Genomic DNA, 115,343 nt, shown 5'->3' with positions numbered 1-115,343 from the left:
CGGTGCTGACTTTCTTCGGCTTGCCCGGTTATACGACGGGGCGTCTCGGCACCGGACTGTCGCATCATTTTTCCCTCGAGGTGGAGAATGAGGCGGCGCTGGCCCACGAGCACGGACGCCTGAAACGTGCTGGGCTCGATATCTCCAACATCCAGGACGCGATCTACAACAAGCTGTTCTACTTCCGGGACCCCGACGGCCACATCTGCGCGATCTCGACGCCGACGCTGCTCGCCGTCGACGAGCCGGAAGACGCGCTCGGCCGCAAGCTTTGCCTGCCGCCGAAGGTGGAGGAGCAACGCATCGAGATCGAACGCAACATTGCGTTGCGTCCGGCCCCGACGCCAGTTCCACCGGCTTGAGGCGTTGGTATCGTGTCGAAGGAGCTGTCCGTGATTGGCTGAAACCAGCGAGCCAAACAGGTCGGGCAGCTCATCCGACCGCTAAGGGCGAAGCTCTCAACGCTATCCGTCGTCGAACAGATCGGAAAAGATGCCTGCTGCGGGGTATCTTATCCGCTATCATGCGTCGGGCCTGATGAATCCGGACGAGTCTCGGCTTTTCGAGGGCCGGTTCCCGGTGATATCAAAGTTTTCGACTTAGGAACGACGAAGGCGAAACTCGACGATGTTGTCTCTCCCCAAAACCAAGATCCGCGTCCTGCTGCTGGAGGGCGTCAACGACTCGGCGGCACGCATGTTCGAAGGCAATGGTTACACCGAGCTGCTGCGGCTTCCGAAGGCGCTGGGTGCCGGCGAGCTCAAGCAGGCGCTTTCCGGCGTCCACATGCTGGGGATCCGCTCGCGGACACAGTTGACCGCGGAGATCCTGGAGGCGGCCGACCGGCTGATGGTGGTCGGCTGCTTTTCGGTCGGCACCAACCAGGTCGATCTTGATGCCGCGCGACGGCTGGGGATTCCGGTGTTCAACGCGCCGTATTCCAACACCCGCAGCGTCGCCGAGCTGACCATCGCCGAGATCGTGATGCTGTTTCGCCGGATCTTTCCCCGGTCGATCTCCGCGCATGCCGGCGGCTGGGACAAGTCCGCCGAGGGCAGCCGCGAGGTGCGCGGCAAGACGCTGGGCATCGTCGGCTACGGCAACATCGGCTCGCAGCTATCGAATCTCGCGGAAGCCATGGGCATGCGCGTGATCTATTTCGATCACACCGACAGATTGCGACACGGCAATACCGAGCCGGTCGAGACGCTGGACGATCTGCTCGCGGCCAGCGACGTCGTTTCGCTGCATGTGCCGGAGACGCCGGCCACCGCCAACATGATTGGCGCGGCCCAGCTCCGGCAGATGAAGCCGGAAGCCTATCTGATCAACAATTCGCGCGGCACCGTAGTCGATCTCGATGCGCTGGCAAGCGCCCTGCGCGAGGGCAGGCTGGCGGGCGCTGCGGTCGACGTGTTTCCGGTCGAGCCGGCGTCGAACAAGGACCGCTTCGCCTCGCCGCTGCAAGGCCTGTCCAACGTGATCCTCACGCCGCATGTCGGCGGTTCGACGGAGGAAGCGCAGGATCGTATTGGCGGGGAGGTTGCGCGCAAGCTGATCGATTACTCCGATGTCGGCTCGACCTTCGGCGCGGTCAATTTTCCGCAGGTACAGTTGCCGGCGCGGCCGTCCGGCACGCGCATCATCCACGTGCACCGGAACGTTCCGGGCGTGATGCGTCAAGTCAACGACGCAGTCTCCCGGCACGGGATCAACATCCTGGCGCAATACCTGCAGACCGATCCGGAAATCGGCTACGTTGTGCTCGAAACCGACGTTGTCGGCGGCGAAGGCGAAGAGCTGCTCACGGAGCTCAAGGCCATCCAGGGCACGATCCGCGTGCGGGTGCTGTACGAGCAGAACCGGACGCAGGGGTGATCGCGGTGCGTGGCGGAATGTTGCCTTAGCCGATCGGCAGGCAAGCGGGACGGCGCCTCTCCAACGGAATTGCCTGCCCCGACTTGACTTGCAAACTCAATGGGCCGGGTGCCGACCCCGTCATTGGGCGGGCGTCAGCGCTGGAGCAGGGTGCAAGCGCCGCACGGCGGGCCGGGCAAACAGCAGGTAGAGCAGCAGGGCAAGCAGTGATGCCGCGGCCATGACGGCGGTCATCGAAAGCGCCGAGTGCCCGTCGAACAGCGTCGCGACGAGGCCGCTCGCGATCGCGCCGGATGTCATCTGAATGCTTCCGGCGGCAGCGCCAACCGCGCCGGCGATATCGGGCAGCGGCTGCATCGTCGCATTCATGATATTCGGCATGCTCAGCCCAAAGGCGAGCGCCACCGCCATCAGTAGCGCCGCAAGCAGCGCGGGCGGCGTCCAGTGCGCGAGCGTCATCGCGAGCAGCGCGCTGGCGACGGTGAACAGCAGCACGAGCCCGATCGTCAGGACGGTGGTGGGCGCTATTCCGCGCCGGCCGAGCCGGCTGTCGAGGAATGCGCCGCACATCACGGCTGCCGAGCACGCGCTGAAGATCAGGCCATACTGGTCCGGCCGCAGCCCGACCACACCGATGAAGAACAGCGACGACCCCGTGACATAGGCGAACACGGTGGCGCCGCCGGCGGCGCCGACCAGGATGAAGGCCAACGCAGCTGGATTGGTCAGCACACGACGATAATCCGCGATCACGGCCGAAGGCCGCAGCCGGCCGGCGGCGCCGATCTTCGCCGTTTCGGCAAAGCCAAGCAGCACGGCCAGCAGCAGCACGCTACCAGCCGCGGCCTGAGTGAGATAGATCAGCCGCCAGCTGCCGACCGCGAGCAGCGCGGCGCCCGCGCTGGGCGCAACCACCGTGACCACATTGACGGCAATCACGACGCTGGCGATCTTTGCGCGCGCAATGGTTTCGCCGAACAGGTCGCGGATGATCGCAAAGGTCATCGTCGTGCTGGCGGCGCCGACCCCCTGGACGAAGCGGCAGATCAGCAGCATCCAGAGCGAGTCCGCCGCCGCGCAGGCGAGGCTCGCGATCGCGAACAAGGCCACTCCGGCCATAACCACCGGCTTGCGGCCGATCCGGTCCGAGATTGGCCCGTAGAGGAGCGGCGCCACCGCAAGGCTGAGCATGAAGGCGCTCATGGTGAGGCCGACATCGGACGGGCTCGCACCGAGCGTGGCGCCGGTCGCCGCCAGCGCCGGCAGGTTGATGTCGATGCCTGAATAGGGCACGGCGGCAAGAAAGCCGAGCAGCAGCGTGAAGGCGAGGGAGGTCGGCTGAATTTGCATGGCGTGATGGTTTCTTTGCTTTCATTTGCGACGCGCGAAGGAGGCGCGACGTCCTCCTTCGCATCGGGCCGCTCTGGTCAGATCAGTGCTGGCGCGCGGCGCGTCGCGTCTTGCCCGCCGCCATCGGCGCAGATCGCAACGATGTGCTCTGATCCGCGACCAGCTGGCCGACGATCCGCAGGATCTCGGACGGGGTGTCGATCGCGGCGTACTCGTCCTTCATTTGCGCGGCGCGCTGGCGGTAGTTCGGCTGATCGAGCACGGTGCGAACGGCGTTGCGCAGCGCCTGCTTGGTCGGCGCGTTGTCCGCGAGATTGATGCCGACGCCGGACCATGCGATCCGCGCATTGACGTCGGCCTTGTCTTCGGTGAGCCCCGCGCCGACCAGCGGAATGCCGAAGCTCATGGCCTGGTTGACGCTGCCATAGCCGCCGTTGGTGACGAGCACGTCGACCTTCGGCAGCAGCCATTCAAACGGCAGATAGCTGGAGAGGCGCGCGTTGGCGGGAACGGGGCCGGAGATGTCGTCGGTCGGACGGCCTCCCGTCGTCGCGACCACCAGCACGTCGCGTTCGTTGGCGAGCGCGGCCAGGGTCGGCGTGATCAGCAGGTCGAGATTGTGGTTGGCCACTGTGCCTTGCGTCACCAGCACGACCTTGCGCGACCCGTCGAGTTCATGCGCCCAGGGCGGCAAGTCGACCTGGCCGGGAATGATCGGGGGCGTGCCGACGAAATGCACTGACGGCGGGATCTCGCGCGGAAACTCGAAGCCCGGCACCGACAATTGCATGTAGGCATCGGCAAGTCCGACGCTGGAATCGAACAGCGGCATCGCAAGCGGCCCGACGCCGAGCGCCTTCAGCGCCTTGTTCAGGTGGCGTCCCGCGGGCCGGTCGACCGCCTCGTCGTAATCCCGGGCAAGCGCCAGATATTCGTCGCGCACCTCGATGGTCGTCGCCGGCGGCAGGCCGAGGAAGTTCGGCGCGCCGTCTTCGCGCGGCCAGTGCAGCAGCGACGTGCCGCAGAGTGCGATCGGCGGCCGCTTCAGCCGCGGGCCGAGCAGCATCGGCAGCAGGCCGAAAAACATGTCGTCGCCGAGGATGACGTCGGCCGGAAATTTCTTTAGCGCGTCCTGCACGCCGTGGTGTTGCGCGGCGATGTTGTCGATGAAGAAGCGCTCCAGGGCGATGCGCAACCATTTGAACCCGGGCGGCACGGTCTTGAGTTCCGGCGCGCGTTCGAACGGATTGCCGGGGTCGAAGTCGGCGTCGGCCGGCAGCGGCAAGAACCTGGCGCCGCTCGCGGCCACACGCGCCTCAAAGCTGGCGCCGGTGTGGAACGCGACCTCGTGGCCGTCGGCTTTCAAGATGCGGGTGATCGCCAGCATCGGATTGACGTGACCCGGTGCAGGCACTGAAGCGACGAGTATTTTCATGTGATCGGTCCTCTGATGGTCGTTTTGCGGGCATGGCCACCGCGTCTGGCGGCCGCTCGACTAATCAGGGACATCTGCCGGCATTCGCATTACGCGAAGGCTTCTGCGCGGCAGGGAAATGGTTACGGCGGCAACAATGGATGACGTTGCCGTGACGCGAAGCGCTTCCGGCCGTCACGCGTGTTACAGCCGTAACGCATCGTTTCTGTGCTGAAACAACCCGGTAATGCCGCACCCTTAGCCATGCTGTTCGCCAATCGGCACGCCCCGCAAATTTTCCGCGGCGCTCGTCTCTCGTGCGCCGGCCCGCTTCCCACAATCCACTGAGACATGACATGCAGAGTGTTGTCGGCCTGATTGCCACGCTCGTCGTTGCCGTGCTGCTGGCCTTGTCGGGCCTTGCTGCCTTGCGGCTCACGTCGCGCATCCCGAGATGGGGCGGAGCAGGGCTTGCGTTCGCGCTGACGATCGCGGTATCGGCGGTCGGCGCGCTCACCGCCACCGGCCTGGTCAGGCAGCATACGCGTTCCGCCCCGCTGCCGGATCTCAAGGTTGCATCGACGGCGGAGCGCGTTGCGCGCGGCAAGGCGGTGGCGGACAGCTTTTGCAGCGGATGTCACACCACGACGGGTCCGCTGACCGGCGGGGGCGACCTCGCGAAGGATATTCCCATCGACATCGGCTCGTTCGTCGCGGCCAATCTGACCCCTGCCGGGGCATTGCAGCGCTGGTCCGACGCCGAGATTTTTCGCGCCATTCGCAACGGCGTCGATGCCGACGGACGCTGGCTCGTGATCATGTCCTTCACCAACGCCGGCCGGTTGAGTGACGAGGACACCTTCGCCGTGATTGCCTATCTCCGCAGCCTCGCGGCCGCAGGCGCGCCGACGCCGGGGCCACTCGACCGCTTCAACTGGCTCGGCACCACGATGCTCGGCGCGGGATTGCTGCCGGACGCCAAGCCGGTGACGACCGCCGAAATCGTTGCCCCACCGAGGGGTCCGACCGCGCAATACGGCGAGTACCTTCTGTCCTATCAGGATTGCCGCGAATGCCACGGCCAGAATCTGGCCGGTGGCGTGCCCGGCCAGCTCCCGCCGCTCGGACCCGATCTCGCTGTGGTCAAGGATTGGTCGCTGGCGCAGTTCATCGCAACCATGCGCACCGGCATCGATCCGAACGGGCATCAACTCGGCGCGCAAATGCCGTGGCGTCCGATCGGGCGAATGGGCGATGACGAACTGGCCGCGATGTACCTGTACCTGACCCAGCTGCCGCCATCCTGATGCGCGGCTGTCCAACTGCCTGACGGCGTGCACCGCTGCGCTGTTCGATCGCGCGCGGACTTTGCAGGTCCAATTGCCCGAATCGTCTCAATGCTCAGGAAGGGCGATGCCCACATGCGTGCGGGACGAAGCAACTGTTCCGAGAAACCTGCGCGCAAAAATTGAGCGGGCGGTCATTGCCTGGATCACAACTCATCACGTATAGGAGAGTCTGTCGAATACGACTGAACAATGACTTAGTTGAGAGCGACAACTCCACAGTGCTTCGCACCGCGATCCAGTAAAGATCAACGTGCAGTTCGGGCATGTGAATTCTACTGGGAATAGCCGGCAACTGACGGGCCGTTTTGGTCCCAGACCGGAAGAGTCAAAGGCTTACGGATTCGAGCCCCAGGTAGTCACGTCCGAACTTCAAGAGATCAGTTATGTTGGCAGATGTCGGTCAGATCATTGTCGTCGATGACGATCCCACGTTACGGCAGATGGTGATCAGATATCTGGAAGAGCACAGCGTGCCGACCAGGGCCGCGTCCAATCGGGCGGAGCTGCATCGTCATCTCGAGGGAACCCAGCCCAGCCTGATCATTCTCGATCTTCGTCTCGGTCAGGACGACGGACTCGATCTGCTGCGGGAAATCCGCGCGCAGTCCGACGTTCCGGTCATCATCACCACCGGGCATCGGCCCGACGAAATCGATCGCATCGTCGGCCTCGAGCTCGGTGCCGACGATTACATCATCAAGCCGTTCAGCCTCCGAGAGCTGCTGGCGCGGGTGCGGGCGGTGCTGCGGCGCCAGGAAATGGGACGGGCTGCGCGCGCCCGTGATCCCGAACGCGGCGGCTATCGTTTCAACGGCTGGAAGCTCGAACGCCGCGGCCGCAGGCTGATCGATGCCAACGATATGCAGGTTGCGCTGAGCAAGGGCGAATACGCCTTGCTGCTGGCGTTTCTCGAAGCGCCGCAGCGTCCGCTGACTCGCGAACATCTGCTGCAGGCAACCCGCATTCACGAAGACATCTTTGATCGCAGCATCGATGTCCAGGTGTTGCGGCTGCGCCGCAAGCTGGAGACAGATCCGAGCGCGCCCCGCGTCATCCGGACCGAGCGGGGGATCGGCTACGTCTTCGCCGTCCCGGTAGAACCGTTCTAACCTCAGCCGCGTCGACCTGATTGTTGCTTTGCTCCGCATTGGTACGCGGCGGTCGTGCGGCCGCGCGCGATTCCCGTTCGGGGTGTGAGCGTTTCTGTGACGCCGCACTGCAACCGTAACCGTTTTGTGCGTGGTGGTGACGCCGGCGTAACAGCGCGACCCCAGACTGCTCCTGCAAACATCGTGCAGGAACAATTCCATGTCGAAGCAGAACTCTCTTCCGAATGTCGATCATGTCGCGCGGTTACCGCAGGCCGGTGGAATCATCCGCGCCATCCGTTCCGTTGATCGCGCTCCCGGCCGTCCGCCGCCGCACGGCGCGCATAGCACGCATGCGGTGGCACCGGTCGAGCAACCGGATCGCTCGGCCGTCGGCTGGTGGTTGGCGGCGCTGGCGTTTTTCATCGAGGGATGCGCGATGTATGGCGCCTCCATCTATCCGGGCGCGGAATTTCCCGTCCCGCCGGCGCCTGCGTCCGCACCGCCGCGATCGGTTCGTGTTCAGCAGCAACCAGCCATTGAGCAAGCCTGCGCTCAGCCCCTGGAAAGCAGCGTCACCTCCGGATTGGAGTGGGCCGTGTCGGCCGACGCACGTCCGCAGCGTCGCTGGAGCTGGTTGAGTTCCATTGGCGGGACGGTCGCGGCGATCTGGCGGTATTGGCGCCGCGAGTGGGCGGTCCAGACCGCGGTGGCGGCGCTCGCCGAGTACGATGATCGGACCTTGCGGGATATGGGCATCTGCGGCCAATCGGACATCGAGCGTGTGGTGAGGCAGTCCGGTGATTGTTGACGCTTTGTATTTCCTGGTCGCGGGACCAGGCTTCTATCACGCGGTGACCGGGTCCATTGCGCGCAGGTTCAGGGCGAGCCTGGTCGGGCTGACCCTGCACGCCTGGATCGGGTGCGTTGGCCACCTCGGCGGGACGGCGATCTTCATGGATCAAGAATTCTTGAAAGAGGGGAACAATGCGCCCCGTGATTGCACATTGCGGAATTGTCACCTGGCGTCTATTTCGGGGACTTGTCGCTCTCCCTGAACAGAATTCTTCGTGAATTGATGCGCCGGCGCCGCGTGCTCGCAGTGTGCGCGCTGACCTTGGGATGTCTGCTGACTTCTCCGGCGCCGTCCCAGATGCCCGCGCCGGCGCCGGTCTCGAACGGCGCGCAGGAGCCGATCACGCCGATCCCCGCTCCTCCCGCCATCGACCCGCTCAAGGTCAAGCTCGGTGAGCGCCTGTTCAACGATGCCCGGTTGTCGCATGACAATTCCCAGAGCTGCTCGTCGTGCCACGACCTCGGCGCGAACGGGGCGAGCGCAGCGCGGTTCGACTATGGCGTCGATGGCGGGCAGCAGCGGTTCAACACGCTCACCGTGTTCAATTCGACGCTGAACTTTCGCTTCGGTTGGGAGGGCAAGGTTCGCACCATTGAGGACGACATCAAGGCGCTGCTGGAAAGCCCGCGGATCATGGGCAGCAGTCTCGCCGAGGTCACGATGAAACTCGATAGCGATTCTGAGATGCGCGCCAGCTTCGCCGCGGCCTATGGCCGTCGCCCCGATGCCGCCAGCATCGTCGATGCCATGGCGAGCTTTTCGCGGACGCTGGTCACGCCCGGCAGCAAGTTCGACCGGTGGCTCACCGGAGATGCCGCCGCGCTGTCGGACGATGAATTGGACGGTTACCGTCTGTTCAAGTCGCTCGGTTGCGTCTCCTGCCATCAAGGGGTCAATGTCGGCGGCAATCTGTATCAGCGCCACGGCATTTTTCATCCGCTGGCTTCGCCGGAGCCGGCCATCCTGCGCGTGCCCAGCCTGCGCAACGTCGCAACAACGCCGCCCTACTTCCACGACGGCAGCGCGCCGACGCTCGACGATGCTGTTCGCAAGATGGCGCTCGCGCAACTGAACGCCAGGCTGACCGATGCGCAGGTGAAGGCGCTGGTCGCCTACCTGCAGAGCCTGACCGGGGAATATCGCGGCGTACCGGTTGGAGCCGCGCCATGAAAGTCGCGCCCGCGGCGGTCGGCGTATCGTTCCTGCTTGTGCTGCTGACCTGGCTTCTGCTGAGCGGACTCAACATGAATTCGGTCCGCTATGACCGCCAGTCGCAGGCGCTCGCGGAGTTCGGCCGGTCCGAACGCGGCATCACCCGCGAAGTGCTGACATCGCGCGCCGGTCTGTCGCGGAACTATGACGGCCTGGTGCGGATGGTCGATGCCTATGACAGCGCGCTGACACGATTGCGCGAGGCGGCCGGCTCGGATCGGGAGGAGGCCGCGGCGATCGATGTGCTGGCCGTCCGCGCACAGCGGCAGGAAGTGCTGGTCGAGCAGTTCAAGAGCAAGAACGCGCTGCTGCAGAATTCCCTTGCCTATTTCAGTCTGTTCGGCGAGCGCCTTGCGGCGTCGGAAGACAAGTCGCTGGTGGCGGGTACCTCCGCGCTCGCGGCCGCCATGCTGCATCTGACGCTCAACACGTCCGATGCCACCGCGCAGGACGTCAAGGCGCGGCTCCAGGATCTCGCGCGGTTGCAGACCCCGACCGGGGAAATCGATTCGATCCGCGCCATCATTGCGCACGGTCAGCTGCTGTACAGACTGCTTCCCGAGGTCGACGCCATGCTGCGAACGCTGGTCGAGGATTCCAGCGTCCGCGAGCAGGACAATCTGCATGCGCTGATCACCAAACGTCAGCTTGCTGCGCGATCCGCGGCTCGACAGAACCGCCTGTTGCAGTACGCCACGTCGCTGTTGCTGCTCGGTGGCCTGGTGTATTTCGGAATGTTGTTGCGCGCGCGGGCGATCGCGCTGCGCCGTCGCGCGGCGTTCGAGCACATCATCGCCGACATCTCGATGCGCTTCATCGACTCGCGCCATGACGAGATCGCCGGCGATGTCGAGCGGGCGCTCGAGCAGCTTGCCGGCTACATCGGCGCCGACCGGGCCTATTTTGCCAGCCGCGCCGGCGCTGCCGCCAGCACGTATCGATGGTCGCGCGAAGGCGTCGGGTTCGCGGAAGGGTGGCCGGAGCGCGTGTTCGACCTGGTGCCGCGGATCGATCGCGACGGCGCCGACATCATTTACATCCCGAAGGTCAAGCCGTCGCATCCGTACGACACCGCGAATCTGCTCGCGGCGGCCGGCGTTCGCGGCTGGCTGTGCATCACGGCGCCGGCGGGACAGCCGCGTGCGGCGGTGCTCGGCTTCGACGCGGTGCGCGCCGACGGGCTCACCCAATGGGCCGAGTTCGCGCTGTTCCGCATGGCGTTCGACGCCATCCGCAACGCGGTCGACCGGGTGCGGCTCGAGCAGGAAAAAGAGCGGCTTCAGGCGACCCTGCAACAAGCCCGGCGGATGGAGACGATCGGGACGTTCGCGAGCGGCATCGCGCACAACTTCAACAATATTGTCGGTGCCATCCTCGGCTATGCCGAGATGGCCGACGCCGACGTCAAGGCGGGCAGCCGCTCCGCGGCGAACCTTGCGGAAATCCGCCGCGCCGGCGAAAGGGCACGCGAGCTCATTGGGCAGATCCTGACCTTCGGCCGCCGCGGCAAGGTCAGGCGAGAGCGCATCTCGATCGAGGCGCTGGCCGCGGAAACCACGGCGCTGCTCGGCGCATCGTTGCCGTCGCATGTCAAGTTCGTGATCACCGAGATCGAGGAAACGGCGACGGTGTGGGGTGAACCGGCGCAATTGCAGCAGGTGATCCTCAATCTCTGCAACAACGCCGCGCAGGCAATGCAGGAGCCGGGCTTGATCGAGCTCAGCATCGGCACGCGCGAAATCCTGCAGCCGTTGCGGATCCGGCGGACCGAACTGGCGCCCGGCCGCTTCGCCGTCATTTCGGTGTCCGATCCCGGACCCGGCATGGATGCGGCGACGCTCGAGCGGATCTTCGAACCGTTCTTCACGAGCCGCGCCGACGGTCATGGTCTTGGGCTGGCGACCGTCCGCGAGATCGTCGAGCAGCACGGCGGCGCGATCGGCGTCGACAGCGCGCCCGGCGCCGGTGCGCGCTTCGAAGTCTGGCTGCCGGCGGGCGGACCGGCCGAGCCGATATCGGCGCCGCGCGCGCCGGATCTCGCGCTGCGCGGCTCCGGCGAAACCGTCCTGGTGCTGCAGCCCGATCGCAAGCGCCTGATGCGTTACGAGGAAGTTCTGGCCGCACTCGGCTACGAGCCGGTCGGCTTCACCGGCCTCACTGAGGCCGAGGAGGCCTGCCGCACCGAGCGGGGTCGTTTCGACCTGGCGTTGGTGTGCCACGTGCCGGGCGGATCTTCGCTGCTTCTCGCGGCGTCGCTGCACGCGGCCGCGCCCGATCTTCCGATCATTCTCACCAGCCCTTCGACGCACGACCTCGCTGCGCCGCTGCTGGCGGCCTCGGGAGTGACGGAGCTGGTTCATCAACCGCTGCTGTCGGCCGAGCTTGCCGCGGCATTGGCGCGATGTCTCGCGGCACCGCCGGCCGGCGAAAGAATCCCGCGGATCGCATCGGCGCGATAGCGCCCGGACCATCGCATCGTTGCACCCGTAGCGCGATTTGCTGCGTCCGAAGTCATCGCGTAGCGCGCGCCTCCTATCCCGTCGCTCCTGGTCGTTCCACCCGAGAACGATCTCGACACGATCGCGATAGGAGAATGATGATGTCCAAACGACTTGGTCTCGGCGTTGTCGCCGTCTCGTTTCTGTTCAGCTCGATGCCCGGTGTCGCCGCTGGCCGGAGTCCGACGAGCGTCCGTCATGACGCCCCGGAGCAATACGCCAGCCTGTTGCGCCAGGCTCCGGTCGGCCACCGGCAGCCGCGGCGAGCGGACATTCCGGAAGGCAGTCAATTGTCACCGATCGAATTGGAGCTGCGGCGGCTGGACGAGGAGGTCGACCGCAAGCTGATCATCTGCCGCGGCTGTTGACCGCAAGGTCTGCGAGGCTCTGTGACACCAGGCGGTCGAACGCGCCAGCGTCCGCATCTTTCCCGCCTCAACGGTGACCGAGGCCTGAGCTCGCCGGGCTCGACATCTCCGCCTCGGTCAATCGCGCGGGCCTTGTGCCGACATTCGGTTGCAGCCCGCCGCAGTAACCACATTACGGATGTAGCGCGATATCCGATCCGCGAAGTTCTCCCGTAACAGATCGCGCTCATCCTGCCTGCTTCGCGCAGCAACTCGCGCAGCTCCCCAACGCTGTGCTGCTGCTCACAGTTGCTCCGCAGAGCCGCGGCTTCAAGCAGCTGGCTCGGACGGCCCGGATCACAAAGGGAGAGCGTGATGAACCTACACACCAGTTCGGACTCAGCCGCGGCGCGCGGACTGCGTGCCTTGATGCAGGGACGGGTCGTGTCACGCGGTGACGATGATTATTCCCGCACCCGCAAGATATGGAACGGCGCGGTTGAGCACGAGCCGGCGTTGTTTGCGATGTGCGAGTCGGCGGTGGACGTGCAGGCCGCGGTGCGGATTGCCCGTCAACACGGGCTGGCGTTGTCGGTGCGCGGCGGCGGACATGACTGGGCGGGGCGCGCGTTGCAGCGTGGCGGGCTCGTCATTGACCTGAGCCGGATGAGGCAAGTCGTCGTCGATCCGCAAGCACGGGTCGCAACCGTCGCCGGCGGGGCAATGGCCAATGAGCTGGCCGCCGCGGCTGGTGCGCATGGTCTGGTTGCGGCGCTGGGCAATTGTGGCACGGTCGGCGTGGCCGGCCTGACCCTGGGCGGCGGCTACGGTCCCCTCAGCGGCAGCTGCGGCCTCGCGGCGGACAACCTGCTCGGCGCCGAGATCGTGCTGGCGGACGGACGGCGCGTGACAGCCGGTCCCGACGCGGAGCCCGACCTGTTCTGGGCGCTGCGCGGCGGCGGCGGCAATTTCGGCGTCGTCACCTCGCTGCGGATTCGCCTCCATCCCGCACCCGACATGCTTGCGGGATCGCTGATCTACGACTGGAACGAGGCGGGCAAGGTGCTGCGCCGCTACGCCGCATTCGCTCCCGCGACGCCGGACGAACTCGGCGTGTCGGTCGGCATGATGTCCGGCCCGGACGGCGAACCCGTCCTCATCGTCGTGCCGCTGTGGAACGGCGAGCGGCGCCAGGGCGAGCGTGTGATGGAAGGCCTGCGGGCCCTCGGCTCGCCGCTGTCGGTCCAGGTCGGACCGGCGACCTACTCCGACATGCTCGCCCAGTTCGACGCGTGGGTGGAAGCCATGGACGGCCACCATTGGGAGCTCCGGACACGCTGGCTGCCTGCGCTGACGGCGGAGGCCGCCGACGTCATCATCGCGGCAAGAGCGCGCGCGCCGTCGCCGGATTGCTCGGTGTTCTGGCATCACTTCCACGGCGCCGCGACGCGGTTCGTGCCGGCCGCCACCGCATTCGGCATGCGCAACGAGCACCTCATGATCGAGATCCTCGCAGGCTGGAAGCCCGACGGAGACGGCGCGGCGCACCGGCGCTGGGCGCAGGATCTATGGCAGAGCCTCGCTCCGTTCGCCCTGCCGGGCGGCTACGCCAACCTGCTCGGACCGAATGATCGCGAACAGGCGGCGGGGGCTTTTGGCGGCAACGCCGCCCGGCTCCGCATGCTCAAGCGCCGCTTCGATCCCGATGGCGTCTTCGCGTCCGCCCTCTTGCTGCCGGCAGAGTGAGCTTGGCCGGCGGCGTCGAAACGCATTTCGATGAACTGCAACCGTTCCGGCAGGTGTTGCGGAACGACACTCAGGAGATCAGCATGACGACCAATGTTCAGCTTGCACATCGAGGCGCAGATGCGCCCGTCGAACGCCAGCCGATCGGGCGTGACGCCGCGCGGCTGCGCGCCGCCATCGCGGATCTGGCGCCGGAGCTTGCTGCCCGCGCCGGCGAGATCGAGAGCGCCCGGCGCGTTCCTGCCGACATCACCGACCGGCTGGGAGCCCTCGGCCTCTTCCGGACCCTGGTGCCGCGCAGCCATGGCGGGCTCGAGTTGAGCGTGCCCGAGGTGCTGCCCTTGATCGAGGCGCTATCCGCGGCCGACAGTTCGGTCGGCTGGGTGGCCATGATCGGCACCGGGGCGCAACTGTTCCGCACGCGGGTGTCGCGGGCGCTATTCGACCAGATCGTCATGGACGGGCCTGATGCGCTCACCGTCGGCGTCGGCACGCCGGCGGGGCGCGGCGAGGCCATCGATGGCGGCTATCGGGTCTCGGGACGCTGGCCGTTCGCGAGCGGTTGCCAGAACGCGCGGTGGATCGCCGGTCATTTCGTCATCCACAAGGACGGTGCGCCGGTGATGTCGGACGGACGCCCGCTGACGCGTTTTGTCGTGCTTTCCGCCGAGCACTGGCGCGTCGAGGAGACATGGCAGGCCTCAGGACTGACCGGCAGCGGCAGCCACCATGTGGTCCTCGACAATGTGGCTGTCCGCGATGCCGAGACCTTTGATCTGTTTCACGGGCCGTCATGTCTGCCGGGGCCGTTCGCGAGCGCCGTGACGCCATTCATCGGAAGCTTGCATGCTGCGGTTGCCACGGGCATCGCGACCGCGGCGATGGCTGATCTCGCCGCCATGGCCGGCCGACGCCAGCTGTTCGCCGCCGCCGATCTTAGGGACACGCCTGTCTTTCAGCACGAGTTTGGCCGGCTCGATGCGGCGCTGCGCGCGGCGCGGGCGCTGCTGCAGGTTCAGGCCGACAGCTACTGGCGCCTGGCGCTTGCCGGCGAGCTCGACGGCAAGGCGGATTTTGCAGAGAGCCTGCAGGGCTCAGCCTGGATCAATGCGACCTGCAGCGATATCGTCAGCGGCTGCTATACGCTGGGCGGATCCAGCGTGGTGTTCAACGCATCGCCGCTGCAGCGCCGCTTGCGTGACATTCACGTCGCGCGGCAGCATGCCTTCGCCCAGGAACGGTTCTACGCCCGCGCCGGCGCCAATGCGCTCGGCTTTCCCCCGGTCGATCCGATTTCGGGGCAATGAGGCCTGATGGACCCGGCGAGACACGCCTGCGCCATGCGCCGGGGAGCGCAATGACGTCAGGCGTGCTTGTCGAGGCGGCGTTTCAGCAGCGTCAGATGTTGCAGCAGGTCGGATTGCGCGACGTGCGACAGCTCGCCGATCAGCGCGATCACCCACTCCTCGTGGCGGCGCGCCATCCGGCCGAATTCCTTGGCGCCGTCCTGCGACAGTCGCAGGCGGAAGGTGCGGCGATCCTCGGCATCGACCTCGCGATGGATCATGCCGTCGGCTTCCAGCTTCTGCACCAGCGCGGTGATGGCGCCGTTCGAGACCATCAGCAGGTCGGAAACTTCCGACATGCTGGCGCCCTCCGGCCTGCGCGCAAGCTGCGCCAAGAGGTCGAAGCGGGCCAGCGTGGTATTGAACTCCTTGCGCAGCCGCGCGTTCAGCGCCTTCTCGATCCGGGTCGCGCAGGCCAGCAGCCGCAGCCAGATCCGCAGCTCGAGATGGGCGCCGTCGGACTCCGGCGCGGGCTCGACCGGCCGCGGCGGCGCCGGGCGTGGGCTTTTCGCAGATCGGGCCTTGCGTTTGACCGTGGCATCCATGGTGCGCGTTCTCACCGCAGCTAAATCGAAATCGAGCCGATGCTGGCTCCGCCGCAGACATAGAGCGTCTGCCCGGTGATGAAGTCGGCATCCGGCGAACTGAAGAAACTGACCGCGCGCGCAACGTCGCTGGACTTGCCGAGCCGGCCGAGTGGGATCGACTGCGCCAGCTTGCGCGCCCGTTCCGATTCCGGCGACATCACGCTCTCGAACATCTCGGTATCGGCGATCGGACCCGGCGCCACCACATTGACGGTGATCCCGAACGGCGCGAGCTCCAGCGCCCAGGTCCGCGCCATGCCGATGATGCCGGCCTTGGTCGCCGAATAGACCGTGCGGGTGACGGCGCCGAGCGCGGCGCGCGACGACAGCAGCACGATGCGGCCGAACCGCGCCTGCTTCATACTTGGCAGCGCCGCCTGCGCCAGCGCGATGGCGGCGCCGAAATGCAGCTGCGCCAGCGCGCCGACGTCCTCGTCCTTGACTTCTTCCAGCAGGTTGGCGCGGATCGCGCCGGCATTGTGCACGACATGGGTGATCGCGGCCTTGGCTGCGATCTCCGCGGCCGCCTGGCGCGTCGCCGCCGCATCGAGCAGGTCGACCTCGCGCGAGGACAGCTTTGGATGGCTCCAGTCCGGCTTGCGCCGCGACAGCGAGATCACCTCATAACCCTCGGCGAGCAGGCCGCGCGCGATCGCCGCCCCGATGCCGGTGTTGCCGCCGCTGACGATTGCCGTGTAGTTGGCCACGCGTGGTCCTCACATGAAGAGCTGGATGTTGCCGAACGCCGCATCGCAGTTGATCAGGTCGACGCGCTTGAGCTTGATCTTCAGCCGGCCACCCTCGACGGCCAGATGATGCGTGGCCCAGGCCGCATAGAGCGTCTGCTCGTCCTGACGGGTCTCGATGTAATGCATCGGCGTCCAGGTGACGTAGCTGTTGGCGGCGGCATCGCGTGAATCCACTTGCGGCGTCTGCAGCACGTGATGGCAGCGGCTCTTCGGCTTCTGGCTGAAGGTGCGCGCGCCCTTGAGCCGTTCGACGCGGATCGACAGCAAGAGCTTGTCCTCATACATCAGCGAGCAGGTCAGCCGCGGATCGGTCTGGTTCCATTCCAGCGGCATCCAGTAGAAGGCGTCGTCGGCGTACAGATCGAGCCATTCGTCGAACCGCTGCTGGTCGATCAGCCGCGCCTCGCGCACGACGAAGTCGATCAGCTCCTGATCGGTGGGAACGGCATTCTTCAGCGGGGCATCGGCGACGACAGTCATCTCACATCCCCATCGTCATGAACTTTGTCCAGGCCCGGAACTGGTGGCGCATCGGCCACTCGCTGGTGCCGTTGATAGCGACATTGGTCTGGCCGGCCTCGTCGGGGCTGTAGAGCCGCTGCAGGTTGACCCACTCGTTGCCGTTCGAATGCAGGCCCTCCTGCGCGCGCTCGTACATTTCGAGATCGTCATGGCCGACGATCGACGTCGGCGCATTGATCAGGCGGTTGTACATCAGGGTGCGCTCGAGCAGCATGTCGGGCGCGTCGACCAACTGGAACGTCCAGGATTCCACCAGCGTCTTGTTGGCCGCGATCGGCTTGAACAGCCGCAAGAGCTGGATCGGCCCCTTGATCATGATGTTGGGGAAATACACCGTGTTGTGCCTGGCTTCGCCGAGGATCGCCTTGGCCCGCTCCTCGCCATAGGCCGCGGCCATCTTCTCGAAATAGCCGGGCACCGCCGAATAGTCGGAGTGGATCGAGTGGTGCACGCCGGTGTGGCCGTGGCCGTTGTCCCAGATCCTGATGCCCATGTTCTCGAAGAACTCGTACGGGCTCATGAAGGGCGCGATAATCTCGACCGCCATCGGCTTTTTGGTGCCGGGCGGAGCCTTCTTCCAGACCTCGACCACGGTGCCGGCCGAGGATTCGTGCGCCACCATCGGGTGGCAGGTGTCGGTCTGGTTCTCGACCAGCATCTTCCAATTGCAATTGTGCATGTAGCGCAGCACGCCGCCTGCGACCTTGAGCTGCCCGACGGGCGAGCGGTCGATCATGTTGTCGAAGCTCGACAGGCTGTCGCCAAAAAATTCCTCGAAGCCGAGGCCGCCGTCATTGATCTTGGCGAACACGAAGCCGCGGTAGTTGTGGACGTGGCGCACTGGCGTCATGCCGCGCGCCGCCTCGCTCTGCTCGAATCCGGTGTTCTCATAGCCCTTCTTCAAGGGGATCGCGAGCAGTGAGCCGTCGGTCTTGAAGCTCCAGGCATGATAGGGGCAGCGGAAGAATTTTCCGGTGTTGCCGCAGGTCTCCGAGGTGATGCGGGTGCCCTTGTGCGGACAGCGGTTGAACAGCACCCGCACCGTGCCGTCGGTGTGGCGGACCAAGAGCACCGGCTGGGTGCCGATCGTGGTGCCGAAATAGTCGCCGGCATTGGGCACCTGGCTGTCGTGGCCGACATAGACCCAGCTGTTCGGAAACAAGTGCTCCATCTCGAGCTGGAACACTTCCTCGCTGACATAGACGTCGCGGTGGACTTCCTGGTCGCGGACCAAAGCGCGGATCGCCGCCGAATTGCCGGCATATCGGGACATGCGTTCCTCCTTCACAGGTCGAGCACGAGTTTTGCGGTCTTCGCGCGCGAAACACAGATCTGCATCACCTTGTTCGACGCCTTCTCGCTGTCGCTCAGGATGTAATCGCGATGATCCGGGATGCCCTCAAGCACGGCGGTCTGGCAGATGCCACAATCGCCGCGCTTGCAGTCATGCATCGGGTCCTCGCCGGCCTCGATCAGCACGTCGAGAATGGTCTTGCCCGGGGGAATTGCGTAGATGCGGCCGGTGCTCTTGAGCTCGACCTCGAAGCTGCTGTCGCCGGATTTCTCCTCGGGCGCGCTGAAGATTTCGAAATGCAGCCGGCCCGGCGGCCAGTCCAGCCGCTTCGCCAGCGCGATCGCGGCCTCGATCATCGGCGGCGGTCCGCAGAGATAAAGCGGCACGTTCGCCGCAAGCCGCGTCATCAGGCCTTCGAGATCGAAGAAGCGTCCCGCCTCGTCGTCGGCGTGGATCGCCGCCCTGCCGCCGGTGAGCCGCTCGACCTCACTGAGGAAGGCCAGCTCAGTGCGGCTGCGGCCGGCGTAGTGGAACGCGAACGGCCGCTCTGCGGCGCCGAGCTCGCAGGCCATGGTGAGCAGCGGCGTGATGCCGATGCCGCCCGCGACCAGCACGATCTCGCCGGCGCCGGCATGCAGCGGAAAATTGTTCGCCGGCGGCGAGATGGTCAGGCGATCGCCGGCCTTGAGGCCGTGCATGTAGGTCGAGCCGCCCTGGCTCTTGCTTTCCTGCAGCACGGCGATGCGGTAGGAGGTCGGATGCTCGGTGGCGCGCGGCGAGGCCGTCTCGATCAGCGAATAGGAGCGGCGGCCGACATCGGGCAGATGAACGTCGATATGGGCGCCGGCGCTCCAGCCCGGCATCGGCGCAGCATTGGCGCGCGCCAGCACGAATTCGCTGATCCGCGGCGTCAGCGCCTCGACCTTCGACACCACGACTTCGAATTGATCCATCGTCAGGCGTCCTCGAACAGCGTTTCGACGGTGCGCAGCGCGCCGTCGAGCTCGGCGCCATCGGCGTCCTTCAGCGCGACCTTGGTCAGGCGCTGCACCCATTCGGCGGCGTCCTGCCGGCCGGCCAGGCGATCGGCCGCGCGCATCACCTTGTCGAACTTGGTTTCGCCGCGCGAATGCGTATCCGAATAGCCGCCGACCAGGCGGCGCGCCTCGCACACCGCAGTCGCCAGCGCGACATCCTGCGCCGCGAATTTGCGCACGCGCTGCGCCCAATCGTCGAGGTGGCGCATCTCGCGGGCGTGCCGCAGCGTGCCGCGACGGAAGCGGCGCAGCCCCGCGACGCAGTAGAGCAGCAGGAACGACGCCGGCGAAGTGGTGCGCAGCTTCCGGCCGCGGTCGATCAGCTTGGCAAGCCGTTCGCTGCGTTCGAGCTTTTCGCCGAGCCGCGGCGGCAGCAACCCCGCCATCTCCTCGATCCGCGGATGGAAGAATTCGGTGATGGCGAGCACCTGGTCGTCCGCAGCCCGCACCTCGCGGCGCACGCGGCCAAACCGTCCGGCGCGGGTCTTGAGATCGGCGACGCGGATCACATCGTCATAGGCCATCGCGACCGCGAGATATTTTGCGAAGGCTTGCAGCAGGCCAGTCGCATCGCGCGGCACGGCTTCCAGCCGGTCGAGATACTCGCGGCCATAGGCGACGTCCTGGAAATCGACCACGCGCTGCAGGCCGGCCGCGACGATGCCGTGCAGTTCGGCCGGCAGCTGCAGCGCCCGCCCAACCAGCGCGTCGTAGTCTGGATTGCCGATCGGCGCGAGTTTTGGATAACGCTTGCCGAGCGGCGGCTTTGGCGCGGGCTTGACCTTGGGATCCCGCTTCAGCTCGGCGACTGCGCGCTCGCGGCCCGCGGTGAAGGCGCGCAGGCTGGCATCGACGCCGACGCCGGCGGCGCGGATCGTGGCCTCGAAATCCTCGGTCGTGAAGGGCAGGGCGGCGGCGCCGGCCAGTGCACCGAACAGCACCGCGGAGACCGCGCTGCCGGTCGCGTCCGCGATCTCGGCCATGTCGAACGCGATGAAGCGGTTGGCGGCGACATTGGCGGCGTCATAGACCTGCGAGGCGTCGGCGGTGCCGTCGCCGGGCGCGGTCTTCTCGACCACCGCGAGCGAGCGGTGCGAGGAGCCGATCAACAGCGTGCGGTCGGGCGACACCAGCCCGCGCAGCATGGCGCGGCCGGCTTCCATCAGTTCGGCGCCGATCACGATGTCGACCTTGCCGGGCGCCGGCATCAGCGACAGCACGGGATGACGGTCCGGCCTGCTCGCGTCCGGCGCGATCATCTCGATGTAGTAGATCGTGGCCCCGGTGCGCTGGGCGACGCCGGGCACCGAGGTCGATTGCGCGTACCAGCCGCGCCGCTCGGCGAGCGCGACGATCCAATCGACCAGCACGCCGCCGCCCTGGCCGCCCATCGCGAGCACCGCGACGCTGATCGGACGGGCCTGGCTGAGGCCAGTGGAGATGGGCGCGACCGAGACGTTCATGCCGCCTCCTGCTCGAACATCACCCGCCGCCCGGCGCGCCAGCGCTGCAGCGCGCCGATCAACCGCCGCCACAGCCGGTCGAACCGGACTTCGAACGCGCTCGGGTTGGAGACGATGTCGGCGCGATAGAACGAGGGGCACAGCACGGCGGCATCCGCCACCTCGCCGCAATGGCCGCAGCCGACGCAGCTATTGTCGACGGCGGCGACCGGATTGTCCTTCAAGGGATCGCTGGTCGGCTTCACCGACAGCGACGGGCAGCCGGACAGGCGGATGCAGGCATGGTCGCCGGAACAGACGTCTTCGTCGACGCCAAAACGCTCGCGCACGATGCGCTCGCCGCGCTTGGCGGCGGCCGCCGCCAGCGGTTTTACGCGGCGCTGCTTGTTCAGCATACATTCGGAAGAGGCGACGATGATCTTCGGCCCCCTCTCCTCCGTGGTCAGCGCCTCGCGCAAGGTGTCGCGCATCCGCGTCACGTCGTAGGTGCGGTCGATCTGGCGCACCCATTTGGCGCCGACGCCCTTCACCGCCTCGACGATCGGATGCTTGGTCGAGCGCGAGCGGTTGTCGGCGCGCGAGGACGGGATGTCCTGGCCGCCGGTCGCCGCCGAATAGTAATTGTCGACCACGACGATGACGCCGTCGTGCTGGTTGAACACCGCGTTGCCGACGCCGCTGGTCAGCCCGTTGTGCCAGAAACCGCCGTCGCCCATCATCGCGATCGGGCGTTTGCCCGCCGGCACGTTGAAGGCCGAGGCGGACGCCGGGCCGAGCCCGTAGCCCATCGTGGTGGCGCCGATGTTGAACGGCGGCAGGATCGAGAACAAATGGCAGCCGATGTCGGCGGCAACATGGTGCGGGCCGAGCTCCTTTTCCACCAGCTTCATCGCGGAAAAGATCGGCCGCTCCGGACAGCCGGTGCAAAAGCCCGGCGGCCGCGGCGGCACCACGTCGGCGAGCGCGCGGATCTTGTCGTCGACCTCGACCCGGTCGATGTTCGGCGCGCGCGCGGCGTCCGGCAGCGCATCGGGACGCCAGCGGCGAATGAAGGCGCCGATCGCCTGGCCCATCACCTGCGCGGTGTATTCGCCGGCCATCGGAAACAGGTCCTTGCCGTGCAGCTTGGCCGGAATGTCGGCGTTGCGCAGGATCTTGTGCAGCGCCTGCTCGATGAATTCGGGCTGGCCCTCCTCGACCATCAGCACCGCCTTCTTGCCGCGGCAGAACTCGATCACCTCGGCATCGACGATCGGGTAGGTCACGTTCATCACGTAGAGCGGAATCCGCGTCTCGCCCCAGACGTCGGCAAGCCCAGCCTCGCGCAGCGCGGTGATGACGCCGTTATACATGCCGCCCTGCATGATGATGCCGATATCGTCGATGTCGCCGCTGAACGTCTCGTTCATGCCGCGGGCGCGGATGAACTCGACCGCCGCGGGCCAGCGCTTCTCGATCTTCTCCTTCTCGTGCAGGTACGAAGCCGGCGGCAGCACGATCCGGTTGGTGTCGCGCGACGGCTGCTCCAGCGCACGGGACAGCGGAAACGACGGACGGACATTGTCACGGGTGGCGAAGCGGCCGTGGACATGGCAGGCGCGAATCCGCACCTCCAGCATCACGGGCGTATTCGAGGCCTCCGACAGGTCGAAGGAATCCCGCACCGCCTTGACGATCGAGGCGACGTCCGGCCGCGGATCGACCAGCCAGAGCTGCGACTTCATCGCAAAGGCGTGCGAACGCTCCTGCATGATGGAGGAGCCTTCGCCGTAATCCTCGCCGATGATGATCAGCGCGCCGCCGGTGACGCCGCCCGAGGTGAGGTTGGCGAGCGCGTCGGAGGCGACATTGATGCCGACCGGGGCCTTGAAGGTCACCGCGCCGCGCACCGGATACATCACGGAAGCGGCGAGCGTCGCCGCCGCGGTCGCCTCGCTGGCGCTGGTCTCGAAATGCACGCCGAGGTCGGACAGGATATCCTGCGCGTCCGACAGCACGTCCATCAGATGCGAGATCGGCGCGCCCTGGTAGCCGGCGACATAGCTGACGCCGCATTCGAGCAGCGCTTTTGTGATAGCGAGGATGCCTTCGCCGCGAAATTCCTGGCCGGCGCCGAGCTTGAGGTCTTCCACCTCGCGCGCGAAAGAGCGTTCTGCCATGCTCGTCTCCCTCGGGCCTTCCAAGGTGTTCCGCACGGTGATCCGCGCGACCGGATTTAATTTTAGACATCAAACAAAAATGATGTCAATCGGAGTCGCTGCTTTCGCCGCGGGAAGCCGCGACGCATCGTTTTGTGTGCATCTTCGAGCCTGTTTCATAGGCTTTGTGCAGGGCGCTGCGGCTTTGCCGTTCGCCCGGATCGCTTGACAAGATATTTTAACAGTGAAACATTATTGGCGCGCGGTCCGCTTGGCGGCGTGCGGCCTTTGCGGGAGATACACATGACCCCGGTTTCGCACTTACGCGGGCCGTCGCGCGAGCATCTCGCGTGGCCCTTCTTCGAGTCCCGCCACAGCGATTATGCCGCCGCGCTCGACGCGTTTGCCGCCGATCTCGGCGATACCCATGGCCACGATGTCGACGGAACCTGCCGCGCGCTGGTGCGCCAGCTTGGCGCCGCGGGGCTGCTCGAGGCCTCGGTCGCCGGCGACCGCATGGACGCGGTGATCGATTCCCGCCTGATCTGCATCGCCCGCGAGACGCTGGCCTGGCACAGCGGGCTTGCCGATTTCGCCTTCGCGATGCAAGGACTTGGCACCGGCGCGGTGGCGATCGCGGGCTCGCCCGAGCTGCGCGCGCTGGTGCTGCCGAAGGCGCGGCGCGGCGAATGGGTCGCCGCCTTCGCGCTGTCGGAGAAGGAAGCCGGTTCCGACGTCGCCGCGATGACCTGCAGCGCCAGGCGCGAGGGCGACCACTACATCCTCGACGGCGAGAAGACCTGGATCTCCAACGGCGGCATCGCCGATGTCTACACGCTGTTCGCGCGCACCGGCGAGGCGCCGGGCGCACGCGGCATTTCCGCCTTCGTGGTGCTGCCGGACGATCCCGGCTTTTCGATCGCCGAGCGCATCGATGTGATGGCGCCGCACCCGTTGGCGACGCTGCGTTTCGAGAACTGCCGGATTCCGGCGGCGCGGCTGCTCGGTTCGCCCGGCGAAGGTTTCAAGATCGCGATGCGCACGCTCGATATCTTCCGCGCCTCGGTCGCGGCCGCAGCACTTGGGTTTGCCCGCCGCGCGCTCGACGAGGCGACCGCGCATGCCGGGAGCCGGCGGATGTTCGGCGGCGTGCTCGGCGATCAGCAATTGACCCAGGCCGCGCTCGGCGAGATGGCCGCCGGCGTCGATGCCAGCGCGCTCTTGACCTATCGCGCGGCATGGCGGCGCGACGTGCAGAAGGCGTCGACGACGCGCGAGGCGGCGATGGCCAAGATGGTCGCGACCGAGACCGCGCAGTCGGTGATCGACCGCGCGGTGCAGATGTTCGGCGGCCGCGGCGTGCGCTCGGGCGAGATCGTCGAGCAGCTCTATCGCGAGATCCGCGCCCTGCGCATCTATGAAGGCGCGACCGAGGTCCAGAAGCTGATCATCGGGCGCGATGTCCTGAAAGGCACCTGATCGAACAGCGACCAACGACGGGGGCGCCAGGCAAGGCGCCAGGATGGGAGGGCGAGATGGCAACAAGGCGTGAGAACCATCGCGAAGACGTCGCCGGCCGGGCCAATGTCGAGGATACGCCCGAGCTGCTCGCCTATTACGACGAGCTGGAGCGGCTGGAAACCGGCGCGCTCTGGACGGTCGCCAACAAGATCGAGCCGTGGCAGCCGAAATCGTCGTCGGTCCCGGTGGTGTGGCGTTACGAGGATCTGCGCGCGCATGTGCTGCGCTCGGTCGAACTGGTGTCGCCCGAGAAGGCCGGCCGCCGCGTCATCTATCTGAACAATCCCGGCCGCCGCGAACACGCCGCCGCGGTCGGCTGGCTGTATTCCGGATTACAGGTGATGCACCCCGGCGAGGTCGCCTCCGCCCACGCCCATTCGGCGTCCGCGCTGCGCTTCATCATGGAGGGCGAGGGCGCCTACACCATCGTCGACGGCCACAAGATGACGCTCGGCGCCAACGATTTCGTGCTGACCCCGAACGGCACCTGGCACGAGCACGGCGTCGCCGGCGACGGCACGCCCTGCATCTGGCAGGACGGCCTCGACATTCCCCTGGTCAACGCGCTCGAAGCCAATTTCTACGTGGTGCATCCCGAGCTGCAGCAGCGCGTCGGCTATCCCGTCGACGACATGACGCAGACCTGGGGCAATCCCGGCCTGCGCCCGGCGGGGAGCGAATGGTCCAAGGGATACTCGCCGCTCTTGAAATACGAGTGGGGGCCGACCTACGAGGCCTTGCTGCGCTATGCCAAGGCCACCGACGGCTCGCCCTATGACGGCGTGCTGATGAACTACGTCAACCCGGTGACCGGCGGCCCGGTGATGCAGACCATCGGCGCCTCGATGCAGATGCTGCGGGCGGGCGAGAGCACCCGCGCGCATCGCCACACCGGCAGCTTCATCTACCAGGTCGCGAAGGGCCGCGGCCACTCGATCATCGACGGCAAGCGCTTCGACTGGAAGGAGCGCGACATCTTTTGCGTGCCGTCCTGGGCCTGGCACGAGCACGTCAATGCTTCCGCCAGCGAGGATGCCTGCCTGTTCACCTTCAACGACCTGCCGGTGATGCACGCGCTCGGGCTCTATCGCGAAGAAGCTTTTGGCGACAACGGCGGTCGTCAGCCGCTCGTGTCGTAGCAACGCGATGACCGTACTTCGAATCGAGCGGCATACTCTGCTTCACCTCGCCCCGCTTGCGGGGAGAGGTCGGAATGCATCGCGAGATGCATTCCGGGTGAGGGGGAGCCTCCGCGAATCCCGCTGTCACCGTCTATGCGGAAGCAGCCCCTCACCCCGACCCTCTCCCCGTAAGAACGGGGAGAGGGAGCATAGCGCCGTCGCCATTCGATCCAACCTCATCCCGCTCTAGGAGAGCCCCGTGCGTCTTGTCACCTATCGCAGCACGGTCGAGGCTGCAGCCCGTCTTGGCGCCGTCGTCGACGATCTCGTGGTCGACGTCGAGAAGGCCGGCCAGCATGCCGGGGTTTTGCTCCCGTCATCGATGCAGGAGTTCATCGATCTCGGCCCGCAGGCACCGGCGGCGCTGAAGGCGATCCTGAACGAGGGCCGGGAGCGCTGGCCGGTCGGCGCCGCGCTGCCGCTTGCCAACGTCCGCCTGCTCGCGCCGATCCCGCGTCCGCGCAAGAACATTTTTGGTATCGGCCTGAACTATGTCGAGCACGTCGCGGAATCCTCGCGCGCGCTCGACACCGCCCGCGACCTGCCGAAGCAACCTGTGATCTTCTCAAAGCCGCCGACCAGCGTGATCGGACCGGATGAAGCGATCCATCACGACCGCAAGATCACCCAGCAGCTCGATTGGGAGGTCGAGCTTGCCGTCGTGATCGGGCGGACCGCGCGACGGATCGCGGAGGCCGACGCGCTTGCGTACGTGTTCGGCTACAGCGTCATGATCGACGTCAGCGCCCGCGACAATCGCCGCGCCGGCCAGTGGATCTACTCCAAGGGCCAGGACACCTACGCGCCGTTCGGGCCGTGCATTGTCACCGCGGACGAGATCGGCGATCCGCACGCGCTCGATCTCTGGCTGACGGTGAACGGCGTCGAGAAGCAGCGCTCCAACACCCGCCACATGCTGTTCAAGGTGCCGCATCTGATTGCCGACATTTCGGCCGCGATCACCCTCGAGCCGGGCGACATCATCGCGACCGGCACGCCCGAAGGCGTCGGCGCCGGCCGCAATCCGCAGGAATGGCTGTGGCCGGGCGACGTGGTGGAGGCGGAAGTCGCCGGCATCGGCCGGATCCGTCACCCGGTGGTCGCGATCTGAGCATGATCCGGAAAAGTGTGATGCGGTTTTCCGAAAAGATCATGCTCAAACAAGGAGCTAAAGCGCGATGAAGATGCACTCATCGCGCTTTAGGCGCGCGCCATGATCTTCGACATGGAGACGCTGGAGGCGCAGAACCGCTACAAGATCCTCACCGCGACGGTGACGCCGCGGCCGATCGCCTGGATCACCACGCTGTCCGCGACCGGCGTAATCAACGCGGCGCCGTTCAGCTTCTTCAACGTGATGGGGCATGAGCCGCCGACGGTCGCGATCGGCCTGTTGGCGGGCACCGGGCGCTTCAAGGACACCGCCGCCAACATCCTCGACACCGGGGAATTCGTCGTCAACCTCGTCGCCGAGCGCAACGCCGAGGCGATGAACATCACCTGCATCGACGCGCCGCCCGAAATCGACGAGCTCGAGCTCGCCGGTCTCACGCCCGCACCCTCGCAGGCGGTGCGCCCGCCGCGCATCGCGGAATCGCCGGTGTCGTTCGAATGCCGGGTGCTCTCCTCGCTGGTGACGGGGCCGCGGCAGACCGCGGTGATCGGCCGCGTGGTCCGCGCCCACGTCGATGATGCGATCATCCTCGACAGGGAGCGCTGCCACATCGACACCGAGGCGTTGCATCTGATCGCGCGTATGCACGGCAGCGGCTGGTATGCGCGCTCCCGCGATCTGTTCCAGATCGATCGGCCGACCTGGGCGGCCTGGCAGGACACCAACGGCAAGACGAAGCCGGCATAATCGTTGAAGCGGAGGACATCTTGAAGATCGCAGTGTTGGGTGGAGGCAATGGTTCGTTCGCGGCAGCTGGCGACCTCACGTTGGCCGGCCACGAGGTCAGGCTGTGGCGGCGCAATCCGGCTGATGTCGAGGCGCATCGGGCCGCGGGCGGCACCATCACCGTCATCGACCGCGCCGGCCGCCGCGAGGCAAGGCTCGCGGCCATCACGTCGTCGATTGCGGACGCGCTCGACGCCGCCGACCTGATCCTGTGTCCGGCGCCGGCCTTCGCGCAGCCGGCCATTGCCGAACTGGCCGCGCCGCATCTGCGCGACGGCCAGGTCGTGTTCCTGCCGCCGGGCACGTTCGGCTCCTACATCTTCGCCCGCGCCGCGCGCGATGCCGGCAATCGCGCGGAGATCGCGACCGCCGAGACTGGGACCTTGCCGTGGCTGGCGCGCAAGCAGGGGCCTTACGCGGTTCGCATCTCGGGCCGCGGCGCGCGGCTGCCGACCGGCGTGTTTCCGTCGCGGCGCGCCCGCCATGCGCTCGGCGTGATCGCAAACGCGTTTCCCAACGCCATCGAGCCGTGCGGCGATGCGCTGTCGGGGGCGCTGATGAATGCCGGGCCGATCATCCATCCGCCGCTGATCACGATGAACGCCGGCCCGATCGAGCACTTTGCCAAATGGGACATCCACAAGGAGGGCACGCAGCCGGCGATCCGCCGCGTCACCGACGCGCTTGATGCCGAGCGCATCGCGATCCGCGAGGCGCTCGGCTACCGCGGTCCGCATTTCCCGCTGGCCGACCATTATTCGCGCGACGGCGAGCCGTGGATGTATGCGCGCGACGCGCGCGAGCAGCTCACGGATTCCGGCGACTGGTCGGAGCGCCTGGTCCTGGTCGAGCACCGCTACATGCTGGAGGATCTGCGCCTCGGCCTGTCGTTCCTGGCATCGGTCGGCGATCTCGCCGGCGTGCAAACGCCGCTGGTCAAGGCGTTCCTCGCGATCGGCGCCGCGATCACGGCTGAGGATTTCGCGGTGACGGGGCGCAGCCTGTCCACGCTCGGCCTCGGCGATCTCGACCGGGCCGGCCTGCAACACCTGCTGGCCGAGGGCTTTTGATGCGGCCGGTCATTGGATGTCTCGGCGCCGGCCGCATGGGGCGCGGCATTGCGGTCGTGTTCGCGTTCGCCGGCCACCAGGTGGTCGTGATCGACTTCAAGGAGCGTGAGGCCGCGGCGTTCGAGGCGCTGGCCGCCGAGGCGAGGGCGGAAATCCGCTCCACGCTGGAAATCCTCTCGCGCATCGATCTGCTGGCGCCGGAGCTCGTCGCCACCATTGCCGAGAGGATCGCGATCGTGCCGCGGCAGCAGGCGGCCGCGGCGCTGCCGCGCTGCGACGTCATCTTCGAAGGCATGCCCGAAATCCTCGGCCTGAAGCAGACGGCGCTGGCCGAGGCCTCGCGGCTCGCCGGCGAGCGGCCGATCATCGCCTCGACCACCTCGACGATCCTGGTCGACGATCTCGCCGGCGCGATCGAACATCCCGGCCGCTTCCTCAACGCGCACTGGCTCAATCCGGCCTATCTGGTGCCGCTGATCGAGCTATCGCCCGGCAAGCTCACCGTTTCAGAGACCACGGCGCGGATGAAGGCGCTGCTCGAAGGCATCGGCAAGGTGCCGGTGGTCTGCGCGCCGCGGCCCGGCTTCATCGTGCCGCGCATCCAGTCGCTGGCGATGAACGAGGCCGCCCGCCTGGTCGAGGAGGGCGTGGCGTCGGCTGAAGATATCGACAAGGCTGTGATCTACGGCTTCGGCTTCCGCTTTGCGGTGCTCGGCCTGCTCGAATTCATCGATTGGGGCGGCGGCGACATCCTGCACCACGCCAGCCGCTACCTGGTCGACGCGCTCGGCGACAGCCGCTACGCCGCGCCGGAGATCATCGAAGCGAACATGCGCGAAGGCCGCATCGGCATGAAGACCGGGCAGGGTTTTATGAACTATGACGGCGTCGACCAGGCCGCCTACCGCGAAAAACGCCTCGCCGCCTTTGCCGCGGCGTTGCGGGCGATGGGGCTTGCGCGCGACCCCGTCGCGTAACGTGCGGCTGGTTCGCATCACCGGGCTCACTTCGCCTCTCCCGCTTGCGGGGGAGGCCGACGCGCATCGTGAGATGCGTGGCGGGTGGGGGTGTGTCCACGGTGGGATTCGCAATGCGGAGACACCCCCACCCCGCCCTCCCCCGCAAGCGGGAGAGGGAGCCCACCGCCAATGCCTGCATCACTCCAATCCCGCATATGCGATTGCACTGGGTCAGGCCCGGGCCAGTATCCCACTGCATTATCAAGAGAGTTCAAGCGCGCTATCATCATCTGGCCATTCTTTGGACAAGACTGACGGGAGTGCTGGGGGCTGATCGACCCGAATGGATAGCCGGCTTGGCACTCTTGGGTGACATTGGACGGAAAGGGAAACGCCAGTGAACTCCACACCCACTCCGAACCCCGTTGAATCGAACGACAGCCTGACCGCGCGCGCCGACGAAAGACTGGCGGAAGCCCACAAGCAGATCACGCGCGCCGATCAAGAGCTCACCCGTTTGAGTGAACAGCTGGCCAGAATGGAGCGCGAAGCCGCGTCCCCGCCTTCGGCGCCACCTGGTCCGCCTGCGATCGGGCCTGACCCTGCTTCTTCCGGGCCGAGCCCCGCCTCTTCCGGAACCGGTTCGCAATCACCTCCCGGAAGGCCGGTGCTCCGAGCCCTCGTCGGCTTGTCGCTGGCAGCGTGTATCGTTGTCGCTGCCCTGGCTTACCAGTCGTCTTATGGTGAGGGAGCCAAGCTGGTTGCGGCACGTTGGGTGCCGCAACTCGTCTCAACTCCGTCATTGCCGCCTGCTGATCCGCCGCCTGCGGCGCAGCCCGCTCCAGCCGCCGTTCAGGTCGCCGCGGCGGACGCCGCTCCGCCCCAGGCGACGCCCGCGCCTCAGACCGCACCGCCTCAGACTGCACCACCTCAGGCCGCACCGCCGCGGGACGCCGCGCCGGCAGCTAACGCAGCCGGTCCCGATCAGGCGCAACTGCTGCAAACGATCGCGCGCGACCTCGCAAATGTGCAGCGGAATATCGAACAGCTCAAGGCGGACCAGCAACAACTGGCCCGCGAGAGCGCCAAAGCCATCGAGGAGCTCAAGGCGAGCCAGGAAGAAACGAAACGGGCGCTCGCGAAGGTCTCCGAGCCGAAGGCGTTAGCGCCTCCGCCGCGCCCGACTCCCACCGTCCGCAAGCCCGAGCGGACGTCTCCGCCGCCCTACGCAAGACTGCCGCCTCGAATCCCGAGGGAGTGGCTCTACGACGATTGGTGACCATCGACGCAGTGAGTAGCCCGCATGAGCGAAGCGATTGCGGGAGTTCGTGACCCCGCATATCGCTTCGCTCAAGCGGGCTACGCTTGCTTCAACGCGGCAAATCAAGTTCGAATATTCGACCGTAGTTGATAACCGATGCTCGCGTACCGGAATGGCGCAGCGCACTCCAAAACGAGACCTGGTTCGCGGTCAAAACCGGTCGGTTGAGATTATCCTCCAGCGCTTTGATGACTCCAATGGCCCGAAAACCGTTGCCCCCGACGAAAATGGCGTCGGCACTGTCGGGCACGTGGGAACTGACCCAGTCGTAGAGCTGTTCTGGCTGAATAGCCTGTTGATCTGATGGCAGCCCTGCCGGTCCACTGGACACGACTTCAAACCCGCTGTCCTGAAAATACTTGACGCCCTGCCGATCCATTCCATCCGAGAACCATGGTGGGCTTATGAGCGCAATCCGCTTCGCGTTGAGCGCAGTCAACGCGACAGCAGCCGCCGCACAGGGGACGACCACCGGGATGCCCCGCGTGCGGCCCTCCAGACGAGATTTTAGCGCCGCGTCATCGGCCGCGCCGCGAACAAAACTGCTGCTCGTGAAGCCAAAGACAATCGCGTGCAATGGGGCCATCGCCAGCATTTCGGCGGCTTCATCTACCGAAGGTGGATCGACAATGGCGCGCACGGGATCGCTGGCAATTGTCGGGTCCATCACGCCGCCGGGCTTGTAGCCACCAAACGGGATGCGCGCGGCATGAATTGAAACTCCTTCAGGAGCCAGCGCGCTGAATTCGATTTCCGGAACTATGTCGGCATGCGGAGTAAGAATGCCGATCCTCGTCCGACTCCACCCGTCAGGTTGCCACATGGCTGTTTCACCCGGTTGCCCGCTGAAAATAGCTGAGTTTGGCACATTCGTCGATCCGCCATGGCCGCTACGGGTTCAATAGCCGCCCTTGGTGGCTGAATCGAACAGCCAGCAGCCCGCATGAGGGAAGCGATATGCGGGAGTTCGTGACCCCGCATATCGCTCCGCTCATGCGGGCTACGCTTGCTGTTGCGAGATCGGCAACGGGCCGCTTTTCTGCGCAGACACCGCGACACCATTGGGCGTATGCGTGTGCATCACGCACAGCGCATCCTCGCGCGCAGGCCGCCAACTGTGGCGGCCCTCGCGACGACAGGTGAATGGGTCGGTGCCGAGCGGTGCCGACCACTCTGCAACGTCGAACATTGGCGACCTTACATGCGACCTCTACAAGTCTCGCGATACCTACGGCAATTTCCTTCGCCTCGTTCGCCCAACTCGTTCTTGTAGAGGCAGGCTTGTCTCAGTTCGCCGCACACATCCCTCCGAACTGGTCTTTGGCAAGTCTCCCGGTATCTGCGGCAATTTCCTTCGCCCCGCTCCCCTAACATGTCCTTGTTTTCGCAGGCACGCCGCAATTCCTCGCATTGCCCACCCCCTCGACCGTCGTACACTCGGACGCCTCCCGGTCCAAACTCAATGGATTGGGAAAAGGCGGAGATCGGAATTACGAAAAGAGCAGTTGCTGCTGCGGCGCCGAACGCATACTTGCGCATAGCCGAAATAAGAAACTTCCTCATAGCGTCTCCTCCATTGTGCGTAGATTACGGAGCGGCGTGGTGTCGGATCCCGACTCGGAACTACGTTTATGTGTTCACTAACTTTCGGTTCCTGGACGGAGACCTTAAAAGGTTGATGTGAACCCCAGCCGAACGGGCAATTCAGAGACTGTTTATTTCGAGCTTACTTCAGGTTCGGGTCACGAGCCGACCACGGCGACCAGTTGACCATGGCCGGCGTCCCTCCTGAAAGCGGAAATCGCAACCTTCTCAGAAAAAGGTCGGGTACGGGCCACAAGCGGAAGTCAGGGCGACACGTCCGGCGCAGCTTTCAGGTGCGGCCGTCGGATAGCCAACTTTCGGTCGTGTGGACGATCAGAACGTGGGTATGAAGACCAAGCAGGGAAAGGCAGCGCATCGTTGCATATTACTTCGTCACACCGCCTTCTCCTTGTTCAAACAGCGAACTGCTTTGATGATACTTTGAGCTTTCTCTACATTGCCTTCGCGAGCAGCGCACTTAACATGGTCCTTGTTGCATCACACCTCTGGAGATTTCATGAAATACATAGCCATTATCGCAGCCGGAGCAGCGCTCGCAGTAGTCGTCACGACACCGGCACTTGCAGGAAGAGCGACGGAGAACCCCGAGTGGCTAAAGAGACAGAAGGCTTGCAAGAAGGAAGCTTCCGCGCAGGGCCTTCACCTCTCGAAGAAGCGCGCGTATGTCAAAGAGTGCATGGCTAAAGGCTAGAGCGTTTTCGAGCGAAGTGGATACCGGTTCGCGTGAAGAAAACGCGTCAAAACAAGAATCTAGAGCTCCGTTCCGATTCCATCGGAACGGAAACAGCTCTAGTACTTGCCAGCTAGATTGCATCAAGACCCCGCTTCGGCGGGGTTTTTCTCGTTTGGTCACGTGCCAGTTCGTTGACCAGCTTCGGGACATAAGCCGCCGATGACGGCGAACTGGGCGACTTCCGCTTTATGAATGGAAGCCGCCGTTTATGAGCAAACGCCCCAGCAGCCAGTAGCCCGCATGAGCAAAGCGATATGCGTGAGTTGGTGACCCCGCATATCGCTTCGCTCATGCGGGCTACGCTTGCTATGGGACTTCCGGTTCATCTTGAAGAGCCGACGTTCCCGATGGTCATGCGGAACGTCCGCTATGGGCCAACAGCGGAAGTCGTCCTTCGACAACCGAGCGTGCACGGAGAGACGGCCTACCGAAGTTCGATCGACGCCCAGATTGCCCCTGTGAAAATGGCTCCGCAGATCAGAAAAATCGCGATGGGTCTTCCTCGCCACGCATTGAAACGTGCTCGGTGATTTAAGGTCCAAATGCTGTAGCCCGACGCTCGCAGTCGTTTAAAAAACAGAACATAGCCATACACTGCGCCGCACCAAGCGAGAACTGAGACGATGCCCAAACCGGTCTTCATGGGTTATGCCGATCCATCGCGAAGGTGCGCTCGGTTGAATAAGGCAAACACATCTACTTTAAGTGCCGCCAAACGCTCAACCTTGAATTAAAGAAGCGGCGCGAGGTCGGCTTTGGGTCAAAAGCCGACCTCGGCGGGCCTGCTGGATCTTGTCCGCCACCTGTCTCGTTTCACAACGGAGCACCAAAGCCTATCTTACGGCAAGCCATCCACAAGCGATGCAGATCGTCGTCTGATGGGGAATCCGAATGGTCCATGCCGGTTTCGATGCACTCGTTCTTCAGTGCTCTGTATTGCGGCGATCCGTAGAAATAGAGACCTACAAGTATGGCGAGGGCTAAGCCTACACCCATTATGGCGCGCCGCATTAGATTTCGCTGTCAATCATGAGGCTCCTCGTCATAGTTTCGCGGAGAGCCATCAGCAAAGACCGCTTCCAAATGGGAGGCAAAAAACGTGGCGGATTTTTTGGTGCGATCCTCAACCCATATGCAATCACACGGATAGTCGCTGCGGTTGGGAAGCCATAAACGTTCGGGCCACACGCGCTCGATCATCATGATCGGGCCGCCGGTCTTGTGGACTACGAGGTTTCCGGGTCTGAGGCGCACGAAGAGGAACCTACTCGATTTGCATCAACGTGATCTTCCTCGGTGAGCCAGCAACTGCCGCGTTCGCTTAGGACATTGGCAACCATGTGACGTCCGCTATGAGTCAATGGCCGCCCTTGATGGTTGAACCGAACCGCGTCCGCTCTTTCTCATTAAGCCGACGTTACGATGGCCAAGGGGACCGTCGGCTGTGGGTCATTTTCGACGGTTTCAGCCAGCCAGTAGCCGCATGAGCGCAGCGATATGCGGGAGTTCGTGACCCCGCATATCGCTTCGCTCATGCGGCTACTTTGGGTCAGAAGCGGGCATCAGCCTCCGTAGGCATCCCATCCAATCTGTCGTACAATCACATCTAGCTTTGGGTCGCAGGCCATGGTGCAGGAAAGGCCAGTCCGGGTGAAGCGCAGGTTGTTGGCCATATTGGCGGCCGACGTCGCTGGCTATTCGCGGCTCATGCATAGCGACGAAGAGGCCACACACGCTAGGCTAACTACGCTCCTCGTGGAAGCTGTCCACCCGGCTATCGCCGAGCATGGCGGCCGCATAGTGAAGAACACCGGAGACGGGTTCTTGGCGGAGTTTCCGAGCGCGGTCGAAGCGGTTCGAGCTGCCTTGCAGTTCCAAACCCGCGTCAGCGACCTTACACTTGGCGAGGCGGAAGACAGGCGCATTGCTTTTCGTGTGGGCATTAATATCGGCGACGTGATTGTAGAGCCACACGACATCTTTGGAGACGGCGTGAACATTGCGGCGCGGCTTGAGAGCATCGCAACTGCCGGCAGCATATGCATCTCGTCTTCTGCCCACGAGTATGTCCGAGGCAAGGTCGACGTTGAGTTCACCGATATGGGCGAGCAGACGTTGAAGAATATCGCCCGCCCGGTCCGCGCCTATGCCGTGGTCCGAGAAGAGCACAGCCCGGCTACGCACGCTGAGCGCGCCGGGCCGGGCGCGCACTCAGCGCCTCGTCTTTCCATCGTTGTGTTGCCTTTCGTCAACCTCAGCGGCGATCCCCAACAGGACTACTTTGTCGATGGTGTGACCGAGAGCCTGACCACAGATTTGTCACGCATTAGCGGCTCATTCGTTATCGGCCGACATACCGCATTTGCCTACAAGGGCAAGGCGCTGGACCTAAAAAAGATAGGGCGCGAGTTAAACGTCCGCTATGTGCTCGAAGGCTCGGTGCAACGAAGTGGCAACCGCCTTCGGGTCAATGTGCAATTGATCGACGCAGAGACCGGCGCCCACCTGTGGGCCGACCGTTTTGACAAGGCTGTCGCCGACTTGTTCGAGATGCAAGACGAAATCGTGGCGCGGCTCGCTAACGCGCTCGATGCCGAACTTGTCGCTGCCGAGGCTCGCCGAGCGGAGCGTTCATTGCATCCCGATGCACGGGACCTGGTTTTTCAAGGCCTTGCGTTCTTATACAAGGGGTGGACGCCCAAGAATTTGACCCAAGCGCGCGACTTTTTTGAACGAGCGATAGCCCTCGATCGCGAGAGCATTTCTGCAATGCTCGGCATTGCGAGTACCCACGTCGCGATGTCAGCAATTTTCGTGGACGATGACCGCGATATGCAACTCGCGGCAGCCGAAGTGTTGTCTGACAGGGCGCTGTCCCTTGCGCCGAACCACGCCTTGGCCCACCTGACATTGGGTGCTGTGTACATACTGACGAACCGCGCAGCACAAGGTATTTCTGAATGCGAGCATGCGTTAGCAATTGATCGCAACTTGGCTTTCGCCCACAGCGGAATTGGTTTGGGAAAACTCTATTTGGGACGCGCTGCTGAGACGGAACGACACGAACTCAGGGCCCTCCGTCTCTCCCCTCGCGATCTTAGCGCGTATCAATGGATGTTTTTTGTAGGTCTAGCCAAGGTACATCTCGGTTCTGATGCTGAGGCCGTCGATTGGCTGCGAAGGAGCGTAGAGGCCAACCGCGGTTTTCCACCTAGCCATCTCATCCTCGCCGCAGTCTTGGCCTTACTCGGCGTACTGGACGAAGCGCGAACTTCTGCGAAGACTGGACTTGCACTCAATCCAAGTTTCACTCTCCGTCGGTTCCGTCTCGAAGCACCTAGCGACAATCCGATTTTCCTTGCTGCGCGCAAGCGTATCCACGAGGGCCTGCGCTTGGCTGGGATACCGGAGGGTTGATGTCGCCCAAGGGTCAGAAGCGGATATCAGTCATTGGGCCCGCACTTTAAGGCGATGGCGTTCGCGCCAAGTGCAACGCGGCCGCAACGCCTCCATCCAGGATCTGTTGCGCTTCGGCAGTGGAAGGCACTGCCCGCGCAAGCTGCAGGGTCCCCACCATGAGGCCGAAGATGACCCTCGCGCGCCGGCTGTTATCGGCAGAATCTCCGCCGGGAAGTAACGCGGCCAAAGTCGCAACGTAGCTTCGCAGCGCCTGCTCGTAATCCTGCCTGGTGGACAGCGGCTGGCGGGCGATTTCCGGAAGCAGCGCCGCGGAGGGACACCCGTCGGCGGGGGCTTCGAGGTGGGCGCGGTTCAGGTATCGGCGGACCGCGCCTTCGAGGTCGAGGCCCCTGAGCTGATCTTCCTCGAGGCAATGCTGCTGGTCGCCCAGCGCTTTCGCCAGCGCCTCGCGAACCAGCACGTCCTTGGACTCGAAGTGCGGGGAGAACGCCCCTTTGGTCAGGCCGGCCGCGCCCATGATCCCCGCAATCCCCGTCGCGGAGATGCCGTCCCGGCGCACACACTTCGATGCCACATCGACGATGTGCCGTCGTGTCGACAGCTTGTGACCTTTCTCGAAACGCATCTTCTGCCAACTCCTCGAATGTCCCGCTACCGAGTCACGGTGCTAGATTGCGGTCGGCCTGGGACCCAAAACGCCTTCGATCTTGCGGGCAAGCACCAAAAGCGTCCGGTCGCTACCGGGCGAAGCGTCAAGCTCAAGGCCAATCGGCAGTCCGGTACGAGACACACCGACAGGGAGACTGATTCCCGGCAGCCCCACGCTGCTCGCCGAGACGGTGTGGTTCGCCAGCGCGAGGTAGCTGACATCCTGCCCCGCGATCCGGACCGTCGCCTGCTCCTCGATCGAGGGCGCGGTGCATGGCGTCGTCGGTTGCAGCATGGCCTGCGCCCCATGAGCGACGAACGCCCTGTCGAAACGGCGCTGGATTTCAGGCCGGCTCACCTTGAGCGCCGTCTGATAGGCCTCTGCCGAGATAGCACCTGCACCGCCCGGCAGCACGATGTGTCCCCACGCCTGCCGAAGCTGGGGTTTGAGCCCCTCGTAGATCGCCTCGAACGTGGTCGGGACGTCGTGGCGGCGAAGGAATTTTGAAATTGCGCCCATCGTCTCATGCGCGAAGATGCTCCATGTCGCGGTTTGGATGAGGGCGTTGAAATCGTCACCAAGGTCGACCTCGACGATTTCGGCGCCGGCATCCTGCAGCCGCCTAAGCACGTCGCGGAAGCGTGTCTCGACTTCCGAATCCACAAGATCGAGGAACTGTCGCGGCGCGAAGGCCAGCCGGGCTCCCTTGAGATCGTAACCACCGTCGAAGGACTCGGCCGCCTGTTCACCGGTCACGACCCGATCCAGCAAAATGCAGTCCTCGACGCTTCGGGCAAATGCGCCCGTGGTGTCGAGCGTATGGGAGATCGGAGCAACGCCGTTGCGCGGCCAGCGTCCGGTGGTTGGTTTGAATCCCACGACGCCACAGAACGATGCCGGCACCCTGATCGATCCGACGGTATCGCCTCCGAGGGATGCGGGCACGATGTTGGCGGCGACGGAGGCAGCGGAGCCGCTCGAGGAGCCGCCCGACACGTGATCTCGTTCGTGCGGATTCTTCACCTGGCCGTAACGCGCGTTATGGCCGGTCAGGCCGTAGGACATCTCGACGAGGTTGTTCTTGCCGAAGACCAGGGCGCCCGCGCGTTTGATGGCGCGGACGGCGTCCGCATCTTCGCGCGGCACGAAGTGGGCGAGGCCGTCCAGACCCAGGCTCGTCGGTATCCCTTTCGTCAGATAACTGTCTTTCACCCCGAGCGGCACGCCCAGCAGCGGAGCCGCCGATCCGGCCGCACGTGCCTTGTCCGCATCCCGCGCGGCCTCCAACACGGCGGCCTCGTCGATGCTGATGAAGGCATTGAGTTCGGCAAGCGTTCGGGCGCGCGCCAGAAGCGCCCCGGTGTAGGCTTCCGACGTGATATCGCCGTTGCGGATGGCTGCTGCGGCGGCCGCGAGCCCCAGCGACGTGGGATCCATGGCGTCTCGCGGTGCGCGATAGTCTGAGATGGCGATCGTGTCGTTCATGAAGTCCTCGCAAAACGCTGTTTTCGGCATCCGCGCTGCCCTCAAGCAGCAGCTCATATGCGATTACGGTCGTAATATAACATTACGATCGTAATGCAATGGCCGTGTTTGGCTTCTCTGGACACATGCGCGTGAGGCGCCGACGGAGGCGATGGATAGGGCCGCCAATAGTCGGCAGATGGCGTCTTGGCTCGCCGCGCGCGTCATGACGCCGACTCTACCCCCTAGATTTAGTGTGTGCGGACGGAGGCGAGGCCCCAACCCTACTTTGCATGGGGTTGTTTTTGCGGTTTTGGTCCCGCGCCTGGCCTCTAATGCCCGCCGAGATAGGCCGCGATCAGTTTTGGATCGTGGATCAGGGTGTCGGCCGGCCCGGACTGGATGATCTCGCCGGTCTCCAGCACATAGCCGTAGTCCGCCGTCTCGAGCGCGGCGCGGGCGTTCTGCTCGACCAGCAGCACCGAGACGCCGAGGCTGCGCAGCGAGGCGATGGTGCGGAAGATTTCGCGCACGATCAGCGGCGCCAGCCCGAGGCTCGGCTCGTCGAGCACCAGCAGTTTTGGTTTCGCCATCAGCGCGCGGCCGAGTGCCAGCATCTGCCGCTCGCCGCCCGACAGCGTGCCGGCGGCCTGCTTGCTGCGCTCCTTCAATCGCGGAAAGCGGTCGAACACGTCGTCGAGGCATTGTCGCGTCGCCGAGCGGTCGCGCAGACTGTAGGTGCCGAGCAACAGATTGTCGGCGACCGACATGTCGGCGAACAGCTCGCGCTTCTCGGGCACGAGACAGAGCCCGCGCTCGACGCGGCCCTCGACGTCGATCTTCGCCAAGTCCGCGCCCTGGAACAGCATCCGTCCCGTGGAGCGCAGCAGGCCGATCGCGGCCATCAGCAGGGTGGTCTTGCCGGCGCCGTTCGGGCCGATCACGGTCACGATCTGTCCCTGCTCGACCGACAGCGAGACGTTGCGCACCGCCTCGACCTTGCCGTAGGCGACCGACACATTCTCGATCGACAGCATCCGGGTCATGCGACGCCTCCGAGATAGGCCTCCTGCACGCGGGCGTCGCTGCGGATCGCCGCAGGCCCGCCCTCGCAGAGCTTTGAGCCGAAATCGAGCACCACGATGCGGTCGACCAGCGACATCACGAACTCCATGTCGTGCTCGACCAAGAGGATGGTGAGGTGGTCGGCGCGCAGCGACCGCAGCAGCTCGGCGAGCTTCTGCTTCTCCTGGCGGCGCAGCCCGGCGGCGGGCTCGTCGAGCACCAGCAGCGTCGGATCGGCGGCCAGCGCGCGGGCGATCTCCAGCACGCGTTGATTGCCGAGCGGCAGATTGCCGGCGAGTTCGAACGGCTTGTCGCCGAGCCCGACCCGTTCGAGCTGCTGCAGGGCCTCGTAACGCGCGCTCGCTTCCTCGGCCTGGTTCAGCCGCATGGCGCCGGCGAACAGGCCGGTGCTGGTGCGCGCATAGGTGCCGAGCAGCACGTTGTCGAGCAGGCTCATCCGCGGCCGCAGCTTGACGTGCTGGAAGGTGCGGGAGATGCCGGATCGCGCAATGCGGAACTGCGCATCATGCGTGATCGACCGCCCCGCGAACTTGATCTCGCCGGCATTGGCGCGCAGCGCGCCGGTGAGCAGGTTGAACATCGTGGTCTTGCCGGCGCCGTTCGGCCCGATCAGGCCGAGGATCTCGCCAGAGCGCACCTCGAACGAGACGTTGTTGACCGCGACCAGGCCGCCGAAGCGCTTTTGCGCGCTGCTGACCTTGAGCAGCGGCGTGCCCGGCGCCGGCTGCTCGCGGCGCGGCAGCGGCTTGGCCGGCTGCGGCCGCGACATTTTCAACTCGGGCAGGAAGCCAGCGAAGAACGGCACGATGCCCTGCCGCGCCCGCTGCAGGAACAGGATGAACAGCGCCGAGAAGACGACGATCTCGAGCTGGCCGGAGCCGCCTTTCACGATCAGCGGCAGGTAGTCCTGCACGGAATTCTTCAGCAGCGTCACGATCGCGGCACCCACCACGCCGCCCAGCACGCTGCCGGCACCGCCGACCATCGCCATCATCAGATATTCGATGCCCATGCTGGCATCGAACGGTCCCGGGCTGACGAAGCGGCCGAGATGGGCGAACAGCCATCCGGACAGCGCGCCCAGGAACGCGGCGATGACGAAGGTTGTGAGCTTGATCTGGAACGCGCTGATGCCGAGGCTCTCGACCAGCGTATTGCCGCCGCGCAGCGCCCGCATCGCGCGGCCGAGCCGCGAGTCCAAGAGATTGTAGCAGAGCAGCAGCATCGCGCCGACGATGGCCCAGATCAGGAAATAGATCTGCCAGCTCTCGACCAGCGCGACCGGGCCGATCGAGATCGGCGGAATGCCGGAAATGCCGTTGTGCTCGCCGAGCCCCTGGATGTTGCCGAACAGGAATGCGATCGCCAGTCCCCAGGCGACCGTGCTCAGCGACAAGAAGTGGCCCTGCAGGCGCAGCGTCACGAAGCCGAGCATCGCGGCGATGCTGCAAGTCAGGGCCACGGCGAGCAGCAGTCCAAGCCACGGCGAATGGCCGTTCAGCGCGGTGACCCACGCCGTCGAATAGGCCGCGACGCCAACGAAGGCGGCCTGGCCGAACGACACGATGCCGCCGACCCCGGTCAGCAGCGCCAGCCCGATCGCCGCCAGCGAATAGACGCCGATATAGTTCAGCAAGGTGATGCTGAACGGATTGAGCACGAACGGCGCCGCGACCAGGCAGGCGATGACAGCGAGCGCGATGAGGCGGATCTGCGTCGGGGTCATTCCTCGACTTCCTCTTCGGAATGCTGCGAGGCGAGCGAGCGCCAGAGCAGGACGGGGATCAGCAGCGAGAAGACGATGACGTCCTTCAAGGTGCTGCTCTGGAACGAGGCGAAGCTTTCCAGAATGCCGACGCCGAACGCGCCGAGCGCCGCGCCCGGATAGCTGGTCATGCCGCCGACGATCGCGCCGACGAAGGCCTTGAGGCCGATCAGGAAGCCGGAGTCGTAGAAGATGGTGTTGACCGGAGCGATCAGGATTCCGGAGACGCCCGCCATCAGCGATCCCAGCAGGTAGGCGATGGTGCCGGCGCGCGCCGGCCGGATCCCCATCAGCCGCGCCCCGGTGCGGTTGAAGGCGGTGGCGCGCAGCGCCTTGCCGAGCAAGGTGAAGTCGAAGAACAGCAATAGCAGCCCGCTGAACACCAGCGCCGCCACGAGGATCAGCACCGTCTGGCCGGAGACGTGAACGCCGGCGATCTCCATGCCGAGCGAGGTCAAGGGTTCGGTCCGCACGCCTTCAGGCCCGAAGAACAACAGGCCGAGGCCGACCAGCGCAAAGTGCAGCGCGACCGAGACGGTGAGCAGCAGCAGCACCGAGGCATCCGCGATCGGGCGGAACACGATGCGGTCGAGCAGCGGCGCCACCGGCATGATCAAGAGCAGCGCCAGCACGATTCGCACCGGCATCGGCGGATTGAAGCGCATCGTCAGCCAGACGATGCCGACCACGACCAGCGGCAGCACGAGATAGCCGAGAATCGCTCTCGGCACCGAGCGAAGCTCGCCGGCGCGCGCCAGCGAGCCCACTTCCATCACGCAGGCCATGCAGGCCAGCACCACGACCAGCCCGACCGTTCCGGGAAGCTGGCGGGCATCGAGCGCCGCCAGGGTCAACGCGGTGAACGCGGCGATGTCGCCAAACGGGATGAAGATCACCCGCGTGACGGTGAAGATCAGCACGGTGCCGATTGCCACCAAGGCGTAGACCGCCCCGGTCGCAATTCCGTCGATCGCCAGGATCGCTGCAATATCTGCCGTCATGCTCTCGGCCGTTCCTGATTGCTAGGGCTCGTAGGTCCAGGCGCCGTTGACCAGGCGCACGATCACCAGCGCGCGCTCGTCGACGCCGTGATAGGCGCCCGCCTTGAAGTTGTAGATCGCGTGCACGCCGGCGAGTTCCTTGGTGTTGAGGATCTCGTCGCGCAGCGCCTTGCGGAATTCGATGGTGCCCGGCTTTGCGGTTTTCAGCGCGCGCTCCGCGGCGGTGGTGAAGATCCGCCAGCCGTCGAACGAATAGGCCGAGAAGCCGTCGGTGGTCGGGACATTGTTGGCCTTCAGGAACGCGGCGCGGAATTCCAGCGCGAGTTTCTTGGCGAAATGGTTGTCCGGCAACTGCTCGGCCACGATCACGGGGCCCGCGGAGACCTGGATGCCATCCGCGGCCTTGCCGCCGACGCGCACGAAATCCGGATTGACCAGCGCGACGGTGCCGTAGGTCTTGCCCTTGAAGCCGCGCTCGCCGAGCGCCAGCAGCGGCAGCGCGCCTTGTGTGCCGGAGCCACCGATCAGAACCGCATCGGGACGCGCCGCCAAAACTTTCAGGATCTGGCCGGTCACCGAGGTATCGACCCGCGCATAGCGCTCGTTGGTCAGCACCTTGATGTCGTCGATGGCTTCGGCGGCCTTGGCGCCGTTGTAGACGAGGTCGCCCCAGGCGTCGGAGAAGCCGATATAGCCGATGTTCTTCATTGCATCGCGCTTCATGCGGTCGGCGACCACCTTGACCAGCAGCGAGGCGGGCTGCGGCACGGAGATGCCCCACTGATCGGCCGGGTTCGGCTGTCCGGTGACCGGAGAGACGGCGATCATCGGCACCTTCAGTTCGGTCGCGACCGCCATCATCGCGATGGTCGACGGCGCCGTTGCGGTGCCGATCAACAGATCGACCTTCTCCTCCTCGATCAGCTTGCGCGCGGCGCGGGTGGCAGCCGACGGATCGGAGCCGTCGTCGAGCTGGATCAGCTTGATCTTCTCGCCATTCACCTCGCTCTTGTACTCGAGCGCGGCTTGGATGCCGCGGCCATAGGGAATGCCGATCGAGGCGCCTGGTCCGCTGAGCGATGTCACGAATCCGACCGTGATGTCGGCCTGCGCGGTCGAGGCCGTGACGAGGCCTGCCAAAAGAGCCGTCGAGAGTGCAGTCAAACTCAAGATCTTGCGCATTGCATTCCCCTTGGTTGAAAACAGCCGCTAGCTGGGCAAGATGTCAGCATCGATCGCGATCGGACCGACAGGAGTTGTGAAATGAATGCTAGCCGTGCCGGCTCCGAAATCGAGCGCCGCTTCGTCGCGACGCGCCTTGGCCGCATCCATGTCGCCGAAGCTGGCGCAGGGTTTCCGGTCCTGCTGCTGCACCAGACGCCGCGCTCGTGGGACGAGTATCGCGACGTGCTGCCGCTGCTCGGCCGCGATTTCCGCACGATTGCCATGGACACGCTCGGCTTTGGCGATTCCGACCGGCCGGCAGATCCGCCGTCGATCGAATTGTGGGCGCAAGGCGCGCTCGCCCTGCTCGATGCGCTGGAATTGCCGCGCGCGGCGATCGTCGGCCACCACACCGGTGCCGCGATCGCGGTGGAAATCGCGGCGCGCGCGCCGGCACGGGTGAGCGCGCTGGTGCTCTCGGCCTGTCCCTTCGTCGATGCGGCGCGTCGCGCCAAGCACGAAAGCATGCGGGTGATCGACGACGTCGAGACGCGGAGCGACGGCGCCCATCTCAGCGAGCTCTGGGCGCGCCGGCAGCCGTTCTATCCGGCCGGCAATGCCGATCTGCTGCGGCGCTTCATGATCGATGCGCTGCGGGCCGGCGAGATGGCGGCGGAAGGCCACCGCGTGGTGAACCGCTATCGGATGGAGGATCGTCTGGGGCAGATCCAATGCCCCACGCTGGTGATTGCTCCGACAGACGATCCGCACGCTCATCCGGCGGCTCCGAAGGTTGCTGGCGCGATCGGCGGCAGTGTCCTGCGCGAGCTCTCAGGAGGCATGGTGCCGCTTCCCGATCAGATGCCTGAGGTATTTGCCGGCGTGGTGCGCGATTTCGTGGCGGGTCACGTCGCCGGGTCGTGAGACGCCGCATCCGATCGCGGCGAATGCGAACCCGCCCGTCGCACCTGCTGTTCCGAGCTCGATGATCTCAGCCACGATTGAGGAACCTTTGGCAACGCAACAATCGGCGCGATGCGCGCCCCCTGGAAGCGCCGCCGCCTGTCAATTGTTTAAAGCCTAAAGTATTTCCTGACGGAACGTCAATACGCCAACTCCGCGGTTTCCGAGAAAAGTTTGCGGCAGTTTCGCGCGGTCATAAGCGCTGCGTTCGCTTGTGCAAAAGGGAAAGGCGTCAATTGCTCGCCGTTTCGGCAATGTGTTGCCGCTCGTGCATGAAGCGCGTCGGCACGCCGTTCGATTGACGCCAAAATTATTTTGTGCTTGAAATATTTCGGTCGATGAGACGCCGCCATTGCAGCGGCGCGCGTTCGCAACGACAGGCTCGCGTGTGTGTCGTCAGCCCTGGCTTCGGCGGTTCGAGGATCGGCACGGTCGCCTGTGAACAGGATTTCCGCTGTGCGCATCTTCTGGCAGAGCTTCGTCGACCGCACCTCGAGCGCGCCCTACATGGCGCGGCTCGCCCATTACCTGAACGAGATCGCCGCACCCGGCACCAGCGTCCATGTCGAGGGCATCACGCCCGCCGATCGCGACTTCGGTCGCCTGAGCGAATTCCGTTGCGCGATCCAGGCCGTCGACAACGGGCTCGCGGCGCAGGAGCGCGGCTTCGATGCCTATGTCATGGGCCACTTCCAGGATCCGGGATTGTACGAGCTGCGCTCGGCGCTGACGATTCCCGTGACCGGCGTCGGCGAGGCGACGCTGCTCGCGGCGTCGCAGCTCGGACGCCGCCTCGGCCTTGTCACACTCGATTCTGCTTTCGAGGTCTGGCACTACGAGCAGGCTGATCGCTACGGCCTTGCCGGCCGCATCGTGCATGTCACCGGCATGGGCTGTCGTCCGGAGGATTTCAGCGCCGCGTTCGCCGGCGACGCCGAGGCAAAAGCGCGCATGCTGCGCGACTTCACCGTCTGCGCGCAACCGTTGCTCGATCGCGGCGCCGATGTCGTGATCCCGGCCGGCGTGCTGCCCGGGTTGCTGATTGCGAGCGAGCACGGCTTCAAGATCGGCCACGCTCCCGTGGTCAATTGCGCGGCGGTGGCGCTGAAGAGCGCCGAAATGTGGGTGCAGTTGCGGCGCCTCAACGGCACCGAGCCGAGCCGCGGCCCGAGCTTCGCGCTGGCCAATGAGCGCGCCCGCGAGGATTTTCGTGCGGCGGTGGCGCGCACGGCCACCGAGACCAAGCCAGACTGAGGACACGCATGCTGCAGCCCGACAAGATTCTGTATGAAGCCGAAGTCACCGCCACCGGCGGACGCGACGGCAAGGCGGCGAGCGACGACGGCCTGCTGTCGGTGGCGCTGTCGTTGCCGAAATCGCTCGGCGGTCCCGGCGGGCCGGGCACCAATCCGGAGCAGCTGTTCGCCGCCGGCTATGCGGCGTGCTTTCTCGGCGCAGTGAAGCTCGTGGCGCGGACGCGCAAGATCACGCCGTCGGCGGAACCGACCGTCACTGCCAGAGTCGGCATGGGACCGGTCGCGGTCGGTTACGCGCTCACCGCCGAGCTGAAGGTGCGGATCCCAGGCGTGGAGAAATCCGTCGCCGAGGACATCGTCGCCGGCGCGCATGAACGCTGTCCTTATTCGAACGCGACGCGCGGCAATATCGACGTCAAACTGACCGTGCGCTGAGTGGTCTTGCGGCGGGAATCCGGCAGTCAGATGCAAAACTCCATCCGCACACCTTATGACCGGGTCGTGATGGCAGTTCCGGTGACGATCCCCTATGTGCGCTACTCGATCGAGAGCGCGCAATGGTGGATCGGGCGTGCGCTGAAAGCGCTGGTCGACGGCGCCGGGATCACGCCGCGCGATATCGACGGGTTCTGCGTGTCGAGTTTTACGGCTGGCCTCGACAGCGGCATCGGGCTGACCCAGCATTTCGGTCTCTGCGTGCGCTGGATCGACACCATTCCGCTTGGCGGGGCCAGTGCGATCGCGGCGCTGCGGCGCGCGGCGCGGGCGGTGCAGGCGGGGGATGCGCGGATCGTGGCTTGCGTCGCCGGCGACACCAACCACGTCGATTCCTTCCGCACCACGCTGGAGAACTTCTCGCGGTTCAACCAGGACGCCGTCTATCCCTATGGCGCCGGCGGCGCCAATGCCAGCTTTGCGCTGATCGCGCGCAATTACATGAAAACGTTCGGCGCGCGGCGCGAGGATTTCGGCAAGATCGCCGTCGCCCAGCGCGCCAACGCGCTGCGCAATCCCAACGCCCTGATGAAGACGCCGCTGACCATCGAGCAATACATGGCGGCGCGGCCGATTGCCGACCCGATCCATTTGTTCGACTGCGTGATGCCCTGCGCCGGCGCTGAGGCCTTTCTGGTGATGGGCGAGGACGACGCCGCGTCGCTCAATCTGCCGGCGGCAAAAATCCTCGCCACCATCGAGCGCCACAACGCGTTCGGCGATGATCCGGTCCAGGTCCGCGGCGGCTGGGCGATGGACGTCGACGAGCTCTACGCGATGGCCGATGTGAAGCCCGACGATCTCGATTTCGTCGAGACCTATGACGATTATCCCGTGATCTCGATGATGCAGTTCGAGGACCTCGGCTTCTGCCGCAAGGGCGAGGGGCCGGATTTCGTGCGGCAGCACGATTTGACGATCGATGGCACGTTCCCGCACAACACCTCCGGCGGCCAATTGTCGGTCGGGCAGGCCGGCGCCGGCGGCGCCTATCTCGGCGTGGTCGAGGCGATGCGCCAGGTGCTTGGCATCGCCGGGCCGACCCAAGTCAAGGATGCGCGCATCGGCCTGGCGTCGGGCTTCGGCATGATCAATTATGATCGCGGCCTCGCCTCGGGCGCGGCGATTCTCGCGGGGCCAGGCGCATGATCGACCCGATCGCGAAACCGCGCCGGAAAAATCCGCTCGCAAGGACGCGGCTGCCGACCTCGCCGCCGCGATCGCGCAGCCGCACCGCGCACGGCTTCACCCGCGCCGCCGCCGAGGGCCGCTTCATGCTGCAGCGCTGCGGCGCCTGCGCGGCGTTCTGCTATCCGGCGCGCGACGCGTGCCCCGCCTGCTTGTCCTGCGATCTCGCCTTTGTCGATGCGCCGCCGCGCGGCACGCTGCTCAGCGAGACCACGCTGCACGTGCCGGCCGACGTGCATTTCCGCGAGCGCGCGCCATGGCGCGTCGGCCTGGTTGCGATGGATTGCGGGCCGACGCTGGTGACGCACCTGCATGCCGATTGCGAAGAAGGCAAGCTGGTCGTGATGTCGTTTCAGCTCGACAAGAGCGGGCAGGCGGTGGCCTTCGCGCACCCCGAACGTGAGACCCCCAACATGACGGACGACAGGCAGTGGCGTGAAATGACCGCCGATCCGAAATTCCGCCGCGTTCTGGTGACGAACGGGCGCAGCATCGTCGGCCAGGAAGTCGTGACTGCGCTGAAGGCGGCCGGTGCATCGATCGTGTTCGTCGGCGTCGCCGAGCCGTGGAAGCCGTTCCGCGGCGAAGAGGCGCTGCGCGCGCTCGATGGTGTCGAGATCGTGCCGCTCGACATCGGCGACGAGAAGTCGGTCAGGGATCTCGCGGCCGATATCGGCGGCAAGGTTGATATCCTGATCAACACTACTGAGCACGTCCGCGCCGGCGGGTTGCTCGATCGCCAGGGCACCAGCGTGGTGCGCGACGAGATCGACCAGAGCTATCTCGGCGTCGTGCATCTGGCGCAGGCGTTCGGGCCGGCGATGCGGATGCGCGGCGCCGACGGCGTCAACAGCGCCGCGGCCTGGGTCAATATCCTGTCGGTTTATGCGCTGGCGAACTGGCCGGCGTTCGGCGCCTATTCGGCCTCGCAGGCCGTCGCGCTGTCGCTGTCGCACAGTTTGCGCGCGGAGCTGCGGCCCGGCGGCGTCAAGGTGGTCAACGTCTTCACCGGCCCGCTCGACACCGAGTGGTTCCAGACCGTGCCGCCGCCGAAGGTCGCGCCGCGCGCGGTCGCGAACGCGATCGTATCGGCGCTGAAGCGCGGCCTCGAGGATGTGTTCGTCGGCGACGTCGCCGAGGAAATCCGCCAGCGCCTCGCGGCCAACCCCAAGGCGGTCGAGCGCGAGCTTGGTTCATAAGCGAGCGTGCTGAAACAAAACGGGAGAAGCGCCATGGACAGCAACAGCCTGATGCAATTTGCCGGCGCCGTCGCCTCGGGCGCGGTGCGCGTCGTCGACCTGACTTTTACGCTCAGTCCCGATTTCCCCGTCATCGTGCTGCCGCCCGAATTCGGCCAGGCCGCGCCGGTGCGCATCCAAAAGATTTCGCAATACGACGCCGCAGGTCCAGCCTGGTACTGGAACAATCTCACCTTCGGCGAGCACACTGGCACGCATTTCGACGCGCCGATCCACTGGTTCACCGGCAAGGATCTGCCGAACAATTCGGTCGACACGCTGCCGGTCCGCGACATGATCGCGCCGGCCTGCGTGATCGATTGCTCGGCCGAGGCGGCGAAGGATCCGGACTTCCTGCTGTCGATCCCCGTCGTCGAGGCCTGGGAGAAGCGCCACGGCAAGATTCCGCCGCGGCATTGGGTGCTGCTGCGCACCGACTGGTCGAAGAAGGGCTGGCGCGACTACGCCAACCTCAAGGACGACGGCGCGCACACGCCCGGGCCCGATGCCGCGGTGATGCGCTGGCTGGTCGAGGAACGCGACGTCATCGGCTTCGGCACCGAAACCATCGGCACCGATGCCGGCCAGGCCGGCCATCTCGATCCGCCCTATCCGGCGCATCATTTCCTGCACGGCGGCGGCCGCTACGGCCTGCAATGCATGTGCAATCTCGATCAGCTGCCGCCGACCGGCGCGGTGATTGTTGCCGCACCGCTGAAGATCCAGAACGGCTCGGGCAGTCCGCTGCGCGTGCTGGCGCTGGTGGCGGGGTCCTAAGTCCTTATCGTCCACACCGAGTGAAATCATGAACAAGAAGACTTTGTTGATCGGCGCCGCGTTGCTGCTTGGCGTCATGGCTCCGGCACGCGCGGACATCCTCGTCGGCTTCGTCACCGGGCTGAGCGGGCCGGTGTCCTCGATCGGCGTGCCCAACGCCAAGGGGCTCGCGGCCGGCCAGGCCTATGTCGGCGAGGTCGACGGCGAGAAGGTCCGCGTCATCCAGCTCGATGACGGCTCGGATCCGGCCGCGTCGACGCGCAATGCGCGCAAGCTGGTGGAGCAGGAGAAGGTCGATTTCCTGATCGGCACGTCGGGCGCGCCGCAGACGCTGGCGATGGCCACCGTCGCGGTCGAGATGAAAGTGCCGATGGTGGCGATCTCGCCGATCGCGCCGGTGCCGGCCGGCGAGGGCGGACCATGGGTGGTGCAGACGCCGCAGCCGACGCCGCTCTTGGTGCAGGGCATCGTCGATCACATGAAGAGCCGCGGCGTGAAGACCGTGGCCTTCATCGGCTTCTCCGATGCGTTCGGCGACCTGATGTACAATTCGCTGGCGGACAGCGCTGACAAGGCCGGCATCAAGGTGACCGCGAACGAGCGCTATGCACGGTCCGACAGCTCGGTCACCGCGCAGGTGCTGCGCGCCATGTCGGCGCGGCCCGATGCGATCATGCTCGGCGGCACCGGAACGCCCGGCGCGCTGCCGGTGATCGCTCTCGCCGAGCGTGGCTACAAGGGCCCGCTCTACGGCAATCACGGCATGATCAGCGCCGACTTCCTGCGGCTCGCCGGCAAGTCGGCGGAGGGCATCATCTGCCCGACCGGACCGGTGACCGCGGCCGAGCAGCTTCCCGAAAGCAATCCGATCCGCAAGGTCGCGCTGGCGTTCCGCGCCGCCTATGAAAAGGCCAATGGCGAGCCGCCGGCCGATGCGTTCTCGCCCTATGCGTTCGACGGCTGGCTGGTGTTCATGGACGCCGCCAGGCGCGCCAAGGCGACCGGCGCCGCGCCGGGCACGCCGGCGTTCCGCACCGCACTGCGCGAGGCGCTGTTCACCACCAAGGAGGTGGTCGGTACGCACGGCATCTACAGCTACACGCCCGCCGACCGCCACGGCGTCGACGCGCGCGCGCGGATTTTGGTGCAGATCGAGAACGGCAAGTACAAGCTGCTGCAGTAGTTGAACGGCGGCCATGCAGGCGGTGCGCTCCCTCGCCCCGTTCTTACGGGGAGAGGGTTGGGGTGAGGGGCCGCTTCCGCATATACGGCAATAGCGGTGTTCGCGGAGGCTCCCCCTCACCCGGATCACATCTTCGATGTGATCCGACCTCTCCCCGCAGGCGGGGAGAGGTGAAGCGAAAGCGGCTCAGCCGTGGCGCAGCTTGGCCTTGAGCGGGCGCAGGTCGATCGCGCGGCCCGCGGCGACTGCCGCGGCTGCGAGCGTCTTGATCTCGCCGCGGGCGAGCTTGCGCGTCGATGATAACGGCAGTTCGCTGGCGAATGCGATATAGCCGGGCACTTTGTGGTAGGCGAGCCGCTCGGCGCAGGTTTTGACGATCGAGCTCGCGAGTGCGTCGGCGTCGTCGACCTTCGCATTCGGCACGATGAAGACAAACACCTCCTCGCCGCGGATATCGTCCGGAACCGGGGTCACCGCGCAGCTGCTGATGCGCGTATCCATGTAGAGCGCGCTTTCGACCTCGAGCACGCCGATGTTCTCGCCGCTGCGCCGCACGATGGTCTTCTTGCGGTCGAAGAAATACATCAGCCCGTCTTCGTCGGCGAACACGAGGTCGCCGGTGTGGAACCAGCCGCCTTGCCAGGCGGCTTCGGTCGCTGCCTCGTCCTTCAGGTAGCCGCTGAAGAAGCCGGCGCGCGGCGCATCGCCCTTGGCGCGGACCAATAGCTCGCCGGGCTTGCCGAGTGCGACGTCGGCACCCTGATCGTCGACCAGGCGATAGTCCATGCCGTCGGACGGCCGGCCGACGCAGCGCGCGCCAAAGCCGGCCGGCTCGCGCGCAGTGGTGGTGGCCGCGGCGCCGCCGGTCTCGGTCATCGCCCAGGCCTCGACGATCGGGATGCGGTAGCGCTCTTCAAACGTGGCGCGGTGGCGGACGTCGACGCCAGGCGCAAAAGCAAAGCGCACGCGATGCTGCCGCTCGACCTCGGTCACCGGGAGCTGCAGCAGGATCGCCGGGATGACGCCGAGACAATGCACGACGGTCGCGCCGCTCTCGGCCACGCACTGCCACCAGCGGTTGGCGTGAAAGCGGTCGAGCGGCACGACGGCGCCGCCGAGCAGCATCATCCCGACCGCGCTGCAGCCGAGCGCATTCATGTGGAACATCGGCAGCGGCGTCAGATTGACCTCGCGGTCCGGCTGCAATTCGGCCGCGCCGCCCTGCGCGAGATACCAGTCGGCGACCTGCAGGAAATAGCGGTTCGAGAGCATGCAGCCCTTCGGCTTGCCGGTGCTGCCCGAGGTGAACAGGAGCGCGCATTCATCGTTGAACTCCGGCTGCTGCCGCGTGACGTTGCTCGTGCAGGACGGAATGCGGCCGTCGGTGTCGATCAGGCGGGCACGTCCGAGCGCCGCATCCTTGGTGACATGGATGCGATCCGGCGTCGCCACCAGCAGGTCGGCCTCCGACAACTCGAGCTGGAACGAGAGCTCGTCGGGGCGAACGTCGGGATTGATCGGAACGATCGAAACCCCGAGCGCATTGAGCGCGAGCCAGTGCAGGAAGAACACCGGGCGATTTTCCAACAGCAGCGCAACGCGCGCGCCATGTCCGTAGCCTGCGGCCGCATAGTCCGCGCGCAGCCGGTCGACCTCGGCCTTGAATGCGCCATAGGCGAAATTGAAGCCATCGGGCGCGTAAGCCAGTCCCGCCGCCGCGGGCGCCAGCAGGAACGGCGCGTCGGGGCGCCGAGCGGCGGTGGCCATGAAGGCGTCGGAGGGCGATCGATAGGGGATGTCGCGGCGCATTGCGGGCAGTGCTCCTGTTGATGCCTCCGGCCGCGCTTGCGGCGACGGCCCTGTACGCAGCCCTTGCCGTGGCCGCGGCTTTGGTTGATACTTTAAGCCTAAACTATTTTGCTGGCCAGTGGCGATCTCGGCATATCGGCGCGGCGCAAGCGGCGGAGGTGCGCATGCAGGCAGGCGACAGCAGCGCGGCGGGGCAGCCGGTCTGGCCGCAGGCGGCCGAGCGGTTCCCGCCGGCCGACCGGATTCTCTCCACCATCCTGACGCGGCAGGCTGCGCGATACGGCGATCGCACGCTCCTTATCTGCGGCGAAACGCGATGGAGCTATGCCGAGACCGCCGGGATTGCCGCGGCGTCGGCCGCGCGGCTGATGCGGAGCGGCATTCGCACTGGCGACCGCGTCGCGCTGATGTGCTCGAACCGGCCGGAATTTCTGGAAGTGTATCTCGGCTGCGCCTGGATGGGCGCCATCTGTGTTCCGATCAACACCGCGCTGCGCGGCATCCAGCTCAGCCACATCCTGCGCAATTCGACGCCAAAGCTGCTGGTGATCGAGGCGCCGTTCATGGCGGCGATCACGACGCTGGAGCGCGAGGTCGCGCCGCCGGATCTGATCTGGAGGATCGGCGAGGGCACTGATGCGCCATCCGTGCCGGGATCGATCGCGCCACTGCCTGCACTGGGCGAAGGAGTACAACCTGCACCGGTGAGGCCCGGCGATACGGTTGCGATCCTTTATACCTCCGGCACGACCGGACCTTCCAAGGGCGTCTGCTGCCCGCAGGCGCAGATGTTCTGGTGGGGCGTCTATTCGGCGCGCGCGCTTGGTATCGTCGAGGCGACGTGCTGTTCACGACGCTGCCGCTGTTTCACACCAATGCGCTGAACGCGTTCTATCAGGCATTGCTCAACGGCTGCAGCTATGTGCTCGAACCAAAATTCTCGGCGTCCGGCTTCTGGGCCGCGGCGCGGCGGCATCAGGCGACGGTCGGCTATCTCCTGGGCGCGATGGCCGTGATGCTGCTGGCGCAGCCGTCATCCGCCGACGACACCGCCCATCGCCTCCGCGTCGCGCTCGGTGGCGGCGTGCCCGGCCAGTTTCACGAACCGTTTCTTGCGCGCTTCGGCGTGCCGCTGCTCGACGGCTACGGCTCGACCGAAACCAATTTCGTGTTCGCAAGTTCTGTGCCCTCGGATCGCCCCGGCACCATGGGCCGTCTCGTCGACGGCGTCGATGCCTGCATCGTCGATCCCGACGATGCCGTGCTGCCCGATGGCACCGCTGGCGAATTGCTGCTGCGTGCGCGCGAGCCGTTTGCATTTGCGACGGGCTATTTCGGCATGCCCGACAAGACGGTCGAGGCCTGGCGAAATCTCTGGTTTCACAGCGGCGACCGCGTGGTGCGCGATGCCGACGGTCACTACCGCTTCATCGACCGGATGAAGGATTCGATCCGCCGCCGCGGCGAGAACGTCTCGTCCTGGGAGGTGGAGCAGGTGCTGCTGAAACATCCGGCGATCGCCGCCTGCGCGATCTATCCGCTGCCGTCCGAGCTTGGCGAGGACGAAGTGGCGGCAGCCGTCCAGCTCAAGGCCGGTCATGCGCTCGAGGCGATCGACGTGGTCAAACATTGCGAGGGGCAGATGGCCTACTTCGCGATTCCGCGCTTTGTCCGCATCGTCAGCGAGATGCCGCTCACCGAGAACGGCAAGATCCGCAAGGTCGCACTGCGCGAGGCCGGGCGCACCGCCGACACCTGGGACCGCGACGCCGCGGGATACGTCGTACGACGTTGAGAGGTCCCGCGCGCCGCGTCGCCGCCGCGTGCCGTCAGCGCGGGATCCAGACCGTCATGCCCGGCTCGAGGCTTGCTGCGTCGCCCTGCGGGTCGAGCCGCAGGCGCAGCGTGTTGCGGTCGTGATCGCCGATCACCCGCTCGGCCTGCCAGGTGGCGAAGACGCCGATCGGCCGCAGCTCGGTGACGACGGCCCGGGCCGCGCCGGACGCACCGTTGCGCGTCACGTCGACCGCCTTTCCGATCGTGAGGCCGCCGAGATGATCCTCGCGCGCATTGAAGGACAGCCATTGCTTGCCGGCCGCCTCGACCATCAGGATCGGTTGTCCGGCGCGAACGTTCTCGCCGACCTCGGCGGCGACGACGCTGACGAAGCCGTCGGCCGGCGCGCGCAGGATCATTTTGTCCAGCCGGCGCTCGAGCACGGTGACGGCCGCCGCTGCGGCCTGCACCTGGGTGTCGGCGATCGCCCGTTCTTCCTTGGTCGGACCCGCGACCGCGGCGTCGTAGTTCGCCTGGGCCTTGGCCACGTCGGCGCGGGCGCCCGCGACATCGTTCTCGGCCTCGTCGAGCGCCTGCTGGGTGCCAAAGCTCTGCTGTGCCAGCGTGCTCGCCCGGGTGAGTTGGACCTCCACAAAGGTGAGGCGGGAGGTTGCCTTGGCGATCGCCGCTTTCAGCGACTCGACCTGCTCGCGGCGGACGCCGGCATAGACGTTGTTGCGGTTCGCAACCGCCGAGGCCAGCGCCGCGCGCGCCTGGTCGAGCTGCGCCGTCAACTCCACTGCCGAAAGTTTTGCCAGCACCTCGCCGGCCTGCACGCGGCTGCCCTTCGTCACCGCAATCGAGACGAGTTGGCCGTTCACTTCCGGCTCGACCCTGACCTCGGTCGAGCGGACGACGCCGACGATCGCCGACGGCGCTCCGGAGCGATTGACCGAATAGATCACGGCGCCGGCGGCGAGCGCCAGCAGCAGCGCAACGATCGCGACGCGGTTGCCCCTATGCATGTGCCCGTCCTCTCTTGACCGCAAACGCCGAGATCACGGCGAGCGCGAAATAGGCCAGCGCCAGGCACCACAGGCCGAGCCAGTCATGCGCGACCTCCCAGATGCTGGCGCCGAGCTGGTTGATGCGCACCAGGCCATCGATCGCGGCGTCGGCGGGGAATAGCCGTCCCAACGCGGTGGCCGCATCGGGAATCGCCTCGCGCGGCCAGGCAAAGCCGGCGGTGAAGAACTGCGGCAGGCTGGTCGCCAGCAGCAAAATGGTCGCGTTTTCCGGACGTGTGAACCAGGCGCCGATTGCCTGCCCGAGAAAGCTCGTCGCCAGCAGGAAGATGCTCGCCAGCGCGAAGATCTGCGGCAGGTGGCCGAGCGTCGAGAAGCCGTAGATGCGCGGCAGCACGATGAGATAAAGCGCGAGCGCCGGCAAGTAGATCGTCAAATGCGCGACGCCGCGGCCGAGCACGCCGCTAAACGCTCCGCCGCCGGCCGCCAGCGCGGTGCCGGTCAGCATCGCCGCGCCGATCAGCAGCGTCTGCTGCAGGATCAGGATGAACGCGGCGGGCACGATGTAGCTCGCATAGCCGCCGACCGGGTTGAAGACCGGCTGCAGCAGAACGCTGGCCGGGCTGATGCTCGCCAGCTTCGCCTTGACGATGCTGCCGTCCGAGCGCGCGCCCCGTGCCGCCAGATCGGAGGTCAGCGACCCGATCGCGGTGGCGATCCCGCTGGCGATCGATCGGAAGATGAAGAGGTAGGTGCCATCCGCGTAGACCGGAATGTGCGCGGTGATGCCCTTGAGCACGTCGCGCTCGGTGCCCGGCGGGATGTCCACGGCGGCAAAGGCCTTGCCGCGATCGATGGCGGCGTGCGCTTCGGCCAGCGTGCGGGCGCGCACCGTCACGCTCAATGTGCCGCTGGCATCGAGCGTCTCGACGATCTGCCGGGAGAGGTCGCTCAGATCGTTGTCGACCACCGCGATCGGAAGTTTGCGCAGGATCTGGTTCAGATAGGGCTGCGGATAATAGATGCCGTAGATCAGCGGAGCCAGGAACAGTAGGGTGAAGGCGCTCCGCGTTCCGAGCGCACGCCGCCACTCCGCCATGAAGGCGCCGCCGATGCCGTGCGCCGGCCGCTCGCTCTCGGCCGGTTCGGCGGGCCGCGCCGCCTCGAACCAGCCCCTGCGCTTGAGGCTCGCCATGCGCCACCAGGCGAGGCCGGCGAAGATGATCGCGAGTGCGGCAAGTGCCGCGAACGGAACGGCGGATTCTGCGACCGGCAATCCGCGCGCCGCCTGCCCGAGCAGCACGGCCATGTACCAGCGCAGCGGCAGGATCGCGCTCCAGACTTGCGCGAAGCCGTTCATGGCGATGGTGGGAAAGCCGACGCCGGCATAGCCGAATGCCGGCGAGGCGATCAGGCCGGCAAGTCCGAGCCCGGTCGCGAGGTCGCCAACCAGAAGCTGCAGCAGCGCGCTCATCGACATATAGGCGATGATCAAGAGCGAGGCGGCGGCGACCATCAGCAGCAGATCGCCCTTGAAGGAGATTTGCAGTACGCCCTCCAGCACCAGCGGCTCGGCCAGCATGACCAGGACGAAGATGACGAACAGCGGGGCGAGCTTGCCGGCCAGTGCGACCAGCGGATCGCCGCCGGCGCTTTTCAGCCACTCCCGGGCATTGCGCCGGTGGAACTCGGAGCCGACCGAATAGCCGGCTGCGAGCGTGATCACGACATGGATGATGGTCGGCAGCAGCGCACGCAGCAGGAACTGCGCGTAGTTCTTTTGCGGGTTGACCAGCGCGATGGTCTCCGCGGTCAGCGTTCCCGTGGCCGTTAGCGCAGGCGCCGCGGTCGCAGCAGGCGCGGCGACACGCGCCGCCGCGGACAGCGCATCGTTCAAGCCTGAGGACGCAATGCCGGCCGCCGTCAGGAATTGCTGGTTGTAGAACCCGACCACCTGCGGGCGGCGTTGCGCGTTGACGTCGCGCTCGAAATTCGGCGGGATATAGACCGCCGAAATCGCCTTGCCGGACCGGATGTCCTGCACCGCCGTGGACAGCGTGCCGGAGCGGTCGACGATGTTCAGGCTCGGCGAGGCCGCGATGTATTCCACCAGCGCGCGCGAGGTGTCAGACTTGTCTTCGTCGACCACCGTGACGCCGAGCCCCCGGATCACCGGGTGGCTGAACACCGTGGTGAGCACCACGAAGGCAAACAGCGGCACGCCGAAGATCAAGAGCAGCGCCACGCGATCGTGCAGCAGCCAGCGGCTTTCGCGCAGTGCGACCCGCCAGAATCCCGGCTTCGATCCTAGCCTCATTGCCGCGTCCGCCAGTCGAGATAGGCGCTCATGCCCGGCCGCAGCTCGGGTATCGGCTGCACCGGATAGGCGCGGATCGAGAATGTCCGCAGGTCGAAATCGCCGGTGGCGCGGGTCGCCCGCCAGCTGGCATATTCGCCCTTGGTCGCGATCAGCTTGACCTCGACGGTGACGCGGCGATCATCGAGCGCCGGAATCCGGACGTCGAACTTGTCGCCGACCTTCAGGCCCTTCACCAGATCCTCGCGCAGATCGAAGTGGATCCAGAGATCGGCGAGATTGATCAGGGTCACCAGCGGAACGCCCGGCGACACATATTCACCCGGCTCCACATTGCGCTGATAAATCTGCGAGGCGACCGGGGCGTAGACCGCGAGCTGATCGATGACCGATTGAACACTCTGGATGTCCGCTTCGGCCTTCTCGACATTGGCCTTGGCGATCGCCCGTTCTTCCTTGGTGTAGCCGTTGACCGCCTGTTCATAGGCCGACTTGGTCTGATCGAGTCCGCGCTCGGCCTCGTGCAGCGCGTCGGTCACCTGGTCGAGCCGGGCCTGCGGCGCGTTGCCCTGCTCGGTCAACGTGTGCACGCGGTCAAACGTCTTCTGCGCCAGTTCCACCGCGGCCTGCGCGCGCTCCATCTCCGCCTTGCGCGCCGCTACGGTTTCCACCCGCGTTCCGACCAGCACATTGGCAAGCTGGGCCTCGGCGACGGCCTTTGCCGCCTTCATCTGCTCGATCTTGGCCAGCGTTTCCGGATTGTCGATCCGGACCAGCATGGCGTTCGCAGCGACGTTCTGACCGCGCTCGACAGGAATTTCCTTGACCCGTCCGTCGACGCGCGCGGCGATATCAAGCCGCGTCGCATCGACCTCGCCCTGAACCAGCAGCGGTTCGGGTCGCAGCAGATAGAAGATGGAAAGCGCAGCGACGGCCAGCGCGACGATCCCGACGATGATGGCCGGCGTGCGCGTATGGTCTCTTGGTGCGGGAGGCGCCTCGGACGTGGGTTGGATCTCGTTACCCGGGGTCTGTCCGTCCATGGCTCGCTCCACTTGGTCGATGACCAGGATAGCGAGTTACTATGGCCCGATTGTAAAGCGCTGTCCAACGTCGCCGCGCCGGCCTGCTCGATCTGCTCAAACGGACAAATTCATGGCTGGTGCGGACAGCCGCTCGGCAATCTGTTTGAAATGGTGCACATCGAGTACTGCCCGGTCAGATTGTTCACGATCGCCGCTACGGGCCCAATAACAGCATCGACAAAACCGCCCTTGAGCCGTGACGGAGCAACAGAGGCGCTATTCCGTATCCGGCGTGGAATTATCCGACCGGATGGTCAATAAATAACGGCCCGGTAAGCTGCCGGGCTGTTTGTTTTTGGCATTTGCCTTTATTGATTGGTCTCAAGCGGATGGCCGAACGGCCGGTTGGTGGAACGGACGAGACATGGCCCGAACGCGCGCCAAGGACTACGACGACAAGGCTCTCTCTATCCTGCATCGCTCGGCCGAGCTGTTTGCGGCATCGGGATATGTCGGCACGTCGATGAACACGATCGCGGACGCGTGCGGAGTCTCGAAGGCGTTGCTCTACCATTACCATCCGGACAAGGAGTCGATCCTCTTCGATATCCTATCGTCCCATCTGCAGGAGTTGGTTGCGGCGGTCGAGCAGGCGAACGCGGCACCCGGCGAGCCGGTGCAGCGTTTGCGAACCATCATCGGCACGCTGCTCGAGCTCTACCGGCATGCCGATGCCGAGCATCAAGTCCAGATCGCAAGCCTCAAGCTGTTGCCGAAGGACAAGCAGGAGCCGCTGCTCGCCAGCGAGCGGGTCCTGGTCGAGATCATGTCGGATGCGCTGGCCGCAGCGGTGCCGGCGGCGAAGCAGAAGCGCGTGCTCAAGCCGCTGACGATGAGCGTCTTCGGCATGCTGAACTGGCATTACATGTGGTTCCGCGAGGGCGGACCGCTGACCCGCGCCGACTATGCCGACTTCGTCGTGCGCCTGGTGCTGGCCGGTGCCGACGAGGCGGTGACGGCGGCGGCCCGGCCGCGCGGCAAGAGCAAGTCGGCCAGCCGGAGCCGGCAGGCCGAGCTGCTGTAGCAAACGCCGAGCAACGGACTCCGCTTACCTCGCCCCGCCTGCGGGGAGAGGTCGGAACGCATCGTTAGATGCGTTCCGGGTGAGGGGGAGTCTCCGCAAGCGCAGCTAGTCGTATACACGCGGAGGCAGCCCCTCACCCCAACCCTCTCCCCGTAAGAACGGGGAGAGGGGGCGCAGCGCCGCTGCGGTCGCTGTTTGACTTAATCCTACCCCGCTCTACGTCCGCATCGCGTTCATGGTCAGCAGCTCGTAGGTCGCCGCGGTCTCGCCGGTGCCGGTGGTGATCTCGACGTCCCAGCGCACTTCGCCGTATTGCTTGTTGCGCGGCGTCTTCTCCTTGGCGGTCAGGCGCACCTGGATGGATTCGCCCGGCTGCACCGGCTTGATGAAGCGCAACGAGTCGAGGCCGTAATTCGCCAGCACCGGACCGTAGTCGGGATCGACGAACAGGCCGGCCGCGAATGACAGCAGCAGATAGCCATGGGCGACGCGGCCGGGGAAGAACGGGTGTCCCTTGGTCGCTTCCTCGTCCATGTGGGCGTAGAAGGTGTCGCCGGTGAAGTGCGCGAAGTGCTCGATGTCCTCGAGCGTGATCTGCCGCGATTTCGAGACCAGGGTGCGGCCGATCTCGAGATCGTCGTAGTGATAGCGGAACGGGTGCAGCGCGCCGTCGAGCACGGGGCTGCCCTTGAACCAGCGGCCGGTGACGCCGGACAGCATGCGCGGCGAGCCCTGCAGCGCGGTGCGCTGCATGTAATGCTGCAGGCTGCGCACGCCGCCGAGCTCCTCGCCGCCGCCGGCGCGGCCCGGCCCGCCATGCACCATCTGCGGCATCGGCGAACCGTGGCCGGTATGCTCGGTGGCGCAGTCGCGGTCGATGATGGCGACGCGGCCATGGAAACTGCCGATCTCGAACGCGAGCTCAGTCGCCGCCGCAATGTCATGCGTATAGATCGAGGCGACCAGGCTGCCGCCGCCGCGGTTGGTCAGCGCAACGGCCTGGTCGAGATCGTCGTAGCCCATCACGGTGCTGACGGGTCCGAACGCCTCGATCTCGTGCACCGCAGTTGCAGCCGTGGGCTTCGCGCAATGCAACAGCAGCGGCGGCACGAAGGCGCCGCGCTTGGCGTCGGCGTCGAGCAGCGCAAACTTCTCGGGATCGCCAGTCACCAGTTCGGCCTCGGTCCGCAGCTTCGCCACGTGGGCCAGCACGTCGCTGCGTTGGCTCAGGCCCACCAGCGGTCCCATCCTGACCTTATCGTTGTCCGGATTGCCGAGCGTGACCTTGGCGAGGCGGTCGCGCAGCGCGGTGATCACGGCGTCGATCTGCGCCGCCGGCGCCAGCGCGCGGCGGATCGCGGTGCATTTCTGCCCCGCCTTCACCGTCATCTCCTTCGCCACCTCCTTGATGAAGAGGTCGAACTCCGGGGTTCCCGGCACCGCATCCGGCGCGAGGATCGCCGCGTTGAGCGAATCCCGTTCCGCGATGAACCTGACGGCTTCGCGCGCGATCACCGGATGACGCTGCAGCTTTTGCGACGTGTCGGCCGAGCCGGTGAAGGAGACGACATCCTGGCAGGTGAGGTGGTCGAACAAATCGCCGGTCGATCCGACGATGAATTGCAGCGCGCCTTCGGGCAGCACCTTGGACTCGCTGATCATCCGGACCACCTCGTGCGCCACATAGGACGTGACGGTCGCAGGCTTGGTGACGACGGGAACGCCGGCGAGCAGCGCGGGGGCCAGCTTCTCCAGCATGCCCCAGCACGGGAAGTTGAACGCGTTGATGTGCACCGCGACGCCGTGCAGCGAGGTCACGACATGCTGGCCGGCGAACGCGCCGCCCTTCGAGAGCCCTTCGACGGCGCCGTCGAGCAGGAATCTTGTGTTCGGCAGCTCGCGGCGGCCCTTGCCGGCATAGGAGAACAGCGTGCCGATGCCGCCGTCGACATCGATCATCGCATCGGTCCGGGTGCAGCCGGCGTAGAGCGACAGCTGGTAAAGCCGGTCCTTGTGCTGGCTCAGATGGTCGGCCAGCGCCTTCAGCAGTCCGGCGCGCTGGTGGAACGTCAGCTTGCGCAGGTTCTTGCCGCCGACCGCGCGGCCATAGCTGAGGATCTCGCGCATGTCGAGATCGCTCCGGGTTGCGAGCGCGACCACATCGCCGGTCACGGCGCTGTGGATCTCCGTCGCCGGTTCGCCAGGGCCGGTCCACTTGCCGCGAACAAAACTGTCGAGTTGCAACACGTTGCTGGATTGAGGCTGTGCCATTGTGTTGAATCCGTGAATCCCTGATCGATGAGTGAGTCTAGTCTTGCCGTGAGAACGTTCAACCTGACGGCTCAGGCGCGTCCGATGAACCGCGGCGCGCGCTTATCGAGAAAGGCGGTGACGCCCTCGGCGTAGTCGGATGTCCGGCCGGCGCGGCCCTGATAGTCGCGCTCGAGCTCGAGCTGCGCGTCGAGCGTGTTGGTCTCGGAGGCATCCAGCGCCTGCTTGATCAAGGCGAGGCCATCGGTCGGCTGCGCCGCGAGATAGGCGGCGAGGGCGTGGGCTTCGGTCATCAGCTCGGCATCCTCCACCACCTTCCAGATCATGCCCCAGGCTTCCGCGCGTTCCGCCGAGACCGGCTCGGCGAGCATGGCCAGCGCCCGGGCCCGCGCGCCGCCGACCAGTCGCGGCAGAAACCAGGTGCCGCCGGAGTCCGGGACCAGGCCGATCTTGGCAAAGGCCTGGATGAACTTGGCCGAGCGCGCGGCGATCACGATGTCGCAGGCAAAGGCGACATTGGCGCCGGCGCCCGCGGCGACGCCGTTGACCGCGCACAGCACCGGCAGCGGCAGGCTGCGCAGCTTGCGCACCAGCGGATTGTAATACTTTTCGATCTGTAACGAGAGATCGGGCGTTTCGCCCGGTGTGAACACGCCGTCGGAAAGGTCCTGGCCGGCGCAGAACCCGCGTCCGGCCCCCGTCAACAGCACGGCGCGGCAGGACTTGTCGCTCTCCGCCGCGGTCAGCGCCGCCATCAATGCGGCGTGCATCTCGCCGCTGAAGGCGTTCAGGCGGTCGGGCCGGTTGAGCGTCAGGACGCGATATCCGTCGCGGACATCGGTCAACACCAAGTCGCTGACCATGGTTTTCCTCCCGTGTTCGGTTTCTGCTGACCGGGGACAAAGCTCGCATACCCCTGCGACCGAATTACTATTAACCGTCCGGTCGGTCAATTATAATTCTCCGCATCGGCGGATGCGCTGCGGTGTGGCGCGGATCGGTCACTCGCGCATCGCTGGCGCGGCGCGGCGATTCGCGTCTCGCCTCGCAATCACGACGTGATGACCGGGCTGTGACGGGCAGCACATTGCACGAGCGTTTCGCGCGAAGCGGATACCGGTTCGCGTGAAGACAACGCGTCATGACAAGTGTCTAAAACTCCGTTCCGATGCCATCGGAATTGGAAATAGCTGCAGTGTGATCTTAGAGCACATCCAAGTCGCCCGCTGTTCCGCGTTTCCCGACGGCAATGCACGACAACGTGTTTCACATTGTTGCGCAATGTCGCATATGTCCAATCCCCCGTCGTCTCAGTCCGAGCCTGCCAGCCAGCACCCGCCTAAAAGGCAGCCCCCGGTGATCGTCGCATTCGGCGAGATTCGTTGGTGCGATGCATTGAGACGACTTAAGACCATCGAGGAGAATAGGATGAAGTTCGCACTTCGAGGATATTGTCTTGCGCTCGGCGCCAGCCTGGCGCTGTCCGGCGCCGCCATGGCCCAGGATATCAGCGTTGCCGTGGTCGGTCCGATGACCGGTTCGGAAGCAAGCTTCGGCCAGCAGTTCAAGAACGGTGCTGAACTGGCCGTCGCCGACATCAACGCGGCCGGCGGCGTGCTCGGCAAGAAGCTGAAACTGGAAATCGGCGACGATGCCTGCGATCCCAAACAGGCGGTGTCGGTGGCCGAGAAGATGGCCAGCATGAAGATCCCGTTCGTCGACGGACATTTCTGCTCGTCGACCTCGATCCCGGCCTCCGACTCCTACGCCGAGGGCAACGTGCTGCAGATCACCCCGGGCTCGACCAACCCGCTCTACACCGAGCGCGGCCTGTGGAACACGTTCCGCGTCTGCGGCCGCGACGACCAGCAGGGCATGGTCGCGGCGGCCTACATCATCAAGAACTACAAGACCAAGAATGTCGCGATCATCCACGACAAGACCACCTACGGCAAGGGCCTTGCCGACGAGACGAAGAACGCCATCAACGCCGCCGGCGTGAAGGAAAAGCTCTACGAAGCCTACACCAAGGGCGACAAGGACTTTGCCGCGCTGGTGTCCCGCTTCAAGAAGGAGAATATCGATTTCGTCTATGTCGGCGGCTACTACGCCGAGGCGGCGCTGATCCTGCGCCAGATGCGCGAGCAGGGCGTCAATGCCGTGCTGATGGGCGGCGACGCGCTGGTCGACAAGCAGTTCGCGGCGATCGCGGGGCCGCTTGCCGAGGGCTCGCTGTTCACCTTCTCGCCCGATCCGCGCAAGAAGCCGAGCGCGGCCGCGACCTTGAAGAAGTTCAAGGACAAGGGCATCGATCCCGACGGCTATACGCTCTACAGCTACGCCGCGTTCCAGATCTGGAGCCAGGCGGCCGCCCGCGCCCAGAGCACCGACGCCAAGAAGGTCGCCGCGACCATCAAGGCCGGCAAGTGGGACACCGTGCTCGGCAACATCAGCTACACGCCGAAGGGTGACATCACCCTGATCGACTATGTCGTGTACCGCCGCGACAAGGACGGCAACTACGCCGAACTGCCGGCTGCCGGTCAGTGATCGCACGCCGCGACGCCGGTCCTCCCTGACTGGCGTCGCGGCAGCAGCTTCTGCCGCCAGCGGTCACACGTTCTGCGCAAAGCGCGCGGCGCCCGGCACCGGGGCAAGCCATTCCGCCGCTCGATCGGTATAGATCTCGGCTTGCGGCTGTAGCCCCTCCAGGTTGTCGAGTGTGCCGGCCTTCACCACGACCTTTCCCGGCATCAGTGCTGATATCGCCAGGATCGGCGAGCCGCATCGCCCGCAGAAATGACGGAGCACCGGATGGCCGCTGTCGCCGGTATCGACGAACACCGACGTTTCGCCGGACTGCTCGTAGTCGGCCTCGCGGATCACGAGGTTGAAGGAGAACAGGCTGCCGCTTTGCCGCTGGCAGTGTGTGCAGTGACAGATCGCGATCGAGCGCGGCTCGCTCTTCAGCACGTAACGCACCGCGCCGCACAGGCAGCCGCCGTTCCGATCCGGCATGATGTAATCTCCAGCGTGATTTGATCGTCAGATATTTGGGGCACGGGTTGCGCAAAATCTATCCCCGTCATTGCGAGCGAAGCGAAGCAATCCATTGTCACCGCCCGCGCTGAAGGATGGATTGCTTCGTCGCTGTCGCTCCTCGCAATGACGGCTGCATGCAATCGCTGATTCTCAGCCCTCGCCAACCACCGCGTCGATGAAGGTCGCGGCCGTCTCCTTCAACTGCTTGCGGCTGTAGCCGGCGCGCTCCATCACCGCGAGGCCGCGCGTGAAGGTGACGATGACGCGCGCCAGCCGATTGGCGTCGGCGTTGCTGCGCCGGCCCGGCGTGGCGCTGATGGTTTTGGCGACGAGCGCTTCCAGCCCGGCCAGCACGTCCCTGACGCGCTGGCGCACCTCCGCGCTCGAAATCGTCGCGTCGAGCGCGGTGCGGGTGGTCAGGCAGCCGCGCGGCGGCGCGCCGTCGGTCATGTTGACGATGATCATCTCGAAGAAGCTTTTCAGCCCGGCCGCGGCATCGCCCTGGCCGAGCGCGTTACCGGCGGCTTCCAAAAACTGCTCGGCATACTGGTCGAAGGCGCGCAGAAAAATCGCTTCCTTGTCGCCATAGGCGTTGTAGAGGCTGCCGCGCTGCACGCCGGTCGCGGCCGCAAGATCCTGCATGGTCGCATCGTGCAGGCCCTTGCGCCAGAACACGTCGAGCGCGGTCGCGATCACCTCGTCCTCGTCGAACTGACGCACGCCCACCATTCGGCTCACCTCATCGATCCATTCTTGACATTGTGGTCAATATTGACATTGATGTCAAGAATGGTGTTTCAGGAGGTTCGCATGATTACCGCACTCACGACGTTCATCTTGCCTAAGCCGATCACGCGCGAGGAGGCGCGCGACATCTTCATGAGCACCGCGCCGACCTATCGCGGAATTCAGGGCCTGCTGCGGAAGACCTATGTGCTGTCGGAGGACGGGTCGACGGTCGGCGGCGTTTATCTCTGGAACTCAAGGCCGGAGGCGGAAGCCCTGTACACGGATGCCTGGCGCGCATTCGTTCGGGAGAAGTACGGCACCGAGCCGACGGTGACCTATTTCGAAAGTCCCGTGGTGGTCGACAACGTCGCGCAGCAGATCGTCGCCGACGGGAAGATTGTTGCATCGTAACGCCGAGCCGGATGGCGGCAGCGGAACTCTCGATTGGCCGTCTGGGGCCGCACGCAGTTTTTCCAGCCGACCACCACGTGCGTCGGCTTGTGTTTGACGAGGCTGCAAGGCTAGTCTCCCCGCAATCAAGAAGATTGCAGGGAGCCGCCGCGATGAACCAACAACAATCCTCCAATCCGATCGCCGCTTCCGCCCTGCCGCGCCGCAGGCTCGGCCGCACCGGGCTCGAAGTTTCGATCCTCGGCTTCGGCACCGCGCCGCTCGGCGATCTCTTTGCGCGGCTCGACGATGCCAAGGCGATCGCAGCGGCGGAGCGGGCGTTTGCGCTCGGCGTCAATTTGCTGGACTCCTCGCCGCTCTATGGCCATGGCCTCGCCGAGCATCGCTGCGGCACCGCGCTGCGGCGGGTGGCGCGCGACAGCGTCATCCTGTGCACCAAGGTCGGGCGCTGGATGGATCCGTTCCACGACCGCGGTGACGGCTCCAATTTCGTCGGCGGCCAGCCGCATCGCGCGGTGGTCGATTATTCCTATGACGGAACCATGCGCTCGGTCGAGCAGTCGCTGCTGCGGCTCGGCACCGACCGCATCGACCTGCTGCTGATCCACGATGTCGACGTCTGGACCCACGGCCGTGACGCGATCGAGGCACGGTTTCGCGAGGCCATGGAGGGCGCCTATGTCGCCCTCGACAAATTGCGGAGCGAGCGTGTCGTCAAGGGCATCGGCATCGGCGTCAACGAGGCCGAGATGTGCGTGCGTTTCGCCAAGGCCGGCACCTTCGACACCATGCTGCTCGCGGGCCGTTATTCGCTGCTGGAACAGCCGGCGCTCGCCGAGTTCCTGCCGCTGGCAGAGGCGCAGGGCATCGGCGTCATGCTCGGTGGCGTGTTCAACTCCGGCATCCTCGCCACCGGCGCGGTCAGCGGCGCCAAGTACAATTACAAGGACGCGCCGCTCGACATGATGCAGAAGGTCGCCGCGATCGAGCGGGTCTGCCGCGCGCATGGCGTGGCGCTGCCGACCGCCGCCCTGCATTTCGCGCTGGGCCATCCGGCGGTCGCAAGCCTCGTGCTCGGCGCGCAGGCGCCTGAGGAAGTCGAGCGCAACGTCGTCGCGCTGTCGACGCCGGTTCCGTCAGCGTTGTGGCGCGACCTCAAGGCCGAGCGGCTGCTCGACGTCAACGCGCCGGTGCCGGCATGATGCGGATCGATGCCCATCACCATGTCTGGCGGCTGTCGCGCGCCGATTACGGCTGGCTGACCGAAAACCTCGCGCCGATCTATCGCGATTTCGGCCTGCCCGACCTGACGCCGCATCTGGCCGCCGCCGGGATCGCGGGCACGATCCTGGTGCAGGCCGCGCCGACCGAGGCGGAGACCGGGTTCCTGCTCGACGTCGCCAAAGGCAGTGAGTTGGTGCGCGGCGTGGTCGGCTGGATCGACTTCGACGCCGACGATGCCGCGGCGCGGGTCGATGCGATCGCGGAACGCGATTTGCTGGTCGGCCTGCGCCCGATGGTGCAGGACATCGCCGATGACGACTGGCTGCTGCGCGAGGAACTGACCGCGCCGCTGGAAGCGATGGCGCAGTACGACCTGGTGTTCGATGCGCTGGTGCTGCCGCGCCATCTGCCGCGGCTGGTCGAATTGGTCGATCGCCATCCCGACCTGCAATTTGTGCTCGATCATTTCGGCAAGCCGCAACTCGCCTCGGGCGACATCGCGGCCTGGAAGGACGATGTCGCGACACTCGCCGCGCGCGCCAACATCGTCTGCAAGCTGTCGGGCCTGGCGACGGAGGCCGCACCCGGCTGGCAGGTTGCAGATCTGCGCGAGGCCGTCGATCACGTGCTGGCGTGCTTCGGGCCGCAGCGGCTGCTGTGGGGCAGCGACTGGCCGGTGGTCAATCTCGCCGGCGGCTATGCGCAATGGTTGTCGGCAAGCGAGACGTTGCTGGCTGATTTGTCAAGTGATGCAAGGGATGCGATTTTCGGCGGCAATGCGGCGCGCGTCTATTTGTCAAGCCGCGGGCGGCCAACATCCCGGAAATAGATCGTAGGCCGGCGCCAAATTTGATCCACAGCGCGCCTTGATGAATCAATCCGGGATGGTCCATAAGCGGCGTCCGCGCCGCCGCAAATCAGCAGTGCAAGTCCGCAGTGCTAATCCGGCGGTGCAACGAAGTCAGAGAGACGAGCGTGGCAAAGATTCATCGACAGATTGCGCAGGAGCTGGGGGTTCGCGACGAGCAGGTCGAGGCGGCGGTGACGCTGCTCGACGGCGGCGCCACGGTGCCGTTCATCGCGCGCTACCGCAAGGAGCTCACCGGCGCGCTCGATGACGCGCAGCTGCGCACGCTGGAAGAGCGCCTCACATACTTGCGCGAGCTCGAGGAGCGCCGCGCCGCGGTGCTCAATTCGATCCGCGAGCAGGGCAAGCTCGATGCGGCCCTCGAAGCCCAGATCATGGCCGCCGACAGCAAGGGCCGTCTGGAAGACATCTATCTGCCGTACAAGCCGAAGCGCCGCACCAAGGCCGAGATCGCCAAGGAGGCCGGGCTCGAGCCGCTCGCCGACTTGCTGATGGCCAAGCCCGAGAACGATCCGACCGAGGCCGCTGCACCGTTCGTCGATGCCGAGAAGCAGGTCGCCGATGTCGCGGCTGCGCTCGACGGCGCGCGCGCCATCCTGGTCGAGCGCTTCGCCGAGGATGCCGATCTGATCGGCGCGCTGCGCGAGGAGATGTGGAGCAACGGCGTCATGGTCTCCACCGTCCGCAAGGGCAAGAAGACTGAGGGCGAAAAGTTCAAGGACTATTTCGAGTACAGCGGCGCGCTGCCAAAACTGCCGTCGCACCGCATCCTGGCGCTGTTCCGCGGCGAGAAGGAGGAGATCCTCGACCTCGCGATCAAGCCGGAGGCGCAGGAGCCGGCGGCCGGCGTGCCGAGCACGTACGAATTGAGGATCATGCACCGCGTCGGAATCTCCAACCAGGGCCGCAAGGGCGACAAATGGCTGGCCGAGACGGTGCGCTGGGCCTGGCGCACCAAAATCCAGATCCATCTCAACATCGATCTGCGGATGCGGCTGTGGACCGCGGCCGAGACCGAAGCGGTGCGGGTGTTCGCCTCCAATCTGCGCGACCTCCTGCTCGCCGCCCCGGCCGGCGCGCGCGCCACGATGGGGCTCGATCCCGGTTACCGCACCGGCGTCAAGGTCGCCGTGGTCGACGCCACCGGCAAGGTGCTGGCGACCACCGCGATCTTCCCGCACGAACCGCAGCGGCGCTGGGACGAGGCGCTCGCCATCCTCGGTAAGCTCGCGATCGAGCATGGCGTCGAGCTGATCGCGATCGGTAACGGCACCGCCTCGCGCGAGACCGACAAGCTCGCGACCGAGCTGGTGCAACGGCTCGCCGATCGCAAGATCACCAAGATCGTGGTCTCGGAGGCCGGCGCGTCGGTCTATTCGGCCTCGGCCTTCGCCTCCAGCGAACTGCCCGAGCTCGACGTCACCATGCGCGGTGCGGTCTCGATCGCGCGCCGGCTGCAGGATCCGCTGGCCGAGCTGGTCAAGATCGATCCGAAGGCGATCGGCGTCGGCCAGTACCAGCACGATCTCGGCGAAGCAAAACTTGCGAAGTCGCTCGATGCCGTGGTGGAAGACTGCGTCAACGCGGTCGGCGTCGATGCCAACACCGCCTCGGTGCCGCTGCTGGCCCGGGTGTCGGGCATCGGGCAGGGGCTGGCGCAGAGCATCGTGCAGCACCGCGACGCCAACGGCCCGTTCAAGTCGCGCAAGGCGCTGAAGGACGTGCCGCGGCTCGGGCCGAAGGCGTTCGAGCAATGCGCCGGCTTCCTCCGCATCAGCAACGGCGACGATCCCTTGGATTCCTCCGGCGTGCATCCGGAAGCCTATCCGGTGGTGCGGCGCATCCTCGAGGCGACCAAGAGCGACATCAAGGCACTGATCGGCAATGCCGACGTGGTGCGCGGGCTCAAGCCGCAGGCCTTCGTCGACGACACGTTCGGCCTGCCCACCGTCACCGACATTCTGCGCGAACTGGAAAAGCCCGGCCGCGACCCGCGCCCGGCGTTCAAGGCCGCGGTGTTCAAGGAAGGCGTCGAGGAGGTCAAGGACCTCAAGAAGGGCATGATCCTCGAAGGCACCGTGACCAACGTCGCCGCGTTCGGCGCCTTCGTCGACATCGGCGTGCACCAGGATGGATTGGTGCACATTTCGGCGATGTCAAAGACCTTCATCAAGGACCCGCGCGAGGTGGTGAAGCCCGGCGATATCGTCAAGGTCAAGGTTTTGGACGTCGAGGTCGCGCGCAAGCGCATCGCGCTGACGCTTCGGCTCGACGACGAGGTCGGGCCGAAGAAGGAGAACTCCGGTGGGTCGCGGGATTTCTCGCGCGGTTCGATGACGTCATCGGCGCCGCGCCGGCCGCAGGAGCAGTCCGGCGGCGCGCTCGCCGACGCGCTGCGCCGCGCCGCGGAGAAGAACGGACGCGGCAAGCCGACGTAAGTGAAGCGACGAAGCAATCCATCTGTCCGTGCATGCGGTACGATGGATTGCTTCGCGGAGCCTGTCATCGGGCGCGCGTTCGCGCGACCCGTTGGCTCGCAATGACGTCGAGTGATGCGCCATCGCTCTGGTGCCGGTCGACGCTAACGACTCCGTGCCATCACATCATCGTCAGAGGGTGCCGCGCAAACTAACTTCAGCGTCAGAATCTGGCGCATTTGTAAGTTGAAGAAGCCCTCCGATTTGCATCTCCTGATGCACGTCTTCCTGCGGCGTAAGCAATTTGCCGCAGCTCAGCGACGGAGGTTCTTACGATGAAGAACAAGTTCCTTACTTGCCTGATGGCTGCAGCCATCGGCGTGACGAGCGTGCTAGCGACGCCGGCTTTCGCCAGAGGTGGCGGAGGCGGGGGCGGCGGCGGGCATGGTGGCGGTGGCGGCGGCTTTGGAGGCGGCGGCCACGGCGGCGGTGGCTTCGGTGGCGGAATGCACGGCGGTGGCATCGGCGGCGGTGGTTTCGGCGGCGGCATGCATGCGGGTGGCTTTGGCGGCGGCATGCGCGGCGGCGGTGGCGCCATGGCGTTTGCCCGCGGAGGCGGTGCGCAGATTGGCGGCACGCATTTCGGCGGCTCCCGCTTTGCGGCCGCACCGATGGGGCGCGCTGCGTTCGGCCCGCGCTTTGCGGGCGGATTCCACGGCCGGCACTTCTTCCATCACGGCTTCCACCACCGCTTCAACCGCTTCGCCTTCGTCGGCGGCCCCTTCTACGGCGACTACTATGGCTACTATGACGGCTGCTGGCGCAGGACGTACGGACCCTATGGCCTGCGATGGATCAACGTGTGCGGGTATGGCTACTACTAAGGCATGATCCGGGAGAATGTTAGGCGGTCTTCCGGAGTGTTCATGCCTCAACCAGCAGCGACCGCACTCGCTGTCGCGGTCGTCGCCAGGCGTTCCATCCAGCCCCAAAATGGGATAGTCTGGTGGCGACCGTCGCGGGGCGCTCGGAGACTTCAAACGAAGACCTGATATGACCGGAGCCCACCGCCGCATTCTCGTCGTCGAGGACGATCCGGAGACCGCGGGTCAGCTCGTCGAACAGCTCACCACCAGCGGCTACGATGTCGACCTCGCCGCCAACGGCCGCGAGGCGCTCGACCGTGGCGCGGCGCGCGACTATGCCGTGATCACGATCGACCGCATGCTGCCGGACATCGACGGCATCGCCGTGATGCGCCAGATGCGCGACGACGGCATCGCGGTGCCGTTTTTGATCATCAGCGCGCTCGGCGAGATCGACGATCGGGTGCGCGGCCTGCGCGCCGGCGGCGACGACTATCTGGTCAAGCCGTTCTCCTTCGTCGAGCTGCTGGCGCGGCTGGAGGCGCTGGGGCGGCGCAGCGAGACCGTGGCCAAGGAAACGATTCTGCGGGTCGGCGATCTTGCGATCGATCTGATCGCGCGGTCCGCGAGCCGCGGCGGCCGCAGGATTCCGCTGCTGCCGAAGGAGTTCCAGCTGCTCGAATACCTCGTGCGCAACGAGGGCCGGGTGGTGTCGCGCGCCATGCTGCTGCAGCACGTCTGGGATCTGCACTTCGATCCCTCCACCAACATCATCGACGTCTATGTCGGGCGCATCCGCCGCAAGGTCGACGACCAGCAAGCCTATCCGCTGATCCACACCATCCGCGGCATCGGGTACTGCCTCCGTGCTCCTGGCTAAGACCTTCCGGTCAACGACGTTCCGCCTGGCGCTGATCGCGATTGGCACCTTCGGCCTGATCGTCTCGGCGATCTTCGCCTATGTCTACTGGTCGACGGTATCCTATGTGCGCAGCCGGTCCGATCGAGCTGTTGTGACCGAGCAGGCGAGCCTGCGCGAGGTCTTCGCGCGGTCGGGACGCGACGGCCTGATCGCGCTGATCGACCAGCGCATCGCGGACAAGAGCTTTGCCGATCACGTCTATCTGCTGTCGGGGCCGGGCGCTGTGGTGCTGGCCGGAAATCTCAAACAGTGGCCGGACGGCGCCACCGCTGCGGGCTGGACCGAATTCCGCGCGGCGGTGCCGACGCTGGCAGCGCAAGACCCGCTGCTGCGCGGCCTGGCCGCGACCTTGCCGGATGGCAGCCGGCTGCTGGTCGGCCACGACATCAGCGATCTCGACGGCTTTACGGCGCGGATCCGGGCGGCCGGCATCGCGGTCGTGGTGCTGATCCTCGCGCTCGCGGCGGTCGCCAGCATCGGAGTGACGCGGCGGACGGTCGCCCGCATCGAGTCGATCAACGCAACCAGCCGCGCCATCATGCTCGCCGGGCTCGACCAGCGCATTCCGCTACGCGGCAGCCACGACGAATGGGATCGCGTCGCGGAAAACCTCAACCTGATGCTCGACCGCATCGAGAGCCTGATGGGCGACGTCAAGCAGGTCAGCGACAACATCGCGCACGATCTGCGCACGCCGCTGACGCGGATGCGCGGCCGGCTGGAAAAGGCCTATCATGCGCCGCGCGACGGCGAGGGCGATGCGGCGCTGATCGGCGACACCATCGCCGATCTCGATATCGTGCTGGCGATGTTCGCCTCGCTGACGCGGATTTCGGAGATCGAGACCCGTGCCCGGCGGGGCGCGTTTCGCACCGTCAATCTGGTCGAGATCGCAGGCGAGGTGGTCGAGCTCTACGACGCCGCGGCCGAGCGCGACAGCACCCGGCTCGATCTTGCCGGCGATGCCGAGGTGCTGATGACCGGCGACCGCGATTTGCTGTTCGACGCCATCGCCAATCTCGTCGACAACGCCATCAAGCACGGCCGGGCCGGCGGACGGGTCACCGTGACCTGCTGCAACAGCGCGGACGGCGCCGTGATCGCGGTCGCCGACGACGGTCCGGGCATTCCCGCCGACCAGCACGACCGCGTCTTCAAGCGCTTCTACCGCCTCGAGCAGAGCCGCTACACCCCCGGCAACGGCCTCGGCCTCAGCCTGGTCGCGGCGGTCGCGAGCCTGCACGGCGCGAAGATCGAACTGCGCGACAACGCGCCGGGCCTGTTGGTCAGGCTGTGTTTTGCAAGATCGGCAAGCGGTGCATCGGAGCGCAGGGCGTAGGATGGGTGGAGCTGCTATTCCCCGTCATCCTGAGGTGCGAGCCTTGCAGCGCAATTGCGCTGCTGGGCGAGCCTCGAAGGATGAATCGGCCCGGTTAGTGGCCGTCGATCCTTCGAGGCTCGCAAGAGCTCGCACCTCAGGATGACGGGTCTGAGAGGGCAACAAACTCGGAGTCGTCCTGACTTTCTCGCCAGGACGACGACCGGAGGGACTGCATCGGCCGCCTTGCCGCCCCGTCTCACAAATTGATCACCCCGCGCCGTGCGGCATGCGCCACCGCGTCGGTGCGGCCGGTGGCGTCGAGCTTGTCGAGCAGGGAGCCGACGTGAAATTTGGCGGTGTGGACGGAGATGCCGAGCCGCTGCGCGATCATCTTGTTGGAGGCGCCCTCGGCGAGCAGCGCCAGCACGTCGAGCTCGCGCGGCGTCAGTTCGAACTCGCCGCCGGCGCCCACCTCCTTGCCCCGCGCGACGAGGGCGGCCGCGGCCTGCTCGCCCGGCGCGGCGAGACGCAGGCCGGCGACGCCGCCGAGCAGCGTCGCCAGCCGGTCGGCCAGCGCGGGATCGTCGATCTCGAGCGCAATCACGACGTCGGGGGCAGGCGGATCGCTCACGTCTCGGGCCTCTCGCCGATCGTCACCTTGAAGTTCTGCGGCTCGCCGCCGCGATGTACGGTCAGCTCGACCACGGTGCCGACGCTCTGCGGTCCGAGGCTGCGCGACAGCGCCCGCACGCCCGCCAGTCTTTCACCGTTGACCGCGACGATCACGTCACCCTGCCGAATGCCGGCGGCGGCCGCGGGGCCGGCCTTGTCGACATTCATCACCATCGCGCCAAAACCGTCGTCAAGCCGCACCGGCTGCAGCCCGACGCCGAGATATCCGCGGGCGATGCGGCCGCGCGTCTCGAGCTGCGCCGCGACGCGCGCGATGGTCGCGGCCGGGATCGTCAGCACGCGGCGCGGGCCGAGCACCGCCATGCCGAACGCTTCGCCCGCGGCATTGAGCGCAAGCCCGCCCTGCTGGCTGTGCCGCAGGCGGATGTCAAGCTCGACCCGCGCATCGATCTCGCCGCCGCGCAGGCTGCGCCAGGCCGGGCCCGATCGCGACACCATGCCGAGCCGCGCGGTCGGCGCGCCACGGTCGGCGGCGACGACGACGGCGAGCGATCCCAGCGCCGGCTTTTCAGTCGACAGCTTGACCGGCGCGGCATCGCCGTCGAACCGCAGCAGCGCGATGTCGGTGGTGTGGTCGCGTCCGGCGACGGTCGCCTGCCGGCTGCTGCCGTCGGCAAGCTCGATCTCGACCTCGCCTTCGTCGGCCAGCGCTTCGTCGGCGGTGACGACGAGGCCGGGCTTCCAGACGAAGCCGGAGGCGCGCAGGCGATGCGAATGGACCGAGACGATCGCGGGCGCCGTGCGCGCGACCGTCTCCGCAAGGGCTGAGGAGAGCGAGGCGAGGGTGGTCGGTTCGGTCATGAGAAGCTCCGTTGGCTTCCCCCAATCTGTGCGGTTGCGGCTGGCGGCGAAACTGGCCGGATGGGCAGGGCCCGGCCGCGCTGAACCGGCCGTCAGCTCAGCCGCTGCAGGGTCGCCTTCGGGCTCTCGCCGAACTTGGCGCGATAGGCGCTCGCCATCCGGCTCAGATGGGTAAAGCCGAGCTCGAATGCAATATCGACGATGCGTTCGCCCGGCCGCGCGGTCTTCAGCCGGGCGTTGAGCTGGGCGAGGCGGATGTCGAGCAGCATCTCGGTAACGGTCGCGCCGAAGTGGCGGCGAAAGCCGAGCTGCAGCGCGCGGATGCCGGTGCCCGCGATCCCGGCCAGCTCGGCGAGATCGAGCGGCTCGGTCGCCCGCGTCTCCAGATAGGCCCGCGCCCGCTTCAGCGCGGCCGGCTGCGTCTCGGCGCGGCCGTTGAACGTATCGATGGCGCCGCTCAGGCTGTGGCGCTGGCCGTCGAGCAGCGCGTCGAGCAGCGCCTCGCGCCACTCGGTCGCCGCCACCGCGGACAGCGATTTGCGCGGCCCGAGTTGCTCGGCGAGCGTGACGAGCTGGTCGATCTTCGCTGTCAGCGTCTGCCCGAGGGGTCCGGTCAGCGTGACCTCGGGCTCGAACTCGACCGGCCGCACCGCGACGCCGCCGAGCGCCGCGGCGCGATGCTCGACCAGCTTTCGATCGAGCAGCAGGATGAGCTGGGCGCAATCGCCGCGCCAGATCATCTCGGTCGGGATCGTCGGCGACAGCAGCGATGCGCTGTGGCGCGGTCCCGTCGTCACCTCGCGCGCCGCGGTGCGGATCGCGGCCGAGCCATGCAGCGGCAGCTGCAGCAGGAAGAAGCGGTCGAGGCAGCCCGGATTGATCGCAACCGATCCGCCATAGGCGACATAGTTGACGGAGAACCCGTCGTACCCTGCGCAATTGTGGAGCGCAAAGAAGTCCGCTTCCGAGCGATCGACCGGCGTCAGCTGGTGCGGACAGAAGATCCGGCCGACCGCTTCGGCGGCATCGTCGACGCGCTCGGTGGCGACGCGCGAAAAATCCTGCAGCCGTGTCTTCGCCAAAACCTCGTTGCCCGTCGCAATCACGCCGGCCGTCCGGAGTTGTTTGAGGTCTAAAACATCAGCCAGCCTAGAGCATTTGCCGGCCAAGGGAAATGCAGTTTCGGCGCGCAATCTGCCCGATCGCTGCGCAGCCGGGGGCCGGGGTTTTGGGCCAGCGCTGCTGCCGCATTGCAGCATGATCATGTCAAACACGGATTCGTTTATCGGCTAGACAGTGCCGCCCGCCGGCGACAGGCTCCGCGTCCACAAGGAGCATCAAACTGGAGGCTGACATATGGGCGCGCTCGAGAAAGGCATCACCCGCAACGGCACCGGCTACAGCGGCAAGACCTGGAATATCCTGGGCCAGGTCTATTACCCGAAGGCCGTCACCGACTCGACCTTCGCATTCGAGACCAACAGCGATCCCGGCCAGTTCGTGCCGGTGCACATCCATCCGACCCAGGACGAGTTCATCCTGGTGCAGGAGGGCGTGCTCGACCTCAAGCTCGACGGGGTCTGGGTGCAGGCCAAGGCCGGCGACCTCGTGCGCATGCCGCGCGGCATTCCGCACGGCTATTTCAACAAGTCGGACAAGCCGGCGCGGGCGCTGTTCTGGGTGTCGCCGATGCAGAAGCTCGAGGCGCTGTTCGACAAGTTGCACAATCTGCAGGACCCCGCCGAGGTGGTGCGGATCTCCGCCGAGCACGAGGTGGATTTTCTGCCGCCGGAAGCCAACGACTAGGCCGACGCAGCTACCGCGCACGCCTTGCGGGTTGCCGGACCAGACTCTGGCGACGACGGGGTCGCGTGCGCGCAACGATGGACCAGTTCACTGATCGGAGCGATCTCATGGTCAAGCAGAAGCATGTGTGCGTGATCGGCGCCGGCGTCTCGGGGCTCGCCGCCGGAAAAGCCTTTGCCTCGCGTGGTCACAGGGTGACCATTGTCGAGCGCAGCAGCGAACTCGGCGGTGTCTGGGATCCGACGCGGATGTATCCCGATGTCCAGACCCAGAGCCCGAAGGAGCTCTATCGCTACACCGACAAGGCGATGCCGGAATCCTATCCGGAGTGGCCGAAGGGCCCGCAGGTCCATGCTTACTTGCGCGACTATGCGCGCAGCCATGGGCTCGACGGCGCGATCCGCTTCAACACCAAGGTCGAGGCGATGAAGCGCCGCGCCGACGGCAAGCCGGGCTGGACGCTCGAGCTGCGCGCGAGCGACGGCGCCGCCGGCCATGAGGATTTCGATTTCGTCGCGGTCTGCACCGGGCAGTTCAACGAGCCGCAGACGCTGCCGCTGTCGGGCGAGGACGGCTTCAAGGCGCAGGGCGGCCAGATCCTGCACTCGTCGCAATACAGCGATCCAACGCTCGCCAAGGGGCGCAAGGTCGTGGTGCTCGGCGGCTCAAAATCGGCAACCGACATCGCGGTCAACGCGGTCAATTCCGGCGCCAGCGAAGTCACCATCGTGTTTCGCGAGCCGGTGTGGCGGATTCCCTACTTCGTCGGCGGGCTCGTCAACTTCAAGCGCATTCTCTACATCCGCGCCCAGGAGCAGATGTTCGCGAGCTGGGGCATCGGTCCCGCGGCGCGCCTTGCGCATGCGATCGCCAAACCGCTGGTGTGGGCGAACTGGCGCGGGCTGGAGAGCATGCTGAAAATGCAGCTCAAGCTGAAGCAGTGCAACATGGTGCCGAAGGACCGCATCGAGGACGGCGTCAACTGCTCGGTGCCGATCGCGACCCCCGGCTTCTATCCGATGGTGGCCGACGGCCGCATCAAGGCGGTGCGCGGCACCTTCGATCATTATGACGGCAAGGCCATCGTGATGACCGGTGGCCAGCGCGTCGCCGCCGACGTCGCCGTGCTCGCGATCGGCTACAAGCTCGGCGTGCCGTTCCTGCCGCAGGAGTATCAGGCCAAGCTGGTCGAGCCCGACGGGCAGTACCGGCTGTACCGCCTGATCGCCAATCCCGATCTGCCCGACATGGGGTTCGTCGGCTTCAATTCGAGCTTCTGCACCGTGCTGTGCGCGGATCTCGCCGCCAACTGGTTGGTGCGCTATGCCGACGGCCAGTTGGCGCGGCAGCCGAGCGCCGCCGAGATGCACGACAACATCGCGATGATGCTGCATTTTCGGCGGGTCGAGCGGCCGGCGGCCGGCGTCTATGGCGGGCTGTGCGTCGCGCCCTACCACTTCAAGCATTTCGACGAGCTGCTCGCCGACATCGGCACCAAGGCCTCGCGCCGTAACCCGCTGGTCGAAAAGTTCACGCCGCCCGACGCCGACGCCTATGCGCGTTTCCTCGCGACGGCGCCGGACTACAAGGCGATGGCGTAGCGCAAACGCCGTTCTCAGGATGACGGATTGGTTTGCTCACCTTGCTCGGTGTCATCACCCGCGAATGCGGGTGATCCAGTATTCCAGAGGCAGCGGTTATTGAGCCGAGAGGCCGCGGCGTACTGGATCGCCCGGTCCATGTGCGCAATTGCGCACAGGCCGGGCGATGACAGCGGTGGGCGAGAACAAAGCTTCACATCCTCTCAGTCGCGGCCGGCGTCGATGAAAGCTTGCGCCAGCCGCTCCGGATTGGTGAAGCAGAGCTCATGGCTGCCCGGCACCTGGACCAGGCGGAACAGCCCGAGCTTCTGCGACAGCCGCGGATGCCAGGGCAGGCCGTGCGGCATCGCGGTGTCCTCGGTGCAGTTGACGTAGGACTTTGCGATTCCCATTTCGGCCGGATTGGTCTTGAGCGCGATCTTGTCCTGAAATGTCTTCAGCGGGTGCGGGTTGAGCACGTCGTAGGCGCGCTGCGCTGTCTCGAGGTCGGCATCGTTGATGAAGGCTTCGCGCCAGATCGGGAACGGCAGCACCACCGAGCCGTCGCCGCGCTCGGCGGCGATCGCGTCGAACAGCCCGAGATAGGTCGGCGGCACCATGTCGTTGAGACACTCGCCGTTGTTGGGCACGAAGGCGTTCCAGTAGACCAGCCGGCGGATGCGGCTCGCCGCAGCATCGGCGACACCGGTGATGATCATGCCGCCATAGCTGTGGCCGACCAGCACGATGTCGCTCAGATTGTGCTCGGCGAGATAGTCGACGATCGACTGGATCGCCTCGGCAAGGCCGGAGTCCTTGCGGTCGCCGGGCCGGTTGCCTCTGATGGTCGGCGTATGGACGACGTGGCCGGCCTTGCGGATAGCCGCGGCGACCGGCTCGAACTCCGCGCCGGTATGCCAGGCGCCGTGGACGAGAACATAAGTGGACATGGCGTGCCTCCCGGATTGGTTTGATCAGATCGCTCGTGGCGTTCGATGGATATTGACCTGGGCCCGCGGATCGCGCTTGGCTGTAACCGAACCGGACTAGGCTCGGAGTGAACTGATGCAGCAGACCAGCGCCGCGGATCGCTCACGCCGGCTGAGCTGGAATACCGCCGATATCAGGGCGGACCAGCAGTTCGCCTATTATCGCGAGGCGATCTGCCAGGCTTTCATGAACCTGACGCCGGAGCCGACCGCAGCGCCGGGCTTCCTCGCCCGCGTCGATACGGTCGGGCTTGGCGACGGCGCGGTGAACCGGGTCAATTTCCCGGAGCATGTCGTGCGCCGCTCGGCCGCCGATATCGCCGCCTCCAGCCGGCGCTGCTACTACCTCAATCTCAAGCTCGCCGGCCGCTGCCGCATCCAGCAGGCGGGGCGCGAGATCAGCCTGTCGCCGGGGCAGGTCGGCATCTTCGACAGCGGCGAGCGGTTCGCGCTGCTGCACGACCGCGGCCCGGCGCTGCAGGTCGCCTCGTTCTGGGTGCCCGCCGAGGCGCTGGATCAGCGGCTGCCGTCGCCGCCTGATTTCGCCCCGGCGCGGGTCTCGGATGATCCGTTCGTCGGCCATTTGATTGCCGAGACCGCGCAGGTCCTGAACGCGTCGGCGCTGCGCGCCTCGGATGCGGAGAACGCCCGGCTGTTCGGCGTGCTGCTCGACCTGGTCGCGCTCAGCCTGTCGCGCGGCAGCCGTGAAGGCGCTGCCGAGGCCGCGAGCCTCGCGGACGCGACCTGGCTGGCACTGCGCCGCGCGGTGGACCGCAGGCTGCGCGAGCCCGGCCTCGGCGTTGCCGCCGTCGCCGCCACGATGCGGATCAGCGAGCGCTACGTGCACAAGCTGTTCGAGCGCGCCGGCACCACGTTTGCCAACTATGTGATCGATCGCCGCCTCGACGGCGCCGCGCGCGATCTCAAGGATCCCACGATGTTCGGCCGCGCGATCGGCGACATCGCATTCGACTGGGGGTTCTCCGATCTGTCGCATTTCACGCGGCGTTTCCGTCATCGCTTCAACTCTACGCCGGGCGACTGGCGCCGCGGATCAACAACTCTTGTTCGGAAATCACCATGACTCAGCCGTTCACCTATCAGATCAGCCCGATGCGGGTCGTATTCGGCGTCGGCACGATCGAAAGGCTCACCGACGAGCTCGAGCGGCTCGGCGTCAAGCGGGCGCTGGTGCTGGCGAGCCGGCGGCAGCAGGCCGAGCTCGGCGATCTCGCTGCATTGACCGGCGGCCGCGTCGCCGGCCTGTTCGACGGCGCCATCGTGCACACACCGGTCGCAGTCACCGAGCAGGCGATGCAGGCGGTGCGCGAGTTGAAGCCCGACGGCGTGGTCGCGATCGGCGCGGGTGCTGCGACCGGCCTCAGCAAGGCGATCGCGCTGCGCACCGACCTGCCGCAACTGATCGTGCCGACCAGCTACGCCGGCTCGGAGATGACGCCGGTGCTGGGCGAGACCGTGGATGGCGTCAAGACCACGCAGTCGTCGCCAAAAATCTTGCCCGAGGCGGTGATCTATGACGTCAATCTGACCGTCTCGATGCCGGCAAAATTCTCCGCGATCTCCGGCCTCAACGCGCTCGCGCATGCGGCCGAAGCGCTGTATGCGCGGGATGGCAATCCGATCACGTCGCTGATGGCCGCCGAGGCGATTGCCAAACTGGCGTCATCGCTGCCCGAGGTGATCGCGCGGCCGCGCGATCTCGAGGCGCGTTCCGATGCGCTCTATGGCGCCTGGCTGTGTGCGGTCTGTCTCGGCGCCGTCGGCATGGCGCTGCATCACAAGCTCTGCCACACCGTCGGCGCGCTGTTCGATCTGCCGCATGCCGAGACCCACGCGGTGCTGCTGCCGCACACCATCGCCTACAACACGCCGGCCGCGCCCGAGGCGCTCGGCCGCGCGGCGCGGGCGCTCGGAGCGCGTGATGCTGCCGATGGCCTGTTCGATCTGTCCGCAAAACTCGGCGCGCCGCGCGCGCTGGCCGAGATCGGCATGCCCGAGGATGGCATCGCAAGGGCCGCCGAGCTGGCGACGAAAAACCCGTACTGGAATCCGCGGCCGATCGAAGCGGACGGCATTCGCGCGCTGCTTACGCGGGCCTGGTCCGGCGCGCGGCCGCAGGCCGGATAAGCATGATCCGGAAAAGTGTGTAGCGGTTTTCCGAAGAGATTATGCTCAAACAAAGAGCAAAAGCCTGCATCACACCCCGATCGCGTTGCGGGCGATCACGTCGCGGTAGAACGCCGCGCTCAGCTTCGGTCTACGTTCCTGGCTTTCGAAATTCACCCGATAGAGGCCAAAGCGCTTCTCGTAGCCGAAGATCCATTCAAAATTGTCCATCAGGCTCCACAGAAAATAGCCGTGCACCGGGACGCCTTCGCTGGTGGCGCGCTGCAGCTGGGCGAGGTAGTTGCGCAGGAACATGATGCGGTCGAGGTCGTAGATCTGGCCGTCGGGATGCACCTTGTCCTCGCCCGAGGTGCCGTTCTCGCTGATATAGATGCTCTTGATGTTCCACAGCTTGGCGGCAATGCGTGGCGCCCAGTAGATCACCTCTGGCGCGATCCGCAGCCATTCCGAGCTCATATGCGGGAACGAGGCCGGCATCGGCAGCGGCTGCCAGCCCGGGTGTTTGTCGGTGGCCACGATGTAGCACTGCGGCGCATAGATATTGAGCCCGACGAAGTCATTGGGCTGCGAGATGATCTTCAATTCCTCCGCGGTGAATTTCGGCGCGTCCTTGCCGGAATAGGCGAGAAATCCCTCGGTGTACTTGCCTTCGAGCACGACGCCGAGGAAGCCCGAATTGAACTCGCGGGTCGCGGTCTCGGTGGCGCGGATGTTGTCCGGCGTGTTGATTGCGGGCACGCAGGCGGTGATGTTTTCGGCGGGGCCGACGCGGGTGCCGGCGCGGCCTTTGGCGCGGATCGCCTGCACCGCAAGGCCATGCGCCAGCGCGACGTGATGGCGCGCCTGGTTGACCTCGGCCGGCGGCAGCGTCAGGCCCGGCGCATCGACGCCGAGCGCGTAGCCGAAGGGCAGGAAACGTCCAACCTCGTTGAGCGTGAAGACGTTCTTCACCCGGTCGGTCAGCCGCTCGGCGACATAGCCCGCGTAATCGGCGAACGCCTTCGACGTGTCGCTGGAGCGCCAGCCGCCGACGCGGTCCTGCAGCGCCTGCGGCAGGTCCCAGTGATAGAGCGTGGCGTAGGGCTCGATGCTGTTCGCCAACAGCTCGTCGACCAGGCGATTGTAGAAGTCGAGCCCCTTCGGGTTCGGCGCGCCGGTGCCGTCGGGAAACACCCGCGGCCACGCGATCGAGAAGCGATAGGCCTTGGCGCCGAGCTCCCGGATCAGGCCAACGTCATCCTTGTAGCGGTGATAATGCTCGTTGGCGCGGTCGCCGGTGGTGCCGTCCTCGATCTTGCCGGGGGTGTGGCTAAAGGTGTCCCAGATCGATTTGCCGCGGCCGTCCTCGTTGACGGCGCCCTCGATCTGGTAGGACGAGGTCGCGGTGCCCCAGACGAAACCGGGCGGAAAGCTCGCGTCGTTCGGCGCCGGCACGCCGTCCGCAGCCAGCGCGGGGGCCGACAGGCCGAGCGCCGAGAGGCCTGCAAGGCCTGCAAACTGCCGGCGCGAGACATCACTGGGCATTGCTGGCTCCCGCAAAATTCATGTCGATCTGGTAGGCGGAGATGCGATCGATCTCGAACGCGACGCTCGCCGGCGACCCTGCATCGACGAAGCCGACGCCAACAAAGAATTTCGATCCCATCGCGAGGTTGACGATCATGTACATCGGATCATCGAAACCGATCGGCACCTTGATGTCGGAGACCGGCTTGCGGTCGATGAAATAGATCAGCCGGTCCGGCTCCCACAGCACGCCATAATTATGGAAGTCGGCGTCGGCGCCAGGCACCGCGAAATCGAAGCCGCAGTGCTCGATCTTGCCGGTTGCGGGGATGCGCCAATGCGTGGTCATCACGAGGTCGCCGGGCCGCTGGCCGCGTCCCTCGATCACATCGACCTCCGGCGGCCAGCCGCCGTCATCGGCGAGCATCCAGAATGCCGGCCACACGCCGGTGCCGACCGGGATCCTGGCGCGGATTTCGAAGTAGCCGTATTTCTGCGAGAACGTGCCCTGCGTGGTCAGAATGCCCGAGATGTACTCGTTGTCGAACAGCACGTCGCGCAGCTCGGCCGGCGTGCGGCGCGCCACGATGGAGAGCACGCCGTCGCGAACCTGGAACGGGTCGAGGCCGAGCGGCGCGGCGCCGCGCCCGGCATAGCGCGGGTCGACATAGATCTGCTGCTCGCCATTGGCGCTGGTCTTGCGCTTGAAATCGGAGCCGGCGCCGCCCCAGTAGCGCGCCTCCGGCCACGCCGCGCCGCCGGCGTAATGCGGCACCCAGCGTCCGCTCGCCAGCGGATGCTGGTCGAAATCGTCGTTGAAGGTGCGGCGCATCGGCAGGAAGGACAGCGATGTCGCGTCCTGCGCGCGGATCTGGCGGCACTGAATCATTGCGGGATCGGTGGTCACCGGCAGGGTCAACTCCAGCGGCGCATCGCGCGGATCCTCGGCGGCAAGGGCCGGCGTCAGCGCCGCAACAAGGCCGATCGTGACCAGAAATCGTATCGTCATTCGCCGGTCATCAAATGTGTCAGGACTGCAGCAAACGGAGAGGCGTTCCAAACTAGCCTTTCATTGTGCCGAGGGGCAACAAGCAATCGACACCTCCTTCGCGCGGTTGTCAGTTTCATCGCGACATTTTCTTCTCTAGATTGCCCGCCTGCGTCATTCGTCTCCAGGATGACGTCTCGTATCCCTCGATCCCGTTGAAGCGCCCGTCATGAACAAGCCTGCGAGCCATCTCAAGAGAGCGCTTCTGCGTCGTGTTGCCACGGCGGCGGCGCTGTTGCTGGCGATGGCGGCGAGCGCGCCCGCCGAGCAGACATTTTCCTTCGACCATACGCCCGGAAAGCTGCCGAAGACCGTCGTTCCCGTGAGCTACGCGATCGAGCTGACGCCGGACATGACGACGCTTGCCTTGCCGGGTGTCGAGACCGTCGAGATCGAGGTGCGCCAACCGACCCGGCAGCTGACGCTGAACGCGGTCAGCACCACGTTCGGCGACGTTACGCTCGACGACGGCGCGCAGCGCGCCGAGGTGACGACGGATGCCGCGGCGCAGACCGCGACGCTGAGCTTTGCCCAGCCGCTGACGGCCGGTCGGCACCGGCTGCGCATCGCCTTCACGGCGCAGATCAACAAATTCGGCACCGGCCTGTTCTCGGTCGACTACCCGACCGGGGGCGGCACCAAGCGGCTGATCTCGAGCAAGCTGGAGCCGGCGGATGCGCGGCGGATCTTTCCCTGCTGGGACGAGCCGGCATTCAAGGCGAGCTTTGCGCTGACCGTCGTGATCGCGCGCCATCTGCTGGCGGTCGGCAACATGCCGGTGACCGGCGAGCAGCCGGTCGGCGACAATCTCAAGAAGGTCGCGTTCGCGCCGACGCCGAAAATGTCGAGCTATCTGTTCGTGCTCACGGTCGGCGAGCTCGAGCGCGTCACGGCGGATGCCGGCGGGGTCACCATCGGCGTCGTCACCACCGAAGGCAAGAGCGCGCAGGGCCGCTTTGCGCTCGACAGCGCGGTCAAGCTGCTGGCCTGGTACAACGACTATTTCGGCGTGAAATATCCGCTGCCCAAGCTCGACCTGATCGCGGTGCCCGGCGGGTTCGGCGGCGCGATGGAGAATTGGGGCGGCATCACCTTCTTCGAGAGCCGGCTGCTGTTCGATCCCGCGACCAACGCGGAGACGGCGCGGCGTGGCATCTTCGCCATCATCGCCCACGAGATGGCGCATATGTGGTTCGGCGATCTCGTCACCATGGCGTGGTGGGACAATCTCTGGCTCAACGAAGGCTTTGCCAGCTGGATGGCGACCAAGGCCTCCGAGCAGTTCTATCCGCAATGGCAGAGCTGGCTGAACGGCTACGGCGCCAAGCAGCTCGCCATGAGCCTCGACGCCCGCCGCACCTCGCATCCGATCCAGCAGCCGATCGCCGATCACAGCGAGGCGGTGACGGCGTTCGACGCCATCACCTACTCCAAGGGCCAAGTGCTGATCCGCATGCTCGAGAACTATCTCGGCGAGCAGGCGTTTCGCGATGGCATCCGCAAATACATGGCCGCGCATGCCTACGGCAACTCGACCACCGCCGATCTCTGGCGCGCGCTGGAGAGCGCCGCCGGCAAGACGATCACGGGCGTCGCTGCATCCTTCACCGAGCAGGATGGCGTGCCGCTGATCGTGGCGAAAACGGATTGCGACGGCGCGGCGCAGCGTTTGACGCTGCGGCAGGACCGCTTCGTGATCGCCCCGCTCGGCACGGACGCGGCGCCGCTGGCTCCGCGCAGCTGGCAGATCCCGGTGGCGATCGGGCCGGTCGGCGGCAAGCCGTTCGACGAGATCCTGCTGCAGGGCAGTGCCGAGATGGCGGCGGGCGGCTGCGGCGATGCGATCAAGGTCAATCTCGGCGACATCGGCTATTTCAGGGTCGAGTACGGTCCGAAGAATCGCGGCGCGCTGCTCAGCGCGTTGCCGCGAATGCAGGTCAATGACCGGCTCAACGTCGTCGCCGACAGCTGGGCGCTGGTGCAGGCCGGCCGCGCCGAGCCCGCGACCTATTTCGCGCTGCTCGATGCGCTCGACCCCGCCGATCATCGCGCGGTGTGGGACCAGGTGATCTCGAGCCTCGCCGCGCTCAATCGGCTGTCGCGCGATCGCGCCGAGCGGCCGGCGATCCAGGCCTATGCCCGCGCCAAGCTGCGCCCGGTGCTCGAGCGGGTCGGATGGGACGGCGCCGGCTCGGCGGACGACGACACCGCGCTGCTGCGCGCCAGCCTGATCTCGACGCTTGGCGATCTCGGCGATGCCGCCGTTGTCGCCGAGGCGAAGCGGCGGTTCGCGGCCTTCCTCGAGGATCCGAACGCGCTGCCGACCGCGTTGCGCGACGCCGTCACCCATGTGGTCGGCGTCACCGCGGACCGGGCGACCTATGACCGGCTGCTGGCGCTGGCGCGCAAGAGCACGGTCACCAACGAACGGCTGCGCTATTATTACGCCGCGGCGAGCGCCCGCGATCCCGAGCTCGCGCGCGCGACCTTGGCGTTGACGCTGACCGGCGAGCTGCCCGAGACGATCGTGCCGGGCATCATCAGTACGGTCGCCTCCACCGGCGAGCAGCCGCAGCTCGCCTGGGACTTCGTCCGACAAAATTTCGAGGCGCTGCTGGCGAAGCAGGGGCCGAATTTCCGCGATGGATTCGTGCCCAACTTCATGACCAACTTCACCGATGCGGCGCACGCCGCGGAGCTTGCCGCCTTTGCGCCCTCGCACTCGACCAGCGGCGGGCGGGTGATGGTGGCGCGGGCGCTGGAATCGATCGCGATCTCCGGCGGCCTGGTGTCGCGGGTGCTGCCCGCGGCCAGCGACTGGATCAGGGTCCACAAGCCCTGAGCGTGTGAGGGTGTTTCCGGCGGCGTGCGATGCCGCTATGCTTGCCTGCGGGCAGCATGCAATTAGATGTGCGAGGCTGACATGGTCAAAGGTTCCGATTTGCTGGTCAAGGCCCTCGAGAACGAGGGCGTGGAGCGCGTGTTCGGCGTCCCCGGCGAGGAGAATCTCGACGTCGTCGAGAGCCTGCGCACCTCCTCGATCGAGCTGGTCGTCACCCGCCACGAACAGGCCGCGGCCTTCATGGCGGCGACCTATGGCCGGCTGACCGGCAAGCCCGGCGTCTGCATGACGACGCTCGGCCCCGGCGCGCTCAACCTCACCACCGGTGCCGCCTATGCGCTGCTCGGCGCGATGCCGATGGTGATGATCACCGGACAGAAGGGCATTTTGAGCAGCCGGCAAGCCAAGTTCCAGATCGTCGACATCGTCTCGACGTTTCGTCCGCTGACCAAGCTGTCGCTGCAGATCGTCTCGACCGCGACGATCCCGACGATTGTCCGCGACGCCTTCCGGATTGCGATGCAGGAGCGGCCCGGGCCGGTGCTGCTCGAGCTGCCCGAGGATATCGCGGGCGAGGAGGCGGAGCCGGCGTCCGTGATCCCGCCGCATCCGATCGAGATTCCGGTGGCGCATGCCTCAGCGCTCGACCGCGCCGCGGAGATGATCCTGAAGGCGCAGCGGCCGCTGATCATGCTCGGCGCGGCGGCGTCGCGTCCACGCAGCACCGCCGGAATCGGCGACTTCGTGCGGCGGACCAAAATCCCGTTCTTCACGACCCAGATGGGCAAGGGCACGGTCGCCGGCGGCACCAACCTCTACATGGGCACCGCGGCGCTGAGCGAGCGCGACTATGTGCACGAGGCGATCGACCGCGCCGACCTGATCATCGCGATCGGCCACGACACCATCGAGAAGCCGCCCTTCATCATGGGCCCGAAGGGGCCGCAGGTGATCCATGTCGGCTACACGCCCGCCAATGTCGAGCAGGTCTACTTTCCGCAAGTCGAGGTGATCGGCGACGTCGGCCCGAGTCTTTCGCTGCTCGCCGACCGGGTCGCCGGAAAACTGCCGCACGCCAGCGCGCTGCTCAGCCTGCGCGAGAGCATCTTGGCCAAGATCACCGACCGCGCCACCGAGGGTCGCTGGCCGCCGACGCCGCAGCGCATCGTGCACGACGTGCGGCAGGTGATCCCCGAGGACGGCATCGTCGCGCTCGACAACGGCATGTACAAGATCTGGTTCGCGCGCAATTACCGCACGCTGCTGGCGAACTCGCTGCTGCTCGACAACGCGCTCGCGACCATGGGCGCCGGCCTGCCGTCGGCGATGATGGCGGCGATGCTCTATCCCAGGAGCCGGGTGCTCGCGGTCTGCGGCGACGGCGGCTTCATGATGAATTCGCAGGAGCTGGAGACCGCGGTCAGGCTCAAGCTCAACCTCGTGATCCTGATCCTGGAGGATTCCGCCTACGGCATGATCCGCTGGAAGCAGGCGGTCGATCATTTCCCGGATTTCGGTCTCACCTTCGGCAATCCGGATTTTGTCAAATATGCCGAGAGCTACGGCGCCAGGGGCTCGCGGATCGAGAGCACCGAGGCGATCATCCCGACCCTGGAACGCGCGTTCGCCGGCGGCGGCGTGCATCTCGTCGTCGTTCCCATCGACTACACCGAGAACAAACGGGTGCTGGTCGACGAGCTCCGCGAAAAAGTGCAGCAGATCGACATGTCGTGACGCATTGTCGTGACGGCAAGGAACGAAATGCCGTCGGCTTGATTGGGTGTAAGCCATCATGCTAGCACCCTGAGGCATCACTCATTTGCGCTGATAGGCAGGTCTGAGAGGTCACGTGACTGCTTTAAATCCCGCCGCCGGCAAACCCATCGATCCCGCCGCGCTCGCCAATGTGCCGCGGCTGGTCACGGCCTATTTTGCCGGCAAGCCCGACGCCGGCGATCCCGCCCAGCGGGTCGCCTTCGGCACCTCCGGCCATCGCGGCTCGTCGCTGAAAAATTCCTTCAACGAGGATCACATCCTCGCCACCACGCAGGCGATCTGCGATTATCGCCGCGAGGCCGGACTGACCGGACCGTTGTTCATCGGCATCGACACCCATGCGCTGGCCGAGCCGGCGCTGGCCAGCGCGGTCGAGGTGTTCGCCGCCAATGGCGTCGAGATCATGATCGACGGAGAGGGCGGCTACACCCCGACGCCGGTGATCTCGCACGCGATCCTGAGCTACAACAAGGGCCGCAGCAGCGGTCTTGCCGACGGCGTCGTGATCACGCCCTCGCACAATCCGCCGGAGGACGGCGGCTACAAATACAATCCGCCGCATGGCGGCCCGGCCGATACCGACGTCACCGGCGTGGTCGAGAAGAATGCCAACCGCTACATCGAGGCCGGCCTCAAGGGCGTCGCGCGGATGCCCTATGACCGCGCGCGCAAGGCTGCGACCACGCATCTGCACGATTACATCACGCCTTACGTCGCCGATCTCGGCAACACCGTCGATCTCGCGCTGATCAAATCCGCCGGCGTCAAGATCGGCATCGATCCGCTCGGCGGCGCCGCGGTGCATTATTGGCAGCCGATCATCGCGCGCTACGGCATCAACGCCACCGTGGTCAACGACGCGGTCGATCCGACCTTCCGCTTCATGACCGCGGACTGGGACGGCAAGATCCGGATGGACTGCTCGTCGCCTTACGCGATGGCGAGCCTGATCGGCATGCGCGACCGTTTCGACGTCGCCTTCGCCAATGACACCGACGCCGACCGCCACGGCATCGTGACGCGCTCGAACGGGCTGATGAACCCGAACCATTTCCTCGCCACCGCGATCGCCTATCTGTTCGCGCACCGGCCGCAATGGGGCAAGGACGCCGCGATCGGCAAGACCATCGTGTCGAGCTCGATCATCGATCGCGTCGCCAAAAAACTCGGCCGCAAGCTGGTCGAGACTCCGGTCGGCTTCAAATGGTTCGTCGAAGGGCTCGGCAGCGGCGGTTTTGGCTTTGCCGGCGAGGAGAGCGCGGGCGCCTCGTTCCTGAAGCGCGACGGTTCGGCCTGGACCACCGACAAGGACGGCCTCATTCTGGGTTTGCTGGCCGCCGAGATCATCGCCAAGACCGGCCGCGATCCGAGCGAGCTGTTCAAGGAGCTGACCGACGAGCTCGGCATGCCCTATTATGAGCGCATCGACGTCGCGGCGACGCCGAAGCAGAAGAACGCGCTGAAGGCGCTCGGGCCCGATCAGCTCAACATGGCCACGCTTGCCGGCGATGCGGTGAGCGCGGTCAGGACCAAGGCGCCGGGCAACGACCAGCCGTTCGGCGGCATCAAGGTCGAGAGCACCTCCGGCTGGTTCGCGGCGCGTCCGTCTGGCACCGAGGACGTCTACAAGATCTACGCCGAAAGTTTTCGCGGGCCGGATCATCTGAAGCAGATCCAGAGCGACGCGAAGGCCGCGATCGCAAAAGCGTTCTGAAGGCGCGGCCGGGGCTGATGCGATGCGCGTGCTGTTGACGGGCTCCTCCGGCTGGCTCGGGCGTTTCCTCGCACCAAAGCTGCGCCGGGCCGGCCACAGCGTGGTCGGTCTCGACATCGTCTCCGGCGAAGCAACCGACATCATCGGCTCGGTGGCCGAGCGAGCCGTCGTCGACCGCGCCTTCGCCGATCACGGCATCGAGGCCGTGGTCCATGGCGGCGCGCTGCACAAGCCCGACATCGCGCGGTTTGCACCGCAGGCCTTTGTCGACGTCAACGTCACCGGCACGCTCAATCTGCTGCAGGCGGCGGCCGCCGCCGGCCATGACCGCTTCGTCTTCACCTCGACCACGTCGCTAATGATCTCGCAGGCGATCCGCGACGACGAGGGCTCCCACGCCGTCTGGCTCGACGAGACCTCAGGGCCGCTCGAGCCGCGCAACATCTACGGCATCACCAAGCTTGCAGCCGAAGGGCTGTGCCGGCTGTACAGCCGCGAGCATGGGCTGAATTGCGCGGTGCTGCGCACCAGCCGCTTCTTTCCCGAGGACGACGACACGATCGACGATATCCATGGCGAGAACCTGAAGGCGACCGAGCTTTTGTATCGCCGCCTCACGGTCGAGGACGCCGCCGACGCGCATGTGGTGGCGCTGGAGAAAGCCAAAGGATTCGAGGTGTTCGTGATCAGCGCGCCGCCGCCGTTTGCGCGCGGCGATGTCGCGGCGCTGAAATCGGACGCGGCAGGCGTCATCGCGCGCTATTTCCCCGATGCGCCGGCGTTGTTCGCGCGGCGCGGCTGGCGCCTGCCGCACGCGATCGGCCGGATCTACGATCCGACCAAGGCGGAACGGCTGCTCGGTTTTCGTGCAACGACCGATTTTGCCGCCGTGCTCGACGCGCTGCGCAATGGTACACCGCTTCCCTTTGCGCACGATCCCGACTATGTCTCGCCGTCAACGAGGCTGGCACATGGCTGATTTCCACGGCGTCTTTCCCTATCTGGTGTCCCCGGTCGATCCCGCCGGCCACGTCCGCACCGAGGTGCTGGGCCGGCTCTGCGACGATCTGATCAAGGCCGGCGTGCACGGGCTGACGCCGCTCGGCTCGACCGGCGAGTTCGCCTATCTCAACAACGCCCAGCGCATGCAGGTGGTGCAGGCCACGATCGAGGCCGCGCAGGGCCGCGTGCCGGTGGTCGCCGGCGTCGCCGCGACCACGACGGCGGACGCTGTGGCGCAGGCCAAGGCCTACCAGAAGCGCGGCGCCAGCGGCATCCTCGCGATCCTGGAAGCGTATTTCCCGCTTGTTGATGCGCAGGTCGAAGCCTATTTCCGCGCCATTGCCGATGCCGTCGATATTCCGGTGGTGATCTACACCAATCCGAATTTCCAGCGCTCGGATCTCACGGTCGACGTCATCGCCCGGCTCGCCGCGCATCCGCGCATCGGCTACATCAAGGACGCCTCCACCAACACCGGGCGGCTGCTGTCGATCATGAACCGCTGCGGCGACCAGCTCAAGGTGTTCTCGGCGTCGGCGCATATTCCGGCGGCCGTGATGCTGATCGGCGGCTCCGGCTGGATGGCCGGCCCGGCCTGCATCATTCCGAAGCAGAGCGTCGAGCTCTACAACCTCTGCCGCCGCACCCGCTGGGACGAGGCGATGTCCCTGCAGCGAAAGCTCTGGCGCATCAACGAGGCCTTCGCCCGCTTCAACCTCGCCGCCTGCATCAAGGCAGGGCTTGCGATCCAGGGCTACGACGTCGGCGACCCCGTGCCGCCGCAGGCGCCGCTGACCGCCGAACAGCGCAAGGTGGTGGAGGCCACGCTGCGCGATCTCGGCTGACGCGACGTCCTGCGCGCGTCAAAATGTCGGGCGCGATGCCTTGGTCGCGCCTGAAACCTCTGTTGTTCCCGTGCGTTTGTTGCGTGGAGCCCTCCCATGAACAAGCGCACCGCCGTCGTCCTGTCGGTTATCGCGGCCATTCTGCTGGTGTTCGCAGCCAGCAACATTCGCCAGAGCGGCTGGACGGGTCCGCCCGCCCGCGCGATCACCGCGCGCGGCGTGCTGTCGGATGTCGAAAAGGCCAATGTCGAGATCTTCGAAAAGGTCTCTCCCTCGGTGGTGCAGGTGGTGACGCAGACCGCCGCCAATCCACTAAGCGAGGAGCAGGAAGGCGGTTCGGCGTCCGGCACCGGCATTGTCTGGGATGGTGACGGTCATGTCATCACCAATAACCACGTGGTGCAGAACGCCACCCAGGTCGCGATCCGCTTTGCCTCCGGCGAAGCGGTGCGCGCCGAGATCGTCGGCACCGCGCCGAACTACGATCTCGCGGTGCTGCGGATCAGGAGCGCGCGCAAGCTGCCGCCGGCAGTGGCCGTCGGCAGCTCGGCGGACCTCAAGGTCGGCCAGTTTGCCTTTGCGATCGGCAATCCGTTCGGGCTCGATCAATCGATGTCCAGCGGCATCATCAGCGCGCTGAAGCGCAGGCTGCCGACCTCCAGCGGCCGCGAAATCTCCAACGTGATCCAGACCGACACTGCGATCAATCCGGGCAATTCGGGCGGCCCGCTGCTGGATTCCGCCGGCCGTCTGGTCGGCGTCACCACGGCGATCCTGTCGCCGTCGGGCTCCAACGCCGGCATCGGCTTTGCGATCCCGGTCGACGTCGTCAACCGCATCGTCCCCGAACTGATCCGCGACGGCCGGGTGCCGACGCCCGGCATCGGCGTCGTCACCGCGAACGAGACGGTCGCCACGCGCCTCGGCGCCGAGGGATTGATCGTGGTGCGCACGGCGCCAAGCTCGCCGGCCGAGCGCGCCGGGCTGCGCGGCGTCGATCTCTCCACCGGCGAGCTCGGCGACGTGATCACCGCAGCCGACGGCAAGCCGGTTCACCGGCTTTCCGACCTGACCGATGCGATCGAGCAGGTCGGGGTCGGCAAGAAGGTGCGTCTCAGCGTGAAGCGCGACGGGTCGACACGTGATGTCGAGGTCGCCGTCGTCGATATCGGCCGCGCGCAATAATATTCTCCCTGGCTGGCCGATGGCGCAAATCCATGCACTCACGCGTCGCCAAAGCAGGCATCTGCCCTGACGCGCGCTCGGTTGTCAGCCGGCCAAAATCGGTTAAAACCCCCGCCAAATTCTTGCAAGCTAAGGATCACTCGATGAACATTCTTCCCGGCAATCTACGTTTTGGTGCGGGCCAGCCGGTCAAGCGTTTGGAAGACCAGCGGCTGCTCACCGGGAAGGGGCATTTCATCGACGACAAGCCGGAGGACGGCGCGCTCTGGCTGCACGTGCTGCGCTCGCCGCATGCCCATGCCAACATCAAGTCGATCGACACCAAAGCGGCGCTGGAGATGCCCGGCGTCGAGGCGGTCTATACCGGCGCCGACCTCGTCAAGGACGACATCGGCACGCTGCCGACGCTGGCGATCTTCAAGCGGCCGGACGGCTCGCCGATGAGCGTGCCGCCGCGACGCCTGCTGGCGCATGAAGTGGTGCGGTTTGCCGGCGAGGGCGTCGCGGCGGTGGTCGCGACCTCGCGCGTGCTGGCGCAGACCGCAGCTGAAGCGATCGAGGTCGATTACGAAGTGCTGCCTTCGGTGGTCGATCCGGTCGAGGCGATCAAGCCGGGCGCGCCTTTGGTGTGGCCGGAGGCGCCGGACAACATCGTCGCAGCGATGAGCTATGGCGATGCCGCCAAGGTCGAGGAAGCCTTTGCCAGCGCCGCGCACAAGGTGTCGCTCGATCTGGTCAGCCAGCGCCTGGTGCCGTCGGCGATGGAGCCGCGCTCGACCATTGCCGAGATCGAGAAGAAGACCGGCCGTCTGCTGCTGCACGTGCAGTCGCAGACCCCGGGCTCGACCCGCGACCTGCTCGCGGAATCGATCCTGAAGCGGCCGAAGGACAGCGTGCGCGTGCTGGTCGGCGATATTGGCGGCGGTTTTGGCCAGAAGACCAGCCTCTATCCCGAGGATGGCGTCGTCGCCTATGCCGCGACCAAGCTGAACAAGAAGATCCGCTGGCGCGGCGACCGCACCGACGAGTTCGTCGGCGGCACCCATGGCCGCGATCTCACCTCGACCGGCGAGTTCGCGCTCGACGCCAAGGGCCGCGTGCTGGCCTACCGGGTGCGCTCGATCGGCGGCACCGGCGCCTATTCGTCCGGCACCGGCAACATCATCCCGCTGGTGCTCGGCCCGTTCGTGCAGACCGGCGTCTACGACCTGCCGCTGGTGCATTTCGAGGTGAAGTCGGTGATGACCCACACCGCGCCGGTCGGCGCATATCGCGGCGCCGGCAGGCCCGAGGCGGTGTTCATCGTCGAGCGTTTGTTCGACGCCGCGGCGCGCCAGATCGGCATGGACCCGCGCGCCATCCGCAAGGCCAACTACATCAAGCCGGCGCAGCTGCCCTACACCAACGCGGTCGGGCAGGTCTATGACTCCGGCGCCTTCGCCCACATGCTGCAGCGCGCCTCCGAACTCGCCGACTGGGACGGCTTCGCCGCGCGCAAGAAGGCGGCGAAGAAAAAGGGCCTGCTCTACGGCCGCGGCCTGACCAGCTACATCGAATGGACCGGCGGCCGCGCCCACACCGAAAACGTCTCGCTGCATGCGACCGCCGAAGGCCGCGTCATCCTGTGGTCCGGCACCATGGCGATGGGGCAGGGGCTGCAGACCACCTACAGCCAGGTGGTATCAGACTCGCTCGGCATCCCCCTCGACAAGATCGACGTGATTCAGGGCGACACGGACCTCGCTACCGGCTTCGGCAGCGTCGGCTCGCGCTCGCTGTTCGTCGGCGGCACCGCGGTTGCGGTCTCCGCCAACGACATGATCAACAAGGCGCGCGAGAAGGCCGCCAACATCCTGGAGGCCAGCGTCGAGGACATCGAGTATCGCGACGGCTTCCTCACCGTGGTCGGCACCGACAGGCGCATCAGCCTGTTCGAGATCGCCAAGAAGGAGACGGGCGCAAAGCTCTCGGTCGAGAGCCAGGGCGAGGTCGACGGGCCGAGCTGGCCGAACGGCACCCATATCTGCGAGGTCGAGATCGACCCCGAGACCGGCGTCACCCGCGTGGTGCGCTACACCACGGTCGACGACGTCGGGGTTGCGGTCAATCCGATGCTGGTGACCGGCCAGATCCATGGCGGCGTCGCGCAGGGCATTGGACAAGCGCTCTACGAGGGCGTCGCCTATAGCGAGGAAGGCCAGCTGCTCACCGCGAGCTACCAGGATTACTGCGTGCCGCGGGCCGGCGATATCCCGCCGCTGTCAGTGACGCTCGACGGCTCCGCGCCGTGCAAGACCAATCCGCTGGGATCGAAGGGCTGCGGCGAGTCGGGCGCGATCGGCGGCCCGCCCTGCATCACCAACGGCGTGATGGACGCGCTGAGCGAGCTCGGCATCAAGCAGCTCAACACGCCGCTGACCCCGGTGAAGATCTGGCAGGCGATCCGCGACGCCAAGGCGGGGACCTAGACGCGCCGTGCCTTCACCCTCCGGTAGAGGGCAATCGCATATGAGGCGCACAAGCTTATCAGCTGGCTCACTTCGCCTCTCCCGCTTGCGGGGGGAGGCCGACGCGCATCGTGAGATGCGTGGCGGGTGGGGGTGTCTCCACGGTGGGATTCGCAGTGCGGAGACACCCCCACCCCGCCCTCCCCCGCAAGCGGGAGAGGGAGCCCACCGCCAATGCCAACATCACTCTAATCCCCATGTGCGACGGCCCTGCCCGCAATGGGGAGGGTCGTCACGCATCGTCAGATGCGCGACGGGGTGGGGTGATCTCTCAACTCGGGCAGTGTTTGCGAGGAGGGACCTTCACCCCACCCCGCCGCTCCTTTCAGTCGCGTCGACCCTGCCCCTCCCGGGGAGGGTGACTGGAGCCGAGTTAGGCGAGTGCTACAGCCCCAGCACCATCTTCGCGATGATGTCGCGCTGGATCTCCGACGATCCGCCGAAGATCGTGTAGGCCCGCCCGTTGAGATATTCCGGCACCACCGGCAGCAGTTCCTCCGGGATCGCCGGCTCGTGGTTCAGTCTGTAGAACGGCCGCGCCGGTTCGACCGCGAGCCCGTCCTGGCCGATCACGTCGACGCCGAGCCGCGTCACCGCCTGGCGGATCTCGCTGACGCGGAGCTTGATCAGCGACGACACCGCACCGGGATTCTGCCCGGTCTGCAGCGCCGACAGCACCCGCAGCTCGGTCATTTCCAGCGCATCGATGTCGACCTCGACCTCCGACATCCGCAGCGCGATGTCGAGATCCTCGATCGCGCGGCCGGTGACGTCGGACTCTGCGAGCTCGCAAAGCGTCTTCAGCGCCTCGCGCAGCTTGGCCGACGCGATGCCGGAGCCGCGCTCGAACTCGAGCAGGTATTTGCCGTAGGTCCAGCCCTTGCCTTCCTCGCCGACGCGGTTGGCCACGGGCACGCGGACGTCGTCGAAGAACACCTGGTTGACTTCGTGATCGCCGCCGATGGTCAGGATCGGCCGCGTCGTGATGCCCGGTGTCTTCATGTCGATCAGGATGAAGCTGATGCCGTCCTGCTGCCGCTCGCCCTCGTTGGTGCGCACCAGTGCGAACATGCGGTTGGCGTGGTGCGCATGCGTGGTCCAGATCTTGGTGCCGTTGATGACGTAGTCGTCGCCGTCGCGCACCGCGCGGGTCTTCAGCGAGGCGAGGTCGGAGCCCGAGCCCGGCTCGGAATAGCCCTGGCACCAATAATCCTCGCCGGAGAGAATCTTCGGCAGATAGAAATTCTTCTGCTCCGGCGAGCCGAAGCCGATGATGACGGGGCCGACCATCTTCACGCCCATCACGTTGACATTGGGCACGCCGGCGCGGGCGCATTCGGCCTCGAAGATCCAGCGCTGCGCCGGCGTCCAGTCCGGGCCGCCATGCTCCACCGGCCAGCCCGGCGCGCCCCAGCCCTTCTTGTGCAGCGCGCGCTGCCAGGCCATGCCGATGTCGGGATCGGAGAACACCGACGGCGTCAGCGCGGTGGCGCGCTTCATCTCCGGCGTCAGGCTTTTGGCGATGAAGTCGCGGACTTCCTGCTCGAAGGCGCGTTCCTCGGCGCTGAAGGTGAGATCCATCTTGCGCTCTCCGTTACGCGTGGGCGCGGCCGCTCAAGGCGGCGTGGCGGCGATAGTGATGGGCGCTGCCGCCGAACAGCGTGTCGAAGGCGAGCAGCCGCTTGAAATAGGCGCCGATGTCGAGCTCCTCGGTGACGCCCATGGCGCCGTGCAGCTGCACGGATTGCTCGGCGACGAAGCGGGCGCATTTGCCTATCTTTGCCTTGGCGCCGGACGCCGCGCGGCCGCGCGCCACGGGTTCGGCGTCGGCCATCAGCGCCGCGCGCAACGCCATCGAGCGCGCCTCGTCGACCTGCATCGCCATGTCGGCGAGGCGGTGGCGGATCACCTGGTTGGCCGACAGCGGCCGGCCGAACTGCTTTCTGATCTTGGTATATTCCAGCGTGGTGTCGAGCAGCGTCTGCATGATGCCGACCGCCTCCGCGCCGAGTGCCGCCATCGCGCGATCGACCACCGCCTCGATCGCGGGCAGCGCGTCGCTGCCGTCGCCGAGCAGAGCATCCGCGGGAAGCGTCACGTCGTTCAGATCGAGGTTGCAGCCGCGTCCGCCGCCGAGCCGCGCATAATCGCGCAGAGCCAGACCAGGCGTGCCGGCCGGGACCAGGAACAGGCCAAGCTTGCCCGATGCACCGTTCGCGTTGGCGATGCGGGCGCAGACGATGATATGGTTGGCTGCAGCGCCATCGAGCACCGCGACCTTGTGGCCGTTCAGTCGCCAGCCGTCGCCACTCTTGGCGGCCGTAGTGCCGACATGCGCAAGATCGAACCGCGCGGCACGCTCCGCATGCGCGAAGGCGAGATAGAGCGTGCCCTCCGCGACATCAGGCAGGATCGCCTGCTTCTGCGCCTCCGTCCCGCATGCGCCGATCAAGCCGGCGCCGAGCACGACCGTGGAGAGGAACGGCTCGGACACCAGTCCGCGCCCGAACGCTTCCATCAGAATCCCGATCTCGATCGCGCCGCCGCCGAGCCCGCCATCGGCCTCGCCGATCGGCAGCGCCAGCCACCCGAGCTCGGCGAACTGCTTCCAGACCGCGGGCGAGAAGCCGAGCGGATCGTTCGCCGTTTTCTTGCGATGGTCGGCGGTAAAGGTTTCCGCCACGAAGCGGTCGACGCTTTCGCGCAGCAGGCGCTGCTCGTCGCTGAGAGTGAGGTCCATCTGTCCTACTTCACGTTGGCGGTTTTCTTGACGGAGGGGTGCAGGCCGGCGGGATCCACCACCATGCCGAATTCCTGCAGATTGTGGGCGTGGCAGAGCTGATGCAGCGCAAACGCCTGATCGATCGCGGCGGGCTGCCCCATGATGTCGATCGAGCGGTTCACCGCCTCCTTGCTCAGCTTCAACGCAAAGGCCGGCTTGGCCGCGATGCGGCGCGCCAGCGCCAGCGTGAACGCGGAGAGTTCGCCGCGCGGCACCACGTGATTGACCATGCCGAGGCGATGCGCTTCATCGGCGCTCCAGACGTCGGCGGTGAACAGCATCTCCTTGGCCTTGCGCGCGCCGAGCTCCCAGGGATGCACGAACCATTCGACGCCGCAGACGCCCATCGTCACCACGGGATCGCAGAACTCGGCGTCGCTGCTGGCGACGATCAGGTCGCAGGCCCAGGCCAGCATCAGCCCGCCGGCGATGCATTTGCCGTGCACCTCCGCGATCGTGGGTTTTGCCAGATTGCGCCAGCGCCGCGTGATCTGCAGATAGATCTCCTGCTCGCGCGCGAAGCGGCCATGCGCGTTGGGTTCGGCAAACCCGCCCCAATTTCCGACCGGCGGGAAATCCACGCCCGCCTGGTTCTTGCCGGTCGGCCGCAAATCGTGGCCGGCCGAGAAGTGCGGGCCGCTGCCGGCGAGGATGATGACATTGACCGCATCGTCCTGCACCGCCTGGTCGAAGGCGGCGTTGAGGTCGTAGGTCATCTGCAGGTTCTGAGCGTTGCGCGCCTCCGGGCGGTTCATCACGATCCGCGCGATCGCGCTCTCCGGCCGCTCGACGACAATCGTCTCGAATTGTTCCGACGCCATGGATCCTCCCAGGATCGATTATTATTGGATCGATTTTCTCGGCATGATGAACGGCGAACCGACGGATAGGCAAGCGTCAATTGATTGCAGTCATTCCGGGATGGTGCGCCAGCACCAGACCCGGAATCTCGAGATTCCGGGTTCGATGCTAAGGCATCGCCCCGGAATGACGGTGCCATCTAGAATCTGCTACCGTGGCGTGGAATTCCACCGGGAGGACATTCATGCGCAAGCTTTGGACCGTGCTGGCAGCGCTGGCGACGTTGAGCCTGACCAACTGCGGCTACAACGCGATCCAGACCAATGACGAACAGGTCAAGTCGAGCTGGTCGGAGGTGGTGAACCAGTACCAGCGCCGCGCCGACCTGGTGCCGAACCTGGTCAACTCGGTGAAGGGTTTTGCGCAGCAGGAGAAGGACGTGCTGCTCGGCGTCACCAACGCGCGCGCCAAGGTCGGCAGCATTCAGGCGACGCCCGAGGTGCTCAACGACCCGGCCGCATTCCAGAAGTTCACCCAGGCGCAGGGCGAGCTCTCCAGCGCACTGTCGCGGCTATTGGTGGTGACGGAAAACTATCCGCAGCTCAAATCCGACGCGCTGTTCCGCGACCTGATGGCGCAGCTCGAAGGCACCGAGAACCGCATCACCGTGGCGCGCAACCGCTACATCAAGTCGGTGCAGGACTATAACGTCGGCATCCGCACCTTCCCGAACAATCTGACCGCGATGCTGTTCGGCTACAAGGACAAGCCCAACTTCTCCGTCGACAACGAGAAGGAGATTTCCACGGCGCCGAAGGTTGATTTCAGCCCGACGCCGGCGCCGGCGAAGTAGCGGCGGCAGCGAAGCTGCCGTGATGGCTGCCGCACGCGTCATTCTGCTCGCGCTGCTGTTGGGCTTTGTGGGCCCGGCGCTGGCCGAGGTCGCGGTGCCGCAGCTCACCGGCCGCGTCGTCGACCAGACCGGCACGCTGTCGTCGGGCGATGTCGCCGCGCTCACCGACCGCCTGAAGGACCTGGAGACCCGCAAGGGCAGCCAGATCGCGGTGCTGATCGTGCCGACCACGGGCGAGGAGACCATCGAGCAGTTCTCGCTCCGCGTCGCCGAAGCCTGGAAGATCGGGCGCAAGAAGATCGACGACGGCGCGCTCCTGGTCGTCGCCAAAAACGATCGCCATCTGCGCATCGAGGTCGGCTACGGGCTCGAAGGTGTGCTGAGCGACGTCGTCACCCATCGCATCATCGACGAATACATCACGCCGAAATTCAAGGCCGGCGATTTCGCCGGTGGCATCTCCGCCGGCGTCGACCGCATGATCGGCCTGGTCAATGGCGAAAAACTGCCGGCGCCGGAGCCCGAGCACTGGCAAGCGCCTGATCTCGTCGACCTCGCCAATCCGGTTGCGATCTTCGCCGTGATCATCGTGGCGGGCTTCCTGCGCGGGCTGCTCGGACGACTGCTCGGTTCGGTCGCAACCGGCGGCGTCGCCGGCGTGTTCGCCTGGATCGCGGTCGGCTCGCTCGCCACCGCCGTCGTGGTCGGCCTGTTCGGCTTCGTCGCGGCGCTGATCTTCGGTGGCCTGAATTTCGGCGGCCCGGTGGTCGGCTCGGGCCCGTACCGGCGCAGTTCTCCCGGAGGCTGGTCGGGCGGTGGCTGGAGCGGCGGCTCGAGCTCGGGCTCGAGCGACAGCGGCGGTTTCAGCGGCGGCGGCGGCAGCTTTGGCGGCGGCGGCGCCTCGGGGAGCTGGTAGGCACATGAGCATCAAGCGCATCGCCAGACATCTCATTGAACACCGCTGGAAGGTGCGGCGCGATTTTCCGCCGCGCGTGCTGGCGGCTATCGAGCAGGCGATCAAGGCGGGCGAGGCCACCCATGCCGGCCAGATCCGCTTCGTGGTCGAAGGCGCGCTCGACGGTACGCCGCTGTTCCGCAACCAGCCGGCGCGCGAGCGCGCGCTCGACGTGTTCTCGCATCTGCGCATCTGGGACACCCATCACAACAACGGTGTTCTGATCTATCTGCTGCTCGCCGACCGCGACGTCGAGATCGTCGCCGACCGCGGCATCGACGCCAAGGTCGGCCACGCCGGCTGGGAGGCGATCTGCCAGGCGATGGAGGCGGAGTTTCGGGCCGGCCGGTTCGAGCAGGGGGTGATCAAGGGTATCGAGGCGGTGTCGCGGGAACTGGCAAAACACTTCCCGCATACCGAAGGCGGCCCGAACGAGCTGCCCGACAAGCCAGCGGTGATTTAGGGCTTGGGCGAGGGGGGCTTGGCACGATTTCGGAATATTGGAAGATTACCCCTGACTTGCCCGACGTGTCAAGCGGCCATCTCGACGCCGGCCGGCTACTTTGCATGGGGTTGTTTTTCGAGATATTGCCAGCGCGCTCCTGCGCCGGGAAGTTCGCTAGCTTCTCGCTGCCGTCTTGTCGGTCGCGAGCGGCAGCGGCGATAGCCCTGCGAGCGCGGCGTCAGTCTGCGGCCGCGCCCGGTAGACCGACAGCCCAGCGAGGCCGATCGCGGCGGCGAGGAAGATGTAGTAAACCGGCGCCGCCTTGTCGCCGGTCGCCTGCACCAGCCAGGTGTTGATGAAGGGCGCAAGCCCGCCGAACAGCATCACGGCTAGATTGTACATCAGCGATGCGCCGGTCGAGCGCACGCCGACCGGGAAGATTTCGGTCATGAACGCCGGCCCCGGGCCGGCCAATGCGCCGAGGAACACGGCTGCGGCTTGCAGTTGCCAGAGGTTGGTGGTGGTCGGCGCGGCGACGAGCCGCTGCAACAGCAGATAGAACAGCACGGCGTAGATGATCATCGCCGGCATCAGCACCGCGCGGCGGCCGATCCGGTCGGAGAGGGCGCCGGCGGCCACCGCAATCGCCGCGTTGGCGAGGCTGAACACCAGCAGGCCCAGCTGCGCATTCAGCAGCGGCAGCTTCAATTCGGCGACCGCATAGGCCGGCAGGAAGATCGCGTTGACGTAGTTGATCGCGGTGCCGGCCGCGATCAGGCAGAACGAGGCGATCAATTCGCGCGGATGCTCGGAGAACAACTGGCCGAGCGTGGTCTGCCGCTTCGGCTGCGCGGTCGCGGCCCGCTCGGCGAGGTAGGCCTGGAATTCCGGGGATTCGTCGCAGCGCTGGCGCAAATACCATCCGGTCGGTCCGATCAGGATGCCGAGGATGAACGGCACCCGCCAGCCCCAGCTCGCGAACGCGTCCGGCGACAGGCCGAGATTGAGCCCGATCGCCATCGCAGCGCCAAGGCCGAACGCCAGCGACTGCGACACCATCTGGAACGAGCCGTAGAAGCCGCGCCGGCCGGGCGAGGCGAATTCGATCAGCATGGCGCTGGCGCTGCCGAACTCGCCGCCGGCGGAAAAGCCCTGGATCAGCCGCGCCAGCAACAGCAGCAGCGGCGCCGCGATGCCGATCGCGCCAAAGGTCGGCAGGAAGCCGAGCAGGCCGGTGCCGATCGCCATCAGCGTGATCATCACGACCAGCGCCTTCTTGCGGCCGTGCTTGTCGGCGTAGAGCCCGAACACCAGGCCGCCGAGCGGGCGCGCCGCAAAGGCGATGCCGAAGGTGGCGAAGGTCAGCAGCAGCGAGGAGCTCGGATTGTCGGCCGGAAAGAACAGCTTGCTCAAAATGCCCGCGAACAGGCCGAACACCGTGAAATCGAACCACTCCAGCGCGTTGCCGATGGTCGAGGAGATCACGACGCGGCGGCGCATTTCCGCTATGGCTTCAGCTTGCCTGGCGTCCGCTTTCACGGCTTCGGTTTGCATGATTTGTCCTTCCACACCCGGCGGCGGTTGGCTCCGCGCCGCAATGTTCTACGCCTTGACCGACGGCCGTGCGGCGACGCGGTTGAACCACGCTACAATGTTGGTGTTGGACTGGTCCAGCGGCTGGCCGACCTGGTTGCCGAAATCGAGCCAGCAATACAGCAGCATGTCGGCGAGCGTGAAGCGCTTGCCGCAGAGATATTCGCGGCCATCGGCCATCTGGTCGTTCAGCCATTTGATGCGGTTGGCGGCGATCATCTTCAGCCCGGGCGAGGCGTCGGGCGCGACCGGAATCCGCTTCTCAAAGAACTTCAGCGCCTCGCCGAAGCGGTAGCCGTTGGCGAGCGGCTCGGCGATGTTGAGGTCGACGCGGCGCGTCCACATCCGGCACTCGGCGCGCTCCTCCGGCGTCGCGCCGATCATCGCAGGCGCGGGATGCTTCTCCTCGAGGTACTCGCAGATCGCGGTGATCTCGGAGAGAAAGTTGCCGCAGTCGAGCTCCAGGGCGGGCATCTGGCCGTGCGGATTGCGCTTCAGATGCGCCTCCTCGCGGTTCTCGCCCTTGCGCAGGTCGACGGTCTGCTTGGGGATATCGATGCCCTTCTCCGCCATGAACATCCGCACAATGCGCGGGTTGGGGCCGATCGAGTCGTAAAGCTTCATGGTCCTCGCTCCCTGTTCTTGATGTTGTTGCCACCGTTGAACAGGCCGCGCGCGGATTTGTCAAATCGGGGGATGCACAGCTCTTTCCCCGTCATTGCGAGCGAAGCGAAGCAATCCATCTCACCACTTGCTGGGAGGCATGGATTGCTTCGCTGCGCTCGCAATGACGGGGAGGATGGATCTCAATCGTCGAGCTTGTTGAGGTCCCGCACCGACTGCATGATCGGCTCGAAATTGGCGCGGGCATCCAGCGCGTCGAACAATTGCGCGGTGTCCTCGAGCAATGCGTGCGAGCGCTGCAGCGCGATCCGCACGTCGTCCTGCGGGGTGTCGGACAGCCGGCCATGGCCCGACAGCAGGATCTTCGAATTGAGGCCCTTCAGCCGCTCCAGCGACTGGATGTAGTCGGCGATCGAGCCAGAGCCGAACACACCGCCCATCACACCGCCCGGCATCAACGTGTCGGAGGCGAACAGCAGGCCCTTGTCCTGGTCGAACAGCGTGATGCAGGCCGAGGTGTGGCCCGGCGTGTACATCACATTGAGGCGGAAATTGCCGAGGTCGATCAGATTGCCTTCCTCGAGCCAGAGGTCGATGTCGATCGGCACGTTGGGCTCGTTGAACATCTTGCGCAACATCGAGAAATCATCGCGCAACATGATCTTGTTGGCGGCGAGCCGGTGCGCGGCGATGTAGGCCCGGCCGTGGAAATGATAGGCGGCGCCGATATGGTCGAGATGCTCGTGGCTCAGCACCACCATGTCGATCATGTCGGGCGTCACCCCGATGTGGCCGAGGCAGGCGAGCAGCTGCGGATAATTGGTCGACAGGCCGACGTCGATCATGATGGTGCGCTTGCTGCCGCGCACCAGATAGGCGTTCGCCGCGCGGTTCTTGAAGCGGATCTGGTAGACGTCGTCGGCAGCCTGGATCAGGCTGGCGACGTCGGTGTCGAACAGGGTCTTGAACGGGCTCGGCCGGCGGTCGCTCATGGGTTGGCCGCCGTCCGGTAGGTGATGGTGTTGGACGCGCGCAGCCGCTTCGACAGCGCGTCCATGATCATCAGCGCGAATGCCGGCTGCTGGCTGACGAGATAGACGAAGCGGGCGTGGTTGATCCGCATCACCCGCGTCTTGGGCGCTGCGGCGATCGCGGAAGCGGAACGCGACGAGCCGTCGATCACCGCCATCTCGCCGAAGAACTCGCCCTTGCCGAGGGTGACGATGACCGTCTTTTGTCGGCCGTTCATCTTGGCGATGTCGACCTTGCCGTCGAGGACGACGAAGAGCTCGCGGCCGGTCGAGCCTTCCTCAAAAATGACGTCATCGACATCAAAGACATTGATGCATTTCTCGATCGTCATGGCACCACCCCTGCCTTCTGGCTGGTAGGTGACGGCATGTTAATCTCGAAAGTGTCGGGCGCAAACCGGTACTGATGCGGATTGCCGCAGGGCAGCATCGGCCCAAATCCGGCCCCGGAAATTCCCTAAAATTTCGGTAAGGACCCGGCCGGGTAAGGATTTCGCAAGCAATAAAAGTTACCGAATTGTCAACCTCATCTGGAGACTTTGAACGTGAGTGAGCAGCAGAGCGAGCCGGTTAGCGGTCAAGCCGGCGCCGAAACGGCGGCGAAAAGCCAGCCGGTGACCGCGGCCAACGCCGAGCCTGTCAGGCTCTCGCCCGAGCAGGAAGCGACGTCGCCGAAGGCGGACGCCGCCAAAATCGAGGCCGGCGCCGAGACGCCGAAGGTTGAACCGCCGAAGATCCAGCCGCCGCCGCTTGAGCCCAACATCGATGCCAAGATTGGTGCCAACATCGATCCGACCAACATGGACGTGCCCAAGGTCGAGACCGGCACCCGCGAGGAGCCGCGCTTCCCGGGCAAGCTGATGATCATGGCGCCCGGCGAGCGCAGCTGGGATCACGAGGAGACCGCCGCAAAGCCGGAGGCCGCGCAGGCCGCCAAGCCGGCCGGCAACCGCCGGTTCGCGGCTATGGCCGCAATGGTGGCGCTGGCGACGGTGGCCGGTGCGATCGGCGGCGCACTCGCGACCGCGGGTCTTGGCCACGTCACCACCGCTGCGGTCGCGTCCGCAAAGGATACGGCCGCCAAGGATGCTGCGGCGAAGGAAGCGCTCGATACCTCGATCGCCCGGGTCGAATCCGAAATCGCCGCGCTGAAGGCCAGCGTCGAGCAGACCGCCAAGGCCGGCCAGGCCCAGTTCAGCAAGGCCAACGACCGCATCGAGAAGGTCGAGAAGGCGCAGGCCGAGCCGATGGCCAGGCTCGCCAAGCTCACCGAGACCGTCGACAAGCTCCGCGCCGCGCCGCAGACAACCGTTGCGGCGGCGACGCCCGCCGCTGCCCGCGAGGTGACCGGCACCGTGACGCCGCCGCAGGCGACCGCCGCGGCCGCGTCGCCGGCCGCACCGAAGCCCGAGGTCGGCCGCCTGCCGGTGGTCGAAGGCTGGGCGCTGCGCGACGTCGGCCATGGCAGCGCGCTGATCGAGGGACGCGGCGGCGTCTATGAGGTCTATGCCGGCGATCCCGTTCCCGGCCTCGGCCGCGTCGACGCGATCCGCAGGCAGGACGGCCGCTGGGTGGTCGTCACCAGCAGGGGCCTGATCGTCTCGCGCTGATCGCCTGATCGCGACAATACCAAGGCGCTTCACCGCGATGTGAAGCGCCTTTTTTCTTGAATAGGGTTTGCCGCGCGGTGTTAGTGGGGGCATGAGCCGCGCGCTGAAACGCCTCCTCGTCTTGTTCCTTCTGCTTGGCGGCGTCGCGCCCCTGCGCGCCGGCGAGGATCGCGCGCTCGAGCGCGGCGCGGCGATCATCGATCCCGCAACCTTGCGCGATCTCGATCACGGCCGCTTCGGCCTCGGCCGCATGCTGGCGCCGGAGCGCCCGGCCGACGCGCCGCTCTCCAACAGCGAACTGTTCAAACTGTCTTCGATGCTGCCGGTGCGCGAGGCGCTGATCCGCGAGTTCGATCGCTATGTCGAACGGAACAAGGCCAGCCTGCCGAACGAGAGCATCGGCGTCGGCGACGGTTTTGCCTTCCAGCTGTTCGACCGCGCATGGCTCGATTCCGCGGACGTCCGCTTCGTGCTTTCAGGCATCGTCAACCGCATGGACCGCGCCTATGTGGCGCCGGAGAATTGCGGCGAGATCCGGCTGATCTATCGCCTGACCCGCACCGACGTGCCGCCGATCGGAGAGAATGCGGTCTCGCAGCGCCTGCCGATGACGCTGAACCTGGTGCTGAAGGCCAAAGGCGCCGGCAACGATGCCTCGCTCACCTGCCGCGAAATCGCCCGGCGCTGGCTCGCCGCAGGCAGCGCGCCTCAGATGGCGGAAAAGCTGCTTGGCGGCGACGGCCCGCTCGCGCTGGTCCGTGAGCGCAACATCGACCGGATCGAGACCAATCTGCAGATCGCGCACGCGCCGAAGTCCGCGCTCCGCGATTTCCGCACCGACTATCTGCTGAAGGTGTTCGACTACGATGGAGCTTCGAAGCGCTTTGCCGAAGCGCCGATGGAGAACCAGATCGATCGCGATCGCATTCTGGCGGACGACGGCCTGCGCCGCGACTTCAAGGCGTGGCTGCTCGATCCCAAGCATTTTGCCGAGCTCGATCGCGGCACGCTGCTGATCCCGGAAAAATTCCTTGCAACCGGTGCGGTTGCTCCGACGCCGATCGGCTTCGATGTCGGCGAGTTGCAGCCCGAGTTCGGGCTGGTGCAAGGCGAGGGCGCGGCGGGCGAGGCGGTGTTCTCCGAGGGCGACGTCGTCGGCGCCTTGCAGAAGGCCGCGGCCGACGGAACGAAGCTGCAGAACATCCAGTCGCTGGCCGGCTTCGAGCGGCGCCTCAACGACGTCACCTGCGCCGGCTGCCACCAGACCCGCGGCATCGGCGGCTTCCATTTTCCCGGCGTCGACTGGATGGCGGCCAAGCCGTCGAACTCCACCGTGGTGCCGGCCTCGCCGCATTTCTTCGGCGATCAGGTCCGCCGCCGCGATATCCTTTCCAGCTTCCGCGACGGCAAAGCGCCGGACTTTTCGCGCGGCTTCTCCAATCGCCCGCAGCTGCGCGGCTCGACCGAGCTCGCCGGCACGGAATACAGCGACGGCTGGGGCGCGCATTGCTATTTGCCGGCCGCCAAGCCGACCGACACCGACCGCAGTTTTCGCAGCTGGAGCTGCGCTGAGGGCCTCGCCTGCCAGGTCGCCGGCAAGACCTCGCGAATGGGCATGTGCTTCGTGAAGGGGCGTTAGGTCCGGGAACCGGCACGCGCTGGCGTCATTATTTGATGCTACATTGCGGGTTGCGACCAGGACCTGAAAAAGCCCGGGATCACGATGCGAAATCGCATCATGATCCCATCTCTTTAGTTTGAGCATGATCTTTTCGGAAAACCGGCTCCCACTTTTCCGGATCATGCTCGTGAGCGGAGACCGGCCGATGAGCGCCCCCGACCAGGACAAGCAGCGCAACCGCGAGATCGCGGCCAACGAGGCCGAGCGCGAGGCGGTCAGCGCCGTCCGCGTCAGCAGCTGGGCGATCGGGATCGCGGTCATCCTCGGCGTCATCGCCGTGGCCATCGTCTGGGCCTGGATGAGCCGGTGAGTTTGCTTCACCTCTCCCCGCGCTTTGCGGGGAGAGGTCGGATCGCATTGCAAGATGCGATCCGGGTGAGGGGCGAGCCACACTGCTCAACACATCGCAAAGTGCTCGCCGGATAGAGGCCCCTCACCCCGACCCTCTCCCCGCGAAGAGCGGGGCGAGGGAGAAGAGGCGGTGTTAGCCTACGCCACCGCGCCCGATGCGCGCAGCTTCTGAATCGTCGCCTCGTCGTAGCCGGCCTGCCGCAAGATCTCGTCGGAGTGCTCGCCGACCTCGGGCGGTTTGCGCGGCTGCACCTTCTTGGCGCCGTCGATGAAGATCGGGCTGTTGACGGTGAGCATGGTGTCGTTCTCGAAGCGCACCAGCACCTCGTTCTCGATCATCTGCTTGTCGTTCGGAATGTCGTCGAGAATGCCGACCACGCCGAACACCAGGCCGTTGCCGTCGAGGATCTTGCGCCATTCGGCGAGATCGCGGGTTGCGAAGATCTCATCGAAAACCTTGATCAGCTCGACCGAGCGCGAATGGCGGTCCGCCTTGGTGGCGAAGCGCGGGTCGGCGACGAGGTCCTCGCGCTCCATGCAGCGCGCCAGCGTCGGCCATTGCCGGTCTTCGTTGAGCAGCGACAGGATGATCCAGCGGCCGTCCTTGCACTTGTAGTGATTGGTGACCGCGTTGAGCGCCTCTTCGCGCGGCTTGCGCTTCTTGAACTTTGCGCCAACCAGCTTGGCCTGCGCCAGCACGCCATTGGCCCAGATACCGTTGGCCATCAGGTTGGTCGCGACATGCGATCCCTTGCCGGTCTTCTCGCGCTTGAACAGCGCGGTGACGATCGCGCCATAGAACGCCATCGCGCAGGGATGGTCGCCCATGCCGGCGACCGAACGCGCCGGCGTGGTGTCCTCGTCGGCGCGCACCAGATCCATCAGGCCGGAGCGGGCCCAATAGGCGTTGGAATCGAAGCCGGGCTTGTTGGCCTCTTCGCCCTTCTCGCCATAGCCGGTGAAGGAGGCGTAGATCAGCCGGTCGTTGAGATGAGCGAGATGGTCGTAGGTGATGCCGAGCTTTTCGCGCACCTGCGGCGGCATGTTGGTGATGAACACGTCGCTCTCGGCGACCAGCTTGTAGAGCACCTCGCGTGCCTCAGGCTTGGTGAGGTCGAGCGCCAGACTCTTCTTGTTGCGCGCTTCCAGCATCCACGCGAAATTGTGCTCGCTATGGGGATAGCCGGGCAGGTTCGGCAGATTGCGATAGGGATCGCCGGCGCCCGGCGGCTCGATCTTGATCACGTCGGCGCCGAAATCAGACAGCACAGTGGCGGCCGCGGGCGCTGCGATGAAGCTCGCGCAATCCAAAACCTTGAGCCCGTCAAAAATGCCTTTTTCCATCGTGCCGTCGCTCCCGTGGCGCTTGTTGGTGTTTTTCCGGTGGCTGGAATATCGCGTGCGATGTTCCCGATCGAGGGGCCATTTGACCCATGTTGCCGGGCTGATGCAACGGCGCTCTTGGGGGGCCGTCATTGCGAGCCAACGGGTCGCGCGAACGCGCGCCCGATGACAGGCTCCGCGAAGCAATCCATGCCTCGGCGCGGGGATGGATGGATTGCTTCGTCGCTTCGCTCCTCGCAATGACACGGGAAGGATTGCCGCACATGCTCAACCCGTCATCCTGAGGTGCGAGCCTTGCAGCGCAATTGCGCTGCTGGGCGAGCCTCGAAGGATGCACGGCCCGGCTGGTGGCCGTCGATCCTTCGAGGCTCGCAAGAGCTCGCGCCTCAGGATGACGGGGCTGATAGGTCGCTACAAGCTACTCCACGCCCGACATCAGAGCGGCGTTGCCGCCGGCGGCGGCGGTGTTGATCGTCACGGTCTGCTCGGTGGCAAAGCGCGCGAGGTAATGCGGGCCGCCGGCCTTGGGGCCGGTGCCTGAGAGCCCGCTGCCGCCGAACGGCTGCACGCCGACGACCGCGCCGATCATGTTGCGGTTGACGTAGATGTTGCCGACCTGGAGGCGATCGATCACGTCTTCCACCGTGTCCTCGATGCGCGAGTGGATGCCGAGCGTCAGCCCGAAGCCGGTCGCCTCGATTGCGGCCAGCACCTCACTGAGCCTTTCGGCGCGGTAGCGCACGACGTGCAGGATCGGGCCGAACACCTCTTCCGTCAGCTGGCCGGCCGCCGACAGTTCGAAAATATGCGGCGCGACGAAATTGCCGGCCGGCGCGTCGCCGGCGAGATGCACGCGCGCCTCACGCTTCATCCGCGCGATATGCGCGTCCAGCCGCTGCTTCGCCTCGGCGTCGATCACCGGTCCGATATGCGTCGACGGCTCGGCGGGATCGCCGATCTTCAACTCGCGCGCGGCGCCGGCGATCATCTCGATCATGCGGTCGGCGACGTCGTCCTGCACGAACAATAGCCGCAGCGCCGAGCAGCGCTGGCCGGCGGAGCGGAAGGCGGATGTCACGACGTCGTCGGCGACCTGCTCGGGCAGCGCGGTGGCGTCGACGAGCATGGCGTTGATGCCGCCGGTCTCGGCGATCAGCGGCACGATCGGACCGTCCTTGGCGGCGAGCGTCCGGTTGATCGATCGCGCGACGTCGGTCGAGCCGGTGAAGACCACGCCGGCAATCCCTGGATGCGCGACCAGCGCCGCGCCGATTGTGCCATCGCCCTGCACCAGATGCAGGGCGGAAGCCGGCACGCCCGCTTCATGCAGCAGCGCGACGGCCTCGGCGGCGATGCGCGGGGTCTGCTCGGCCGGCTTCGCCAGCACCGCATTGCCCGCCATCAGCGCCGCCGTCACCTGGCCGAGGAAGATCGCCAGCGGAAAATTCCACGGCGAGATCGCGACGAAGGCACCGCGGCCGCGCAGCGCCAGCACATTGCTTTCGCCGGTCGGACCCGGCATCGTATCGGCCTCGCCGAACAGTTTTCGCCCCTGCGCGGCATAGTAGCGGCAGAAGTCGGTTGCCTCGCGCACTTCCGAGAGCGCGTCGTCGAGCGTCTTGCCGCCCTCGCTCTGCAGCAGCGCAATGAAATGCGCGCGGCGCTGTTCCAGCAAGTTCGCAGCCTTGTTCAGAATCGCGGCACGCCGTCCGGCCGGCATGTCATTCCACGCCTTGAAGCCGCGGCCCGCAGCGGCAACGGCTGCGCTCGCCTGCTCGGCTGTCGAGATATCGACAGCGCGAGGCGCAGCCTTGCGCTCGGCCGCAATCGCCGATGTCAGCCGGTCGAGCGCAGCCCGCTCGCCGAATTCGATGCCGTGCGAATTCTCGCGCTGCGGGCGATACAGATCGGCCGGCAGCGGGATCGTGGGGTGAGACGCCTTGCTATCGGCGCCGATGATCTCGGCCGGGCGGCGCAACAGATCCGCGATATGCACGCGATTGTCTGCGGCGAGCGCGACGAAGGAGGAATTGGCGCCGTTCTCGAGCAGCCGCCGCACCAGATAGGCGAGCAGGTCGCGGTGGCTGCCGACCGGCGCATAGGTGCGGTGGGCGATCTCCGGACGATCCTTGCCGAGCTGCTCGTAGAGCGCTTCGCCCATGCCGTGCAGCCGCTGGAATTCGAAGCTTGCGGGATCGTCGGCGAGTTCGAGGATGGTCGCGACCGTCAGCGCGTTGTGGGTCGCGAATTGCGGAAACAGAAGCGGCCGCAAGCCCAGCAGTTGTCGCGCGCAGGCGACGTAGTTGAGGTCGGTCATCGCCTTGCGGGTGAACACCGGATAGCCGTCGAGCCCGCGCTCCTGCGCGCGCTTGATCTCGGTGTCCCAATAGGCGCCCTTGACGAGGCGCACCATCATCCTGCGGTCGAGGCCGCGCGCCAGCGCGGCGACGTAGTCGATCACCTCGCTGGCGCGCTTCTGATAGGCCTGAATCGCGAGGCCGAAACCGTTCCAGCCGGCGAGCGATGGATCGGCGAACGCCGCGGCAAGCACGTCGAGGGACAGCTCCAGCCGGTCGGCCTCCTCGGCATCGACGGTAAAGTTCAGGTCGAACGCCTTGGCGCGGCGCGCCAGATCGACCAGGCGCGGCACCAGTTCGCTCATCACTCGCGCGTGGCTCACCGCCTCGAAGCGCGGATGCAGCGCCGAGAGCTTTACCGAAATGCCGGGCCGGTCGGGCAGGGGGTTTTCGCCGGCCGCCCTACCGATTGCCTCGATCGCGCGGGCGTAGGATTCGAAATAGCGCTCGGCGTCGGCGGCGGTGCGCGCGCCCTCGCCAAGCATGTCGAATGAATAGCGCGAGCCGCTCGCGGCATGCGACTGCGCGCGCGCCAACGCCGCCTCGATGGTCTCGCCGAGCACGAAATGGCTGCCCATCAGCCGCATCGCCTGCCGCGTCGCGGCGCGCACCGCCGGCGCGCCGAGCCGCTTTGTCAAACGTCCGATCGTGCCCTGCGGCGTCTCGCCGGGCTGGATCACCCGCGCCGACATGCCGAGCGCCCACGCCGAGGCATTGACCAGGAATGCGCTCGACCTGGTTTCGTGATGGACGAAGTCGCCCTGGCCGAGCTTGTCCTCGATGAACTGGTCGGCGGTGCGGGCATCAGGCACGCGCAGCAGTGCCTCCGCCAGCACCATCAGCGCCAGCCCCTCCTTGGTCGACAGCGCGAACTCGCGCAGCATGTCCTCAACCCCGCCGAGCGGATCGTCATTGGCCCTGATCGCCTCGATCAGCCGCGTCGCGCTGCGATCGATCCGCGCCTCGCGGTCCGCGCCGAAACGCGCGTCCTGCAGCAGGCGAGCGGCGATGGCGGCGTCATCAGGCGCGTAAGGCGCGCTGAACGGCGGCGGGGCGGGGGAGGGGTCTGGCATGGCGGTTCCTTCGGTTACAGGGAACACCTACGCGCTCACGAACCGTAGTTCGATAGACAAATTAGCAGATTTGCCTTAGAAAATAAGGATAATATTGGGTCGCGCCAGATATATGACAGAGATTGACAAGATCGACCGCAAAATCCTCTCGATCCTGCAAGGGGATGGAAGGATCGCCAATGTGGAACTGGCCGAGCGGATCGGGCTGTCGCCGACCTCGGTCGGCGAGCGGCTGAAGCGGCTGCAGCGCGACGGCTTTGTCGAGGGCTATGGCGCCCGGCTCAATCCGCACCGGCTTGGGCTGGGCTTGCTGGTGTTCGTCGAGGTGCTGCTCGACAAGACCACGCCCGACGTGTTCGAAAAATTTGCCAGGGCGGTGCAGACCGCGCCGGAAGTGCTGGAGTGCCACATGGTGGCCGGCGGCTTCGACTATCTGGTCAAGGCGCGGGTCGCCAACATGACCGCCTATCGCCGCTTCCTCGGCGAGACCCTGCTGGCGCTGCCGGGCGTGCGCGAGACCCGAACCTACGCCGTGATGGAGGAAGTCAAGCGCGACGCGCCGCTGCCGGTCGGCTGATGTGATCCACAGCCATGCGCCGCGTGTATTGGCTTCGCGCCGCACCCGCGCTAATCCTCTCCGCAGTTGGGGCAATCATCATGAGCGACGCCAATCGACCGATACCAGCGATGCGGGCCGGCTTTGCCGGCGTGCTGGTGGCTGCCACGCTGGCATTGCTGTCGGTGGCGCCATCGCGCGCCAGCGAGCTCAGCTCGGGGGTGGCGCAGTTGTATACCTCGGTCTCGATCTATCCGCCGTCGGCGACGTCGATGACGGTCTGCTACGGCTTCGTCTGCCGGCGCCGCGAGACGCTGGATTTTTCCGCCGCCGACCGCGCCGCGCTGACCAAGATCATGGCCGCGGGCCGCGCCAACGCCGCCGCCGAGCGCGCGGCGATGCAGAAGGCGGTGATCTGGTTCGACCGCCGCATGGCTCCGATCCTCGGCACCGACAAGCGCGTCGCCAAGGCCGACTTCCGCGCCAACGACGACAAGCACAATTACGATTGCTGGGACACCACCCGCAACACGACCAGCCTGATGCTGGTGCTGCGCGCATGGAACCTGTTCAAGTTTCACGACGTCGGGGATCCGCATTATCGCGGCTTCTCGCTTGGCCAGACGCCGCACAACACCGCCGTGCTGGTCGAGCGCGCCACCAAGGTGGAATGGGCGGTCGATCTCTGGCCGCGCGGCTATTTGCAGCCGCCCGACGTGATGACCGTCACGCAATGGGTGACGGAAGATTGAACGGCTGAATTTCGCCGCCGCGCGACCCGTGGCGTTCGTCCGGCGTTGACGGTAGGGATAGCGGCGAGCGATCGGTCAATGCCGGGGCCACGACATGCGTTTACGCCCGACCTGCAGTGATGCCGCGATGCGCGGCGTGTGTTCCCATCTGTTGCTCGCAGCCGTGCTGCTGC

The 115,343-nt window shown here is 66.0% G+C and carries 98 protein-coding genes (2 of these 98 cut by a window edge); 58 read left to right on the top strand and 40 right to left on the bottom strand.

Annotation, left to right across the window (positions count from 1 at the left end; all coding sequences use genetic code 11):
• A protein-coding gene (locus tag XH93_RS33310) for a VOC family protein (RefSeq protein WP_194470714.1) crosses the window boundary here: on the top strand, positions 1-362 show its final stretch. It extends 805 nt beyond the left edge of the window; only the last 362 of its 1,167 coding nucleotides appear in the window; its start codon lies beyond the left edge, outside the window; it ends in the stop codon at positions 360-362.
• Positions 363-627: 265 nt separating this feature from the next.
• Entirely contained in the window at positions 628-1,878 is a 1,251-nt protein-coding gene (gene serA / locus XH93_RS33305) for a phosphoglycerate dehydrogenase (protein ID WP_194470713.1), read from the top strand.
• A gap of 120 nt (positions 1,879-1,998) precedes the next feature.
• Here the strand turns inward: serA and XH93_RS33300 are convergent, their stop codons facing one another.
• Together XH93_RS33300 and XH93_RS33295 are read right to left on the bottom strand one after the other, a co-directional pair.
• Positions 1,999-3,228: an MFS transporter gene (locus XH93_RS33300; protein WP_194470712.1), complete on the bottom strand. Its 1,230-nt coding sequence runs from the start codon at positions 3,226-3,228 to the stop codon at positions 1,999-2,001.
• 82 nt (positions 3,229-3,310) lie between these two features.
• Positions 3,311-4,663: a glycosyltransferase gene (locus XH93_RS33295; RefSeq protein WP_194470711.1), complete on the bottom strand. Its 1,353-nt coding sequence runs from the start codon at positions 4,661-4,663 to the stop codon at positions 3,311-3,313.
• A 335-nt stretch (positions 4,664-4,998) separates the two neighbouring features.
• Here XH93_RS33295 and XH93_RS33290 point away from each other — a divergent pair, with 335 nt between their 5' ends.
• The 8 genes from XH93_RS33290 to XH93_RS33255 all read left to right on the top strand — a co-directional run bounded on the left by XH93_RS33290 (position 4,999) and on the right by XH93_RS33255 (position 15,045).
• Positions 4,999-5,949: a c-type cytochrome gene (locus tag XH93_RS33290; protein WP_194470710.1), complete on the top strand. Its 951-nt coding sequence runs from the start codon at positions 4,999-5,001 to the stop codon at positions 5,947-5,949.
• A gap of 425 nt (positions 5,950-6,374) precedes the next feature.
• On the top strand, positions 6,375-7,100 hold the full coding sequence (locus tag XH93_RS33285) for a response regulator (RefSeq protein ID WP_194470709.1): 726 nt from the start codon (positions 6,375-6,377) through the stop codon (positions 7,098-7,100).
• Between the two features lie 199 nt (positions 7,101-7,299).
• A complete protein-coding gene (locus tag XH93_RS33280) occupies positions 7,300-7,890 on the top strand; it encodes a DUF1127 domain-containing protein (protein WP_194470708.1) in 591 nt (196 codons plus the stop codon).
• Between the two features lie 342 nt (positions 7,891-8,232).
• Positions 8,233-9,105 (top strand): cytochrome-c peroxidase, encoded by an 873-nt coding sequence (locus tag XH93_RS33275; protein WP_229173437.1) that lies wholly within the window; start codon positions 8,233-8,235, stop codon positions 9,103-9,105.
• Entirely contained in the window at positions 9,102-11,606 is a 2,505-nt protein-coding gene (locus XH93_RS33270; protein WP_194470706.1) for a two-component system VirA-like sensor kinase, read from the top strand. The genes XH93_RS33275 and XH93_RS33270 overlap by 4 nt, the downstream gene beginning before the upstream one ends.
• A 140-nt stretch (positions 11,607-11,746) precedes the next feature.
• Complete coding sequence (locus XH93_RS33265) at positions 11,747-12,013, top strand: hypothetical protein (protein WP_194470705.1); 267 nt, start codon at positions 11,747-11,749, stop codon at positions 12,011-12,013.
• Between the two features lie 354 nt (positions 12,014-12,367).
• Positions 12,368-13,738 carry an FAD-binding oxidoreductase gene (locus XH93_RS33260; RefSeq protein ID WP_194470704.1) on the top strand — a complete coding sequence of 457 codons (1,371 nt, stop codon included), beginning with the start codon at positions 12,368-12,370 and terminating at the stop codon, positions 13,736-13,738.
• Between the two features lie 83 nt (positions 13,739-13,821).
• A complete protein-coding gene (locus XH93_RS33255; protein ID WP_194470703.1) occupies positions 13,822-15,045 on the top strand; it encodes an acyl-CoA dehydrogenase family protein in 1,224 nt (407 codons plus the stop codon).
• A 56-nt stretch (positions 15,046-15,101) separates the two neighbouring features.
• Here XH93_RS33255 and XH93_RS33250 read toward each other — a convergent pair whose 3' ends face one another.
• From XH93_RS33250 to XH93_RS33220, 7 genes are read right to left on the bottom strand one after another with little or no spacing between them, the layout of a single operon-like run.
• The gene (locus tag XH93_RS33250) at positions 15,102-15,629 is read right to left on the bottom strand and encodes a MarR family winged helix-turn-helix transcriptional regulator (protein ID WP_194470702.1); all 528 of its coding nucleotides are present in this window, start codon (positions 15,627-15,629) and stop codon (positions 15,102-15,104) included.
• A 20-nt stretch (positions 15,630-15,649) separates the two neighbouring features.
• Positions 15,650-16,378, bottom strand: a complete 729-nt coding sequence (locus tag XH93_RS33245; protein ID WP_194470701.1) for an SDR family NAD(P)-dependent oxidoreductase — start codon at positions 16,376-16,378, stop codon at positions 15,650-15,652.
• Between the two features lie 9 nt (positions 16,379-16,387).
• Positions 16,388-16,900 carry an aromatic-ring-hydroxylating dioxygenase subunit beta gene (locus XH93_RS33240; RefSeq protein ID WP_139864254.1) on the bottom strand — a complete coding sequence of 171 codons (513 nt, stop codon included), beginning with the start codon at positions 16,898-16,900 and terminating at the stop codon, positions 16,388-16,390.
• Position 16,901: 1 nt separating this feature from the next.
• Positions 16,902-18,215, bottom strand: a complete 1,314-nt coding sequence (locus XH93_RS33235; RefSeq protein ID WP_194470700.1) for an aromatic ring-hydroxylating dioxygenase subunit alpha — start codon at positions 18,213-18,215, stop codon at positions 16,902-16,904.
• 11 nt (positions 18,216-18,226) lie between these two features.
• Positions 18,227-19,189, bottom strand: a complete 963-nt coding sequence (locus XH93_RS33230; protein ID WP_194470699.1) for a PDR/VanB family oxidoreductase — start codon at positions 19,187-19,189, stop codon at positions 18,227-18,229.
• 2 nt (positions 19,190-19,191) lie between these two features.
• A complete protein-coding gene (locus XH93_RS33225) occupies positions 19,192-20,736 on the bottom strand; it encodes an indolepyruvate oxidoreductase subunit beta family protein (protein ID WP_194470698.1) in 1,545 nt (514 codons plus the stop codon).
• A complete protein-coding gene (locus tag XH93_RS33220; protein ID WP_194470697.1) occupies positions 20,733-22,895 on the bottom strand; it encodes an indolepyruvate ferredoxin oxidoreductase subunit alpha in 2,163 nt (720 codons plus the stop codon). The genes XH93_RS33225 and XH93_RS33220 overlap by 4 nt, the downstream gene beginning before the upstream one ends.
• Between XH93_RS33220 and XH93_RS33215 the strand changes: the two genes are divergently transcribed.
• The 8 genes from XH93_RS33215 to XH93_RS33180 all read left to right on the top strand — a co-directional run bounded on the left by XH93_RS33215 (position 22,894) and on the right by XH93_RS33180 (position 30,784).
• Positions 22,894-23,103 carry a hypothetical protein gene (locus XH93_RS33215; protein WP_194470696.1) on the top strand — a complete coding sequence of 70 codons (210 nt, stop codon included), beginning with the start codon at positions 22,894-22,896 and terminating at the stop codon, positions 23,101-23,103. The two genes, XH93_RS33220 and XH93_RS33215, sit on opposite strands and share 2 nt — an antisense overlap.
• A gap of 74 nt (positions 23,104-23,177) precedes the next feature.
• Positions 23,178-24,353: an acyl-CoA dehydrogenase family protein gene (locus tag XH93_RS33210; protein WP_194470695.1), complete on the top strand. Its 1,176-nt coding sequence runs from the start codon at positions 23,178-23,180 to the stop codon at positions 24,351-24,353.
• A 56-nt stretch (positions 24,354-24,409) separates the two neighbouring features.
• On the top strand, positions 24,410-25,534 hold the full coding sequence (locus tag XH93_RS33205; RefSeq protein ID WP_194470694.1) for a cupin domain-containing protein: 1,125 nt from the start codon (positions 24,410-24,412) through the stop codon (positions 25,532-25,534).
• Positions 25,535-25,775: 241 nt separating this feature from the next.
• Positions 25,776-26,687, top strand: coding sequence for a fumarylacetoacetate hydrolase family protein (locus XH93_RS33200; protein WP_194470693.1), 912 nt, complete (start codon positions 25,776-25,778; stop codon positions 26,685-26,687).
• Positions 26,688-26,789: 102 nt separating this feature from the next.
• A complete protein-coding gene (locus XH93_RS33195; RefSeq protein ID WP_194470692.1) occupies positions 26,790-27,437 on the top strand; it encodes a flavin reductase family protein in 648 nt (215 codons plus the stop codon).
• Positions 27,438-27,457: 20 nt separating this feature from the next.
• Positions 27,458-28,546 carry an NAD/NADP-dependent octopine/nopaline dehydrogenase family protein gene (locus XH93_RS33190; protein WP_194470691.1) on the top strand — a complete coding sequence of 363 codons (1,089 nt, stop codon included), beginning with the start codon at positions 27,458-27,460 and terminating at the stop codon, positions 28,544-28,546.
• Positions 28,546-29,523, top strand: coding sequence for a 3-hydroxybutyryl-CoA dehydrogenase (locus tag XH93_RS33185; RefSeq protein WP_194470690.1), 978 nt, complete (start codon positions 28,546-28,548; stop codon positions 29,521-29,523). The genes XH93_RS33190 and XH93_RS33185 overlap by 1 nt, the downstream gene beginning before the upstream one ends.
• Positions 29,524-29,902: 379 nt before the next feature.
• Positions 29,903-30,784 carry a hypothetical protein gene (locus XH93_RS33180; protein ID WP_194470689.1) on the top strand — a complete coding sequence of 294 codons (882 nt, stop codon included), beginning with the start codon at positions 29,903-29,905 and terminating at the stop codon, positions 30,782-30,784.
• A 91-nt stretch (positions 30,785-30,875) separates the two neighbouring features.
• Here XH93_RS33180 and XH93_RS33175 read toward each other — a convergent pair whose 3' ends face one another.
• Together XH93_RS33175 and XH93_RS43155 are read right to left on the bottom strand one after the other, a co-directional pair.
• The gene (locus XH93_RS33175) at positions 30,876-31,649 is read right to left on the bottom strand and encodes a maleate cis-trans isomerase (RefSeq protein WP_194470688.1); all 774 of its coding nucleotides are present in this window, start codon (positions 31,647-31,649) and stop codon (positions 30,876-30,878) included.
• Positions 31,650-31,826: 177 nt separating this feature from the next.
• Positions 31,827-32,015: a class II aldolase/adducin family protein gene (locus tag XH93_RS43155; protein WP_210340411.1), complete on the bottom strand. Its 189-nt coding sequence runs from the start codon at positions 32,013-32,015 to the stop codon at positions 31,827-31,829.
• Between the two features lie 912 nt (positions 32,016-32,927).
• Between XH93_RS43155 and XH93_RS33165 the strand changes: the two genes are divergently transcribed.
• Both XH93_RS33165 and XH93_RS33160 read left to right on the top strand, forming a co-directional pair.
• Complete coding sequence (locus XH93_RS33165; protein WP_139485700.1) at positions 32,928-33,122, top strand: hypothetical protein; 195 nt, start codon at positions 32,928-32,930, stop codon at positions 33,120-33,122.
• A 1,668-nt stretch (positions 33,123-34,790) separates the two neighbouring features.
• Positions 34,791-36,581, top strand: a complete 1,791-nt coding sequence (locus tag XH93_RS33160) for an adenylate/guanylate cyclase domain-containing protein (protein ID WP_194470687.1) — start codon at positions 34,791-34,793, stop codon at positions 36,579-36,581.
• A 46-nt stretch (positions 36,582-36,627) separates the two neighbouring features.
• Here XH93_RS33160 and XH93_RS33155 read toward each other — a convergent pair whose 3' ends face one another.
• The 6 genes from XH93_RS33155 to XH93_RS33130 form a co-directional block, all read right to left on the bottom strand.
• Positions 36,628-37,209, bottom strand: a complete 582-nt coding sequence (locus tag XH93_RS33155; protein ID WP_194470686.1) for a TetR/AcrR family transcriptional regulator — start codon at positions 37,207-37,209, stop codon at positions 36,628-36,630.
• A 42-nt stretch (positions 37,210-37,251) separates the two neighbouring features.
• Positions 37,252-38,718: an amidase family protein gene (locus XH93_RS33150; protein ID WP_194470685.1), complete on the bottom strand. Its 1,467-nt coding sequence runs from the start codon at positions 38,716-38,718 to the stop codon at positions 37,252-37,254.
• 311 nt (positions 38,719-39,029) lie between these two features.
• Positions 39,030-39,743 (bottom strand): ABC transporter ATP-binding protein, encoded by a 714-nt coding sequence (locus XH93_RS33145; protein ID WP_139864058.1) that lies wholly within the window; start codon positions 39,741-39,743, stop codon positions 39,030-39,032.
• A complete protein-coding gene (locus XH93_RS33140) occupies positions 39,740-41,509 on the bottom strand; it encodes an ATP-binding cassette domain-containing protein (protein WP_194470684.1) in 1,770 nt (589 codons plus the stop codon). The genes XH93_RS33145 and XH93_RS33140 overlap by 4 nt, the downstream gene beginning before the upstream one ends.
• Complete coding sequence (locus XH93_RS33135) at positions 41,506-42,549, bottom strand: branched-chain amino acid ABC transporter permease (protein WP_194470683.1); 1,044 nt, start codon at positions 42,547-42,549, stop codon at positions 41,506-41,508. The genes XH93_RS33140 and XH93_RS33135 overlap by 4 nt, the downstream gene beginning before the upstream one ends.
• A 21-nt stretch (positions 42,550-42,570) precedes the next feature.
• Complete coding sequence (locus XH93_RS33130) at positions 42,571-43,731, bottom strand: ABC transporter substrate-binding protein (RefSeq protein ID WP_194470682.1); 1,161 nt, start codon at positions 43,729-43,731, stop codon at positions 42,571-42,573.
• Between the two features lie 81 nt (positions 43,732-43,812).
• Between XH93_RS33130 and XH93_RS33125 the strand changes: the two genes are divergently transcribed.
• The 7 genes from XH93_RS33125 to XH93_RS33095 all read left to right on the top strand — a co-directional run bounded on the left by XH93_RS33125 (position 43,813) and on the right by XH93_RS33095 (position 50,813).
• A complete protein-coding gene (locus tag XH93_RS33125) occupies positions 43,813-44,637 on the top strand; it encodes an alpha/beta fold hydrolase (RefSeq protein ID WP_194470681.1) in 825 nt (274 codons plus the stop codon).
• Positions 44,638-45,132: 495 nt separating this feature from the next.
• On the top strand, positions 45,133-45,930 hold the full coding sequence (locus XH93_RS33120; protein WP_194470680.1) for an aspartate/glutamate racemase family protein: 798 nt from the start codon (positions 45,133-45,135) through the stop codon (positions 45,928-45,930).
• An 8-nt stretch (positions 45,931-45,938) separates the two neighbouring features.
• Positions 45,939-46,367: an organic hydroperoxide resistance protein gene (locus XH93_RS33115; protein WP_305825956.1), complete on the top strand. Its 429-nt coding sequence runs from the start codon at positions 45,939-45,941 to the stop codon at positions 46,365-46,367.
• 30 nt (positions 46,368-46,397) lie between these two features.
• Positions 46,398-47,576, top strand: a complete 1,179-nt coding sequence (locus XH93_RS33110; RefSeq protein WP_194470679.1) for a thiolase family protein — start codon at positions 46,398-46,400, stop codon at positions 47,574-47,576.
• A complete protein-coding gene (locus tag XH93_RS33105) occupies positions 47,573-48,814 on the top strand; it encodes an SDR family NAD(P)-dependent oxidoreductase (protein ID WP_194470678.1) in 1,242 nt (413 codons plus the stop codon). The genes XH93_RS33110 and XH93_RS33105 overlap by 4 nt, the downstream gene beginning before the upstream one ends.
• A 33-nt stretch (positions 48,815-48,847) precedes the next feature.
• Entirely contained in the window at positions 48,848-49,630 is a 783-nt protein-coding gene (locus tag XH93_RS33100) for a cyclase family protein (RefSeq protein WP_194470677.1), read from the top strand.
• A gap of 28 nt (positions 49,631-49,658) precedes the next feature.
• Complete coding sequence (locus XH93_RS33095) at positions 49,659-50,813, top strand: ABC transporter substrate-binding protein (RefSeq protein WP_194470676.1); 1,155 nt, start codon at positions 49,659-49,661, stop codon at positions 50,811-50,813.
• Positions 50,814-50,999: 186 nt separating this feature from the next.
• Here the strand turns inward: XH93_RS33095 and XH93_RS33090 are convergent, their stop codons facing one another.
• A complete protein-coding gene (locus XH93_RS33090) occupies positions 51,000-52,622 on the bottom strand; it encodes an AMP-binding protein (RefSeq protein WP_210340410.1) in 1,623 nt (540 codons plus the stop codon).
• A 164-nt stretch (positions 52,623-52,786) separates the two neighbouring features.
• Here XH93_RS33090 and XH93_RS42820 point away from each other — a divergent pair, with 164 nt between their 5' ends.
• Positions 52,787-53,506, top strand: coding sequence for an AMP-binding protein (locus XH93_RS42820; RefSeq protein ID WP_256436514.1), 720 nt, complete (start codon positions 52,787-52,789; stop codon positions 53,504-53,506).
• Positions 53,464-54,417, top strand: a complete 954-nt coding sequence (locus tag XH93_RS42815) for an AMP-binding protein (RefSeq protein ID WP_256436512.1) — start codon at positions 53,464-53,466, stop codon at positions 54,415-54,417. Before XH93_RS42820 ends, XH93_RS42815 begins: the two co-directional genes overlap by 43 nt.
• Positions 54,418-54,451: 34 nt before the next feature.
• Here XH93_RS42815 and XH93_RS33080 read toward each other — a convergent pair whose 3' ends face one another.
• Genes XH93_RS33080 through XH93_RS33070 form a run of 3 tightly spaced genes read right to left on the bottom strand, consistent with a single transcriptional unit; the run spans position 54,452 to position 58,783 of the window.
• On the bottom strand, positions 54,452-55,423 hold the full coding sequence (locus tag XH93_RS33080) for an HlyD family secretion protein (RefSeq protein WP_194470675.1): 972 nt from the start codon (positions 55,421-55,423) through the stop codon (positions 54,452-54,454).
• Positions 55,416-57,740, bottom strand: a complete 2,325-nt coding sequence (locus XH93_RS33075) for an ABC transporter permease (RefSeq protein ID WP_194470674.1) — start codon at positions 57,738-57,740, stop codon at positions 55,416-55,418. Before XH93_RS33075 ends, XH93_RS33080 begins: the two co-directional genes overlap by 8 nt.
• On the bottom strand, positions 57,737-58,783 hold the full coding sequence (locus tag XH93_RS33070) for an HlyD family secretion protein (RefSeq protein ID WP_194470673.1): 1,047 nt from the start codon (positions 58,781-58,783) through the stop codon (positions 57,737-57,739). The genes XH93_RS33075 and XH93_RS33070 overlap by 4 nt, the downstream gene beginning before the upstream one ends.
• A 406-nt stretch (positions 58,784-59,189) precedes the next feature.
• Between XH93_RS33070 and XH93_RS33065 the strand changes: the two genes are divergently transcribed.
• Positions 59,190-59,849 (top strand): TetR/AcrR family transcriptional regulator, encoded by a 660-nt coding sequence (locus XH93_RS33065; RefSeq protein WP_194470672.1) that lies wholly within the window; start codon positions 59,190-59,192, stop codon positions 59,847-59,849.
• Between the two features lie 216 nt (positions 59,850-60,065).
• On the opposite strand, the gene paaZ is transcribed toward XH93_RS33065, so the two are convergent.
• Positions 60,066-62,093 (bottom strand): phenylacetic acid degradation bifunctional protein PaaZ, encoded by a 2,028-nt coding sequence (gene paaZ / locus XH93_RS33060; RefSeq protein WP_194475415.1) that lies wholly within the window; start codon positions 62,091-62,093, stop codon positions 60,066-60,068.
• A 98-nt stretch (positions 62,094-62,191) separates the two neighbouring features.
• Positions 62,192-62,983 carry a 2-(1,2-epoxy-1,2-dihydrophenyl)acetyl-CoA isomerase PaaG gene (gene paaG / locus XH93_RS33055; protein ID WP_194470671.1) on the bottom strand — a complete coding sequence of 264 codons (792 nt, stop codon included), beginning with the start codon at positions 62,981-62,983 and terminating at the stop codon, positions 62,192-62,194.
• 565 nt (positions 62,984-63,548) lie between these two features.
• On the opposite strand from paaG, the gene XH93_RS33050 reads away from it, so the two are divergent.
• Positions 63,549-64,670: a branched-chain amino acid ABC transporter substrate-binding protein gene (locus tag XH93_RS33050; protein WP_194470670.1), complete on the top strand. Its 1,122-nt coding sequence runs from the start codon at positions 63,549-63,551 to the stop codon at positions 64,668-64,670.
• Between the two features lie 63 nt (positions 64,671-64,733).
• Here XH93_RS33050 and XH93_RS33045 read toward each other — a convergent pair whose 3' ends face one another.
• Together XH93_RS33045 and XH93_RS33040 are read right to left on the bottom strand one after the other, a co-directional pair.
• Entirely contained in the window at positions 64,734-65,138 is a 405-nt protein-coding gene (locus XH93_RS33045; protein ID WP_194470669.1) for a GFA family protein, read from the bottom strand.
• Positions 65,139-65,312: 174 nt separating this feature from the next.
• Positions 65,313-65,891: a TetR/AcrR family transcriptional regulator gene (locus XH93_RS33040; protein ID WP_194470668.1), complete on the bottom strand. Its 579-nt coding sequence runs from the start codon at positions 65,889-65,891 to the stop codon at positions 65,313-65,315.
• Positions 65,892-65,972: 81 nt separating this feature from the next.
• Between XH93_RS33040 and XH93_RS33035 the strand changes: the two genes are divergently transcribed.
• The 7 genes from XH93_RS33035 to XH93_RS33000 all read left to right on the top strand — a co-directional run bounded on the left by XH93_RS33035 (position 65,973) and on the right by XH93_RS33000 (position 73,938).
• Positions 65,973-66,302, top strand: coding sequence for a monooxygenase (locus tag XH93_RS33035; RefSeq protein WP_194470667.1), 330 nt, complete (start codon positions 65,973-65,975; stop codon positions 66,300-66,302).
• Between the two features lie 152 nt (positions 66,303-66,454).
• The gene (locus tag XH93_RS33030; RefSeq protein WP_194470666.1) at positions 66,455-67,504 is read left to right on the top strand and encodes an aldo/keto reductase; all 1,050 of its coding nucleotides are present in this window, start codon (positions 66,455-66,457) and stop codon (positions 67,502-67,504) included.
• Complete coding sequence (locus XH93_RS33025) at positions 67,501-68,355, top strand: amidohydrolase (RefSeq protein ID WP_194470665.1); 855 nt, start codon at positions 67,501-67,503, stop codon at positions 68,353-68,355. The genes XH93_RS33030 and XH93_RS33025 overlap by 4 nt, the downstream gene beginning before the upstream one ends.
• Positions 68,356-68,501: 146 nt before the next feature.
• Entirely contained in the window at positions 68,502-70,832 is a 2,331-nt protein-coding gene (locus XH93_RS33020) for a Tex family protein (protein ID WP_194470664.1), read from the top strand.
• 314 nt (positions 70,833-71,146) lie between these two features.
• Complete coding sequence (locus XH93_RS33015) at positions 71,147-71,695, top strand: hypothetical protein (RefSeq protein ID WP_194470663.1); 549 nt, start codon at positions 71,147-71,149, stop codon at positions 71,693-71,695.
• A gap of 169 nt (positions 71,696-71,864) precedes the next feature.
• Entirely contained in the window at positions 71,865-72,557 is a 693-nt protein-coding gene (locus XH93_RS33010; RefSeq protein WP_194470662.1) for a response regulator transcription factor, read from the top strand.
• Positions 72,544-73,938: an ATP-binding protein gene (locus tag XH93_RS33000; protein ID WP_246799361.1), complete on the top strand. Its 1,395-nt coding sequence runs from the start codon at positions 72,544-72,546 to the stop codon at positions 73,936-73,938. The genes XH93_RS33010 and XH93_RS33000 overlap by 14 nt, the downstream gene beginning before the upstream one ends.
• Before the next feature lie 238 nt (positions 73,939-74,176).
• Here the strand turns inward: XH93_RS33000 and XH93_RS32995 are convergent, their stop codons facing one another.
• From XH93_RS32995 to XH93_RS32985, 3 genes are all read right to left on the bottom strand, one after another.
• Positions 74,177-74,551 carry a response regulator transcription factor gene (locus XH93_RS32995; protein ID WP_194470661.1) on the bottom strand — a complete coding sequence of 125 codons (375 nt, stop codon included), beginning with the start codon at positions 74,549-74,551 and terminating at the stop codon, positions 74,177-74,179.
• The gene (locus XH93_RS32990) at positions 74,548-75,414 is read right to left on the bottom strand and encodes a S1C family serine protease (protein WP_194470660.1); all 867 of its coding nucleotides are present in this window, start codon (positions 75,412-75,414) and stop codon (positions 74,548-74,550) included. The genes XH93_RS32995 and XH93_RS32990 overlap by 4 nt, the downstream gene beginning before the upstream one ends.
• A gap of 92 nt (positions 75,415-75,506) precedes the next feature.
• Positions 75,507-76,520 carry an AraC family transcriptional regulator gene (locus XH93_RS32985; RefSeq protein WP_194470659.1) on the bottom strand — a complete coding sequence of 338 codons (1,014 nt, stop codon included), beginning with the start codon at positions 76,518-76,520 and terminating at the stop codon, positions 75,507-75,509.
• A 250-nt stretch (positions 76,521-76,770) separates the two neighbouring features.
• Between XH93_RS32985 and XH93_RS32980 the strand changes: the two genes are divergently transcribed.
• Together XH93_RS32980 and XH93_RS32975 are read left to right on the top strand one after the other, a co-directional pair.
• Positions 76,771-77,220: a cupin domain-containing protein gene (locus XH93_RS32980; protein WP_139485735.1), complete on the top strand. Its 450-nt coding sequence runs from the start codon at positions 76,771-76,773 to the stop codon at positions 77,218-77,220.
• Positions 77,221-77,327: 107 nt separating this feature from the next.
• Positions 77,328-78,821 carry an NAD(P)/FAD-dependent oxidoreductase gene (locus XH93_RS32975; protein ID WP_194470658.1) on the top strand — a complete coding sequence of 498 codons (1,494 nt, stop codon included), beginning with the start codon at positions 77,328-77,330 and terminating at the stop codon, positions 78,819-78,821.
• 203 nt (positions 78,822-79,024) lie between these two features.
• Here the strand turns inward: XH93_RS32975 and XH93_RS32970 are convergent, their stop codons facing one another.
• Positions 79,025-79,750, bottom strand: a complete 726-nt coding sequence (locus tag XH93_RS32970) for an alpha/beta hydrolase (protein WP_194470657.1) — start codon at positions 79,748-79,750, stop codon at positions 79,025-79,027.
• Positions 79,751-79,865: 115 nt separating this feature from the next.
• Between XH93_RS32970 and XH93_RS32965 the strand changes: the two genes are divergently transcribed.
• Together XH93_RS32965 and XH93_RS32960 are read left to right on the top strand one after the other, a co-directional pair.
• Positions 79,866-80,873 (top strand): helix-turn-helix domain-containing protein, encoded by a 1,008-nt coding sequence (locus tag XH93_RS32965; protein WP_194470656.1) that lies wholly within the window; start codon positions 79,866-79,868, stop codon positions 80,871-80,873.
• Entirely contained in the window at positions 80,870-81,937 is a 1,068-nt protein-coding gene (locus XH93_RS32960) for a maleylacetate reductase (RefSeq protein WP_194470655.1), read from the top strand. The genes XH93_RS32965 and XH93_RS32960 overlap by 4 nt, the downstream gene beginning before the upstream one ends.
• Before the next feature lie 69 nt (positions 81,938-82,006).
• Here the strand turns inward: XH93_RS32960 and XH93_RS32955 are convergent, their stop codons facing one another.
• Both XH93_RS32955 and XH93_RS32950 read right to left on the bottom strand, forming a co-directional pair.
• Positions 82,007-83,461 carry a GH1 family beta-glucosidase gene (locus XH93_RS32955; protein ID WP_194470654.1) on the bottom strand — a complete coding sequence of 485 codons (1,455 nt, stop codon included), beginning with the start codon at positions 83,459-83,461 and terminating at the stop codon, positions 82,007-82,009.
• Positions 83,451-84,452 (bottom strand): family 16 glycosylhydrolase, encoded by a 1,002-nt coding sequence (locus tag XH93_RS32950; RefSeq protein ID WP_194470653.1) that lies wholly within the window; start codon positions 84,450-84,452, stop codon positions 83,451-83,453. Before XH93_RS32950 ends, XH93_RS32955 begins: the two co-directional genes overlap by 11 nt.
• A gap of 208 nt (positions 84,453-84,660) precedes the next feature.
• On the opposite strand from XH93_RS32950, the gene XH93_RS32945 reads away from it, so the two are divergent.
• From XH93_RS32945 to XH93_RS32915, 7 genes are all read left to right on the top strand, one after another.
• The gene (locus XH93_RS32945) at positions 84,661-87,333 is read left to right on the top strand and encodes a M1 family metallopeptidase (protein WP_194470652.1); all 2,673 of its coding nucleotides are present in this window, start codon (positions 84,661-84,663) and stop codon (positions 87,331-87,333) included.
• A gap of 81 nt (positions 87,334-87,414) precedes the next feature.
• Positions 87,415-89,067 (top strand): acetolactate synthase large subunit, encoded by a 1,653-nt coding sequence (locus tag XH93_RS32940; RefSeq protein ID WP_194470651.1) that lies wholly within the window; start codon positions 87,415-87,417, stop codon positions 89,065-89,067.
• Positions 89,068-89,182: 115 nt separating this feature from the next.
• Entirely contained in the window at positions 89,183-90,823 is a 1,641-nt protein-coding gene (gene pgm, locus XH93_RS32935; RefSeq protein WP_194470650.1) for a phosphoglucomutase (alpha-D-glucose-1,6-bisphosphate-dependent), read from the top strand.
• Positions 90,824-90,845: 22 nt separating this feature from the next.
• Positions 90,846-91,802, top strand: a complete 957-nt coding sequence (locus XH93_RS32930) for an NAD(P)-dependent oxidoreductase (RefSeq protein ID WP_194470649.1) — start codon at positions 90,846-90,848, stop codon at positions 91,800-91,802.
• Complete coding sequence (locus tag XH93_RS32925) at positions 91,795-92,670, top strand: dihydrodipicolinate synthase family protein (protein WP_194470648.1); 876 nt, start codon at positions 91,795-91,797, stop codon at positions 92,668-92,670. Before XH93_RS32930 ends, XH93_RS32925 begins: the two co-directional genes overlap by 8 nt.
• A 96-nt stretch (positions 92,671-92,766) precedes the next feature.
• Positions 92,767-93,855 (top strand): S1C family serine protease, encoded by a 1,089-nt coding sequence (locus tag XH93_RS32920; protein ID WP_194470647.1) that lies wholly within the window; start codon positions 92,767-92,769, stop codon positions 93,853-93,855.
• 143 nt (positions 93,856-93,998) lie between these two features.
• Complete coding sequence (locus XH93_RS32915) at positions 93,999-96,323, top strand: xanthine dehydrogenase family protein molybdopterin-binding subunit (protein WP_194470646.1); 2,325 nt, start codon at positions 93,999-94,001, stop codon at positions 96,321-96,323.
• A gap of 423 nt (positions 96,324-96,746) precedes the next feature.
• On the opposite strand, the gene XH93_RS32910 is transcribed toward XH93_RS32915, so the two are convergent.
• Genes XH93_RS32910 through XH93_RS32900 form a run of 3 tightly spaced genes read right to left on the bottom strand, consistent with a single transcriptional unit; the run spans position 96,747 to position 99,965 of the window.
• Positions 96,747-97,943, bottom strand: coding sequence for an acyl-CoA dehydrogenase family protein (locus tag XH93_RS32910; protein ID WP_194470645.1), 1,197 nt, complete (start codon positions 97,941-97,943; stop codon positions 96,747-96,749).
• A gap of 13 nt (positions 97,944-97,956) precedes the next feature.
• Entirely contained in the window at positions 97,957-99,102 is a 1,146-nt protein-coding gene (locus tag XH93_RS32905; protein ID WP_194470644.1) for an acyl-CoA dehydrogenase family protein, read from the bottom strand.
• A gap of 5 nt (positions 99,103-99,107) precedes the next feature.
• On the bottom strand, positions 99,108-99,965 hold the full coding sequence (locus XH93_RS32900) for an enoyl-CoA hydratase (protein WP_194470643.1): 858 nt from the start codon (positions 99,963-99,965) through the stop codon (positions 99,108-99,110).
• A 224-nt stretch (positions 99,966-100,189) separates the two neighbouring features.
• Here XH93_RS32900 and XH93_RS32895 point away from each other — a divergent pair, with 224 nt between their 5' ends.
• From XH93_RS32895 to XH93_RS32885, 3 genes are read left to right on the top strand one after another with little or no spacing between them, the layout of a single operon-like run.
• On the top strand, positions 100,190-100,798 hold the full coding sequence (locus XH93_RS32895; protein ID WP_194470642.1) for a LemA family protein: 609 nt from the start codon (positions 100,190-100,192) through the stop codon (positions 100,796-100,798).
• 22 nt (positions 100,799-100,820) lie between these two features.
• Positions 100,821-101,714 carry a YgcG family protein gene (locus XH93_RS32890; RefSeq protein ID WP_194470641.1) on the top strand — a complete coding sequence of 298 codons (894 nt, stop codon included), beginning with the start codon at positions 100,821-100,823 and terminating at the stop codon, positions 101,712-101,714.
• A 4-nt stretch (positions 101,715-101,718) separates the two neighbouring features.
• A complete protein-coding gene (locus XH93_RS32885) occupies positions 101,719-102,216 on the top strand; it encodes a TPM domain-containing protein (RefSeq protein WP_194470640.1) in 498 nt (165 codons plus the stop codon).
• Positions 102,217-102,372: 156 nt separating this feature from the next.
• Here XH93_RS32885 and XH93_RS32880 read toward each other — a convergent pair whose 3' ends face one another.
• The 4 genes from XH93_RS32880 to XH93_RS32865 form a co-directional block, all read right to left on the bottom strand.
• Entirely contained in the window at positions 102,373-103,752 is a 1,380-nt protein-coding gene (locus XH93_RS32880; RefSeq protein WP_246799360.1) for an MFS transporter, read from the bottom strand.
• A 48-nt stretch (positions 103,753-103,800) separates the two neighbouring features.
• Complete coding sequence (locus XH93_RS32875; RefSeq protein WP_194470639.1) at positions 103,801-104,415, bottom strand: glutathione S-transferase family protein; 615 nt, start codon at positions 104,413-104,415, stop codon at positions 103,801-103,803.
• Positions 104,416-104,597: 182 nt separating this feature from the next.
• Entirely contained in the window at positions 104,598-105,407 is an 810-nt protein-coding gene (locus XH93_RS32870; RefSeq protein WP_194470638.1) for an MBL fold metallo-hydrolase, read from the bottom strand.
• A complete protein-coding gene (locus XH93_RS32865; protein WP_194470637.1) occupies positions 105,404-105,778 on the bottom strand; it encodes a Crp/Fnr family transcriptional regulator in 375 nt (124 codons plus the stop codon). Before XH93_RS32865 ends, XH93_RS32870 begins: the two co-directional genes overlap by 4 nt.
• A gap of 207 nt (positions 105,779-105,985) precedes the next feature.
• On the opposite strand from XH93_RS32865, the gene XH93_RS32860 reads away from it, so the two are divergent.
• The 3 genes from XH93_RS32860 to XH93_RS32850 all read left to right on the top strand — a co-directional run bounded on the left by XH93_RS32860 (position 105,986) and on the right by XH93_RS32850 (position 109,047).
• Positions 105,986-107,056: a hypothetical protein gene (locus XH93_RS32860; protein ID WP_194470636.1), complete on the top strand. Its 1,071-nt coding sequence runs from the start codon at positions 105,986-105,988 to the stop codon at positions 107,054-107,056.
• A gap of 91 nt (positions 107,057-107,147) precedes the next feature.
• Entirely contained in the window at positions 107,148-108,695 is a 1,548-nt protein-coding gene (locus XH93_RS32855; protein WP_194470635.1) for a hypothetical protein, read from the top strand.
• A gap of 187 nt (positions 108,696-108,882) precedes the next feature.
• The gene (locus XH93_RS32850; protein WP_172628356.1) at positions 108,883-109,047 is read left to right on the top strand and encodes a hypothetical protein; all 165 of its coding nucleotides are present in this window, start codon (positions 108,883-108,885) and stop codon (positions 109,045-109,047) included.
• Positions 109,048-109,226: 179 nt separating this feature from the next.
• Here XH93_RS32850 and XH93_RS32845 read toward each other — a convergent pair whose 3' ends face one another.
• Together XH93_RS32845 and putA are read right to left on the bottom strand one after the other, a co-directional pair.
• A complete protein-coding gene (locus XH93_RS32845; protein WP_194470634.1) occupies positions 109,227-110,432 on the bottom strand; it encodes a CaiB/BaiF CoA-transferase family protein in 1,206 nt (401 codons plus the stop codon).
• Between the two features lie 418 nt (positions 110,433-110,850).
• Positions 110,851-113,862: a bifunctional proline dehydrogenase/L-glutamate gamma-semialdehyde dehydrogenase PutA gene (putA, locus tag XH93_RS32840; RefSeq protein ID WP_194470633.1), complete on the bottom strand. Its 3,012-nt coding sequence runs from the start codon at positions 113,860-113,862 to the stop codon at positions 110,851-110,853.
• 112 nt (positions 113,863-113,974) lie between these two features.
• On the opposite strand from putA, the gene XH93_RS32835 reads away from it, so the two are divergent.
• From XH93_RS32835 to XH93_RS32825, 3 genes are all read left to right on the top strand, one after another.
• Positions 113,975-114,439 (top strand): Lrp/AsnC ligand binding domain-containing protein, encoded by a 465-nt coding sequence (locus tag XH93_RS32835; RefSeq protein ID WP_139485763.1) that lies wholly within the window; start codon positions 113,975-113,977, stop codon positions 114,437-114,439.
• An 80-nt stretch (positions 114,440-114,519) separates the two neighbouring features.
• Positions 114,520-115,170: a hypothetical protein gene (locus XH93_RS32830; RefSeq protein WP_371814836.1), complete on the top strand. Its 651-nt coding sequence runs from the start codon at positions 114,520-114,522 to the stop codon at positions 115,168-115,170.
• Between the two features lie 94 nt (positions 115,171-115,264).
• Positions 115,265-115,343, top strand: the 5' portion of a protein-coding gene (locus XH93_RS32825; RefSeq protein ID WP_194470632.1) for a tetratricopeptide repeat protein. It continues 2,000 nt past the right edge of the window; only the first 79 of its 2,079 coding nucleotides appear in the window; it begins with the start codon at positions 115,265-115,267; the stop codon falls past the right edge of the window.

The organism is Bradyrhizobium sp. CCBAU 51753 (assembly GCF_015291565.1).
GTDB lineage: Bacteria > Pseudomonadota > Alphaproteobacteria > Rhizobiales > Xanthobacteraceae > Bradyrhizobium > Bradyrhizobium ivorense.
The sequence above is the reverse complement of the archived record's forward strand: the minus strand, read 5'-3'. Positions and strand labels throughout refer to the sequence as shown.

Bases quoted from the DNA above. Each gene is read 5' to 3' on its own strand.
- XH93_RS33165 (WP_139485700.1), top strand. From the start codon at position 32,928: ATGAAATACATAGCCATTATCGCAGCCGGAGCAGCGCTCGCAGTAGTC.
- XH93_RS32930 (WP_194470649.1), top strand. From the start codon at position 90,846: ATGCGCGTGCTGTTGACGGGCTCCTCCGGCTGGCTCGGGCGTTTCCTC.
- XH93_RS33160 (WP_194470687.1), top strand. From the start codon at position 34,791: ATGGTGCAGGAAAGGCCAGTCCGGGTGAAGCGCAGGTTGTTGGCCATA.
- XH93_RS32940 (WP_194470651.1), top strand. From the start codon at position 87,415: ATGGTCAAAGGTTCCGATTTGCTGGTCAAGGCCCTCGAGAACGAGGGC.
- XH93_RS33205 (WP_194470694.1), top strand. From the start codon at position 24,410: ATGGCAACAAGGCGTGAGAACCATCGCGAAGACGTCGCCGGCCGGGCC.
- XH93_RS33075 (WP_194470674.1), bottom strand. From the start codon at position 57,740: ATGAGGCTAGGATCGAAGCCGGGATTCTGGCGGGTCGCACTGCGCGAA.
- XH93_RS32830 (WP_371814836.1), top strand. From the start codon at position 114,520: ATGAGCGACGCCAATCGACCGATACCAGCGATGCGGGCCGGCTTTGCC.
- XH93_RS33110 (WP_194470679.1), top strand. From the start codon at position 46,398: ATGCAAAACTCCATCCGCACACCTTATGACCGGGTCGTGATGGCAGTT.
- XH93_RS33155 (WP_194470686.1), bottom strand. From the start codon at position 37,209: ATGCGTTTCGAGAAAGGTCACAAGCTGTCGACACGACGGCACATCGTC.
- XH93_RS32915 (WP_194470646.1), top strand. From the start codon at position 93,999: ATGAACATTCTTCCCGGCAATCTACGTTTTGGTGCGGGCCAGCCGGTC.
- XH93_RS33150 (WP_194470685.1), bottom strand. From the start codon at position 38,718: ATGAACGACACGATCGCCATCTCAGACTATCGCGCACCGCGAGACGCC.
- XH93_RS32895 (WP_194470642.1), top strand. From the start codon at position 100,190: ATGCGCAAGCTTTGGACCGTGCTGGCAGCGCTGGCGACGTTGAGCCTG.
- XH93_RS32870 (WP_194470638.1), bottom strand. From the start codon at position 105,407: ATGAGCGACCGCCGGCCGAGCCCGTTCAAGACCCTGTTCGACACCGAC.
- XH93_RS33010 (WP_194470662.1), top strand. From the start codon at position 71,865: ATGACCGGAGCCCACCGCCGCATTCTCGTCGTCGAGGACGATCCGGAG.
- XH93_RS32955 (WP_194470654.1), bottom strand. From the start codon at position 83,461: ATGCCCAGTGATGTCTCGCGCCGGCAGTTTGCAGGCCTTGCAGGCCTC.
- XH93_RS33195 (WP_194470692.1), top strand. From the start codon at position 26,790: ATGATCTTCGACATGGAGACGCTGGAGGCGCAGAACCGCTACAAGATC.
- XH93_RS33100 (WP_194470677.1), top strand. From the start codon at position 48,848: ATGGACAGCAACAGCCTGATGCAATTTGCCGGCGCCGTCGCCTCGGGC.
- XH93_RS32950 (WP_194470653.1), bottom strand. From the start codon at position 84,452: ATGACGATACGATTTCTGGTCACGATCGGCCTTGTTGCGGCGCTGACG.
- XH93_RS33215 (WP_194470696.1), top strand. From the start codon at position 22,894: ATGCTCGTCTCCCTCGGGCCTTCCAAGGTGTTCCGCACGGTGATCCGC.
- XH93_RS32980 (WP_139485735.1), top strand. From the start codon at position 76,771: ATGGGCGCGCTCGAGAAAGGCATCACCCGCAACGGCACCGGCTACAGC.
- XH93_RS33065 (WP_194470672.1), top strand. From the start codon at position 59,190: ATGGCCCGAACGCGCGCCAAGGACTACGACGACAAGGCTCTCTCTATC.
- XH93_RS32880 (WP_246799360.1), bottom strand. From the start codon at position 103,752: ATGCAAACCGAAGCCGTGAAAGCGGACGCCAGGCAAGCTGAAGCCATA.
- XH93_RS33090 (WP_210340410.1), bottom strand. From the start codon at position 52,622: ATGCGCCGCGACATCCCCTATCGATCGCCCTCCGACGCCTTCATGGCC.
- serA (WP_194470713.1), top strand. From the start codon at position 628: ATGTTGTCTCTCCCCAAAACCAAGATCCGCGTCCTGCTGCTGGAGGGC.
- XH93_RS33185 (WP_194470690.1), top strand. From the start codon at position 28,546: ATGCGGCCGGTCATTGGATGTCTCGGCGCCGGCCGCATGGGGCGCGGC.
- XH93_RS32900 (WP_194470643.1), bottom strand. From the start codon at position 99,965: ATGGCGTCGGAACAATTCGAGACGATTGTCGTCGAGCGGCCGGAGAGC.
- XH93_RS32975 (WP_194470658.1), top strand. From the start codon at position 77,328: ATGGTCAAGCAGAAGCATGTGTGCGTGATCGGCGCCGGCGTCTCGGGG.
- XH93_RS33080 (WP_194470675.1), bottom strand. From the start codon at position 55,423: ATGCATAGGGGCAACCGCGTCGCGATCGTTGCGCTGCTGCTGGCGCTC.
- XH93_RS33115 (WP_305825956.1), top strand. From the start codon at position 45,939: ATGCTGCAGCCCGACAAGATTCTGTATGAAGCCGAAGTCACCGCCACC.
- XH93_RS32855 (WP_194470635.1), top strand. From the start codon at position 107,148: ATGAGCCGCGCGCTGAAACGCCTCCTCGTCTTGTTCCTTCTGCTTGGC.
- XH93_RS33285 (WP_194470709.1), top strand. From the start codon at position 6,375: ATGTTGGCAGATGTCGGTCAGATCATTGTCGTCGATGACGATCCCACG.
- XH93_RS32960 (WP_194470655.1), top strand. From the start codon at position 80,870: ATGACTCAGCCGTTCACCTATCAGATCAGCCCGATGCGGGTCGTATTC.
- XH93_RS33145 (WP_139864058.1), bottom strand. From the start codon at position 39,743: ATGACCCGGATGCTGTCGATCGAGAATGTGTCGGTCGCCTACGGCAAG.
- paaG (WP_194470671.1), bottom strand. From the start codon at position 62,983: ATGGTCAGCGACTTGGTGTTGACCGATGTCCGCGACGGATATCGCGTC.
- XH93_RS32990 (WP_194470660.1), bottom strand. From the start codon at position 75,414: ATGACCGAACCGACCACCCTCGCCTCGCTCTCCTCAGCCCTTGCGGAG.
- XH93_RS32890 (WP_194470641.1), top strand. From the start codon at position 100,821: ATGGCTGCCGCACGCGTCATTCTGCTCGCGCTGCTGTTGGGCTTTGTG.
- XH93_RS32850 (WP_172628356.1), top strand. From the start codon at position 108,883: ATGAGCGCCCCCGACCAGGACAAGCAGCGCAACCGCGAGATCGCGGCC.
- XH93_RS33240 (WP_139864254.1), bottom strand. From the start codon at position 16,900: ATGACTGTCGTCGCCGATGCCCCGCTGAAGAATGCCGTTCCCACCGAT.
- XH93_RS33265 (WP_194470705.1), top strand. From the start codon at position 11,747: ATGTCCAAACGACTTGGTCTCGGCGTTGTCGCCGTCTCGTTTCTGTTC.
- XH93_RS33095 (WP_194470676.1), top strand. From the start codon at position 49,659: ATGAACAAGAAGACTTTGTTGATCGGCGCCGCGTTGCTGCTTGGCGTC.
- XH93_RS33220 (WP_194470697.1), bottom strand. From the start codon at position 22,895: ATGGCAGAACGCTCTTTCGCGCGCGAGGTGGAAGACCTCAAGCTCGGC.
- XH93_RS33295 (WP_194470711.1), bottom strand. From the start codon at position 4,663: ATGAAAATACTCGTCGCTTCAGTGCCTGCACCGGGTCACGTCAATCCG.
- XH93_RS42820 (WP_256436514.1), top strand. From the start codon at position 52,787: ATGCAGGCAGGCGACAGCAGCGCGGCGGGGCAGCCGGTCTGGCCGCAG.
- XH93_RS33230 (WP_194470699.1), bottom strand. From the start codon at position 19,189: ATGGATCAATTCGAAGTCGTGGTGTCGAAGGTCGAGGCGCTGACGCCG.
- XH93_RS32835 (WP_139485763.1), top strand. From the start codon at position 113,975: ATGACAGAGATTGACAAGATCGACCGCAAAATCCTCTCGATCCTGCAA.
- XH93_RS33050 (WP_194470670.1), top strand. From the start codon at position 63,549: ATGAAGTTCGCACTTCGAGGATATTGTCTTGCGCTCGGCGCCAGCCTG.
- XH93_RS33250 (WP_194470702.1), bottom strand. From the start codon at position 15,629: ATGGATGCCACGGTCAAACGCAAGGCCCGATCTGCGAAAAGCCCACGC.
- XH93_RS32965 (WP_194470656.1), top strand. From the start codon at position 79,866: ATGCAGCAGACCAGCGCCGCGGATCGCTCACGCCGGCTGAGCTGGAAT.
- XH93_RS32920 (WP_194470647.1), top strand. From the start codon at position 92,767: ATGAACAAGCGCACCGCCGTCGTCCTGTCGGTTATCGCGGCCATTCTG.
- XH93_RS32905 (WP_194470644.1), bottom strand. From the start codon at position 99,102: ATGGACCTCACTCTCAGCGACGAGCAGCGCCTGCTGCGCGAAAGCGTC.
- XH93_RS33135 (WP_194470683.1), bottom strand. From the start codon at position 42,549: ATGACGGCAGATATTGCAGCGATCCTGGCGATCGACGGAATTGCGACC.
- XH93_RS33300 (WP_194470712.1), bottom strand. From the start codon at position 3,228: ATGCAAATTCAGCCGACCTCCCTCGCCTTCACGCTGCTGCTCGGCTTT.
- XH93_RS33175 (WP_194470688.1), bottom strand. From the start codon at position 31,649: ATGTGGCAACCTGACGGGTGGAGTCGGACGAGGATCGGCATTCTTACT.
- XH93_RS33035 (WP_194470667.1), top strand. From the start codon at position 65,973: ATGATTACCGCACTCACGACGTTCATCTTGCCTAAGCCGATCACGCGC.
- XH93_RS32925 (WP_194470648.1), top strand. From the start codon at position 91,795: ATGGCTGATTTCCACGGCGTCTTTCCCTATCTGGTGTCCCCGGTCGAT.
- XH93_RS33025 (WP_194470665.1), top strand. From the start codon at position 67,501: ATGATGCGGATCGATGCCCATCACCATGTCTGGCGGCTGTCGCGCGCC.
- XH93_RS33125 (WP_194470681.1), top strand. From the start codon at position 43,813: ATGAATGCTAGCCGTGCCGGCTCCGAAATCGAGCGCCGCTTCGTCGCG.
- XH93_RS33040 (WP_194470668.1), bottom strand. From the start codon at position 65,891: ATGGTGGGCGTGCGTCAGTTCGACGAGGACGAGGTGATCGCGACCGCG.
- XH93_RS33070 (WP_194470673.1), bottom strand. From the start codon at position 58,783: ATGGACGGACAGACCCCGGGTAACGAGATCCAACCCACGTCCGAGGCG.
- XH93_RS33210 (WP_194470695.1), top strand. From the start codon at position 23,178: ATGACCCCGGTTTCGCACTTACGCGGGCCGTCGCGCGAGCATCTCGCG.
- putA (WP_194470633.1), bottom strand. From the start codon at position 113,862: ATGCCAGACCCCTCCCCCGCCCCGCCGCCGTTCAGCGCGCCTTACGCG.
- XH93_RS33290 (WP_194470710.1), top strand. From the start codon at position 4,999: ATGCAGAGTGTTGTCGGCCTGATTGCCACGCTCGTCGTTGCCGTGCTG.
- XH93_RS32945 (WP_194470652.1), top strand. From the start codon at position 84,661: ATGAACAAGCCTGCGAGCCATCTCAAGAGAGCGCTTCTGCGTCGTGTT.
- XH93_RS33275 (WP_229173437.1), top strand. From the start codon at position 8,233: ATGCCCGCGCCGGCGCCGGTCTCGAACGGCGCGCAGGAGCCGATCACG.
- XH93_RS33045 (WP_194470669.1), bottom strand. From the start codon at position 65,138: ATGCCGGATCGGAACGGCGGCTGCCTGTGCGGCGCGGTGCGTTACGTG.
- XH93_RS33280 (WP_194470708.1), top strand. From the start codon at position 7,300: ATGTCGAAGCAGAACTCTCTTCCGAATGTCGATCATGTCGCGCGGTTA.
- XH93_RS32970 (WP_194470657.1), bottom strand. From the start codon at position 79,750: ATGTCCACTTATGTTCTCGTCCACGGCGCCTGGCATACCGGCGCGGAG.
- XH93_RS43155 (WP_210340411.1), bottom strand. From the start codon at position 32,015: ATGTTCGACGTTGCAGAGTGGTCGGCACCGCTCGGCACCGACCCATTC.
- XH93_RS33140 (WP_194470684.1), bottom strand. From the start codon at position 41,509: ATGACCCCGACGCAGATCCGCCTCATCGCGCTCGCTGTCATCGCCTGC.
- XH93_RS32845 (WP_194470634.1), bottom strand. From the start codon at position 110,432: ATGGAAAAAGGCATTTTTGACGGGCTCAAGGTTTTGGATTGCGCGAGC.
- XH93_RS33225 (WP_194470698.1), bottom strand. From the start codon at position 20,736: ATGAACGTCTCGGTCGCGCCCATCTCCACTGGCCTCAGCCAGGCCCGT.
- XH93_RS32875 (WP_194470639.1), bottom strand. From the start codon at position 104,415: ATGAAGCTTTACGACTCGATCGGCCCCAACCCGCGCATTGTGCGGATG.
- XH93_RS33270 (WP_194470706.1), top strand. From the start codon at position 9,102: ATGAAAGTCGCGCCCGCGGCGGTCGGCGTATCGTTCCTGCTTGTGCTG.
- XH93_RS33235 (WP_194470700.1), bottom strand. From the start codon at position 18,215: ATGTCCCGATATGCCGGCAATTCGGCGGCGATCCGCGCTTTGGTCCGC.
- XH93_RS32910 (WP_194470645.1), bottom strand. From the start codon at position 97,943: ATGGATCTCACCTTCAGCGCCGAGGAACGCGCCTTCGAGCAGGAAGTC.
- XH93_RS32865 (WP_194470637.1), bottom strand. From the start codon at position 105,778: ATGACGATCGAGAAATGCATCAATGTCTTTGATGTCGATGACGTCATT.
- XH93_RS33130 (WP_194470682.1), bottom strand. From the start codon at position 43,731: ATGCGCAAGATCTTGAGTTTGACTGCACTCTCGACGGCTCTTTTGGCA.
- XH93_RS33015 (WP_194470663.1), top strand. From the start codon at position 71,147: ATGAAGAACAAGTTCCTTACTTGCCTGATGGCTGCAGCCATCGGCGTG.
- XH93_RS33105 (WP_194470678.1), top strand. From the start codon at position 47,573: ATGATCGACCCGATCGCGAAACCGCGCCGGAAAAATCCGCTCGCAAGG.
- XH93_RS33255 (WP_194470703.1), top strand. From the start codon at position 13,822: ATGACGACCAATGTTCAGCTTGCACATCGAGGCGCAGATGCGCCCGTC.
- XH93_RS33260 (WP_194470704.1), top strand. From the start codon at position 12,368: ATGAACCTACACACCAGTTCGGACTCAGCCGCGGCGCGCGGACTGCGT.
- XH93_RS32885 (WP_194470640.1), top strand. From the start codon at position 101,719: ATGAGCATCAAGCGCATCGCCAGACATCTCATTGAACACCGCTGGAAG.
- XH93_RS33030 (WP_194470666.1), top strand. From the start codon at position 66,455: ATGAACCAACAACAATCCTCCAATCCGATCGCCGCTTCCGCCCTGCCG.